A 115,343-nucleotide genomic window follows, 5' to 3' on the forward strand; every position below is an offset into this window, starting at 1 on the left:
CGACACCACGAGAGCGGAACAGCCAGGCGGAATAAGCCCGGCCGTTCACAGCGTCCTCGCTGTGTTTTGTTTCAAAGGAACCTCATCCTCGACCAATACTGGCCGGGGACGGGGTATCAACATATCTGGCGTTGATTTTTGGCACGCTGTTGAGTTCTCAAGGAACGGACGCTTCCTTTGTACTCACCCGAGATACTCTCTCAGGCTTTCCTCCGGGCGCTTCCCTTCGTTCTTGCGTTTCCGACTCTATCAGGGTTTTTCCGGCCTCCTGACCACCGTTCCGCAGACATGCGAAAGATGATCCAGAGATAGGATCTGACAAGTTGGGTGCTGCTCGATAAGCGCGCTTGATCGCGCCACTCACCCTCAAGCAGGAGTACGACTGTACACGGGGCCGCGGAGACGCTGCAAATCGACTACGCTAGTGGTCTAGACCACGGATCGGGTGCTCTCGTGCGGAACCGGTACTTCATATGACATACCCTGCTGCACAGTGCGCCGACCTGATCAAGCAGTGACGGCCCATATACATCTCCACCCCTGGGAGGCTTCCCATGACCACCGTGACGTCCCCTCTAGTAGGACGCGCCATCGGACTGGCAGCCGTGCCGGACCCGGTCTTCTCCGGAGCCATGGTCGGCCCGGGCACGGCGATCGACCCGGTGCGTGAGCCCTCCGAGGCCGTCGCACCCGTGGACGGAGTCATCGTCTCCCTTCACCCGCACGCCTTCGTCGTGGTCGACTCCGAGGGACATGGGGTACTCACCCATCTCGGGATCGACACCGTGCAGCTCAATGGCGAGGGCTTCGAGCTTCTGGTGAACAAGGGCGACACCGTGACGCGCGGGCAGAGCATCGTGCGCTGGAACCCGGCCGCGGTCGAGGAGGCCGGCAAGTCCCCGGTGTGCCCGGTCGTCGCGCTGGAGGCCACGGCCGACGCGCTCGGCGAGCTCCGTGAAGACGGCGACGTCAAAGCCGGCGACGTTCTCTTTTCCTGGCAGTAGTGCTGACGCCGTCATACCGACGGCACGCAGGACAACCACCGCGGCGGCGGGACCCGCCGCACTATCGGAGACGGTGAGATGGAGACAACGCTGCGAGGCGTCGGCGTGAGTCACGGTGTGGCGATCGGCGAGGTTCGGCACATGGGAACGGCGGTGCTCGAACCGCCCGCCAAGCAGATCCCGGCGGAGGAGGCGGAGCGCGAACAGGGGCGCGCCCGCAAGGCCGTGGAAGCTGTGGCAGCCGATCTGATGGCGCGCGGCAATCTGGCGGGGGGCGAAGCACAGGCGGTGCTCGAGGCGCAGGCCATGATGGCCCAGGACCCCGAGCTGATGGTCGACGTGGACCGGCGCATCGCCGTCGGCAGCACGGCCGAGCGTGCCGTGTACGACGCTTTCGCCGCCTACCGGGAGCTGCTCGCCGGAGCCGGCGAGTACCTCGCCGGTCGTGTGGCCGACCTGGACGATGTGCGGAATCGTATCGTCGCCCGTCTGCTGGGCGTCCCGATGCCGGGTGTCCCGGACAGTGACGAGCCCTACGTGCTGGTGGCCCGGGACCTGGCGCCCGCCGACACCGCGCTGCTGGATCCGACGCTCGTGCTCGGTTTCGTGACCGAGGAGGGCGGGCCGACGAGCCACAGCGCCATCCTCGCGCGTGCGCTCGGCGTGCCGGCCGTCGTGGCCCTGCCGGGTGCCGGTGAGATCGCCGAGGGAACGGTGATCGCCGTCGACGGCAGCACCGGCGACGTCTTCGTGAACCCGAGCGAGGAGAAGAAGGCCCAGCTCGAGGCCGCGGCGGCCGAGCGCAGGGCGGCGCTGTCCGCCTCGACCGGCCCGGGCGCCACCGCCGACGGCCACAAGGTGCCGCTGCTGGCGAACGTCGGGGGGCCCTCCGACGTGCCGGCCGCGCTGGAGGCCGGTGCGGAGGGTGTCGGACTCTTCCGTACCGAGTTCCTCTTCCTCGACGACAGCAAGAGCGCGCCGTCCGAGGAGAAGCAGGTCGAGGCCTATCGGAAGGTGCTCGAGGCGTTCCCCGAGGGACGAGTCGTCGTGCGCGTGCTGGACGCGGGCGCCGACAAGCCGTTGGACTTCCTCACTCCGGCCGACGAGCCCAACCCGGCTCTGGGCGTGCGGGGACTTCGGAGCCTGCTGGACCACCCCGACGTCCTGCGGACCCAGCTGACTGCGCTGGCGAAGGCCGCCGAGGGGCTGCCCGTCCACCTCGAGGTCATGGCGCCGATGGTGGCGGACCGCGCCGACGCGAAGGCGTTCGCCGACGCCTGCCGCGAGGCGGGGCTGCGGGCGAAGTTCGGTGCGATGGTGGAGATCCCGTCGGCCGCTCTGCGGGCTCGGTCGATCCTGCAGGAGGTGGAGTTCCTTTCGCTGGGGACGAACGACCTCGCGCAGTACACGTTCGCCGCCGACCGGCAGGTGGGTGCGGTGTCCCGGCTGCAGGATCCGTGGCAGCCCGCGCTGCTCGACCTCGTGGCCCTGTCCGCCGAGGCGGCACGGGCCGAGGGCAAGAGCTGCGGTGTCTGTGGTGAGGCCGCCTCCGATCCGCTGCTCGCGTGTGTGCTGACGGGTCTGGGAGTCACCTCTCTCTCCATGGGAGCGGCGTCGATTCCTTACGTGCGGACCGCGCTGGCGAAGTACACGCTGGCGCAGTGCGAGCGTGCGGCTGCTGCCGCGCGTGCGGCGGACAGTGCCGACGAGGCGCGCAACGCGGCGCAGGCCGTGCTCTCCGGCGAGTAGCCGGTTCCGGCCGGCGACCGGTCGGTGAGCAGGGGCGCTCCGCCTTCGGGTGGAGCGCCCCTGCTGTGTCTGAGCGTCTTCTTGCGTCTTCTTGCGTCCTCTTTCGTCTCGTTCGGTCAGTGGCGGTGGTCGGGTGTCTTCCCTTGCCGGCCGAGGTCCGGTGGGAAGCAGTAGTCCACGTTGGACTCGGGTGAGATGAGCTCGCCGGACTCCACGTCGGTGCAGTAGGCGTCGAAGACCTCGCCGGCGGTCAGGGGTTCGAGGCCGTCGCCGCGCAGCCGCCACCCGTAGATCCGGTCGGAGGTGCCGTGGGCCGTGGTGCGCACGACCAGGCCGCCCGGGCTCCGGGTGGCGAGGCCGAGGGCGAGGACGGTGGTGAACTCGAGTGATTCGGCCTCGTCGAGTCGGGTGGCGCCGTCGGCCTCCTCGTCCGCGTGGAGGACCGCGACCAGTGTTTCGGGAGTGCCGGTCACGCTGCACACGAGGTGCCGGTCACCGGGTGGCGCTGTGTCGAGGATGCGGGCGACGAGGTCCGACGCGCGGGTGAAGGCGGCGCGGCCGATGTCCTCGCCGCAGGTCGCGCAGGCGCCGAGGCGGGCGAGCAGGGTCGCCGCGTACTCCCAGGTCGCCTGGCGTACGGCTTCGTCGACGAGGGCGGGCAGGAGGTCGGTGAGGGGCTGGCCCTCGTAGGGGACGGTCGGGCCCGTGGTGGCGAGTTCGGCCGTGAAGCGGGTGCGGTTGGCGGGGAGGTCGGGGTCGAGTCCCCTGCCGGTGCAGTACTCGGCGTATTCCCGTGGGTCGAAGAGGGCCACGGTGGTGTGGGCGCCCTGCACCGCGCGTGTCTTGAGGAGGTCTTCGACCTGTTGGAGGTAGACGGCGTGATCGTCGAACGTGAAGGTGCGGTAGCGCCGCATGGCACGGAAGTCGTGTTCGTCGGTGAGCAGGCCGATGGTGCCGGCGATTTCACGGCGCAGGACACGTCGCATGGTCCGGCGGTCGGTGTGTGCCATGGTTCCCCCTGTGTGCACAGTCGATCAATGCTCACTCACAGTAACCGGCCGCACTGACAACGGGCCCCGCACCATCGGATCGTCCGCGGCGGCTCAGGACCGCTTGCGGGCGAGGTCCTCGTAGAAGTGCAGGAGTTCGAGGTTGTCGATGGAGCCCGGGTTGACCGCTTTTTCCAGTGCGGTGCCCTGGAGGAGACGTTTGACGGGGACCTCGATGCGCTTGCCGGTGAGGGTGTGCGGGACTCCGGGTACCTCGATGACCTCGTCGGGGACATGGCGCGGCGAGAGCTGTTCGCGGATGGCCTGTTTGATGCGGCCGAGGAGTGCCTCGTCGAGGGCGGCTCCCGGGGCGAGGTGGACGAAGAGGGGCATCCAGTAGCCGCCGTCGGGCTGTTCGACGCCGATGACCAGGGATTCCTTGATCTCGGGAAGCCGTTCGACGACCTCGTAGATGTCGGCGGAGCCCATGCGTACGCCCTGGCGGTTGAGCGTGGAGTCGGAGCGGCCGTGGATGACGACGGAGCCGTGTGAGGTGACGGTGATCCAGTCGCCGTGGCGCCACACGCCGGGGTAGGTGTCGAAGTAGCTGTCGTGGTAGCGGCTGCCGTCGGGGTCGTTCCAGAACCGGACGGGCATGGACGGCATGGGGTTGGTGACGACGAGTTCGCCGACCTCGTCGATCACGGGGTGACCGTCCGCGTCCCAGGACTGCAGGTCGGTGCCGAGGCCGGGCGCCTGGAGTTCGCCGGTGTGGACCGGAAGTGTCGGGACGGCGCCGGCGAAGCAGGAGCACACGTCCGTGCCGCCGCTGACGGAGGCGATCCACAGGTTGTCGCGAACCTCGTCGTGCAGCCAGCGGAAGCCGTCGGGCGGGAGGGGGGATCCCGTGGTGGCGACGCACTGGACCTTGGAGAGGTCGAAGTCGCGGGCCGGGTGCACCTCCGCCTTGCGGCAGGCCATGACGTACGCGGCCGAGGTGCCGTACAGGGTGGCGCCCGTGCGCTCGGCGATCCGCCACTGCGCGCCGGTGTCGGGATAGCCGGGGCTGCCGTCGTAGAGGACGATCGTCGTGCCGGTCAGCAGGCCGGAGACGAGGAAGTTCCACATCATCCAGCCGGTCGAGGTGTACCAGAAGAAACGGTCTTCGGGGCCCAGGTCGCAGTGCAGGCCGAGCTGCTTGAGGTGCTCGACCAGGATGCCGCCCTGCGACTGGACGATCGCCTTGGGCAGACCGGTCGTACCGGAGGAGTAGAGCACCCACAGCGGGTGGTCGAAGGGAACCTGTTCGAAGACGGGTGCCTCGTCCGCGGCCGTCAGCGCCGACCACTCCAGGGCTCCCTCGGGCGGCTCCGTGCCCAGCAGGGGGATGTGGACGACGGCTCGGAGGGTGGGCAGTTCGGCGCGGAGTTCGGCGACGACGTCACGGCGGTCGTGCTCCTTGCCGCCGTAGCGGTAGCCGTCGACCGTGAACAGGACGACGGGTTCGACCTGCTGGAAGCGGTCGAGGACGCTGCGGGCGCCGAAGTCGGGGGCGCAGGAGGTCCAGACACCGCCCACGGCGGCCGTCGCGAGGAGGGCCACGACGGCCTGCGGGATGTTCGGGAGGTAGCCGCTGACCCGGTCACCCGGGCGGACGCCCAGGGCGCGCAGTTCGCCGGCCAGCGAGCCGACCTGGCGGCGCAGCTCGGACCAGGTCACCGAGATCGGTTCGTGGGTCTCGTCGACGTACAGCAGGGCCGGTTCGGCCGGGCGGGTGGCGGCGGCGCGCAGCGCGTGCTCGGCGTAGTTCAGCGTCGCTCCGGGGAACCACTGGGCGCCGGGCATGGAGCGGTCGCCCAGCACGCGCGCGTAGGGCGTCGAGAACCGTACGTCGAACCACTCCGTGACGGCTTTCCAGAACGTCTCCAGCTCGTCCACGGACCAGCGGTGCAGTGCCGGATATCCGCCGTCGGACGGGGCTCCGTGCCGGTCGGCGGCCCAGGCCTGGAACTTCGTGACCTGGGCCTGGGCGATGCGCTGGGGATCGGGCCGCCAGAGCGGCTCGGGGTTCACGGTCGGCATGGGGCGGCTCCCGGGCTGTACGCGTCGTGTGCGTCGCCCGCGCACGAGCTGGGGTGGTGCGCGTGACGCGGCTGACACGGACGATGCCATGTGATCGACTTCTGCACCAGGGTGGGCTCCCCACAGTCCGCCTCGTGAAGATGTGGCCTCACCACGGGTGAACGGCAGTTGAACGACCCGCGCGCGTCGCGCGGTCAGTGACAGGGTGAACAGCATGGACGGTCGTGACCTGGTGCGTTCGATGAAGGCGGTCGGTTCCGCGGGAGCTGCCCAGGGATTGCGGACGGTACGGGCCGCTTGGCGCAGGAACCGTGCCGACGCCGCCGCCCTGCCGGTGCGGGGTCCCGAGCGAGCGCGGGTGCCCGGTCCTGTGCAGGAGGTGGAGCCGGGGCCCGGCGGTGGGACGCTCCGGTTCAGCCGCTCCGAACTGAGGATCCGCGTCGCCGTCAACGGCGCGGTGTTCTGGGGCTGGGACGGTGCCGAGCCCGAGCCGTCGTACGCGCTGGCCGGCCGCTGTCCGGAGCCGGATCCGCGAGCGGTGCTGGAGCCCGACAAGGACGGCGGATGGCGGGTCGTCGCCGAGCGGGTGACGGTCGTGGTGTCACGGCACGGTGCCGTCGATGTGTGCACGCCCGGAGGCGTGATGCTGCGGCGTGAGCTGCCGCCCCGGTGGTGGGAGCCGGAGGAGGGCGGCCAGGCGCGCTGGATGCAGCGTTCCGAGGTGGCGGCGGACGCGCGTTTCTTCGGTCTCGGCGGGCGGGCGTCCGGGCCGCGGCTGCGCGACGGGACGTACCGGCTGTGGAACACGGATCCCGGGCGCGCGTTCGGCCGTGGGGACGATCCGCTCCCCCTCACGATGCCGGTACAGCTGGTCGTGGCCGACGCGGCCACTCACCTGGTGTTCCACGACACCTCCTGGGGCGGAACGGTCACGCTGCGGGAGGGCGAGGAGGGGGCCGGCTCCGGGCACGACCGGTCCGGGACGTGCGAGGTGCGGATGGACGGTGGTCCGTTGCGCTGCTGGGTGGTGGTGGGCACCCCCGCGCGCGTGCTGCTCGCCTGGGTCTCGCTGACCGGGGCGCCCGCGCTGCCGCCCGCGTGGGCGCTCGGTCATCAGCTCGCGGGCCGGGGCCTCAGCAGCGAGGACGAGGTGCGCCGGACCGTAGCGGGCCATCAGGAGCACGGTCTGCCGCTGGATGCCGTCCACCTCGGCATCGACCACTACGACGAGCGCCAGGTGTTCACCGTCGATCAGGAGCGCTTCCCGAAACTGGCGGTGCTCTCCGAGGAGCTGCGACGGGACGGGATCCGCCTGGTGTCGGCCGTCGGCCCGGCGGTCGGGGCCGTGCCGGGCAACGCCGTGTACGACGGCGGGGTGGCCGAGGACGCGTTCGTACGGGACGCGTCGGGTCGGCTCGTCAAGGGGGTCGTCCGGCCCGGGGAGGCCGTTTTCCCGGACTTCACCCACGCGCGCGTGCGGCGGTGGTGGGGAGGTCTCTACGCGGAGCGGATCGCGCAGGGGTTCGCCGGCTTCTGGCACGACATGAACGAACCGACGGTGTTCGCCGCCTTCGGGGAGCCGACGTTGCCCCGGTCGGCCCGGCACGCCCTGGAGGGACGCGGGGGCGACCATCGCGAGGCCCACAACGTGTACGGCCTGTGCATGGCCTCGGCGGCCTACGAGGGGTTGCGGGAGCTCGTCCCGGACCAGCGCCCCTTCGTCGTCTCACGGTCCGGCTGGGCGGGCCTGCAGCGTTACGGCGGCACCTGGTCGGGGGACGTGACCACGGGCTGGCCGGGGCTGCGGGCGTCGCTGTCCCTGGTATTGGGGCTGGGGCTGTGCGGAGTGCCGTATGCGGGTTCCGACGTCGGCGGCTTCGACGGCGGTCCGTCGCCCGAGCTGTATCTGCGCCGGCTCCAGCTGGGCGCGTACCTGCCGCTGTTCCGCACGCGCGCGAGCGTGCGGGCCGGGCACCGGGAGCCGTGGACGTACGGTGCCGAGGTGTTGGAGCACGCGCGCGTGACGCTCGTCGGGCGTCGGCGGCTGCTGCCGTACTTCGTGACGCTGGCGCACCTGGCCCGGCGTACGGGGGCCCCTTATGTGCGTCCGGTGTGGTGGGGGGCGCCCGGCAACCGGGCGTTGCGGGACTGCGAGGACGCCTTCCTGCTGGGTGACTGTCTCCTGGTGGCGCCGGTGCTCGCCCCCGGCGCCGACCGGCGAGCCGTGCAGTTGCCGCGGGGGCGCTGGTACGACACGGCGACGGGGCGGGCGTACCAGGGGCCGGGGCAGGTGCTCGTGGACGCCCCGCTGTCGCGTGTCCCGGTGCTCGCGCGCGCGGGTGCCGTCATACCGGTGCGCGGAGACGACGGCCGGCTGGAGTTGGAGGTGTGGGCGCCGGTGCGGGGGCGCACGGGTGGCGGTGTGGTCGTGCGGGACGCGGGCGACGGCTGGGCGGAGCCGGAGGTCGAGCGGTACGTCGCCCGCTGGGAGGGGTCGCGGGTCGTCGTCGAGCGGGAGGGTGAGGACGGCGTGCACGTGCCGTCCCACCGGGTGCGGGTACGCGGGCTCGACGAGCGGTGAGTCAGATGTAGCGGCCCTCGAAGAACGCCCGTACGGCGAGCGTGTGCAGGGGGAAGGCGAGCTCCTCCGGCCTGTGCAGAAGGTGCCAGCCCTCGGTCTCGTCCGTGGGGGCGGTCGCCGGGAGGCGGTCCGCGGGGCGCTCCGGCAGCAGTCCGAACAGCAGGAGGTGGCCGTCGGGAGAGCTCATGGCGTCGGCGAGCCGCACCTCGCGGGGCGCCGCGTCGATGCCGGTCTCTTCGCCGAGTTCGCGCACGACGGCCTGGCGCCAGTCCTCGCGGTCGTCTATGTAGCCGCCGGGCAGTGCGACGCCCCCGCGCGCGGGGGCGATGGTTCGGGTGATGACGACCAGGGCGGTTCCCTTGGTGTCGTACACGGGCTGGAGCGCCACGGCGACGGGCAGCGGGTTGCGGTAGGCCACGGTGGCGCAGGCCGGACAGGTGCGGGGCCAGCCGGTGACGCCCTCCCGGTAGGGCGCTCCGCAACTCGAACAGTGGGAGTCGCGCGCGGAGTTCGAAGTGGAGTGCAGAGTTTCGGACACGCGGCGGAGCGTATCCGATCTTGGGGAGGGCGTCGTACCGGGGCGGCTCAGTGCGCCCGGGCGAGAGACCTGGCGGAGACGGGGAAGTCGAAGTAGGTGTCGGGGTAGGGCTCGGGCTTGAAGGTGTAGTGCCACCACTCCTCGGCGAGGTTCACGAAGCCGAGGCCTTCCAGGGTGCTTTTGAGGAGCGTCCGGTTGGCGCGCTGCTGCCCTTGGACACGCGGGTCCAGGGTGTGGGCCAAGGTGTCGAAGCAGTCGAATCCGGTGCCCATGTCGACCGAGTTGTCGGGGAAGCGCTGCCGCTGCGGCGCGTAGCACGGCACGAGGGGTTCACCGGGCACGTAGGGCCTGGTCGGGGTGGCGGGGAGCTTCACGATGGTCAGGTCCATGGTCGAGCCGCGGCTGTGTCCGGACTTCTCGGCGATGTAGCCGTCCGCGAACAGACGGGTCTTGTCGACGTTCGGGTAGAACTCCCCTTTGGTTGTCTCGTCGTTCAGGTCCTCGGCCCAGCGGACGAAGTGGTTCACGGCGCGCTGGGGGCGGTAGCAGTCGTACACCTTGAGCGTGTATCCCTGGCCGAGCAGGCTCTTCTGGGCCTTGTGCAGGGCCTCGGCGGCCGGCCGGGTGAGGATGCAGACCGGCTGCCGGTAGCCGTCGACGCGTTCGCCGACGAAGTTGTGCGGGGTGAAGTAGCGCATCTCCTGAAGGATCGTCGGGTCCACGGTTCTCAGGGCGACGAAGTCCGCGGGGGCCACGGGGCCGGTGTCCGCCCGCGCGGTCGTGGAGGCGGCGGTCACGGTCAGCAGGGCGACGAGCGCGGCGACGACACCGCGTACCGCGCCGGAGAGTCGTGTCATGTCTCCTGCCCTGCCCATTTCACCACGCCCGTGACACACTTCTGACGATCCGTCAGACATGCCGGGAGGGACCTTGGCACGCACACGCACACCTGTCGTCACGGGATGGTTCGTCGGGGACGGGGAGGACTTCAGGCTGCTCGGCACGCGCTGCTCGGCCTGCGGGTCGGTCTTCTTCCCGCGCGAGGACACGCACTGCCGCAACCCGGGCTGCCGGGGCGGCGATCTGGAGGAGTTCCCGCTGTCCCGACGGGGGCGTGTGTGGTCGTACACGGACAGCCGGTACCGTCCGCCGTCACCCTATGTGACCGATCCGGAACTTCCGTGGGAGCCGTACGCGTTGATCGCAGTGGAGCTGGAGTCCGAGCGGATCGTGGTGCTCGGACAGGCGGTTCCCGGGGTCACCGTCGCCGATCTGACGGTGGGCATGGAGGTGGAGGTCGTCCCGGGTGTGCTCCACGAGGACCCGGAGACGACCTGGACGACCTGGCGATGGCGGCCGACGGGGGTGGCGTGATGACGGCGGAGGTGGCGGTGCTCGGCGCCGGGATGCATCCGTGGGGCAAGTGGGGGCGCGGCTTCGTCGAGTACGGCGTGAAGGCGGCGCGCGCGGCTCTCGCGGACGCCGGTGTGGACTGGCGGGACGTCGGTTCGATCGTGGGCGCGGACACGGTGCGTGGCGGCTATCCGGGCTATGTGGCCGGGGCGACGTTCGCCAAGGCCCTGGGGTGGCAGGGCGCCCGCGTCGCCAGCGTGTACGCGGCCTGCGCGTCGGGCGCTCAGGCGATCAGCGCGGCCCGGGCCCAGATCCTCGCGGGGCTGGCGGACGTGGTGCTCGTGGTGGGGGCCGACGCCGCCCCCAAGGGCTTCTTCCGGCCGGCGGGCGGGGACCGGCCGGACGACCCGGACTGGCTGCGGTTCCGGGTGCTCGGCGCGACCAACCCGACGTACTTCGGGCTGTACGCGCGCAGGCGCATGGCGGTGCACGGGGACACGCCGGAGGACTTCGCGCAGGTGAAGGTGAAGAACTCCGCGATGGGCGCGCTGAATCCGAACGCGCGCTATCGGAAGCGGGTCAGCGCGCAGGAGGTCGCCGCCTCCGCCGTGGTCGCCGATCCGCTGCGGCTGCTGGACATCTGCGCGACATCGGACGGCGGGGCGGCCCTGGTGCTGTCCAGCATGGAGTTCGCCCGCCGGCACGGGGTGAGGGAGCCGGTACGGATCAGGGCGGTGTCCACGGTGACGCCCCGGTATCCCAGCACGGTGCTGGATCTGCCGGACATCGCGACCGATTCCGCGGTCGGGGCGGAGCCGACCGGTGAACCCTTCCGGGCTTCGATCGCCCGAGCGGCCTATGAGGAGGCGGGCGTCGGACCCGAGGACCTGTCCCTCGCCGAGGTCTACGACCTGTCCACCGCACTGGAGTTGCAGTGGTACGAGGATCTGGGGCTGTGCGGCGACGGCGAGGCCGCCAAGTTGCTGCGGGAGGGCGTCACGGCGCCGGGCGGCCGTATACCGGTGAATCCGAGCGGTGGACTCGCCTCCTTCGGCGAGGCGGTGCCCGCGCAGGCGATCGCGCAGGTCTGCGAGGTCACCTGGCAGTTGCGGGGGCAGGCGGGCGATCGTCAGATCCCGGACGCGCGCGTGGCCGTCACGGCGAACCAGGGCCTGTTCGGGCATGGTTCGGCGGTCGTCGCGGTGCGGTGAGGAGGACCGCCGCGCCTTCGTCGCACCTGTCTCGTCCGGCTCCTCTCACCCTCCGTGTTCACCCGGGAAACCTGTGTGAACGTCTCATGAACTGGGCCTGGGCGCACGCCCGCAGCGCAATCATGCTGCCGTGCACTCCTGGACGGACACTCTCCGCTTCGCCTTCCAGCCGGTGGTCAACCTGACCACCGGAGGGGTCGCGGGGCTGGAGATACTCGCCCGCCCGGAGGCCGGCGACATCTTGGCGCAGGCTCGCCGGGATCCCGAACTCGACGGCCGGCTGGCCGTGGCGGCGGTTCGCGCGGCGGCCCGCAAGGAGACCCTGCTGCCCCTGCATGTGAACGTGTTCGCCGGCACTCTGGCCGATCTCGGTGGGCTCACCGCGCTGCACGACGCCGTGCGCGAGGCGGGGCGGTTGCCGTGGGAAGTCACGCTCGACGTGGTTCCTCCGTTCACGCACGTGCCGCAGCCGGCGCTGCTGGAGGCCGTGGCGGCACTCCGGGAGCAGGGCTTCCGGATCGGCGCGGACGGGGTCGGGGACGGGGACGCGCCGCTGCGGCTCCTCGTCGACCTCGCGCCGGACCTGGTCAAGCTCGACGCCTCGCTCCTGGCCCGGCCCGCGGCGGTGAGGGCGATGCGGACGCTGTGCGACGAGGTGGGGGCGCTGCTGGTCGTCGAGGGCGTCGAGACCGAACTCCAGTGTGCGGCCGCGATGTCGGCCGGGGCGCAGCTGGCCCAGGGCACGCTCTTCGCGCCGCCGAGCCGGTTGCCCGCCGCCGACGTGTACGTGCCGCCGCTGGGACCCGGCGTCCTGCCGGCGCTCCGGTCGGGGCCGTCGGTGCGGGAGTTCGTCCGGCCGGCCGCGCTGCTGCCCGCGACCGCCTCCGCCGGGCAGGTGCGGGCGCTGTTGACGGGCTCGCCGGATGTGTCCGGGGTGCTGCTCGTGGACCGCACGGGGGCGCCCGTCCGGTCGGTGCACCGGTCGCGTTTCCTGCTGTCGATGTCGGGGCGTTACGGCCATGCCCTGTACGCGGACCGTCCCGCGGCCAAGCTCGGTGATCCGCCGCGGACGGTGGGCGTCGACGCGACGGCGTGGGAGGTCCTGGACGTGGTCGCGGTGGGCGACCGGGACCGTACCTCCGACGATGTGGCGGTCCTCGACCGCGGCGGGCGCTGCGTGGGCGTCGTCCGGCTCGCGGACCTCGTACGGGCGTTGGCCGAGAGCCGGGTCGAGGAGGCGGCCGGTCTCAATCCGCTGACGCGGCTGCCCGGTTCGGACACGATCACCGCGGAGGTGGACCGGAGGATCGCCGAGGGGCGGGTGTTCGCGCTGAGCTGGCTGGACATCGACCACTTCAAACAGGTCAACGACGGGGCCGGGTTCGCCGCGGGTGACGAGCTGATCCGGTCGGTGGGCCGGGCGCTCCAGATGACGGCGCCGGGGAACGCGCGCGTGGGCCACATCGGCGGGGACGACTTCCTGGTGCTGGCCGATCCGGAGAGCCTCGAGCCACTGGTCTCCACCGTCCTGGACGTTCCGTGGTCGGCGGGCGGGCACCCGGTCACGCTGTCGCTGGCCACGGTCCTGTGCCGGCCGGGCAGCGTGACCGACCACCGCCAGGCGGCGGCGTGTCTGGCGCCCTTGAAGAAGGCCGCGAAGTCATTGCGAGGGGCGAGTTGGGTCGTCGGGCACGCGGGGCTGGCCGGCTACCGGATCCGGCGAGGGATTCAGCCGATGGCTCCGGCGGGAACGGGGGCGGCGGGGGCCGAGACGGGGGTGGGCTGACCCGACGTCAGCGGCCGGACGGGCGCTGAACCGGGGTGGTCGGTACTGGACGCCGTCCCGCTGCCGGGCCCGGCGATGTCCACCGGTCCTCCCGGGGCCCGGGCCGAGGCCGGGCAGCGGGGAGGGGCGAGCCCCGGCGCCGGGCCGACGATCGCCCGCACCGCACATCGGGTCGCGCGGCCGCCGCCGGCGTCCCCAACCGTTGCCGTCGGCCTCCTTGACGCTCCCTGGGCGCCGGTGAACACTTCCCGGTGTCGGCCGACATCGCCGTACATTCGCGGCGTATCCAGGCACGCGCCATGCGGGCTCCCGAGGGAGGGCGCACTCCCCCGTCGGCGATTCGGCCACGACGGCACGCTCGTCACGGACGCCGGGCGGGGCGCGGGATCCCTGCTCCGGCCGCAGCAGCCACGGGAACAGCACCCTGCACGGAGCACCGGGGCCGATCCGCCCCGGGCCGGGCCCAGGAGCCGCCATGAGCAACGGAGACATATTCGTCGGCGAGGTCATCGGTACCGCGATCCTCATTCTGTTCGGCGCGGGAGTCTGCGCCGCCGTCACCCTCAGACACTCCAAGGCCCGGGCCTCGGGATGGATCGTGATCGCCTTCGGCTGGGGGTTCGGCGTGCTGGCGGGCGCCTACACCGCCGCGCCGCTGTCGGGCGGGCATCTCAATCCGGCCGTGACCCTCGGCATCGCCGTCGACACGGGCGAGTGGGGCGAGGTGTGGGTGTATCTGCTGGGGCAGATGGTGGGCGCGATGCTCGGGGCCGTCCTCGCGTACCTGGTGTACCTCGCGCAGTTCCAGGCGAACGTCCGGAGCGAGGGCACCGCCGACGGCCCGGCCGAGGAACCGACGCCCACCCTGGGCATCTTCTCCACCATCCCCGAGATCCGGAATCCGGTCGCCAATCTGATCACGGAGATCATCGCCACGATCGCCCTGGTCCTGCCGGTTCTCGCCTTCGGACTGACCGAGGGTCTGGGCGAATCCGGAATCACGGTGCTGATCGTCTCCCTGCTCGTCGTCGGCATCGGTCTCTCCCTCGGCGGGCCCACCGGCTATGCCGTCAACCCGGCACGCGACCTCGGTCCCCGCATCGTGCACACCTTCCTGCCCATCCCGAACAAGGGCTCCTCGGACTGGGGTTACGCCTGGATCCCGGTCGCCGGCCCCCTGGTCGGCGGAGCGCTCGCGGGTCTCCTCTACAACGCGGCCTTCTGAGCAGAGGTCCCACCGCCGCCGCAGTCATCCACGCAGCCTTCTGAACCAGCCCAAGGGGTAGCCATGACGGACAACGCCGAGAAGTACGTCGCCGCGATCGACCAGGGCACCACCTCCAGCCGCTGCATCGTCTTCGACCGGAACGGCGCGATCGTCGCCGTCGACCAGCGCGAGCACCGCCAGATCTTCCCCAAGCCCGGCTGGGTGGAGCACGACGCCACGGAGATCTGGTCCAAGGTGCAGGCCGTGGTCGCCGGGGCGATCGCCAAGGCCGGGCTGCGCGCCGACCAGATCAGCGCCCTCGGGATCACCAACCAGCGCGAGACGACGGTGCTGTGGGACCGCGCCACCGGCAAGCCGGTGCACAACGCGATCGTGTGGCAGGACACCCGCACCGCGGCACTCTGCGGCCGGCTGGGGGGATCCGACGGGCAGGACCGTTTCCGTGAGCAGACCGGACTGCCGTTGGCCAGCTACTTCTCCGGGCCCAAGGCGGCCTGGCTGCTCGACAACGTGCCGGGCCTCAGGGCGCGCGCCGAGCGCGGTGAGATCGCCTTCGGCACGATCGACTCCTGGCTCATCTGGAACCTCACCGGCGGCCCCGACGGCGGCGTGCACGTCACCGACGTCACCAACGCCGGGCGCACCCTGCTGATGAACCTGGAGACCCTCCAGTGGGACACGTCCATCCTGTCCGCGATGGACGTGCCCGAGGTCATGCTGCCGGAGATCAAATCCTCCGCCGAGGTGTACGGCACGGCCGTGGGCCAGCTCGGCGGCGTGCCGGTCGCCTCGGCGCTGGGCGACCAGCAGGCCGCGGTGTTCGGCCAGGCCTGCTACGAGGTGGGCACGGCGAAGAACACGTACGGGACGGGCAGCTTCCTGCTGCTCAACACCGGCAACCGGCCGGTGCCGTCGAAGAACGGGCTGTTGACGACGATGGGCTACAAGATCGGCGGTGAGGCGCCCGTCTACTGCCTGGAGGGTTCGATCGCCATAACGGGTGCGCTCGTGCAGTGGTTCCGGGACCAGCTCGGCATCATCCGCACGGCTGACGAGATCGAGAGCCTCGCGGCGAGCGTCGACGACAACGGCGGCGCCTACATCGTGCCCGCCTTCTCCGGGCTGTTCGCGCCGTACTGGCGCTCCGACGCGCGAGGTGTCGTCACCGGCCTCACGCGCTACGTGACGAAGGGGCATCTCGCGCGTGCGGTGCTCGAGGCGACGAGCTGGCAGACGCGCGAGGTCGTGGACGCCATGTTCCAGGACTCCGGGGTACAGATCACGACCCTGAAGGTGGACGGGGGCATGACCAAGAACAACCTGCTCATGCAGCATCAGGCGGACGTGCTCGGCGTGCCCGTGATCCGGCCCCGGGTCTCCGAGACGACCTGCCTGGGTGCGGCGTACGCCGCGGGGCTCGCCGTCGGCGTGTGGAACGACCTGGACGAGCTCAAGGCGCACTGGAGGAAGGACGCCGAGTGGACTCCGGCCATGGACGCGTCGGTGCGCGACCGTGAATACCACAACTGGCGCAAGGCCGTGGAGAAAAGCTTCGGCTGGCTGGAGGACGGCGAGGGCTAGTACGCGCGCGTGCGTCCTCTTGGGCCACGGCCCGTACCCCGGTCGGCGGGGGTACGGGCCGTGCGGCCGTGCGGGTCCTTCAGGTGGTGACCGCCTGGCGTCGTTCGGCCCCGAAGTCCATCGCGTGCTGCACGACGCCGACCAGGACGTCCCGCACCGATCTTCGGTCGCGGGCGTCGCACAGCACCACCGGGATGCCGTCGTCGAGGTCCAGGGCGCCGCGGACGTCCTCCTCCGGGTAACGGGCGGCGCCCTCGAAGCAGTTGACGGCGATGAGGAAGGGGATGGAGCGCCGTTCGAAGTAGTCGACGGCGGCGAAGCAGTCCTCCAGCCGGCGGGTGTCGGCGAGCACGACGGCGCCGAGCGCGCCCTCGGAGAGCTCGTCCCACATGAACCAGAACCGCTCCTGGCCGGGCGTCCCGAAGAGGTAGAGCACCAGGTCCTCGCGCAGGGTGATGCGCCCGAAGTCCATGGCGACGGTGGTGGTGTGCTTGGCCTCGACGCCGGTCGTGTCGTCGACCGGGCGGCCCGCCTCGGTGAGGTACTCCTCGGTACGCAGCGGCTTGATCTCGCTGACCGCCCCGACGAGGGTGGTCTTGCCCACGCCGAAGCCGCCGGCCACCAGGATCTTGAGCGTGACGGGCTCGACCGGGGGCTTGCCGCGCTCAGAACGCCCGAAGATCATCGATCACTTCTCCTGCTCGATGGCTTGACTCGATCCACCCACAACCGCTGACCGGTCACGTCCTCACCTCGCATCCGCGCTGCTCACAGCGCTCGGAGGCCGTTGATCACGTCGCGCAGAATACTCTCGTCCGGCAGTTCGGCCGGTGGCACCGGCCGGTTCACATGGACGAACTCCGCGTCCACGAGGTCGCCGACGAGGACCCGGACCACACCGATGGGCAGATTGAGTTCGGCGGCCAGTTCGGCGACCGACTGCGGTGCTTCCCGGCACAGATCGACGATGTCCACGTGCTCCGGGGACAGCGACGGATCCGTGTCCGCTTCCTCGGCGTGGGGCTCGGCGACGACCAGCGCGATCAGATCGAGACGGTGCTGGACCGCACTGGTGGTGCGGCCCCGCGTCATGGCGTACGGACGGACGACCGGTCCGGCCTCGTCGTCGAACCAGTGACTTCTTCCCTGACCGTCTGTGCTCATGCCATCCCACTACCCGCCCGAGGGCAGATCGGTGCGTGGGGTGGTGCCCAGATGTACGCCGACCCGCTTGACGAGGAGCGTCATCTCGTACGCCACGAGCCCCACGTCCGAGTCCGCGTCCGAGAGGACGGCGAGGCAGCTGCCGTCACCCGCGGCCGTGACGAACAGGAAGGCGTCGTCGAGTTCGACGACGGTCTGGCGGACGCTGCCGGCCTCGAAGTGCCGGCCGACGCCCTTGGCGAGGCTGTGGAATCCGGAGGCGACGGCGGCCAGGTGCTCGCCGTCCTCCCGGGACAGGTCCTTGGACACCCCCGTCGGCAGACCGTCGCCGGAGAGGACGACCGCCTTGCGGATGCTGGCGACACGGTCGACGAGTTCGTCGAGGAGCCAGTTCAGCTCGCCGTTGTCGGTGGTGCTGTGGCCGGTCGCCTTCGGTGCGGTCATCGACCGTCCCCCTTGTTCGTTCCTTGCGGTGCTGCGCCGCTGTGGGCATCGTCGCCCGCGGCGTTCTCCACGCGGCCGCGCTGCCAGCCTCGCTGGAGCGAGGCCATGCGGCTGCGTACTTCGTCGGCGTCCCGGTCCGCGGGGTCGGTTCGGTCCTCGGTGCGCGGGGCCGGGCCCTGCCGCAGTTGTGGGGCGAGGTTCGCCTGCCGTACGCGTCGGGGCAGCGCGGCCGTGCCGGACCCGCCGCCGTCCGTCCCGCCGGACGCGGTGTCCGCGCGCTCGGGCGTGCCGCCGGGTCCGCCGGGCCGGGCCGTGGCCTGCCGCGTGCGCTGCGGGAGGGCGGGCGGCTGGGTCGGCTCCTGCGCTCCGCGGCCGGGGCGCTCGGGCGTGCCGCCGCTGCGGGGGATCTGCGCCGTCATGCCGCGGCGGCGCGAGGGCAGCGGTGCCGGGCCGTCGTTCTCCACCCGGCGGGGGCCGGGCCTGGCCGGGGACTCGCTGTCCGTCTCGGCGCGCCGGGACCGCTGTTCCGGGACCGGGCGACCGTGCGAGCTGACCAGCTTGGGCAGGCGGCGACCTGGCGTCAGCGGCACGGGACCGGACGGGTCGTCGGCGAGGGGCCCATGGGGGTCGCCGGGGCTGTCGGGCAGCTTGTGGTGCTGGTCCACGGCGCCGGCCGCCGGCTCGTCCTCGGTGCGGGTGAGGGAGCGGCGCGGGCGGAACAGACCGCCGTGGTCGTCGTCCTCGTCCAGGGCGGCCGGGAAGTCGCCGAGGGCGTCCAGGCCGACGGGGGCCTCCAGTTCGACCGGGCCGTCGAGCATCGAGGCGGGCACGGGAAGCTGCGTCGAGGCCGGGGAGAGGGCGGTCCTGCGGGGCTCCGCGGGGTCGGCCTCCTTCGGGGGCCGGGGGCGGTCGAGCCGGAAGCCGATGCCGTTGGTGTCGGGGACGTCGTCGGTCAGCAGCGCGTCGGGGATGAAGACGATGGCCGTCGTCCCCCCGTACGGCGAGGGCTGCAGGGAGACGCGGACGTTCTGCCGCTGGGCGAGCCGGCTGACCACGAACAGCCCGAGGCGGTCGGTGTCGGACAGCTCGAACTCCGGCGTCTCGGCGAGCCGGAGGTTGGCCTCCAGGAGGGCCTCGGGTGCCATGCCGAGGCCGCGGTCGTGGATCTCGAGGGTGAAGCCGTTGGCGACCCGGTCGCCGTACACCTGGACCGCGGTGTGCGGCGGGGAGAACACCGTGGCGTTCTCCAGGAGTTCGGCCACCAGGTGGGTGAGGTCGGCGACGGCCGGACCGGTCGCGGCGAGGCGCGGCAGCCGGCGGACCTCGATGCGTTCGTAGTCCTCGACCTCGGCGACCGCGGCGCGCACGATGTCCATGAGCTGCACGGGCCTGCGCCACTGCCGGGACGGGGCGGCGCCCGAGAGGATCACCAGGCCCTCGGCGTGCCGGCGCATGCGGGTGGTGAGGTGGTCGAGGCGGAAGAGGTCGGCGAGTTCCTCGGTGTCCTCGGTGCGGCGCTCCATGGTGTCGAGCAGGGTCAGCTGCTTGTGCAGCAGGACCTGGCTGCGGCGGGCGAGGTTGACGAAGACCTCGGAGACACCGGACCGCAGTTCGGCCTGTTTGACGGCGGCTTCGACGGCGGCCCGCTGGAGGGTGTTGAGGGCCTGGCCGACCTCGCCCATCTCGTTCTTGTCGTACTCCAGCCGCGGGACCTCGGTCTCCACGTCGACCTGTTCGCCCGCGGACAGGCGGCGCATCACGCTGGGCAGCCGCACGCCGGACGCCTCGTGGGCCTCCAGCCGGAGCTGGCGCAGGTCGCGGATGAGTCCGCGGCCGATCCGTACGGACAGGACGAGGGAGACCAGCAGGGCGACCAGTCCGAAGACGCCGGCGACGACCGCCTTGACGATGACCTCGATCGCGACCGGGCGGACACGGTCCTGGTAGCGGTCGTTGGCCTGCTCGTCCAGGGTGCCGAGCTCGTCGAGGACGTTTCCGGCCGCGGTGTCCCAGTTCTTGGCGCTGACTCCCCGGGGCATGTCACCGGGCGCGGTGCCGACGACGGCCTGTTCGGCGGTGCGCAGCGGGGCGGTGGTGGCGTTCTTCCAGAAGCTCTCGTAGCGCTCGCGCTCCGCCGTGGGCAGCTGGGCGAGGCTGACTTCGTAGATCACCTCCCGCTGGGCCTCGAGGTCGGAGACGTCGCGGATCTCCTCGTGGCCGAGCCGGCCCACGACCAGGGCGGAGCCGAGCAGGGCGTCCTCCTGGGAGAGGAGCTCTCGGGCTCGGGCGACGCTGACGAGCGCGCGGTACTGCTTGTCCATCTCCACGCTGTCGACGACGTCCAGCTTGGCCAGCAGGGCGTAGCAGGGGTCGATCAGCTGGGTGTAGAGGGCGAGGGCCTGCGCCCGGGTGACGGTGCCCTCCTCGACGCTGCGGCGCAGCGAGTCGACGCCGTCGAAGGCGTCGAGCACCGCGGTCAGGCCTTCCCCGTCGTCCTGGTCCAGGACGTCGCGCACATCGGGGTCCTGGGCGTTCCCGCGGATCTCGGCGAGTGCCCCGTCGGTGGCGGTCCGGGTGCGGCGCAGCGCGGACAGCGCGTCGGAGGCCCGGGGGTCGGCGAGGTAGACGAGGGTCTGGCGGCGTTCCTGCTGAACGACGCGGACGGTGTCCTCGATCGGATAGCCGACCTTCTCGACGAGGGACGACACCGTGAACAGGCGGCTCGCCTCGCGTCCCGTGAGTACCGTGGCGAAGCCCCAGACGGCGGTCAGGGACACCAGCGGCACGAGAAGCAGCGCCACGATCTTCCGGCGGATCGACTTCCCGCGAAAGCGCATGGCCTCCCCCAGCTCGAACCCCCACCGGCAGGGGGTACGCATGTGCGTCAACAAACGGCGCGAGCCTACTACCGACGCACAGTGAACTCGAAGAGCTGTCCGGAAGCTGAACTTCCGCCCCGGGGGCGAGACATGGCGTGTTGTCCGGTAATTACGGGAGATTGTCTCCCTGGATCCGATCCTTCGGACCCGGCCGGATCCGGTCGGCCGTGCACACGAGTTGGCCAGAATTTTTCGCAACTCGGGAATCTTCGGGGCACGTCGTTCGTCCTACTCATTGGGAATTGGGGGCGGAATCGGCCACACGAGCCGTTTGCCGCACCTGGGCGGCGTAAAACAGCGCAAGCCGGGCAGCCACTGGGGAGCCGGGTCTTTCGACTCGGAGGCGAGCGGTCTGCTGGCGGTGGGGAGTGACACAGTGATGGGCACGGCGGAGCGGCGTGAGGCGCCCGAGGAGAGCGCGGCGGTGGGCAGTACGGCACTGCGGGATCCCGAGGCGTCGGATCGCGACATTCCGGCGAACGAGCGGGCGAGAGCGGAGCGGCGCGAAAGTCCGGCCGACAGGCGCGGGTCGGGTCGCGGTGCCCCCGCGGCCGCGAAGGCGAGCAACACGGCATCCGAGGTCCGGCGGACCGGCGCGGGCGACACCCGCAGAGGTGCCGCCACGGCACAAGCACCGGCGGTCCACCGCCCGTTGTGGGAGGAGGAGCCCGCGCGGCGGCGTCGGATGCCCGACCCGGTGCGTACGGCGGCGGTGCGCGCGGTGCTGATCATCGCGGTGACGCTGATACAGGCGATGGTCGCCTTCCTGTGCACCCTGGCCGGATCCTGGCTGGCGTTCCCCATGGTGATCAGCAGTGTGGTCAGCACGGTGCTGGCCACCTGGGGCGCACTGGACGTCTGGGTGACCCGGCAGGTGTGGAACCAGCGCAACGGCGTGGTGTCCACGCCGAGCAGCACCGCGCGGTCACTGCGGCGTGAGCGCCGCCGCACGCGCCGGGCGGCTCAGGCCGCCGAGCGCGCGCAGGAACGGATACGCAGGCAGGGTGGCGCCGGGCAGCTGTCCCACTCCTGAGGCGGTCGGCGCGGCACCGGCCAGGGGAGCCGTGACGGTTTCCCTGGTCGGTGCCGCGCCCGTTCACAGGGTGAGCGCGGGTCTTCGAGAGGTGTGAACGGACTCGGCCGGCGATGTTCTCGCGGACGTGCCGCGCTGGTGGTGTGCTGGACTCCCACGAGCACCAGGAGTCCGCCGATGACGACAGCCGAGCATCCGCCAGGCCCTCAGCAGGACGACGCCGAGCTCGCCGAGTTCGGCTACCGGCCCGAGCTCAAGAGAACCCTGGGCAACTTCCACACCTTCGCCGCGGGCATCAGCTACATCTCGATCCTGACCGGCACTTTCCAGCTGTTCTACTTCGGCTACGGCAGCGGCGGCCCCGCCTACTGGTGGTCCTGGCCGATGGTGTTCGTGGGCCAGTTCACGGTCGCCCTGTGCTTCGCGGAGCTGGCCGCCCGCTATCCGGTCGCCGGGTCCGTCTACAACTGGTCGAAGAAGATCGGCAATCCGCATCTGGGCTGGCTGGCCGGCTGGATGATGCTGACCGCCTCGATCGTGTCGATCGCTGCCGTGGCGCTGGCCTACCAGTTGACGCTGCCGCAGATCTCCTCGGTCTTCCAGTTCGTGGGTGACGGCACCGGCAAGTACGACGTGGCGACCAACGCGGTCGTCCTGGCGACCGTGTTGATCCTGTTCACCACCTTGGTCAACGCGTTCGGCGTCAAGCTGATGGCGACGATCAACACGGCCGGTGTGTTCATCGAGCTGATCGCGACCGTCGTACTGATCGTCCTGTTCGCCGTCCACATCACCCGCGGCCCCCAGGTGGTCATGGAGACCAACGGCACGGGAGCGGGTTACGGAACCGGGTACCTCGGCGCGTTCCTCGTGGCCTCGCTGGCCTCGGCGTATGTCATGTACGGCTTCGACACGGCCGCGTCGCTCGGCGAGGAGTCCATCGATCCCTCCCGCAACGCGCCCCGTGCGATCATCCGGGCGATCGTCGCCTCCTTCGTCCTCGGCGGGCTGGTCCTGCTGCTCGCGCTGATGAGCGTCTCCAGCCTGAAGGGCGAGAAGCTGTCCACGGACGGTCTTCAGTACGTCGTGCTCGACGTGCTCGGTCCGACGGCCGGCAAGGCGATGCTGTGGTGTGTGCTGATCGCCGTCACGGTGTGCGCCCTGGCCGTGCAGACGGCGGCGATCCGGCTGGCGTTCGCGATGGCCCGCGACAACAACCTGCCCTGGTCCTCGCGGCTGGCCAAGTGCCATCCGCGTTTCCAGACCCCGGTGCTGCCGACCGTCATCATCGGGGTGCTGGCGCTGTCGATCCTCGTAGTCAACATCCGCCAGCCGCAGATCTTCACCGTCGTCACCAGCATCGGCATCATCATGATCTACCTCGCCTACCTGGGCGTGACCGGCCCGATGCTGGTGGCGCGGCTGCGCGGCAGGTGGCAGCCCGCGAGCGACGGGAAGTTCTCGCTCGGCCGCTGGGGGCTGCTCGTCAACATCGTCGCGGTGGTGTGGGGCACGGCGATGACGATCAACCTGATCTGGCCGCGCGCCTCCGTCTACAACGCGGCGGCGCCCTTCCACTGGTACCTCCGGTGGGGCGCCGTCCTGTTCGTGGCCGTGATCGCGGGCGGTGGCTTCGCCTACTACTGGTTCGTGCAGCGGCACCGGACCGGTGTGCTCGAGGACCACCGCCTGGCGGACAGCTGATCAACCGGCGTTCGGCGCAGGCCTCTTGTACATCCGGGTCGCCGTGATCTCGCTGCGCACCTGCGCCCCCTCGCCTTCCGCGGCCGGGCTCTGCTGCGGCAGACCCGGCCGCAGGTGTTCCTCGACGCTGATGTACTTCAGGCCCGCCCGCAGGTCGGCGTCGTTGCGCAGCCGGATGACCAGCGGGAACTCCGCCAGCGCCGTCGTGTCGAACAGCCCTGTGGTGTAGAGGAGCTGCACACCGAGGGCGTCCGAGACCGCGCGCTGGAGCTCCAGCAGATAGGTCGCGTTGGCGCGCCCGATGGGGTTGTCGAGGAACAGCGTGCCGGCGTACCGGTGCTTGTCCCGGCCCCGGTCGTTGCTCCTGAGCGCCGCCATCGTGCAGTACAGGGCGATGGCCGCGGTGAGCAGCTGGCCGCCGGAGAACACGTCGCCCATCTGGCCGACGGGCACCCGCTCGGCCCGCAGTACCGCGTCCGGCTTGAGGATCTCGACGGCGACGCCCTTGGGCTGCAGGGCCGCGCCGACCCCGCGCAGCAGCAGTGACACGCCGTCGCGCCGCAGGTCGGAGTTCTTCTTCACGGCGGCCCGGGTCGCCTCGTCGATGACCTCGCCGAGCCGCTCGGTGAGGGTGCTCTGGTCGGGCTCCTCGAAGCGGATGCGCAGGAACTCCTGGCCGGACCACTCGCCGAGTCCCTCGGGCAGCCGGGAGAGCCGCTGGGCCGATCGCAGGGTGGCGAGCGCGGACTCGACGAGCCCGCGCAGCCGGTCCACGATCGAGTCCCTGTTGCGCTCCAGCTGCTCCAGCTCGTCCGTCAGGACCCTCAGCCGGGGCGCGAAGGCGTTCGCCCACTTCTGCGCGTGCTCGGGCAGCGTGGAGGCGGGCAGCTCGCGGATCTGCTGGCGGGCCGGGGTGCGGACCTGCTCGTAGCGGGTGGAGTTGGCGTGCCGGACGAGGATGTCGCCGGCCTCGCGGACGGCGGACTCGGCGGCGGACAAGTCGGCGGCACAGCCGCGCAGGGAGCGGCGGGCATCGGCGGCCGACTGGCGGGCCTCCTCCGTGGTCCCCGGGTAGGGCTCCGACTCCTCCTGGTCCTCGTCCGGGGTGTGTTCACGCAGCAGATCCCGGAGCATCGCGGCGATCTCGTCGAAGCCGCCGGCCGCGTCCTCGGCGGCCCGGTGGGCGGCCAGGAGTTCGGCGTGGGCCGCGCGTGCCTGGTTCAACGCCTCGGTACGGGCGCCGAGTTCGGTCGTCGCGGTGCGCAGCAGCGCCTGGGCGTGCTCGGCGTCGCGCGGCTGGAGTTCCGCGGGCAGCTCGGTGTGGGCCTCGCCGTCCTCGGGGGCGTGCCGCTCGGCCTCGCCGCGCAGTCGCCCGAGCTGCTCGCTCGCGGTGGACACACGGGTCTCCAGGAGCTGCACCAGCTCCTCCGCGCGCGCGGCGGCGGCCTGCCGGGACGGCCCGTCGGAGCCGTCGGGCGACTGGAGCAACTGCTCCGCGCGTGTACGGACCTTGTTGCTGAGCCGGTCCAGCTCGGCGCGGGCCGCGCTCTCGTCGCTCTCCCCGCGGGCCTGCTCGGCCCGCAGGTCCGCGCCGACGCCGACCTTCTCGTACAGCTGGGACGCCGCCCGGTAGGCCTCGCGGAGGGCCGGCAGGGAGGTCCTGGACGCGTCCGACCCGGCGTCCGGCACGTCGTCGGGGGCGCCGGCGATCTCGGCGCGCTCGGCGCGCAGCGCGCGTGCGGTGCGGCGGGCGTCGTCGGCGGCGCGCTGGGCGCCGCGGCGGTCCTCGTCGGCGGCGCGGGCGCGCTCCAGGCAGGTCTGGGCGCGGGCCTCCGACTCGGTCGCCTCGTCGGCGAGTTCACGCACCTTGACCTGCCAGCCGGCGCGCTCACGCAGCCGGAAGGCGAGGCCGGCCAGGGCGTCGGCGGCCCGCCGGGCCTTCTGCGCGGCCTCCTGCCGCTCGTCGCGCTCCCGGGCCGCCTCGGCGGCGATCTCGTCGGCCTCCGCGCGCACGGTCCGGGCCTCGGACAGCTCGGCCTCGGACTCCTCGGCGAAGGCGCGCGCCTCCCCGGCGGATCCGGCCAGCTCGGTGAGCCGCCCGGCGGGACAGCCGGTACGCCAGGAGGCCAGCCGGGCGGACAACTCGCGGTCCTTGCCGAGCCGCGCCGCGAGCCGGCGGATGTCCTCGTCCCGCTCGGTCGCCCGCGCGCGGAGCGTCTGCCGTTCCTCGTCGGCGGCCTGCTCGTCGTGCATGGCCGGGTTCGGCGGGACGAGGAAGACGTCACCGCTCTGCGCGTCGGCCGCCGGGGTGGGCGCCAGCAGGGCGGCGGCCGTACCGACGGCCACGGCCGAGCGGGGCAGCAGGGCGGCGTCACCGAGCGCCTCACGCGCGCGTGCGTGCGAGGCGGGATCGGTGATGATCACGCCGTCGACCAGTTCGGGCCGGGCGGCGAGCACGCGCGCGTGGTCGGCGGGGTCGACGGCCTGCGCGAGGTAGCGCCAGCCGGGCAGGGCGGGGATGCCGTGCTCGCCGAGGAACTCGACCGTGGCCAGCACGTCCGGGCCGGGCGGCAGCAGTCCCCCGTCGCCGAGCGCGCCGAGGATGCGGGAGTCGTCGGCGGCCGCGGTCCGCAGCTCGAAGAGCTGCCGTTCGGCGGAGGAGACGGCGTCGTCGAGGAGGTCGCGCAGCTCGTCGGCGCAGCGGTCCAGGTCCTCGGGGGCCAGCAGGGAGTCGTCGTCGGGCTCCCCGTTCTGCCGTGGCTGCGGGATCCGGGGGCGGGCCCCGCCGCCGGTCAGCCCGAGCAGCTCCGCGAGCCGTTCCTCACCGGCCAGGGACTCGGCGAGCCCCTGCTCGGCCTCGTACGACCGGTGCGCGGCCGTCGCCGCGTCGGCGGCCCGGGCCGCGGTGAGCTCGGCGCGGGACTCCGCGGAGGCGGCCTCGCGCGCGTGCTCGGCGGCCCGGTGCGAGGCGTCGCGCGCGGTGTCCCAGGCGGCGACGGCGGTCTTCTCGGCGTCGCTGGCGGCGAGGGCCGCGCGGGCGGGGTCGGCGTCGGGCGCGCTGTCGTCGAGCCAGCCCGCGCGTACGGCCTCGGCGGTCTCCTGCTCGACCTCGGAGAGGCGCTGGCGCAGGTGTCCGACCTCGCTGCGGGCGCGCTGGGCGTCGGTGGCGGCGGACGTCGAGTCCCGGTGCGCGCACTCGCCGACCTCCTGGAGTGCCGCCGAGCGTTCCTCCTCCTCGTTGGCGAGGGCCTCGGCGTTCCCGGCGGCCGCGTGCAGGGCCCGTACGAGGTCGACGGCTGCCTTGGCGCGGGCGGCGAGCGCGGGGGCGGCGTCGCGTTCGGCCTCCTGGATCGCGACGGAGACGCGCGCGACCCGGTCGGCGGCCGCACGGTGGCGCAGCACGGCCTCGGCGGCCTGCCAGGCGGAGTGCAGGGTGCGGGCGTCGGCGAGTTCACGCTTCTGCGCGGCGGCGGACTTCTCGGCGCCGGCGAGCGCCAACGAGGCGTGCCGGAAGGCGATCTCGGCGGCGATCAGCGCGCTGCGCTCCCGTGCGCTCTCGGAGTGCGTGACGGAGTAGGCGGCGGCCGTGACGCGCTGGGCGAGATCACCGGCCCGCGCCTTCTCCCGCACGCCCCGCGCGGACAGCCGTCGGGCCAGCGCTCGGGTGCGGCGCTCGGCGCCGGCGTGGATGTCACGCGCGCGTGCCCGCGCCTCGGCGGCCTCGACGATCCGCCCGAGCAGGTCCACCGAACCGGCGGTGAAGTCCCGTTCGGCGATCAGCTCGGCGCGGCGGCCCAGCTTGTTGCCGAAGCCGCTGACCAGGTCGGCGAGCCCGTCGGTGTCCCGTGTGTCGGTCACGGCGCGCAGCAGCAGGTCGGTGAAGTCGGAGTCCTTCTTGACCGCGAAGAGGCCGGCGGCCTCACCCTCGTCGGCGTTCATCTCCCGCTGGTAGCGGAAGAGTTCGGGGTCCAGGCCCAGCTCGCCGAGGTGCTCGATCCACCGGTCGTGGATCTCCTCCCAGTGCACCTCCAGGTGCGGATACGCCTTCCCCGCCTCGGTGAGGGCGTCCCGGAAGCCCTTCATGGTGCGCCGCCGCCCCTGGGCGCCGGAGGCTCCCTCGACGGGCGGGCGGACGGCGGTGGACTCGGCGACGGGCAGGTTGTCCAGGCTCAGCCCGGGACCGGGCCGGAACGAGTACCAGGCCTCCGCGAACTTCCGCGGGTCGTTGGAGACCTGCCGCCCGCGCCACTCGCTGGCCTTGCCGACGACGACGCACTCGCCGGTGAGCACGTGCTGCCATTCCAGCGCCACGTGTCCGCAGTCGTCGGCGAGCAGGAACTTGCGCAGCACGCCGGAGCTGGCGCCGCCGAGGGTGTTGCGGTGGCCCGGCAGCATCACCGAGAAGATCAGCTTGAGCAGGACGGACTTGCCGCCGCCGTTCTCCAGGAAGAGCACGCCCGCGGGCGCGGGCCTGCGCGGCGGGCCGACGGGCTCCTCCTCGAAGAACTCCGCCTGCGTGGGGGCGGGGTCGGGCACGACGGCGCCCACGCCCCGCAGGTCAAGCACGGTGTCGGCGTAGCGCGCACCGGCAGGACCGATGGAGTAGAGGCGGACCCGGGACAGCTCGTACATGGCGGACTCTCGTAAGTCTTCGGCAGATCGGGGGGGTGGCGCTTGAGGAGCTCAGGGGCCCGAAGGCCCGTGAGCTCCTCAAGCTCGGAAGCTCGGCAGCCGGTCGGCGCGGAAGCCGGTCGGCTCGGGCTTCAGGAGTGGAACGGCAGCCCGGCGTCGGCCACCAGGTCCAGGTCGTCGGTCTCCTCGGCGGGCAGCAGCGTCGGAGAGCCGTCGGTGACCGGGACGACGCCCAGCTCCAGCAGTTCGGCCAGGGCGGCACCACCCGCCATGTCACGTACCTGGAGCTGGTAGCGGGCGGTCGTCCGGTAGGTACCGCCGCCGTCGTCACCGGTCCGCTGGAGGAAGCCGGAGTCGGTGAGGAACGCGACGGCCTTGCCGACGATGCCGGTCGTGGAACCGGCGAGTCTGCGCGCGTCCTTGGTGGCGCCGGTGGAGCTGCGTCTGGCCCAGATCCGCCAGGCGGCCTCCAGTCCGGGCGCGTCGGTGGCGGGGTCGGTGTTCTCGCCCTGCTCCTCGGCCCGCTCCTCCAGCCGGTGGCAGGCCTGGCGCACGAACGCGTCCACCCCGTTGACGCTGACCCGGCCGATGTAGCCGTCGTCGGCCAGGTCCTCGGGTCGCGGGAACGCCATCGCGGCGACGGAGAGGTGCGCGAGCCCGTGCAGGAACCGGTCGCCGCCGTCGGCGGACGTACGACGCGCGTAGTCCCCCATCCGTACGGCGAACACCGAGTCCTCGGCGGCGGTCACCGCCATCCCCGCGCGCGGGGAGACCTCCAGCACGATCAGCCCGAGTCCGGCGGCCACGGCGTCGGCGAGCCGCGCGAACGGCGGATCCTCCCGGTACCGCCGCAGCAGCTCCGCGTACTCCTGGTCCCGCGCGGGCTGCAGCTTGGGCTGCAGCCCGAAGGCGACGAGCCGCGCCGCGTCGGCGGCGTCGGCGGGGGTGACGGCGGCGCTCACCGCCGGGGCGGGGGCCTCCGTGTCGCTCCACTCGACGTGCTCGGTCACAGCTTCGGCTCCTTGGTGTTCTCGTGCTCGGCCACTCGGTTCCCGGCCCGGCTCATGCCGCCTCCGTCCGGTCCGCCGCCATCCCCGCGGCGTCCAACAGGGCGGTGCCGACGATCAGGTCGGCCCCGCCGAACCCCGGGTCGTCCAGTTCCTGCCCGTCGTCCACGGCGAACAGCAGCTTCTCCTCGCCCTGGCGGTAGGCGGTGCCCACGGCCGGACTGGCGGCGTGCACGGCCAGCAGCGCCACCAGGTAGGCCAGCTCTTCGCCCTCCTTGGCGCGCGCCTCCTCGAGCAGTCCCGACAGCCGTCGTGGCGCGTCGGCCGGCAGATCGAGCAGCTGCTTGGCCATCGCCAGCTGTTCCTCGCTGAACCGGCTGTCGTCCGGTGTCGCAATGAGGTCCGGCTCCGGCATCTCCGCCCCCAGGTGCTCCCGCTCCGCCGGCGGCGTCAGCAGCAGGTCGACGAGATCGCCCACCCGCACCGACACCGGTGTGCGCAGCCCGGTCCCCCGCGCGAAGAACGCGTCGGTGACCCGGACCGCCTGCTCCAGCGGCAACGGCAGCACGGGGGTGACGAGATGCCCGTAGAGGTCGATGCCCGACGAGGTCATGGGCGTGGCGAAGGCCTGTCGGTCCTGCTCGGCGCGGAAGAGCGGGCCGGCCTCCAGCAGCCGGGACTGCAGCTGGGTGTGCCGGCGGATGCAGTCCTTCACGATGTCGACGAGCTCGGCGGCCCGCCGCTTGTTGTCCGCGTCCTCAATCTCGTCGCGTGCCTTGCGGATGTTGGTGAGGATCGCGTTCTCGTGGCGGTAGCGGTCGGCGACGTGGTCGAGGGCCTCGGCGATCATGTCGGGCACGGCGTTGAGCCAGTCCACCGCGCGCACGTTGCGCCGGGTCGCCTCCAGGGCGCGGCGCAGCGTCTCCGAGTACTGCACGGTGCGGTAGCGGGCCTGCTCGGCGGCCAGCTGGGCGTCGGCGAGGCGGCCGCGACGGATGAGCACCTCGAGTTTGACCTCGGCGGCGATCTGCGCGCTGGTGACGTCCGTGTCGAGGGCGCCGACGAGCACGTTGACCGCCTCGTCGGTGGTGCGGAGGTACACCACGCCGCCGTGGCCGGGGACCTCTTCGATCAGCTTGAAGTCGTAGTCGCGGCGCACATACGTGCCGTCGGGCGCGAAGGTGCCGTACATGGCGCGGAAGCCGCGGTCGACGCTGCCGACGTTGATCAGGTTCTCCAGGACCCAGCGGGCCACCCGCTCGTGCTCGGCGACGGACCGCCGCGGGGCCTGCGCGGCGATGCGCGGCATGAGGCGGGCCACTATCTGGTCGTGGTCGGCGCCGGTGTCGAAGTCCATGTTGAGCGTGACCAGGTCGATGGCGGCGAGGGCGATCTCCGCCATGCCGTAGACCGAGTACTCACCGGCGAGGTTGGCCTTGCGGGCGTCGAGGTCGTGGATCGGCGCGGTGCAGGCGAGCGCGCGCAGCCGCCGCGCCAGCCCCTCGTCGGCGGCCGGGCCCTGAGCGGGGCGCGGCCCCGCGCTGAGCTGGGGCGGAACACGGTCCGTCGACGCAGGCGAAGTCACGGTGCACAGACTAGGTCCTCGGTCTGACATCGACCCAAACGGCGCCTATCGCCTCCGGCGGGACGGCGGGACGGCCGCACGACCGGACGGCTGGACAGCGGGACGGCCGGAGGACCGGACGGCCACACGACCGGACGACCGGACGGCCAGACGGCCAGACGGCCAGACGGCCAGACGGCCAGGGTCGTTCTCCGGCCGCGGGCCGGTGGGAGCCAGTCGCGCGGATCCCCGCGCACCTACGGGGCACTGTCGCCCTCGACTCTTCGCCCGTAGGCCTCGACCACGCGTTCCAACGAGTCGGCCAGGTAGACGGCGAGCAGCCGCTCGGCCTCCCCCGCGTCCTGCGCCTCCAGCGCCTGGAGGATCTGGCGGTTGCGCCGGAGGTACGGCTCGTGCAGCCGGCGGGGCTCGTCGACGAGGTGGAAGGCGAGGCGCAGCTCGGCGAAGACACTGCGCATCAGCTCGTCGGTGCGCACGCTTCCGGCCAGGGCCACCAGTTCGCGGTGGAAGTGGAAGTTGGCCGTACCCAGTCCTTTCCAGTCGTTCTCGACGGCCGCGACCTGGCCCTCGGTGACGCTCGCCCGGAGGCCGTCCAGCGTGTACGGCGGCTCGCCCAGTCCGCGCACGACGGCGCACTCGACGAGCGCGCGCGTGCGGTAGATGTCCTTCACGTCCTCGACGGTCAGGACCCGGACGAACACGCCGCGGTTCAGCTCGTGGACGAGCAGGCGCTCGTGCGTGAGCAGCCGGAACGCCTCGCGCAGCGTGTTGCGGGAGACGCCGAGCGCCCCCCCGATGCTGTCCTCCGACAGCCGGGTCCCGGGCGGGAAATAGCCCTCGGCGATGCGGCTCCTGAGGATGTCCGAAACCCGTTCGGCCGTGCTCGTGCGACCCAGGAGGACGCGGTCGTCGGCCAGTCCCGCCAGCTGCTCTGCCATGCCCGGAATTCAACCGCAGGCCCGAGAACGAAACAACATGGGTATTGAAGGATCGTTCAACGATCCTCTACCTTCGTCTCCATGGCACCGCCCGTCCCCACCACGGCGGCCCGCCTCCGCACGGCACGGCTCACTCCCCGCACCCTCCGTCCTCCCACAGCGAGGTGCCCCATGAGCACGCCCCTTCCACCCCGGACACCGGCCACCGACACCCACCCCGTAGCGGCCACCGCCGCGCCCGCTCCCGACGACGGCGCCCTGGCCTGGCTGCGCGCCCTCGGCCCGCGCGGCCGCCGCGCCTTCGCCGGCGCGTTCGGCGGCTACGCCCTCGACTCCTACGACTACTTCACGCTGCCGCTGAGCATGGTCGCGCTGGCGGCGTACTTCGGTCTGGACAGCAGCCAGACCGGCCTGTTCACCACCGTCACCCTGGTCGCCTCCGCGATCGGCGGCGCCGTGGCGGGGGTGCTGGCCGACCGGATCGGCCGGGTCAGGGCCCTGATGATCACGGTGATCACCTACGCGGTCTTCACCGTCGCCTGCGGCTTCGCACCCACCTACGAGACGCTGCTGGTCTTCCGGTCCCTCCAGGGCCTCGGTTTCGGCGGCGAGTGGGCGGTCGGCGCGATCCTGGTCGCCGAGTACGCGAGCGCGAAGCACCGGGGGCGCACCCTGGGCGCGATCCAGAGCTCGTGGGCCGTCGGCTGGGGCCTCGCGGTACTCGTGTACACGCTGGTCTTCTCGTTCTTCGGCGACGACATCGCCTGGCGCGTGATGTTCTGGACGGGCGCCCTGCCCGCGCTGCTGGTGGTGTGGATGCGGCGCCGGGTACAGGACGCGCCGAAGGCCACCGCCGCACGCGAACAGAGCGCCGAGAAGGGCTCGTTCCCGGCGATCTTCAAGGGTCCGCTGCTGCGGACGACGCTCTTCGCGGGCCTGCTCTCCACCGGTGTGCAGGGCGGCTACTACACCCTGGCGACCTGGGTTCCGACCTATCTGAAGTCCGAGCGCGGGCTGTCGGTGGTCGGCACCGGCGGCTATCTGACCTTCCTCATCTCCGGGGCCTTCCTCGGCTACCTCACCGGCGGCTACCTCACCGACCGGCTGGGCCGGCGCCGCAACATCTGGCTGTTCGCCCTGCTGTCGGCGGTGTGCATCCTGGCGTACGCGAACATCCCGAGCGGCGCGGACACCGTGCTCCTCGTGCTCGGCTTCCCGCTCGGGTTCTGCATGTCGGCGATCTTCAGCGGCTTCGGGTCCTATCTGAGCGAGCTGTACCCGACGGCCCTGCGCGGCACGGGCCAGGGATTCACCTACAACACCGGCCGCGCCGTGGGCGCCGTCTTCCCCACCACGGTCGGCTTCCTCGCCGACAGCTGGGGCGTGGGCGGCGCGCTGGTGTTCGGCGCGATCGGCTACGCAATCGCCGCCCTGGCGCTGCTGGGGCTTCCGGAGACCCGCGGGAAGGAACTGGAGTGAACCGTCCGATCCTCACGCAGGACCGCCGTCCGATCCCCACGCAGGACCCCCGTCCGCCCCTCACCGAGGACCGTCCCGTCACCCTCGTCGACGAGCACGCGCACGCGTGGAGCCCCGCCACCGCCCGGGCCCGCTTCCGGGCGGGTCTGGCGGGCCCCACGGCCGGGGTCGCGGGCGGCCACACCCAGGTCAACCTGATCTCGGTGCCGGCCGACTGGGCGTACGACATGCTCCTGTTCTGCCAGCGCAACCCGAAGCCCTGTCCCGTCCTCGACGTCACGGACGCCGGCTCCTGGACGACCGTTCTGGCCGAGGGCGCCGACCTGCGCACGGACCTGCCGCGCTACCGGGTCTGGGCGGACGGGGAGCTGGTGGACGAGCCGACGGACGTGCGCGCGTACTGGCGTGCCGACCTGGTGTCGTTCCTGATCGGGTGCAGCTTCACCTTCGAGTGGGCGCTGTCCGGGGCGGGCGTACCGATCCGGCACGTCGAGCAGGGGCGCAACGTCCCGATGTACGTGACGAGCCGACAGTGCCGGCCCGCGGGACGGCTGCACGGGCCCATGGTGGTGTCCATGCGCCCGGTGCCGCCGCAGCACCTCGCGGCGGCCATCCGGGAGAGCAGCCTACTCCCGGCGGTGCACGGCAGCCCCGTACACTGCGGCGATCCGTCGGGACTGGGCATCGACGACCTCGGCCGGCCCGACTTCGGTGACCCGGTGGAGGCCGCGCCGGACGACATCCCGGTGTTCTGGGCGTGCGGTGTGACCCCGCAGGCCGCGGTGATGGCCTCGCGCCCGCCCTTCGCCCTCACCCACGCTCCGGGACAGATGTTCCTCACCGACGCCCGCGACGAGCAGTACCGCGTGGCCTGAGAAGGAGATACGAAGGAACCATGACCGCGACGACCGCGATCGATCTGAACGCCGACCTCGGCGAGGGCTTCGGCCGCTGGCAGTTGACCGACGACGAGCAGCTGCTGTCCGTCGTCAGCAGCGCCAACGTGGCCTGTGGCTTCCACGCCGGGGACCCGGTCACCATGCGCCGGGTGTGCGAGCTGGCGGCCGAGCGGGGAGTGACGATCGGCGCACAGGTCTCCTACCGGGACCTGGCGGGGTTCGGGCGGCGGGCCATGGACGTGCCGTCCGCCGAACTGACCGCCGAGGTGGCGTACCAGATCGGCGCCCTGGAGGTGTTCGCCCGGGCGGCGGGCGCACGCGTGGCGTACGTGAAGCCGCACGGCGCGCTCTACAACCGGGTCGTGCACGACGAGGAGCAGGCCGGCGCGGTGGTCGACGGGATCCTCCTCGCCGGCGCCGCGCTGCCCGTGCTCGGGCTGCCCGGCTCGCGCCTTCTGGAGCTGGCCCGGGGCGCGGGGCTCCCTGCCGTCCCGGAGGCCTTCGCGGACCGTGCGTACACCGAGGAGGGCACGCTCGTGCCCCGTGGGCGGGCCGGGGCCGTGGTCACCGACCCGGACTCCGTCGTGGAACGGTCGGTGCGCCTGGCCCGCGACGGGCAGGTCACCTCCCACGCGGGATCGTCCATCGAGGTACGCGCGCGTTCGCTGTGCCTGCACGGCGACACGCCCGGCGCGGTGGAGCTGGCCCGCCGGGTCCGGCGTGGGCTGCAGGAGTCGGGCGTACGAGTGGAGGCCTTCGTATGAGCGTGCGCGTCCTGCCCGTCGGCGACGACGCCCTGCTCGTCGAACTGGCGTCGGGCGCCGAGGCCGAGGCGCTGCACGCGGAGCTGTTGCGCCGTCGCGCGGCGGGCCTGCTCAGGGCCCGTGAGATCGTCCCGGCGGCCCGCACCGTCCTCCTGGACGGTCTGACCGACCCCGGCCGGCTGGCGTCCGAGCTGGCCGCGTCCGACGTACCGCCCGCTCCCCCGCGTGAGCAGGCGGCCGTGGAGATCCCGATCCGTTACGACGGCCCGGACCTGGCCGAGGTCGCCGCCCACTGGGGGGTCCCTGAGGAGGAGGTGGCCCGCATCCACGCGGCCACCGAGTTCCGGGTCGCCTTCTGCGGGTTCGCGCCCGGCTTCGGCTATCTCACCGGCCTGCCTCCGCGCTACGACGTACCGCGCCGGGCCACCCCGCGCACCGCCGTACCGGCCGGTTCGGTGGCGCTGGCGGGGCCGTACACGGGCGTCTACCCGCGCTCGTCGCCGGGCGGCTGGCAGCTGATCGGCAGCACGGAGGCGGTGCTGTGGGACCACGCGCGCGTGCCGGCCGCGCTGCTGTCACCGGGCACGCGCGTGCGCTTCGTCCCGGTGGGACCGGCGAGGGCGGTGGATCCCGTGGGACCGGCGAGGCCCGTGGGACCCGCAAGGCCTCCGGGGCCCGAGGGACCTGTGGACACGGTGGGCGGCTCATGAGCGACCGCGCAGTCTCCGTCGTCCGCGCCGGGGCGCTCACCACGGTGCAGGACCAAGGCCGCCCGGGACACGCGCACCTCGGCGTGCCCCGTTCCGGCGCTCTCGACGCGCCCGCGGCGGCCCTCGTCAACCGGCTGGTGGGCAACCCGCCCGATGCGGCCGTCCTGGAGACGACGCTCAACGGCTGTGCCCTCAGACCGCGCTCCGACGTGACCGTCGCGGTCGGCGGCGCGCCCTGCCGGGTCATGGTGGACGGCCGGCCGGCCGCCTGGGGCGCGCCCGTGCGGGTGCGCGCCGGAACCCTCCTGGACATCGGGCCGGCCGTCTCCGGGGTACGCACCTACGTGGCCCTGGCCGGCGGCATCATCGTCGAGCCGGTCCTCGGCAGCCGGTCCACGGATCTGCTCTCGGGCCTCGGCCCCGCACCGCTCGCGGACGGCACCGTCCTGCCCCTGGGACGCGAACTCGTCCCGCACGCGCGCGTGGACGTCGCCCCGCAGCCGGCGCCGCCGGCCGAACTCGTCCTGCGTGTGACGCTCGGCCCGCGGGACGACTGGTTCACTCCGGACGCGCTCCGCGCCTTCACGTCGCGGACGTTCCTCGTGTCGTCGGCGAGCAATCGCATCGGGCTGCGCACCGAGGGGCCCGCCCTGGAGCGCGCCCGGAGCGGTGAGCTGGCGAGCGAGGGCATGGTCCTGGGCGCCGTACAGGTTCCGCCCGCCGGCCGGCCGGTGGTCTTCCTGGCCGATCACCCGACCACCGGGGGCTACCCGGTGATCGGGGTCGTGCGCGCGGCCGACCTCGCGGCCGCGGCCCAGGCCGTGCCCGGAACGCCGGTGCGCTTCGTGGCCGTACGCCGAAGGTGACCCGCGGGCGGCGCCGCCTGGCCTCAAACGCCACCCCGCCTCAGCGGCGTCCCGCCTCAGCGGCGTCCGGCCTCAGGCGGCGTCCGGCTGCCGCTCCGCCACGGAGAGTGCGGCGAGCGCCGCGGACACCGCCGCGGAGGCCCGCAGATCGAGGCGGGCGCTCGTCCCCCGCGCGCGGTGCCGCAGCTCGTCGGCGGCCAGTGTGAGCAGTTGCGGGAGCAGGTCGGTGCACCGCCGGGCCACCCAGCCGGTGCCCGCGGTCGCCAGCCACCACAGGCTGGCCGAGGTCGTCGGCGCCGCGAACTCGGGCTCGGGCGAGGGCGCGGAGCCGGTCGCGAGGCCCGCCTCGGCCAGCACCGCGTGGAAGCGCACGGCCAGTTGCCGGTGCCCCCGTTCCCCGGGGTGGAGCCGGTCCGCGCTCCACATGGCCCGGTCCGTCAGCCAGGCGCCCTCCGCGGCGTGCAGGTGGACGGCGCCGTACCGCTCGGAGAGCGCGTGGACGACGGCGTTGACCGCGCGCTGCCGCCGGGCCAGTGGCCGGGCGAGGGCCCCGGGCAGCCCGAGGGCGCCGCCCGGGTCGGGCAGACACGCGGTGAGCAGGACCGCGCCCTGTTCGGCGAAGGAGCCGTAGACCGTGTCGAGCCGGGCGGCCACGGCATGGATGTCGAAGGTGCAGCGCAGGGTGTCGTTGACGCCGACGACCACGGAGACGACGTCGGGCCGCAGCTCCAGCCCGGCGGGGAGCTGCCGTTCCAGCACGTCCCGCGTCTGCGCGCCGCTGACCGCGAGATTGATGAACTCCACGGGGTCGACGAGTCCTCCGGGAGCCGAGGGCTCCTCGACATCCTCAGTCCCCTCAGTCCCCTCAGTCCCCTCGGCCCTCTCGGCCCCCTCAACCCCCTCAACCCCCTCAGCGCTCTCGGCCCTCTCGACCCCCGCAACTCCCTCAGCCCCCTCGGCCTCGCCGACGAGCCCCGGGGCGAGCAGCGCGGCCCAGCCGCGCCACCCCTCGCCCACGGGGTCCCCCACGCCCTCGGTGAGCGAGTCCCCGAGGGCGACGAAGCGGACGCGTCTCATCCGAGGCCTCCGGGCACGAAAGGACGAACGGCTGCGGTCACCGGTGCCGTGACCGACACCGTCGCGTCGTGCGCGGCGAGGAACGCGTCGACCGCCGTACCCCAGCCGAAGCACTCCGCACGCGCGCGTGCGGCCTCCCGGCGGGCCGCGAGGGGACGGTCCAGGAGGTTCTCCACGGCGTCCGCGAACGCCTCCCCCCGGTCGGCCGCCGTGGCCCCGGCGGCGCCGATCACCTCGGGGAGCGCCGAGGTGGCGCTCGCGACGACGGGGGTCCCGCACGCCATGGCCTCCAGGGCTGCGAGTCCGAACGTCTCCGCGGGCCCCGGGGCCAGGCACACGTCGGCCGAGGCCTGCAGGGCCCCGAGCGCGCCCCGGTCGGAGACATGCCCCAGGAACGTCACGGGCAGCCCGCGCTCACGGGCGCGCTGCTCGAGCCGGGGCCGCAGCGGTCCGTCGCCCGCGACGACCAGAACCGCCCGCGCACCGCGCCGCAGCAACGCCTCCAGGGCGTCCAGTGCCGTACCGGGCCGCTTCTCCACGGACAGGCGGGTGCACATCACCAGCAGGGTCTGGTCCTCGCGCGCGTGCCGGGACCGCAGCCCGGCGTCCCGCAGGGCGGGGTGCCGTTCGACGAGGTCCACGCCCAGCGGTGCCCGCACGACGTTGCGCGCCCCGATCCGGACGAACTCCCGCTCGGCGAACTCGGTGGTGCACACCACGCGCGCGTACGTGTGCGCCGTACGGAGGTTGAGCGCGTCGGCGGCGCGCCGGGCCGCTCCTTCCGGCACGCCCCACGTCCGCAGGACGCCGTCGGCGGTCTCGTGGGAGACCATCACGGCGGGCACACGGGCCCGCCGCGCCCACCTGCCGGTCCAGCGCAGCGTCGTGCGGTCGGAGACCTCCAGGCGGTCGGGGGCGAGTTCCGCCAGCAGGCGGGCGACCCGCCGTTTGTCGGTGAGGACGCGGTAGCCGCCGGTGCCGGGCAGCAGCGACCCCGGCAGGGTGATCACCCGCCCCTGCTCGGTCCGACGGTCGCTCTCCCGCTCGCCGGGCACGATCAGGACCGGATCGTGGCCGGCCGCGAGATAGCCCTTGCCGAGTTCGCGCAGGGCCGTGCGCAGCCCGCCCGAGGCGGGGGCCACGAAGTTGGCGAGCCGCACGATCCGCAGCGGCCCGGCATGCGTGGGCGTGCGGGTGGGGGTGGCGGTGGGGCGGGCGGAATCGTTTCCGCCACCGGCGCCGTTCAGGGCGTTCGGGTCGCTCATGCCGCCACCACCAGTCGACGCGCGGCGAGCACGTCCTCGTAGTGACCGATGAGCCGGTCGCCGACGGCGGCCCAGGTGCGTCCCTCGACCGTGGCCCGCCCGGCGGCGCCGTAGGCGGCCCGCCGGGCGGGGTCGGCCACCAGCGCCGCCACCGCGTCCCGCACGAGGATCGCGTCCCGGGGCGGGACGAGCAGGCCGGTACGCCCGTGGGCGACCAGGTCCAGGGGGCCGCCCGCGGCGGGCGCGACCACCGGCACACCGCCGGCCATGGCCTCCTGCACGGTCTGGCAGAACGTCTCGAAGGGGCCGGTGTGCACGAACACGTCCAGCGAGGCGAAGATCCGGGCGAGTTCGTCGCCGGTGCGGCTGCCCAGGAAGACCGCGCCCGGCAGGGTCTCCTCCAGGCCGGGCCGGCTCGGGCCGTCGCCCACCACCACGACCCGCACGCCCGGCAGCCCGCAGACGCCGGACAGCAGCTCGACGTGCTTCTCGGGGGCGAGCCGTCCGACGTAGCCGACGATCAGCTCGCCGTTCGGGGCGAGCGCTCGGCGCAGTGCCTCGTCGCGCCGGTCGGGACGGAAGCGCACGGTGTCCACGCCCCGCGGCCACAGCTTGACCCGGGGCACACCGTGCGTGTCCAGGTCGTGCAGGGCCGAGCTGGAGGGGGCGAGGGTGAGGTCGGCGGCGGCGTGGACGGACCGTATCCGGCGCCAGGCGGCTGCCTCGCCGGCTCCCATGTAGGTGCGGGCGTAGCCGCCCAGGTCGGTCTGGTAGACGGCGACGGCGGGGATACCGAGCCGGGCGGCGGCCGCCATGCCCCGGACACCGAGGATGAACGGGCTGGCCAGGTGGACGAGGTCGGCACGGTGTTCGGCGATGGCGGCGGCGACGCGTCGGCTGGGGAGGGCGACGCGGACCTGGGGGTAGCCGGGGAGCGGAAGGGAGGGGACTCGGACGACGGGGCAGGGCGCTTCGGCGTCCGGCCCGGTCCCGGCGGCGGTGGCCGGGGCGACGACGACGGGGGTGTGACCGCGATCGACGAGGTGTCGGGCGGTCTGGAAGGCGCAATGGGCCACGCCGTTCACGTCGGGGGGAAAGGATTCGGTCACGATGACGACACGCATACCCGTGTTGTCGCCGCCCCGGACGTGGACGCGTCAAAGTGGATCTTTCCGAACGACTAACGTCCCGTGAGCGTTGGGCTGCGCACCCGGTACCCACGCGACGCGAGGTGCGCAGGTCGGACGGCGTCCATGCCGGTCCGCCCGGCAGGCCATCGGGTGTTCATGTGCGCGGGACCGACCGCCGCCAGGCTCCCCTCGGGCGGCGGCCGGTCCCGGCGTTCACATCGCGGACGCGGCGTCGGGTCCGATCCGGCTCCGCACGGCCGTCTGGACCTCCGCCTCCTCGGCCGGATCGGCGGCGAGCCGGCGCAGGCGCTCCACGACCCGGGCGTCGCCGGTCTCGGCGTGCCGGGCGGCGATCTCGCGGGTGCCCTCCTCGCAGTCCCAGAGGCACTCGACGGCGAAGCCGGCGGCGTAGGAGGGGTCGGTGGCGGAGAGTGCGCGGGCGCAGCGCCCGCGCAGGTGGGACGAGGCCGTCTCACGGTAGATGTGACGCAGCACGGGTGCCGCGCAGACGATGCCGAGCCGTCCGGCGCCGTCGACCAGGGTCCACAGGCTCGGCGCGTCGCAGCCCTCGCCGCGGACGGCCTCGCGCAGGGCGCCCAGGACGAGGTCGCTGTCCTGGGTGCCGCCCCGGCAGGCGAGCATGCGGCCGGCCGCGGCGCCCAGCGGGTCGGGCCGGTGGGCCCAGCCGCGGGCCCGGTCCACGGCCGCGATGCTGCGCATGCGCTCGAAGGCGTCCACGGCGGCCTCGACGACGGGCGTCGAGCCGGTGGCCACGGCCTGTTCGATCAGGACGAGGGCGTCGGGGTCGTTGAAGTCGGCGAGGTAGCGCAGGGCGGTGCACCGGGCGCCCTCGGTGCCGTCCTTGGCGGCCTGCACGATCTCGGGGCGGTCCTCGGGCCCGGCCACGGCGGAGAGGCAGCGGGCGGCGGGGACGTGGAGCGCGACTCCGCGTTCGACGCCCTGCTGGGCCCATTCGAACACGGCCTGGACGCTCCAGCCGGGGCGGGGCCCGCTCGGGGTGAGCTGCCGTTGCCAGAGGTCGAAACAGCCGGCCTCCTGAGCGGCACGCACGCGTGTGGAGACGTACTCGCGGGGATCCTCGGCCCACAGCCGCCAGGGCCGTGGCTCGAAGGCGTCCCGTACGGCGGCGGCGAGTTCGGTCTCGCCCTCGGTATCGGTGGCGAACCGCGCGAGCACGGGTGCCGCGAGGGCCCGCAGACCGGCGTCGTCGTCCCGCAGGGCGAGTTCGTCCAGGGCCCAGGCCCAGTTGGCGCCCGAGGCCGCGTACCGGCGCAGCAGGGCCAGGGCGTCCCGCCTGCCGTAGGAGGCGAGGTGGCCGAGGACGGCCAGGGCCAGGCCCGTGCGGGACTCCTCGGTGTCGAAGGAGTCCTCGACGTCGAAGAGGTGGGCCTCGATCTCGTCCAGCTCGCCGTTCAGGTCGAGGTAGAGACGGGCGTAGTAGAGGGAGCGGTTCTCCACCTGCCAGTCGTGGCGGGGGTCCCGCAGCACACAGTGGTTCAGCGCCGCGAGCGCCTCGGTTCGCGGAGCGGTGAGCGCGTGCAACGTTCCGTCGCCGCGGCCCCTCTGGAGCAGGCCGAGCAGCGTACCGCTGGGCGCTATGACCGGATCGAACATGGGAAACAGCCTCACATCAAGCGTCGACGCAACCGGGGACGTGCATTACCTGGCCGCGTGACAACACGTCGGGGCGCCCGCCGTTTCCTGCTTGCTGTAGACCATTTTCCTCTGCCTCTCGTCGGTGGCCCATGCGGACCGCATCACGGCCCGCGCGGTGCGGCAACACCTGCCCAGCCATCGCGTCCGTGAATCACGACGTCATGATGACCCGGCTGTTCTACCTGCCGCGACCGAAATTTCCGGCGGCCTTGTACCGCCTCCCCCGTGGTCGTCGATTTACCTGGTCAGGAACTCTCCCGGACCTGCTCAGGACCGTCGGCTCAGTGCACGCCGAACAGCTCCAGCAGCTCCGCCCTGTCGAACATGCGAGCGGTGTCCACGGCCGACGGGGTCCCCTGAGAGGGGTCGGCGCCGGCCTCCAGCAGGACCTTGATGACGTCCGCCTCACCCTTGAAGGCCGCCCCGGCGAGCGGGGTCTGGCCTCGGTCGTTGATCCGGTCGGCCTCGGCGCCGCGGGCCAGCAGGGCCCGGACCGCGTCGGCGTGGCCGTGGTACGCGGCGAGCATCACCAGGGAGTCGCCGCGGTCGTTCGTGAGGTTGGCCGGAACACCCGCGTCGACGTACGCCACGAGCTCCTCGGTCCGGCCTCCGCGGGCCAGATCGAAGATCTTGGTCGCCAGCTCCACGACCTCCGGGTCGGGGGCTTCGCTCATCGGCCGGTCCGCCTCTCCACTCAACCGTTCAGGTGAATCGCCAGGGTACTGGCTCGTCGGACACATGGCCGGTCCCGTCGGCGGCAACCATCACGGGCAGACCCGTTCGACGCAACTCTCCTGCTCAGGCAGCCCACCAGGCCTTCCGCCAGCCGGGGGAAATCAGCCGTATTTCACCCAGTTGCACCTTTTATAGTATGGATACATCCTGTGATCCTGGAAGTACTCATGGTGACTGTCCCCCGCGAACCAGGAGAACCCAAATGATCCTGTCCATGTCAGGCGTAGTCCTGCTCGGCATCATCGTCTTCCTCTTCTTCCGCAAGGACGGGCTCAAGGCGTCGCACGCCGTGGTCTCGGCCCTGTTCGGGTTCTACATGGCCAGTACGGCCATCGCCCCGAGCATCAAGGCAGGCGGCGAGAGCCTGGCAAGCCTCCTCGGCGGCATCAAGTTCTGACGCCGCCCGTCCCGTCCGTACGCACCTCACAGGAGACAGCAGTGGCCCGGCGCCCCCTTCCCAGCATCCTGAGCACAGGCAGCGCACAGATCGCCCGGAGCCGGGAGCTGGCCCGGACGGCGGCCGACAGCGCCACCGATGTCCTCCATCCGCTGATCACGATCACCCGCGGACTGCGCCGACTGGCCTCGGCCGGGCGGCGCAGGTGGGCCGAGACCCCCAAGGACCGGCGCGGACCGCTGCTGTTCCTGGTGGCCTCGTTGATCCTGGTCGTGGCACTGGTGCCGTACGGTCCGCTGCTCGCCGTCATCACCCTGATGGCGGCAGCGGCCTGGCAGGGCAGGGACCGCACCCCACCGGCTCCCGACGGCCCCGACGAGTCGCAGATCCAGCGGCTCCAGGTGCTGTACGAGGCCCTGGTCCCGTACTTCTCGACGGCCGACGACCCCGCTCCCCTGTACGCCCACGGCGGCGACTGGGAGACCGTCTTCCCGACGCAGGAGTTCGACGACTCGGGCCGCGTAGCCCTCCTCGTGATCCGCTACCCCGCGTTCTTCCCGGACGGAGAGGCCGCCCCACGCGCGCGGATCGAGCAGCTGCTCGCCGCGAAGTCCGGCCGTGGCCGCGAGTACCTCTTCGTCTGGGACGAGGAGGGCAACGAACTCACCCTCAGCGTCCTCACCCCCCTCCCCACCGACATCGCGGCCCAGCGTTTCGTCACCGCCCCCGGCGAGACGGTCCTGGGCTTCACCGACCCCTCCCGGGTCCAGCGCACGCTCCCCCTCACCCACGACGAGGAACGGCGCGACGTCCCGCCGGTCGTCTGGCGCACCGGCATCCGCTCCACCGAGCCGCACCTGCTGGCGGTCGGCCAGCCCGGCAGCGGCACCTCCACCCTGCTGCGCTCCATCGCCCTCCAGGCCCTCCAGCACGGCGACGTGCTGGTGATCGAGGGCGGCGGCACGGGCGAGTACGCCTGTCTCACCGGCCGGGACGGCGTCCTGGCCGTCGAGGTCGGGCTGGCCGGCGCGCTGGCCGCCCTGGAGTGGGCGGCGCACGAGACGGAGCGCCGGCTGATCGCCGCGAACCGCGCCCGGCAGGCGGGCGACCCGCCGCCGGACGACACCAAGCAGCCGCTGTGGATCCTTGTGGACCGCCCCACCGCCTTCACCCACCTGGCCGACACGGACGGCCACAAGGACCCGCAGTCCCTCCTCCAGGTCCCCCTCCGGCACGGCCGGGCCGTCGGGGTCACCGTGGTGGTGGCCGAGCAGTTCGACGCCCTGGACTCCCTGAACGACGCCGTACGGCAGCACACCCGCGCGCGGATCGCGCTCGGGCCGGCGTCCAGGCAGCAACTGGAGGCGGTCCTCGGCGCGCCCCCGCACACCACACCCGTCGACCACACGCCGCCGGGACGCGGATACGCCCGGCTCGGATCGGGACCGGTGCACCGGCTCCAGGTGCCGGCGACCCCGGACCCGTACGACGACGCGACGAGCGACGCGCAGCGACAGGCGGTGCTGGACCTCCTGCCGCCGCGCTCCACGCCGGCCGACACACAGACGCTGCCTCCGGTGCCGGTCGAGGTCGTGCTCACCAAGCCCGCCGAAACGGCCGCAACGGACGCCACGGACGCCGAGGTCACGAAGGCCACGGCAGCCGACGCCGTGGCAGCCGAGTCCGTGGGCGCGGAGCAGGTTTCGAGCACGGGCGGTTGACCACCCCGCCCGCACGTCCTCCTAGGCGACGAACGTGCGCGGCCCCTCCGCGCCGACCGTCCCCCCGCTCTCCACGATCCGGGCGGCGGCCGCCAGCCTGGCGGCCGCCTCCTCCGCCACCGCGCCGCCCACGGTGAACGGCAGCCGCACATACCCCTCGAAGGCGCCGTCGACACCGAACCGCGGCCCGGACGGCACCCGCAGGCCCACCCGCTCACCCGCCTCGGCGAGCCGTGACCCGGAGAGCCCCCCGGTCCGCACCCAGAGCGTCAGCCCGCCCCGGGGCACGGCGAACTCCCACTCCGGAAGCTCCCGGCGCACCGCCGCGACCAGGTCGTCCCGGTTCTCCCGGGCCTGTTGGCGGCGCAGCTCGACGGCCTGCTCCCAGCCGCCGGTGCTGAACAGCCAGTTCACCGCCAACTGCTCCAGCACGGGCGTGCCCAGGTCGGCGTAGGCGCGCGCCGCGACGAGGCTGCGGATGACGTCCGGGGCCGCCCGCACCCAGCCGATGCGCATTCCGGCCCAGAAGGCCTTGCTCGCCGACCCCACCGTGATGACCGTCGACCCCGCCGGGTCGAAGCCGCAGACGGGCCGCGGCATCTCGACGTCGTCGTCGAGCCACAGTTCGCTCATGGTCTCGTCGGCGACCAGCACGGTCCCGGCCGAGCGGGCCGCCTCCACGAGCCGGCGCCGCTGGTCCTCGTCGGCGAGCGCGCCGGTCGGGTTGTGGAAGTCGGCGACGACGTACGCGATGCGCGGCGCGGCCTCGCGCAGGACCTGCCGCCAGCGGTCCATGTCCCACCCGGCGAGCCCCTCGGCCATCGCGACGGGAACCAGGCGCGCACCCGCCTCCCGCATCAGCTGGAGGATGTTGGCGTAGGAGGGCGACTCGACGGCGATGCGCTCTCCGCGCCCGCCGAACAGATGACAGATGGCGTCGATGGCCCCCATCGCGCCGGTGGTGACCATGATCTGCTCGGGCATCGTCGGAATCCCGCGCGCGGTGTACCGCTCGGCGATCATCGACCGCAGCGCGGGCAGGCCCGCCGGATAGTCGCCGTGCGTGTGAGCGTACGGGGGCAGCTCCTCCAGCGCGCCCCGCACGGCGCGGGTGAGCCAGGGTTCGGGCGCGGGCAGAGCCGCGCAGCCCAGGTCGATGATCGAGCCGAGGGCCTCGGGCGGCAGCGGCTCCAGGCCGCGTGCCGGAACCGGGTTGCCCGCCGGGACGGCCGTCCAACTGCCCGCGCCGCGCCGGGACTCCAGGAACCCCTCGGCTCGCAGCGCCTCGTAGGCGGCGGCGACGGTCGTCCGGCTCACGGACAGGGACAGGGCCAGTTCCCGTTCCGCGGGCAGACGCGCGGCGACGGGGACGCGGCCTTCCAGCACCAGCAGCCGGACGCCGTCGGCGAGCGCCCGGTAGGCCGGCGGGCGGCGCGACCCGGGGCCCGCCGGGCGGTCCTGCTGGGACTTGAGCAGCCGCGCGAGCTGTGCGGCTCCCACCGCAGAGGTCCACTGCGCCATGATTACCAGTCCACCTTCCCCGAATTGGCCATGGATGCCATGCTCTTCCAAGCCACAGAGTGTCATGAGTCAGGCCACTACGACCACCAGGGGACCCCATGTCCGAGCCGCCACCGCAGGAGACACCCCCGCGGGATGCGAAGGGCCACCTCGCCCGCCGGCTGATCCAGCTGTACGTCGGGCTCGCGCTCTACGGCGCCAGTTCCGCCCTCCTCGTGCGGGCGGGCCTCGGCCTCGAGCCGTGGAACGTCCTGCACCAGGGTCTCGCCGAGCTCAGCGGCCTGACGATCGGCGTCGTCTCGATCATCGTGGGCGCGGCGGTACTGCTGCTGTGGATCCCGCTGCGCCAGCGCCCCGGCCTCGGCACGGTCTCCAACGTCTTCGTCGTCGGCCTCGCGATGGACGGCACGCTCGCGTACGTGCCCGAAGCGCACGGCCTCGCCGTCCAGATGCCGCTGCTGCTGGCCGGGATCGTCCTCAACGGGGCGGCCACCGGCCTGTACATCGCGGCCAGCTTCGGACCGGGGCCGCGCGACGGGCTGATGACGGGGCTGCACCGGCGTACCGGGCGTTCGATCCGGCTGATGCGGACGGCGGTGGAGGTGGCGGTCGTGGTGACCGGGTTCGCCCTCGGCGGCACCATCGGCGTCGGCACCCTGCTCTACGCGGTGACGATCGGTCCGCTCGCCCAGCTGTTCCTGCGGATGTTCGCCGTTCCCGCGGCATCGGGCGGCAGCACGGTCGTTGCCACCGGGACACCGCAGGGAGCCATACTGCGTCCGTGACCAGCCTCATGACCCACCCGTACCTCGACCATCCGGGGCCCATCCCGTTCGCGCACCGCGGTGGGGCCGCGGACGGTCTGGAGAACACCGCGGCGCAGTTCCGGCGCGCGGTCGAGGCGGGTTACCGCTATATCGAGACCGATGTGCACGCCACGCGGGACGGGAAGCTCGTCGCCTTCCACGACGCGACGCTGGACCGGATGACCGACGGCGCGGGCCGCATAGGCGACCTCCTCTGGTCGGACGTACGGCACGCGCGCGTGGCGGGCAAGGAGCCGGTGCCGCTCTTCGAGGAGCTGCTGGAGACCTTCCCCGAGGTGCGGTGGAACATCGATCTCAAGGCGGAGCCCGCACTGCACCCGCTGCTCAACCTGATCGCGCGCACGGGCGCGTGGGACCGGGTCTGCGTGGGCTCGTTCTCGGAGGCGCGGGTGGTGCGGGCCCAGCGGCTGGCCGGACCACGCCTGGCGACCTCGTACGGCACCCGGGGCGTACTCGACCTGCGGCTGCGGTCCTGGGGCGTGCCCGCGGCGCTTCGGCGCTCGGCGGTCGCCGCACAGGTGCCGGAGAGCCAGTCGGGCATCCGGGTCGTGGACCGTCGCTTCCTGCGGGCCGCCCACGCGCGCGGGCTCCAGGTGCACGTGTGGACGATCAACGATCCCGATCGGATGCACCGCCTCCTGGACCTCGGGGTCGATGGCATCATGACCGATCACATCGACACGTTGCGCGAGGTCATGGAGGACCGCGGCGTCTGGGTCTGACCTCGGTCCCGTCGCCCGCGCGCGGCTGCGGCAGCGGGAAGCGAGGGCACGGGTGGACATCGACACCGTGCGGACGAAGGCGTCCGACGAGGCCGCCGAACGACGGCGCGAGCAGCGCGGCTGGTACTTCTACGACTGGGCGTGCTCCGTCTACTCGACGAGCGTGCTCACCGTGTTCCTCGGCCCGTACCTGACCTCGGTCGCCAAACGGGCGGCGGACGCCGACGGCTACGTGCATCCGCTGGGCATCCCGGTGCGGGCGGGTTCCTTCTTCGCGTACTCGGTGTCCCTGTCGGTGATCGTGGCCGTGCTGGTGATGCCCCTGGTGGGCGCGGCCGCCGACCGCAGCGGCCGTAAGAAGCCCCTGCTGGGCGTCGCCGCCTATGTGGGCGCCGCGGCCACGACCGGCATGTTCTTCCTGGGCGGCGACCGCTATCTGCTGGGCGGCGCGCTGCTGATCGTGGCGAACGCGGCCCAGTCCGTGGCGATGATGCTCTACAACTCCTATCTGCCCCAGATCGCCCCGCCCGAGGAACGCGACGCGGTCTCCTCCCGGGGGTGGGCCTTCGGCTACGCGGCCGGCTCGCTGGTCCTGGTCGTCAACCTGGTGCTCTATCTCGCCCACGACTCCTTCGGTGTCTCCGAGTCGACGGCGGTGCGGATCTGCCTGGCCTCGGCCGGGCTGTGGTGGGGCGGCTTCACGCTGATCCCGCTGCTGCGGCTGCGCGACCGGCCGGCCGAAGCCCGGAAGGCGACCGCCCGGCCGGACGGGACGGCCCGCACGGCTCCCGGGTTCCGTCAGCTCGCGGCGACGGTCCGCGACATGCGCCGCCACCCGCTGACCCTCGCCTTCCTCCTCGCGTACCTGATCTACAACGACGGCATCCAGACCGTGATCTCCCAGGCCTCGCTCTACGGCTCCGAGGAGCTCGACCTCAGCCAGTCCACTCTGATCGGCGCCGTCCTGCTGGTACAGGTGCTGGCGGTGGCGGGCGCGCTCGGCATGGGGCGTCTGGCCCGGACGTACGGCGCGAAGCGCACGATCCTCGGCTCACTGGCGGCCTGGACGCTCACCCTGGGCGCCGGGTACTTCCTGCCGGCCGGGGCGCCGGTCGGTTTCTTCCTGCTCGCGGCCGCGATCGGCCTGGTCCTCGGCGGCAGTCAGGCGCTGTCCCGCTCCCTCTTCTCCCACCTGGTCCCGCCCGGCAAGGAGGCCGAGTACTTCTCGGCGTACGAGATGAGCGACCGCGGCATGAGCTGGCTCGGCCCGCTTCTCTTCGGGGTCACCTACCAGCTGACCGGGAGCTACCGGGACGCGATCATCTCGCTGGTGGTCTTCTTCGTCGTCGGATTTCTCCTGCTCGTACGGGTACCCGTACGGCAGGCGATCCGCGACGCGGGGAACCCGGTCCCCGAGAGGATTTAGCACTCAAGGCGAAAGGGCGGTAGTGTACGCGTTTGGCCTGCCAGGCGTACCGTTACTGCGCGTCAAAGATGCCGAAACGCTGGGTGACATCTCCTTTCAGATGTGACAAACCGGGCGCCGGTGGGTACTGCACTGGTTGACAAGACTGCGGCTACGACGGCGACGCATGACCCGGAACGGAACTCCGAACGGGAATCTTTACCGCCGACCGGACGTTGACCGGATGACGACGACAGCGACACCTGTCCTGTGGGCGACAAGCCCGGGAGGCACGATTCATGAGTGAGCGAGCTCTTCGCGGCACGCGCCTCGTGGTGACCAGCTACGAGACGGACCGCGGTATCGACCTGGCCCCGCGCCAGGCCGTGGAGTACGCATGCGAGAAGGGGCACCGGTTTGAAATGCCCTTCTCGGTCGAGGCGGAGATTCCGCCGGAGTGGGAGTGCAAGGTCTGTGGAGCCCCTGCACTCCTCGTCGACGGCGACGGCCCTGAGGAAAAGAAGGCCAAGCCCGCGCGTACACATTGGGACATGCTGATGGAGCGGCGGACCCGCGAGGAACTCGAAGAGGTCCTCGAGGAGCGGCTCGCCGTTCTGCGGTCCGGGGCGATGAACCTTGCGGTACATCCCCGCGACAGCCGCAAAAGCGCGTAGCGCTGCGGGGCTGTGACCCGCTTCACCACGCACGACAACAACGACCGCGGGCGCCGTACGTGACATACGTACGGCGCCCGCGGTCGTTCTGCTGCCCCTGGGGGATCAGGCCCCGTCGTTCTGCTGCCCCCAGGAACAGCAGGCCACCGGGGTCACTGCTCGTCCCTGATGACCTCGCCCTGCACCACCTTGCCGTCCGGGCGGTGGATGCGGGCCTGCTGGAACGCGTCCCCCAGGGTGCCGGGCGTGGCCGCGGCGGCCCTCAGCTTGCGCTCCCCGTAGCCGCTGACCGCCTTCTGGACCGGCGGGAGCAGCAGAAGCAGGCCGACGACGTCGGAGGCCAGGCCCGGGATCATCAGGAACAGGCCGCCGAGCATCATGAGGCCGTTGCCGCCGCCCCGGTTGGAGGCCGTGCCGCGCTGGAGCGCCTCGTTCAGGTTCCGGAAGGCCCGGCGACCCGCCCGCTTGATGACCACGGCGCCCAGGACGAACCCGGCGGCCAGGAGCAGCAGGACCACCAGCCCGCTCGTCGCGCCCGCGACCACGGTCAGCAGCCAGATCTCCAGCACCAGCCATGCGGCGAGCGCCAGCGGCAGAAACGTCCGCAGGCGCGAGCGGCGGGGCTGGGCGGGGGGCTGGGCGGATGTCGGGTACGCGGGGGTCGGAGAGCCAGTCGTCATGCTCCCAGTGTGCCTGGACCCGGCTCAGAGCGGCATAAGGGGACGATCAGCCGTCGCTGTGAGACGTGGCGGGCGCCTGCGGGCGCTCCGCCTGGTCGCCGCTCCGGCCCGTGATCTTGCCGACCCGCTCCCCCACGCCCCAGGCCGTGACCCGCCACAGGGCCTCGACGAGGATGTCGCGGCTCATCTTGGAGTCGCCGTGCTCGCGCTCGACGAAGGTGATGGGGACCTCGATGACGTGGAAGCCGGCCTTGACGGCACGCCGGGCGAGGTCGACCTGGAAGCAGTAGCCCTGGGAGGCGACCTCCTCCAGGCCGAGGCCCTCCAGCGTCTCGCGGCGGAAGGCGCGGTAGCCGCCGGTGATGTCGCGCAGCGGGAGGTCGAGGGCGAGGCGGGAGTAGAGGCTGCCGCCGCGGGAGATGACCTCACGGGACTTGGGCCAGTTCACCACCCGGCCGCCCGGCACCCAGCGGGAGCCCAGGACCAGATCGGCGCCCTTGAGCGCGGTGAGCAGACGGGGCAGTTCCTCGGGCTGGTGGGAGCCGTCGGCGTCCATCTCGATCAGCACGCCGTAGCCGTTCTCCAGGCCCCAGCGGAAGCCCGCGAGATAGGCGGCGCCGAGGCCCTCCTTGCCCTTGCGGTGCAGGACCTGGACCTGGTCGTCACCGACGGCCAGTTCGTCGGCGAGCTTGCCGGTGCCGTCGGGGCTGTTGTCGTCGGCCACGAGGACGTGAGCCTCGGGGACGGCCTTGCGCACCCGGCCGACGATGGTCTTGATGTTCTCCGCCTCGTTGTAGGTCGGGATGATCACCAAGGCCGTGCCGAGCGGACCGAACCGCCTCCCCCGGTCCTGTGCCGCGAGGGTCCCGTCGCCGTCGTTCACTACTGCCCCTTCATGTCCGTACGCAGGGGACCACCATAGTGGCCGCCGCCTGCGATGACGTGACGGGACGTACGTACGGTGGTGTCGAACCCGCGAAAGCGGGGTAAGAACGTACCTTTGGGCTTGTATGTACGTACCTACCCCGTAGGGGTGAGCACAAGCCGGGTGGGTGCGGGCCTGCTACGGATGGGGGCCCGGCGCTCTTCGGGCCGGCCCGGGACCCGCTGGCTGCGGGTCGACCGAAAGCCGTTGTCTACTGAGCGCCCGGGCCCCATCCGGGTCACACCTCCCCGACCGGCCGGAACGTTCCCTCGCTGCGGCGCGGGCGCTGAGCCTGGCTGCCAGTGGCGGTGCGCCGGTACGGCTCACCGTCCCTGACCCAGCGGCGCCGCGGCGAGTGCGCGGGCGTTCCCCGGGCGGGGCGTCCGATGGTGGACTCCGCCGAACCTACCGGCCCCCCGCCATCGGCTGTCAACAGCTGCTTGACCTGCGGATCTTCGGTCAATGCCCAGGTCAGCGCGGAGAAGACACGGGGCGTATGTCGGCGGGCGGACGGGTGATCTTCCCCGGGCCGGCCCGGTAGATCACTCGCTCGGCCGCAGGAACACGGTCCGGCCGCCCACCACCGTGCGCAGGCACACGGGAAGATCGCCGCCGGGGGTCAGGTCCGGCAGTCCCGGGGTGCCGGAACGGGGGTCGGTGGACCAGCGGGCGACCCGGTCGTCGGGCGCCTGGACCACCAGTTCGTCCGTCCGCCAGACCGCGTAGTCGGCGGGTGCGCCGGGAACCAGGACGCCCGCGTCGTCACGGCCGATCGCCCGCCAGCCGCCGCGCGTGTGGGCCGTGAACGCGGCGCGGGCGGACACCCGGTGCTCGGGGGTGCGGTGGAAGGCGGCGGCGCGGACCGTGCCCCAGGGGTCGAGGGGGGTGACGGGGCTGTCGGAGCCGAAGGCGAGCGGCACGCCCGCGCGCAGCAGGGCCGCGAAGGGGTTCAGGGTGCGGGCCCGCTCGGCGCCCAGCCGCTGGGCGTACATGCCCTCGTCGCCGCCCCACAGGGCGTCGAAGGCGGGCTGGACGGAGGCGGTGAGGCCGAGTTCGGCGAAGGCGGCGATCGTCTCGGGCGTGAGCATCTCGGCGTGTTCGACGCGATGGCGGGCGGCGCGGATCCGGGCGAGGCCGACCTTCTCCGCGGCGGCGCGCACGCCCTCGACGACGGCGGTCACGGCCGCGTCACCGATGGCGTGGAAGCCCGCCTGGAGCCCGGCCTCGGTGCAGACCGTCACGTGCTCGGCGACGTCGGCGGCGTCCAGGTAGGCGGTGCCGGTGTGGCCGGCGTCGCTGTAGGAGGCGTGCAGACAGGCCGTGTGGGAGCCGAGGGCGCCGTCGACGAACAGATCTCCGGCGGCGCCGAGCGCGCCCAGTTGCCGGGCCTTCTCGACATCGCGCTCGGCCCAGTAACCGACGACCCGGGGGCCGGGCTCCTCGGCGGCGAGCCGCAGGAGGCCGGTGAAGTCGTCCTCGGAGGAGATCTCGGGTCCCGCGCACTCGTGGACCGAGCCGATACCGAGGGAGGCGGCGTGCGCGAGGGCGGTCCGCTGGGCCTCGGCGCGCTGGGCGGGCGTCACTGCCGCGAACGCCGCGGCCCGGACGGCGTGGTGGGCGTCGCGGGTGAGCGGTGCGCCGTCCGCGAAGCCCGGCCGGGTGCGGGACCCGGGCGCCAGTTCCAGCAGGGCGGTGGTGACCACGGCGGAGTGCACGTCGATCCGGCTGAGGTAGAGCGGCCGGCCGCCGGTCGCCTCGTCGAGTTCGTCCCGTCGGGGCGGGCGGCCCTCCGGCCAGCGGGAGGCGTCCCAACCGTGCCCGAGCAGCACCTTGTCCCGTGGACGGGCCACCGCGAAGGCCCGTACGAGGGCGAGGGCCGCCGCCAGGGAGGGGGCAGCGGAGAGGTCGAGGCCGGTGAGCGCGAGGCCGGTGGACGTGGTGTGCACATGGGCGTCGGCGAACGCCGGGGTGACGAGGGCGCCGTCCAGGTCGACCACCTCGTCGACGCCGTCCGCGAAGGCGTCGGCGGCGCCTTCCGAGCCGACCCAGGCGACCTGGCCGCGTTCGACGACCATCGCGGTCGCGAACGGGTCGGCGGGGCTGTGTACCTCTCCTCGGCGGAGCAGGACGGTCTTCGGCTCGGCGGTGCGCTCACTCATGAAAGACAGTCTCGCGCCTCGCCTCGGCCGCCCGGCACGCGGACCCCTCGAATCCCGGTCGGATCCGCGGGGATCCGCTCAGATACGGGGTGGCCGGGCCTCGTACGGGGTGGACAGCACGACCGTCGTGCGCGTCGACACGCCGGCGAGCGCCCGGAGCCGCCCGAGCATCTCCTCCAGCTCGTGCGGGGTGGCCACGCGCACCTTGAGGATGTAGTTCTCGTCACCGGCCACGCTGTGACAGGCCTCGATCTCCGGTACGCCGGCCAGCCGCTCGGCGATGTCGTCGGGGGCGCTGGGGTCGAACGGTTTCACCGAGATGAAGGCGGTCAGGGGCAGCCCGACGGCCTCGGAGTCGACGACGGCCGCGTATCCGCGGATGACGCCGCGCTGTTCCAGCCGGCGCACCCGTTGGTGCACGGCCGAGGTGGACAGACCCGTGGCCTTGCCCAGATCGGTGTAACTCATCCGCCCGTCCTTGACGAGCAGCTGCACGATTTGTCGGTCCAGCTCCTCCATGACGCAAGAACTTACCGTGCGTGTGATCTCCGCGTATACCTATGCAGCCCAGGTCATAGCCGGTTTGTGATGTGGCCGGAAGCCGACGGCGGCCGGGCCCGGGACGTTCGAGGGCTCGACCGGCGCACGAGGCACCTGCAAGCGGCATGTGACGAATGCCACAGCACTCCCCAACTCTTCGTGATGTCCTCGTGATTACCGCCGAGACGGGGCGGGAAGTGCTTGCTGTGGTCGAGGCCGCAGTGCCTTCACGGCCCAGCCCGAGGGGGAGAATCCCATGCAGAGTCTTAAGCGCCCTGGTCGCACCGTGCCCAAGCGGCTCCAGTCCGTCGTCGAGCCCGAGCCGGAGGGCGTCGAACCCGTCGACGCGGACTACTCCGACGGCTTCGACGCCGACGACGCCGACCACTTCGACGCGTACGACACCTTCGAGATGTACCGGGTGATCTGCCCGGACTGTGCGCAGCCCATCGCGCTGCTGGCGGACGAGGAGGTCCTGCCGGAGCACGCGCTGTGCGCCTCGCCGTGGAACCCCTTCGGGCTCACGGTCTGCGCCGGGACGGGCCGGGGGGCCGCCGAGGCCCGGCCCGCGGACGAGTCCGTGGAGCCCCAGGAACAGGACACCGCGCTCCTGTTGACGCTCCCTCAGGGACTGGACTGGCGCACCCAGCCCTTCTCGCACGTCGGTGGCCCGGGCTCGCGCCCGATGCGCGTGCCGACGATGCGCCGCCTGGCCGCCTGAGCGCAGCGTCCGCGCTCGTCCCGCCGGCCCGACTCCCGTAGCTGCCCTGCACCATGGCCCGCAGGCCGCCGTGGTGCGGGACCAGTGCGTCCCGAGCGGCCTGGAGGGCCGACACGGGCGAGGTGCGCCTGCCGGGGGGCGATGCGTGGCGACGACCGGCAACCCGGGCGCCGCGTAAGGCATTTGACGGGCCACCAGCTATCCGTCGGACCGTCCGGACACAGGTCGGGCCCGAACCGGGGGCACTCCCCGAACGCACGCTCGACCGTTCCGGTGGGTGACCTGTCCCGGGGCTTCGCGTTGCCCTGGTATGACCCCCACCCAGTCAGTCGCGCCCGGGCGTCACCGCCAGCTCTTCGTCCCCGTGCGTCCGGAACCCGTTCGGGAAAAATCGGTTCCGCTGGCTCCGCCGCCCGCACAGGACCCGCCCATCTACCGCGACCTCCTGCGCACCTGGGCCGACCGCGGCCGCACCCTGCCCGGACGCCACGACCCGGAGTGGGTGCGGCTGGCGGCCCCCCAGGTGCGGCCGGGGCAGTTCAGCGGGTTTCCGGACCCAGCAGATGACGGGCGATGACCATCCGCTGGATCTGGTTCGTGCCCTCCACGATCTGTAGGACCTTGGCCTCGCGCAGGTAGCGCTCGACGGGGAAATCGGCGGTGTAGCCGTACCCGCCCAGGACCTGGACGGCGTCCGTGGTGACCTGCATGGCCGCGTCGGTGCAGTGGAGTTTGGCCATGGCCGCCTGCCGGCCGAACGACCGGCCGGTGTCCCGGCGCCGCGCGGCCGCCAGGTACAGCGCGCGGCCCGCCTCGATCCGGGTCGCCATGTCGGCGAGCAGGAAGCGCAGCCCCTGGAAGTCGGCGATCGGCCGCCCGAACTGCCGTCGCCGCCGCGCCCAGGCCACGGCCTCGTCGAGGGCCGCCTGGGCGAGCCCGACCGCGCACGCCGCGATGCCGAGCCGGCCCGAGTCCAGCGCCGCCAGGGCGATCGCGAAGCCCTGACCCTCGGCGCCGATGCGCCGGGCGTCCGGGATCCGTACCCCGTCGAGATGCACCTGGGCGGTGGGCGAGCCCTTCAGGCCCATCTTGCGCTCGGGTGCCGCGACGCTCAGGCCCGCGGCGTCGCCGGGCACCAGGAACGCGGTGATCCCCGACGCGCCCGCGCCGCCGGTCCGGGCCAGGACCGTGTAGAAGTCGGCGAGTCCGGCATGGGTGATCCAGGCCTTGGTGCCGGTGATCACCCAGTCCCCGCCGCCCTCCCGCACCGCCCCGGTCCGCAGCGAGGCCGCGTCCGAGCCGGAGGACGGCTCGGAGAGGCAGTACGCGCCGAGCTGGCCGCCGCCGAGCATGGCGGGCAGGTGCGCGGCCCGCTGCGCGTCCGTGCCGTGGGCGGCGAGCGGGTAGGAGGCCAGCGTGTGGACGCTGACGCCCAGCCCCACGGTGAGGCGGACCGCGGCGAGCTCTTCGAGGACCTGGAGGTACACCTCGTAGGGCTGATCACCGCCGCCGTACGCGGAGTCGTACGGCAGGCCCAGCAGCCCCGATGCGGACAGCAGGGTGAACAGCTCGCGCGGGAAGCGCCCGGCGTCCTCCTCCTCGGCGGCCACCGGTGCGATCTCGCGTCGGGCGAGATCACGGACCAGCCTCATGAGGTCCCGGGCCTCCGCCGTGGGCAGGGAACGGTCCACCGGGGCCGGCGCGCGGTCGGGCATGGCGGCTTCCACGGCGGCTTCCTCCTCCCGGACCGACCAGCGGCTTCGCGCTGTGAGTATGCCCGCGGGACACCGCCCCCGCACGGGCGGAGAGCCAGGGGGACACCGGACCGACGGCCGGAGGGACCGTGGCCCGACGACCGAAGGGAGGTGGGGCGACGACCGGAGGGACGGCGGTCCGACGACCGGAGGGGCAGCAGGGCGGACCGTCGGCCGATTGGTCCGAACCATTGACTGAGTGGTCTAGTCCTCCTACCGTTTCGCTCCAACGCCTCCCCGCGTTCATGCCGATCGGCGTGCGATCCCCTCTCTGTCCCTGCGAGGAGACACCCGATGCACACCCCGTTCCGCTCCCGCCCCCGCTCACGGTTCCGGACGCTGGTGTCCGCCGCCTGTTGCGCCGCGCTCGGCGCCGCCCTGCTCGCCGGCGCGGGCACCGCCACCGCCGGCGAACCCCACCCCGCCGAGGCCCGCACGACCGGCTCCAAGGTCGTCGGCTACTTCACCGACTGGGGCATCTACGACCGCCAGTACTACGTCAAGAACATCGAGACGTCCGGCTCCGCGGACCGGCTCACCCACATCAACTACGCCTTCGGCAACGTCACCGACGGCAAGTGCGCCCTCGGCGACTCCTGGGCGGACAGCGACAGGCCGTTCACCGCCGGAGAGTCCGTGGACGGCGTCGCCGACACGGCGGACCAGTCGCTCAACGGCAACTTCAACCAGCTGCGCAAGCTGAAGAAGCTGCACCCGAAACTCAAGGTCATCTGGTCGTTCGGCGGTTGGAGCTGGTCCGGCGGCTTCGGCGAGGCGGCCAAGGACCCGGCGGCCTTCGCCAGGTCCTGCTACGACCTGGTCGAGAACTCCCGGTGGGCGGACGTCTTCGACGGCATCGACATCGACTGGGAGTACCCGAACGCCTGCGGCCTCACCTGCGACACCAGCGGCCGCGAGGCCTTCCGGGACGTCATGAAGGCGCTGCGGGCCACGTTCGGCAAGCGCGAGCTGGTCACCGCGGCGATCACGGCGGACGCGACCGCCGGCGGCAGGATCGAGGCGGCCGACTACGGAGGCGCGGCGCGGTACGTCGACTGGTACAACCCGATGACGTACGACTACTTCGGCACGTGGGCGGCCACCGGCCCGACGGCACCGCACTCGCCGCTGACCTCGTACCCGGGCATCCCGCAGCAGGGCTACGACACCGCCGCCACGATCGCCAAGCTCAAGAGCCTGGGCATCCCGTCACGCAAGCTGCTGCTCGGCATCGGCTTCTACGGGCGCGGCTGGACCGGTGTCACCCAGGCGAAGCCGGGCGGCACGGCCACCGGCCCGGCCGCGGGAACGTACGAGGCCGGCAACGAGGACTACAAGGTCCTCAAGGCCAAGTGCCCGCCCACCGGCACGGTCGGCGGCACCGCGTACGCCAAGTGCGGCAGCGACTGGTGGAGTTACGACACCCCCACGACCATCGCGACGAAGATGAAGTACAAGTCCAGGCAGGGTCTGGGCGGGACGTTCTTCTGGGAGCTGAGCGGGGACACGGCCGACGGTGAGCTGATCCACGCGATCAAGTAGGCCCGGTTCATGGGGCACTTGGGGCGGAGGACCACGAGCCTCCGCCCTCGGTGCGTCCGCCTCACCGGTCCGCTTCGGGCGTCGGTCCCCGCCCGGCGATCCCCGCCCGTCGGCCCTGGCCCGTCAGTCCGGGCGGCGGGCCGGCTGCGGCGCGGCGAAGGCGGGCTCGAGCTCCTCGATGGCGCGCAGGGAGCCGCCCAGGGACTTCACCAGCAGGTCGCCCATGATCTCCCGGGAGAGTTCGGGGCGGGCGATCCACTCCAGGGTGGCGCCCTCGACGCTGCACACCCAGGCGAGGAGGCCCATGCGGGGCAGTGCCGGGATGTCGCTGCTGCCGTACGCGCCCTCGGCGATGGTCGCCACGATCGCCGCGCGCACCCCGTCCCGGATGGCGTGCACCTCGGTGTCGAAGCCGACGCCGCCGCTGACGATCGTGCGGTAGGCGGCCTGGTTGTGCTCGGCGTAGCGCAGATAGCTGTCGATGGTGCGGTGCACCCGGTCCACCTGGGGCAGTTCCAGGCCGCTCGCCGCGAAGGTGACCAGATCGGCGACGGAGTCCTGGATGATCGCCAGGTAGTAGCCGCGCTTGGACTGGAAGTAGTAGTAGATCAGCCCCTTGGCGACATGCGCCTGCCGGGCGATGTCGTCCATCGAGAGCGCGTCGTAGGACGTGTCGGCGAACAACTTCCGCCCGATGGAGATGAGTTCGGCGCGGCGCGCCAGTGAGCGCTCGGTGCCGCGTGCCCGGGGACGGGCAGCTTCGCGCTGTTCACTGATACTCAATTTCGACCCTGGTCTCGGGCGGTCGGCGGGACATCCGCAGTATGTCAGGTCAACCGTGCGTCAGGTCACGCCCGTCACAGCAGTCCGAGCTGGGTGACCAGCATCGCGACGACCGCGACGAGGACCCAGCCCATGAGGTGTTCGAGGACCTTGGGGCCGTCGGTCTCGGGGCCGCCGGTGCGGGCGCGGGTGGCGGTGGCGGTCTGTGCGGTCATGGTGTCTCGCTGAGGTCGGACGTACGGGTGGTTCCCCCCACCGATCCGTCCACCTTGCCACCCGCCGGGGCATGTGCGGCGGAGACCTTGCTCACACGGGGACCCCCACCGCCGTGAGCGCCTTGCACTGGCGGGCCGTCGGACGCGCCGGGAAGTAGAGGTAGCAGACGCCGCCGGTGCCGGAGGCGACCTTGCCGCTCGCGTTGTACCGCTTGGTCCTGAGCCAGATGTTCTCGAACTCCCGCCGCCGGTACACGCGCCGCACCGCAGCGTCGTCCGCCGAGAACGGGTCGTTGGCGATCACATCGCCCTCGGCCGTGAAGCCGATCACCGTCATCAGATGCCCGGAGGTGCCGTATCCCGCTCCCGTGAGCTCCTCCTTGAGGAACGACTGGGACGTTATGGCCGGGATCCCGGCCGCGATCAGCGTCTCCAGGTCGGTGAGCGAGCGGAGCCGGGTGACCACACCCTGAAGATCCTTGAAGGTGGCCGCGTAGGCGGCGTTGAACGGCCAGTTGCCGCAGCCGGCGTACTGGTGGTCGTAGGTGTGCCTGGCCGCGTGGCACACCTGCGGGTCGGCGTAGGACGGGTCGACCCACGCCAGCTGCTCGGCGGTCAGCCGGCCGCCCCAGTACTCGACGATCATCTGCGAGGAGGTGGGGCTGCACCAGGCCTCGCCGCCGCTGTCGTACTCGGGGTACTGGCCCAGGTGGATCTCCTGGGAGTAGCGCGGCACGGTCAGCTCCTGCGCCAGGCCGGGCACGGAGGCCGGGACGGTGAACCGGTCCGGGACGTCGGAGCCCATCGCGCCCAGCCGCCACACGGTCGGGGTGAGCTTGGTGCCGGGGCGTCGGTACAGGGTGAGGCGGAGGCGGCAGGAGGCGAGACGCAGTCCCGTCGAGGCGTCGTCGATCGCGAAGGTGTCGGTCCACACGGTGCTTCTGCCGTCGGTCTGGTCGTCGACCGAGGTGCGCTTGATGTCCTGGTCGCCGGAGGCCCAGCGGCCCATCACGTACCAGGGGGTGTCCGTGCCGTCGGAGTACGTGCCCTTCAGCTCGACCTGGAGCCAGGTGCCGGCCGGCGTGCTCGCGCTCCAGGAGGCGATCACCTCCGTCGAGGGGACGGCGAGCGTCTGGACCGGGGACGTCCAGGTCGCGTACTCCCAGGTGGCCGTGGTCTTGGTGTGCGGGTCGGTGTAGTCGACGGTGCCGAGCGGGGTGCCGACGGCGACGCCCGGGCGCTGGCCCGCCACGGCACGGGTGCCCTTGGCGGTGCCGGCGCGCCAGTCGGCGTACGTGGTCCAGGAGCGGTAGTCGATCGTCCGGGCCGGGGCCGACTCGGCGGCCGCGGTGTCCGCCCCGTCGGCGGCCGCGGCGGCCGGGGCCGAGCCCCCTGCCACGGCGGCGGCGACCGCGGCGGCGAGGACCGTTCTGCGGGACGGCTGTTCGGCTCTGCTCATGAGCGGGAGACCCCCAGGGTGTCTGCGCGGCTGTGCGCCAACTATGGACGGAGCGGGCCCCGCCTTCCAGCACTTCCGCCCGTGCCACGCCACCAATATTGGTCTGGGCCACTGGCAGGACGAGCGGTCGTAGACTCGCGCCGTACGACGTCTCTCCCCCTCGCCCCCGCTCTTCGCACCCCGGGACCCTCCATCCACCAGCTCGCCTCCCGCCTTCGCCGTCTGCCGCCGTCCTGTGGACCGGTACGGCTGATCGGTGTCGACGGACATGCCGGTTCGGGGAAGTCCACCGTGGCCAGGAGGCTGGCCGAGGCGCTGGGGGGCGCGCCGGTGCTGCGGCTCGACGACATCGCCAGCCACGACGAGCTGTTCGCCTGGACCGGGCGGCTGCTGACCCAGGTCGTCGAGCCGTTCGGCCGCGGCGAGACCGCGTACTACGCGCCCTACGACTGGCGCGCCCGCCGATTCGGCCCGCCGCTGCCGCTGCCCGCGGCCCCCGTCGTCCTGGTCGAGGGGGTCGGCGCCGGCCGCCGTGCCCTGCGGCCGTTCCTGGCGTGTCTGCTGTGGATGGAGATGCCGCCCGAGGAGGCCTGGGCGCGCGGGCGGTCCCGGGACGGGGAGGAGCAGCGGGAGTTCTGGGACGGGTGGGTCGCGGCCGAGATCCGTCACTTCGCCGACGATCCTTCGCGCCCCCATGCCGCCCTGCTGGTACGGCAGTTGAGGCAGGGGTACGAGGTGCTGCCGGGGCCTGCGGGAGACCTTGGACCGCACCAGGATGTCACCCACCGTGACGGACCACCCGCGATGTGGTGAACGTGTGAAGGGCCCCGCGTTCGAACTTCGCCAACTGCTTCAACTGTGCTTGACCGACGGCCCGTACAGGACTTACGTTCTGAATGTGCGGCTATCACAGCCGCCCTCGGACGCGAAGCCCCCGGTTGTTCCCCCGTGATCGGGGGCTTCGTTCTGCCCTCGACCCGTCCGACGCCCCCTTTCCGGACGCGGCACGGCGCGATTCGCTCACCCAGGGTCACCGTGCGGGATGCGCCCCGTCCGCTCCCACCTCGCCGAACGGCCTGTGCGGCACCCTACGGCGAGTGCCTCCCACGCAGGTACGATGCCCTCGGTGCGACCTGGGCGACTGCCTCGCGCACCTTGCAACTCCGGTCCGCGGCACAGCGGTTCGACCAAGGCAGCCGAAGGGCGACGCCCGGCGGCACACCGACGGGGGCACGGTTTGTGGGGGACGTGATGGACTTCGGCACGCAGGGCCCCGACGCCCCGGCCGACCTCGCCTGGCTGCGAGGCGTGGACGCCTACACGATGGGCGCCTATCCACAGGCGGAGGAGGAGTTCCGCACCGCGGTGCGGATCGATCCCGGGATGGCCGACGGCTGGCTCGGGCTGCACGCGCTGCGCGTCGACACGACGACCGCGCTGCTCAGGATGTTCCGGCACCGCGAGCGCTTCGGCGAACAGCGGACCCGGCACCGCCGCACCCTCAACTCCTGGTACTGGCTGGGCTGGTGGGTGCAACCGGTGCTGGAGAGTCCGCGCGACCTGCTCCTCGCGCACGCCTCGCACTGGCTGGACGGCCGCCACGTGCCCGAACTGGACCGGGCGCTCGCCGGGCTGCCGCCCGTCGACACCGACCACCAGGTCCGCTTCCTGCACGCCTGCCGCGCCTATCTGGTCAAGGACTGGGAGCAGCTGGTCCGGCACACCGACCCGCTGGTCGACGACCCCCTGCTGGGCATCGAGGCCGGTCTGTTCGGCGGGATGGCCCGGGTGCGCCTGGAGATGTACGGACAGGCCGAGCCCCTGCTGTCGTCGGCCCTGATGCGCTGCCGCAGCGAGCAGCCGCAGCGCAAGGAGCTGCGGTACTGGCTGGCCCGCGCCCATGAGGGAACGGGCCGTTCGGCGGCGGCTCTCCCCCTGTACCGGGCGGTGCACCGCGTCGACGCCGCCTTCATGGACACCTCGGCCCGGCTCGCCGCGATCGCCGAGGGCGACGGGTACGACGATCCCGCCGACTTCGCGGCGATCACGCTCACCGGGGTCGGGCAGGACATGGTGGACGGCCCGGACGGCTTCGACCCGCTGTTCGGCACCGAGGGCCGGGATCTGAGGCTCACCGAGCCCTCCGACCTGCCGCCCGTGGTCCCGCTGCCGTCGGTGACCGACCCGGCGGTGCGGGAGAGGACCGTCGTCTCCTCTTCGCTGCCGGCCGGGCCGACCGATCCCGCTTTACTGGAGGAGGCGCTCGCCGAACTGGAACGCATGGTCGGCCTGGAGCCGGTGAAGCGCCAGGTCAAGGCCCTGTCCGCGCAGCTCAACATGGCGCGGCTGCGGACCGGCCAGGGCCTTCCTGTCCAGCCGCCGAAGCGGCACTTCGTCTTCTCCGGCCCTTCCGGCACCGGCAAGACCACGGTGGCCCGGATCCTCGGCCGTGTCTTCTACGCCCTCGGTCTGCTGGGCGGCGACCATCTCGTGGAGGCCCAGCGCGCCGACCTGGTCGGCGAGTACCTCGGCCAGACGGCCGTGAAGGCCAACGAGCTGATCGACTCCGCCCTCGGTGGCGTGCTCTTCGTCGACGAGGCGTACTCGCTGTCGAACTCCGGTTACGGCAAGGGCGACGCGTACGGCGACGAGGCGCTCCAGGTGCTGCTGAAGCGGGCCGAGGACAACCGGGACCACCTGGTGGTGATCCTGGCCGGCTATCCGGAGGGCATGGACCGTCTGCTCGCCGCCAACCCGGGGCTGTCCTCCCGCTTCACGACCCGCGTCGACTTCCCCTCCTACCGGCCCCTGGAGCTCACCTCCATCGGCGAGGTGCTGGCCGCGGAGAACGGCGACGCGTGGGACGAGGAGGCCCTGGACGAGCTGCGCTCGATCGCCGGGCACGTCGTGGACCAGGGGTGGATCGACGAACTGGGCAACGGCCGGTTCCTGCGGACCCTGTACGAGAAGAGCTGCGCCTACCGGGATCTTCGGCTGTCGACCTATCCGGGCGGGCTGACCCGCGACGACCTGTCGACCCTGCGGCTGCCGGATCTGATGCAGGCGTACGGGGAGGTCCTGTCGGGGAGGGGGCCGCAGGATCCGGCGGTGTGACGGATCCCGCGGCTCCTCTCAGCTCGCCAGCGCTTCCTCCGGGGACGTGGGCCCGCCCTGCTCGAGCGGAGCCGAGACCTTGGGGGAACTCCCCCTCGGTTCGGTCAGCCGGATCCCGGAGACCTCCCGGTGCGCGGGGTCGGTGACCTCGCCCACCAGCAGCTCCAGCACGTCCTCCAGCGCGACCAGGCCGAGCACCCGGCCGGACGCGTCGGCCACCTGCGCCAGATGGGTGGCCGCCCGGCGCATCACCGTCAGCGCGTCGTCCAGCGGCAGTTCGGAACGGAGCGTCGTCATCGGCCGCCAGACCTGCTGCGGCACCGCCCGCTCGGAGTCCTCCACGTCGAGGACGTCCTTCACGTGCAGATAGCCCATGAAGGCGCCGTTCTCCGCGGCCACCGGGAAGCGGGAGTAGCCGGTACGGGCGGTCAGCGCGACGATCTCCCCGGGGGTGACCGACGGGCTGACCGTCACCAGGGACTCGCGCTTGAGCAGCACGTCCGTCACCGGGCGGGAGCCCAGCTCCAGCGCGTCCTCCAGCCGCTCCTGCTCCTCGGGGTCGAGGAGGCCGGCCTGGCCGGAGTCCTCCAGCAGGCGGTTCAGCTGCTCGCTGGTGACGACGGCCTCGACCTCGTCCCTGGGTTCGACGTGGAAGAGCCGCAGGATGCCCCGGGCGCAGGCGCCGAGGGCCACCGTGATCGGCCGGCAGACCCGGGCGAAGGCGACCAGGCCGGGGCTGAGCCACAGCGCGGCCTTCTCGGGGGCCGCCATGGCGAGGTTCTTCGGGACCATCTCGCCGATGACGAGGTGGAAGAAGACCACGGCCGCGAGGGCCACCACATAGCCCAGCGGGTGGATCATGCCGTGCGGGAGGCGGACCGCCTCGAGCAGCGGCTCCAGCAGGTGCGCGACCGTCGGTTCGGCGACCGCGCCCAGGGTGAGGGAGCAGACGGTGATGCCGAACTGGGCCGCCGCCATCATCTGCGGCAGGCGTTCCAGACCGTAGAGGACCTGACGGGCCCGTGCGGTGCCCAGGGGCTCGATCTGGCTGCGGCGGACGGAGACGAGCGCGAACTCGGCGCCGACGAAGAATCCGTTGGCGAGCACGAGCAGCGCGGCGAAGAGAAGCTGGAAGGCGCTCATCGGGCGGCCTCCACGACCTGGCCGGTCCGCACCAGGCGGACCCGCTCGGCCCGGTTGTGGCCGACGCGGCGCACGGAGAGCCGCCAGCCGGGCAGTTCGGCCCGGTCGCCGACGGCCGGGATCCGGCCGAGCAGGTCGGCGACCAGCCCGGCGACCGTCTCGTACGGGCCCTCGGGGACCTGCAGGCCTATGCGCTGGAGGGTGTCGACACGGCAGCTGCCGTCCACGTCCCAGGCGGGCCTGCCCTCCTCGGGCGGGGCCGCCGCGAGTTCGGGCGTGTCCTGGCCGTCGTGCTCGTCACGGACCTCGCCGACGATCTCCTCGACGATGTCCTCGAGCGTGACCACGCCGGCCGTGCCGCCGTACTCGTCGACGACGACGGCGATGGGCTGCTCGCTGCGCAGCCTGGCCAGCAGGGGCTGGACCGGCAGGGTCTCCGGGACCAGCAGCGCGGGGCGGGCGATACGGCCGAGCGGGGTACGCAGCCGGTCGTGGACGGGGACCGCCAGGGCGTCCTTGAGATGGACCATGCCGACGATCTCGTCGATCTTCTCGCGGTAGACCGGGAACCGGGACAGGCCGGTGGCCCGGGTCAGGTTGACCACGTCCTCGGCGGTGGCCGACGACTGAAGGGCGCTCACCTTCACCCGTGGGGTCATGACGTGCTGAGCGGTCAGCTCGGCCAGCGACAGGGTCCGGACGAAGAGGTCGGCCGTGTCCTGTTCGAGCGCCCCGGCCTGGGCCGAGTGACGGGCCAGGGAGACGAGTTCGCCGGGGGTGCGCGCGGAGGCCAGCTCCGCGGTGGGCTCGATGCCCAGGGCGCGCACCAGCCGGTTGGCGACGGTGTTGAGCGCCGCGATCACCGGCCGGAAGAGGCGGGAGAAGCCGGCCTGCGGGCCCGCGACGAAGCGCGCGACCTGGAGGGGCTTGGACACCGCCCAGTTCTTGGGCACGAGCTCGCCGATCACCATCTGCACGGCGGAGGCCAGCAGCATGCCGACGACCACCGCGACACCGGCGACGGCGCCCTCGGGGATGCCGATCGCGGTGAACGGGCCGTGCAGCAGCTCGGCCAGCGCCGGTTCGGCGAGCATGCCGACGACGAGCGAGGTGATGGTGATGCCGAGCTGGGTGCCGGAGAGCTGGAAGGACAGTTCCTTCAACGACTCGACGACCGTGTGGGCTCGTCTGTCGCCCTCGGCGGCGGCCTTCTCGGCGTCCGGCCGCTCGACCGTGACAAGGCCGAACTCGGCGGCGACGAAGAAGCCGTTGGCGAGGATGAGCAGGAACGCGGCTGCCAGGAGCAGCAAGGGGGTGGTCATGATGCCGCCGCCTCCGAACCAGGTCGGATAGGGGCGGCGCAGGTACTACAGGACGAACCGTCCATCGCCGGAGGGAGTCACTCCTCGGGTAGCAGGAACCCCTGTGCACCCGGCAGGGAGCCACAGGGGTGGAGGCGTAAGGGGAACGCCTCCGTCACCAGATTAATCAAGACAGGGGCATGAGCGGCAGGGTGGACGGCCCCGAGTCAGCCCTGATCTTGCTCTGTGGACGCCTCGGGGTCCCGGACGGACCGGGCTTCCGCGAGGGTCCGCAGGGTGCGCGCGTCGGCGATGGCCTGCCGCTTGTCGATGCCCGGCTGAATGCCGAGGGCGGGCAGGCTGGTGCCGTCGCTGAGGTTGAGGAACACCCAGGGGTCGCCCGGACGGAGGTTCACCTGGACGATCTCGGCCCAGTCCAGGCGCCTCCTGCTGGCGATGTTCACGACGGTGACACCGCGGTCGTCGGCGACGACGCGTACCCGGGCGAGCTGGGCCAGCACCCAGAAGATGAGGGCGCCGGTGAGGACGAAGCTGAGCCGCTCCCCCGGGCCGAGCTGCTCCAGCAGCATCGCCACGGCGGAGATGACGAGGAGGATCACCACTCCGGCCGTGAGCAGCACCACACGGGTGCGCCCTGGCCGGAAGGTGACGGGGAGGTTCGGCAGGTTGGACATGTTCCCGGCTGAGGTCAGAGGCGGCAGGCGTGGATGGCCGTGGTCAGGATGGCGCGGGCGCCGATGTCGTAGAGGTCGTCCATGATCCGCTGTGCCTCCTTGGCCGGGACCATGGCACGGACGGCGACCCAGCCCTCGTTGTGCAGCGGGGAGACGGTCGGCGACTCCAGTCCCGGGGTCAGCGCGACGGCCTTCTCCAGCTGCTCCACGCGGCAGTCGTAGTCCATCATCACGTACGTCCGGGCGACCAGGACGCCCTGGAGGCGGCGCAGGAACTGCTGCACCTTGGGCTCCTCGACGTCCGCGCCGGTGCGGCGGATCACGATGGCCTCGGACTTCATGATGGGCTCGCCGAAGACCTCGAGACCCGCGTTGCGCAGTGAGGTGCCGGTCTCGACGACGTCGGCGATGACCTCGGCGACGCCCAGTTCGATCGCGGTCTCGACGGCGCCGTCGAGGTGCACGACGGAGGCGTCGATGCCCCGCTCGGCCAGGTGCTTGTCGACGATGCCCTCGTAGGAGGTGGCGACCGTCCGGCCCTGGAGGTCCTCGAGGACTTCGGCCGTGCCCGGCTTGGCGGCGAAGCGGAAGGTGGAGCGGGCGAAGCCGAGCGGCAGGATCTCCTCGGCGTTGGCGCCGGAGTCGATCAGCAGGTCACGGCCGGTGATGCCGATGTCGAGGCGCCCGGAAGAGACGTAGATCGCGATGTCCCGGGGGCGGAGGTAGAAGAACTCGACGTCGTTGACCGGGTCGACGATCCGCAGTTCCTTGGACTCGCGGCGCTGCTGGTAGCCGGCCTCATGCAGCATCTCCCCCGCGGGGCCTGACAGGGAACCCTTGTTGGGGACGGCGATGCGCAGCATGAGGTCGGCTTCCTTCGCGTGGAACGTGACGATCGGGGTGGATGTGTGGGGTGGTGGCTGAAAAAGGTTTACAGGTGGGCGTACACGTCGTCCAGCGAGATTCCGCGGGCGACCATCATCACCTGGACGTGGTAGAGCAGCTGCGAGATCTCCTCGGCGGCTGCCTCCTTGCCTTCGTACTCGGCGGCCATCCAGACCTCGGCGGCCTCTTCGACGACCTTCTTGCCGATGGCATGGACGCCCTTCCCGACCAGTTCTGCGGTGCGGGAAGTGGCGGGGTCGCCGCTGGCGGCCTTCTGCTGGAGCTCGGTGAAGAGCTCCTCGAACGTCTTCTTGGACATGGTGATCCCACCCTAGCCGTTGCGCCGGCCTGCCTACCGCCAGGGTTCGGATACTGAGCGGAGGGTGGCCGCGGTCGCCACCGCCGCCGTCACCGCCTCGTGCCCCTTGTCCTCGTTGGAGCCCTCGATTCCGGCCCGGTCCAGGGCCTGCTCCTCGGTGTCGCAGGTGAGGACGCCCATGCCGACGGGCACGCCGGTCTCGACCGAGACCTGGGTGAGGCCCTGGGTGACGCCCTGGCACACGTACTCGAAGTGCGGGGTGCCGCCACGGATGACGACGCCGAGGGCGACGATCGCGTCGTAGCCCCGCCCGGCCAGCACCTTGGCGACGACCGGGAGCTCCCAGCTGCCGGGGACCCTCAGCAGGGTCGGCTCGTCGATGCCGAGGTCGTGCAGGGCGCGCAGCGCGCCGTCGACCAGTCCGTCCATCACCTTCTCGTGCCACTGTGCCGCGATGACGGCGACCCGCAGGTCACCCACATTGCGTACGGACAGTTCCGGTGCGCCCTTGCCGCTCACGTCTCTCCTCTTGCCTCTCGTGCCTTGCCGACTTGCGTTACTGGTTGCCGCAGGGGGACACGGGGGCCGTGTCCAGCCAGGGCAGATCGTGTCCCATCCGGTCCCGCTTGGTGCGCAGGTAGCGGATGTTGTGCTCGCCCGCCTGTACGGGCATCGGCTCGCGCCGGGTGACCTCGATGCCGTGCCGGACGAGGGCGTCGGTCTTCTCGGGGTTGTTGGTCATCAGCCGCACGCTGCGCACGCCGAGGTCCTCGAGGATCTGCGCGCCGGCCGCGTAGTCGCGGGCGTCGGCGGGCAGGCCCAGCTCCAGGTTGGCGTCGAGGGTGTCGTGCCCCTGCTCCTGGAGCTCGTAGGCCCTCAGCTTGGACAGCAGACCGATGCCCCGGCCCTCGTGCCCGCGCAGATAGACGACCACGCCCCGGCCCTCGCTCTGGATGCGCTCCAGCGACGTGTCGAGCTGGGGGCCGCAGTCGCAGCGCTGGGAGGCGAAGATGTCGCCGGTGAGGCACTCGGAGTGCACCCGGACGAGGACGTCCTCGCCGTCGCCGAGCTCGCCGTGGACGAGGGCGACGTGCTCGACCCCGTCGACGGTGGAGCGGTAGCCGTACGCGGTGAAGGTGCCGTGGACGGTGGGCAGCCGGGTCTGCGCCTCGCGGCGGACGGTGGGCTCGGCGCTGCGGCGGTAGGCGATCAGGTCCTCGATGGAGATGATCGTCAGGCCGTGCTTGCGGGCGAACGGGATCAGTTCGGGCAGGCGGAGCATCCGGCCGTCCTCGCCGGCGATCTCGACGATCGCGCCGGCCGGGCGCAGCCCCGCGAGACGGGCGAGGTCGACGGCCGCCTCGGTGTGGCCGTCGCGGGTCAGCACACCGCCGGGCTTGGCGCGCAGCGGGAAGATGTGACCCGGGCGGACGAAGTCCGTGGCCTCGGTGACGCCGCTCGCCAGGAGCCGCAGCGTGGTGGCGCGGTCGGCGGCGGAGATGCCGGTGGTCACGCCGTGGGCGGCGGAGGCGTCGACGGAGACCGTGAACGCGGTCTTCATCGACTCGGTGTTGTCCTCGACCATCTGCGGGAGCTTCAGGCGCTCCAGTTCGTCGCCCTCCATGGGGGCGCAGATCAGGCCGCGGCACTCGCTCATCATGAAGGCGACGATCTCGGGGGTGGCCTTCTCCGCGGCGATGACGAGGTCCCCCTCGTTCTCGCGGTCCTCGTCGTCGACGACCACCACGGGACGGCCCGCGGCGATGTCGGCGATGGCCCGCTCGACGGGGTCCAGGGCGAAGTCCTCGATGCCGTCCGTGCTGTAGAGGATCGGTGCGGTACTCATGCCGGCGCTCCTTCCAGAGCGGGTCGCGAGGCCTTGCGGGAGCGCAGCCACCAGTCGCGCATGCCCCACAGGACGAGCGCGCCGTAGATGACGTAGACGAAGCCGGAGAAGGCGTAGCCGTTGGCGAAGTTCAGGGGGACGCCGACGAGGTCGACGAGGAGCCAGGCGATCCAGAACTCGACCATGCCGCGCGCCTGGGCGTACATGGCGACGATCGTGCCGACGAAGATGTAGGCGTCCGGCCAGGGGTCCCAGGACAGGGAGGGGTGGGCCTTGAACAGCAGGGCCACGGCGACGGTGCCCGCGGCGGCGGCGCCGGCCATGGCCGCCCGCTCGGTCCAGGACGCGAAGCGCGGGGTGATCTGGCCGTCCCCGGACCGTCCCCTGCTGCGGTTCCACTGCCACCAGCCGTACAGGGCGACGACCATGACGACGACCTGCTTGCCGGCGCTGCCGGTCAGATGGCCGTAGAAGGCGCCGAACAGGACGAGCCCGGAGAGGAACTGCACCGGCCAGGTCCACAGGGAGCGGCGCCAGCCGAGGGCGAGGGTGATCAGGCCCAGGATGTTGCCGATCATGTCCGACCAGAGGATGTGCTGGTCGAGGAGGGTGAAGGCCTCGGAGTTCAGCGAGTTCACTGCGCCGCTCCCCGGGTGGTGGTCAGCAGGCGCTCGACGTACTTGGCGACGATGTCCACCTCGAGGTTGACCGGGTCGCCGGGCTGCTTGAGGCCGAGCGTGGTCAGGGCGAGGGTGGTGGGGATGAGGCTGACGGTGAAGAAGTCCGGGCCGGCCTCGACGACGGTGAGGCTGATGCCGTCGACGGTGATGGAGCCCTTCTCCACGACGTACCGGGCGAGGCCGGCGGGGAGGGAGATCTTGATGATCTCCCAGTTCTCGGAGGGCTTGCGCTCCAACACCGCGCCGGTGCCGTCGACATGGCCCTGCACGATGTGCCCGCCGAGGCGGTCGCCGACGGCGGTGGGGCGTTCGAGGTTGACGCGGGAGCCGACGCCGAGCGCTCCGAGGCTGGAGCGGTCCAGGGTCTCCGCCATGACGTCGGCGGTGAACTCGTCGCCCTCGTGCTCGACGACGGTGAGACAGACCCCGTTCACGGCGATGGAGTCGCCGTGCTTCGCGCCGTCGGTCACGACGGGGCCGCGCAGACGGAAGCGGGAGGCGTCGCCGAGATTCTCGACGGCGGTGACCTCACCCAGCTCTTCGACGATTCCGGTGAACACTTCCCGGGTCCTCCTGCCTCTTCGGGCACGGACTCCGGGGCCTGTCGATGACGACAGCAGGTACGGGCAACGACACCGGGGGCGACGCCGGACAGACTCGTCCGCGGACGAGTACGTATACGGCGGCGCGCACGAATGCCCGCCCGCCGCGCACTGCCTCCCATCCGGACTTTAACCGTCGGTCCAGGAATTTCACCTGGTCAACCGGCCGCTGGAAGCGACCGGGTCGCGGACTGTAACCGCCGGTTCGGACTTTCACCGACCCCGGAGTGCGCTGCTTTGGTTTACAGGGCCAGTGTGCCACGCCGGGTACGCGTCCATACAGGTGAAAAATGTGGGGTGGCTCACAGGTCGTCAATTCGGGTTGCGCCCGCTGCGGTTCGGGGTCGACCCCGACACGGCCCAGGATTGGTCCATACCTATTGACGTAGTGGTCTAGTCCTTTCTAGGGTCGACGGAGTGCGGCCCGGCGGCGGTGACGACGGCCCTTGCCCGCCGCCGGGTCCCTTCGCTCCGGCCGATCGCCGCACGCCCCGTCGGACGGGAACCCCGCCGTGAGCTGCGGGACATGCGGGCCCCGGCCGACCCGGACAAGCTTGACCGACGGAGCGCGTTCCGGCCGGGAGCGCGCCCGTGTCCGAAGGGGCTGAACGGTATGACCACGATCCTCGTGACCGGCGGTACGGGAACCCTCGGGCGGCTCGTCACCGACCGGCTGCGGACGGACGGGCACGAGGTGCGGGTACTGAGCCGGCACAGCGAGCCGTACGCCGTCGACCTGCGCGAGGGCGGGCCGGGACTGGACGCGGCCGTCGCGGGCGTGGACACGATCGTGCACTGCGCGACCACTCCGCGCGGCGACGACGAGCAGGCGGCCGCGAACCTGATCGCCGCGGCCCGGCAGGCCCGGGTGGCGCACCTGCTCTACATCTCGATCGTCGGCGTCGACCAGGTGCCGTTCGGCTACTACAAGGCCAAGCTCGCCGTGGAGAACCTGCTGGCGGAGTCGGGGCTCGGCTGGACGGTGCTGCGCGCGACCCAGTTCCACGACCTGCTGGTCCAGCTGTTCCAGGGGCTGGCCAAGGTGCCGGTGATGATGCTGCCGGCCGGGGTGAGCGACCAGCCGGTGGAGGTCGCGGAGGTCGCCGACCGGCTCGCGGAGCTGGCGGCGGGCGCGCCGGCCGGCCGGGTCGACGACATGGGCGGACCCGAGGTCCGCACGTTCGAGTCGCTGGCGCGCGCGTTCCTGAAGGCGAGCGGCCGGCGGTGCGCGGTGGTGAACGTGCCGCTGTGGGGCGCGGCCTACCGGGGCTTTCGCACGGGAGGTCACCTGGCGCCGGAACGGGCGGTGGGCAAGGGCACGTTCGAGGACTACCTGGCGACGCGCATCCGGCGCTGAAGCGCATCCGGCGCGGCCTGCCCGCCGTCGCAGCAGACCCGTCACTGAAGCGCACCCGCCGTCGACCTGCATCCGACATCCGTGCGCGTCCCGGTGCGGGTGCGCATCCGTCGTAGAGCGCGTCCCGGCGTGAATGCGCGGCCGGCGTCAGAACGCGTCCCGGCGTGGGTGCGCGGCCCGGCGTGGGTGCGCGGCCCGGCGTCAGGGCGTGTCGGTCCCGCGCGCCGTGCCGAAGAGTTCCTCCTGGGCGGCGTCGCGGGCCGTCAGCAGTGCCCCGCGCAGCACCGCGCCGCCGCCCAGGGCGCTGGGGCGCACCTCCGTGGGCAGCGGGGCCATCTGCCGCAGGCGCCGTGCCACCCGGCCGGCGAGGGCCTCCCCGCCGGCTTGGCCGACCTCCCCGCCGAGGACCACACAGCCGGGGTCCAGGACGGCGACGACGGAGGCCGCGCCGAGGGCGAGACGGTCGGCCAGGGCGTCGAGGAAGCCGCCCGCGGCCGCGGAGTCCGGCGCGTCCACCGCCGCGCGCACCAGCGCCGCCGCCACCGGCTCGTCGGAGCGCGCGTGCGCCGTCAGCCCGTACTCCCCCGCCAGCGCGGCGATCGCCGCCGAGCCGGCCAGCGAGTGGAAGCCGCCCTCGCAGTCCGTCGCCGAGGGCAGTCCGTTCGTGCCCGGTACCGGCAGGAAGCCGATCTCGCCGGTGCCGCCGGAGGCGCCGCGGCGCAGCGCGCCGTCCAGGACGACGGCCGCGCCGGTGCCGTGGCCCAGCCACAGCAGGACGAAGGTGTCGCGGTCCCGGGCGGCGCCCTCGCGCTGTTCGGCCAGGGCGGCCAGATTGGTCTCGTTCTCGACGAGCGCGTGGGCGTCCGGGAAGCGTTCCTGCAGCGCGGCCACCAGCCGGCGGTGCCACTCGGGCAGGCCGCTGGAGTCGCGCAGTTCGCCGCTCGACGGGTCGATCAGCCCGGGTGCGCCGATGCCCAGGGTGTGCAGCCGGCCCCATGCCCGGACGCCCTCGCGCGGGGGCGGCCCCATGGCCTCGGCCTCCTTCGCCGCCCGTTCGACCAGCGAGACCGCCTGTTCCACGGCCGTCCCGGTGCCCGTGTCACCGCCGATCGGCACGGACGCCTCGGCGAGCACCCGGCCGACCAGGTCCGAGACGAGCACCGCGACCCCTTCCGTGCGCACGTCCAGCGCGGCCAGACGGGCGCGGTCGGCGACGATGCCGTAGAGCTTGGCGTTCGGTCCGCGTCGCTGCTCGCCCGCCTCGCCGACCACCTCGATCAGACCGGCGGCGGTGAGGCGTTCGACGAGGTCGGCGACCGACGGGCGGGACAGGCCGGTGAGCTGCTTCAACTGCCCTGCCGTCAGTGGGCCTTCGTACTGAAGCAGCCGGAGGGCGAGCCGGTCGTTGATGGCCCGGGCGGTGCTCGGGGAAGCGGGCATGGCGGGAATCCTCCCACGGCCGAGGGGGACCCGATCGGCGGTGGCCCACCATCGGCCCCTATTTATCAGGCAGGGTTCCTGATAGTTTACGACGGCATCGCGGCGGCGCGGCGCGGATCCGGAAGGGACGGGAGAATGAGCGGAGTGGACGCAGTGATCCACACACCGTCGGAGGTCCGGCGCTCCCGGTACGCCGTGGCGGCCGTGTTCGCCGTGCACGGCGCGGTCACCGGTTCGTTCGCGACCCGTGTGCCGTGGATCCAGGACCACGCCGACGTGTCCACGGGACAGCTCGGGTTCGCGCTCGCCTTCACGGCGTTCGGCGCGGCCTGCGCGATGCCGCTGGCCGGCTCGATCACACATCGCTTCGGCAGCCGCGCGGCCCTGCGCGCGCTGCTCGCGCTGTGGACGCTGTCGCTGACCCTGCCCGCCCTCGCCCCGAACCTGCTGACGCTCTGTCTGGCGATGTTCGCGTACGGCGCGTCCGCGGGCATGGCCGACGTGGCGATGAACGCCCTGGGCGTCGAGGTGGAGCGGCTGCTCGTCAGGTCGATCATGTCGGGGCTGCACGGCATGTGGAGCGCGGGCGCCCTGATCGGCTCGGCGGGCGGGACGCTCGCCGCGCACCTGGGTGCGGACGCGCGCGTGCACCATGTGCTGTCGGCGGCGGTCCTCACCCTCCTGGGCCTGCTGGCCTGCCGCTGGGTGCTGGACCTGCGGCCGGCCGAGGACGAGGAGCCGCCCCCGCGGTTCACGCTGCCGCCGCGCTCGGCGCTGCTGATCGGCGCGGTCGGGTTCTGCGCGGTGTTCGCGGAGGGCGCCAGTCTGGACTGGTCGGCCGTCTACCTGCGCGACGAGCTCGACTCGTCGGCCGGGGCGGCGGCCGCCTGCACGACCGGCTTCATGTTCACGATGGCGGTGGCCCGGATCGTCGGCGACGCGGTGGTGAACCGGTTCGGCGCGGTGCGTACCGTCCGGGCGGGCGGTGTCCTCGCCGCGCTGGGCGGGCTGATGATCGTCGTCGCGGGGCACCCGGCGGTGGCGATGGGCGGGTTCGGGCTGATGGGACTGGGCATCGCGGTCGTCGTACCGCTGTGCTTCGCGGCGGCCGGGCACAGCGGGCCCAACCCGAGCCAGGCCATCGCGGGCGTCGCGACGATCACCTACACCTCCGGCCTGATCGCGCCGAGCCTGATCGGCGGGGTGGCACAGGCGACCAGCCTGGTGGTGTCGTTCGGGGTGGTGACGCTGCTCGCGTGCGGGCTCGTGCTGTTCGCGGGTGTGCTGCGGGGCGGCGAGCGGACCGGCGCGAAGGTCAGCCCGCGGGCCGCAGCAGTGCCCGACCCCCGGCCCTGAAGGCGTCGCTCCACGGTGTGGGGCGCAGGGTGGTCGCGTCGAGTCGCACCAGGACGCGGGTGCCCCGCGCGTACGTCGTGCCCCCGTCCGCCGAGCAGAACCGGAAGCCGTACGTCAGCCCCGTGCCGCCGAGCCGGTCCAGCCAGAGGTGGACGGCGTACGTGCCGGTACGGGTGACCGGGGCCTCGTAGCCGATCAGCAGTTCCCTGACGACGTTGCAGGCGTCCCCCGCGCTCGCCCAGTCGCCCTCGAAGCGGACCCCGTTCTCCTGCCAGAACTCGGTCCAGGCCCGCTCGACGAGCAGGGGGTAGCGGGCGTTGTGCAGCATGCCCAGCGCGTCCAGGTCGTCGAAGTGGACGGTGACGGGCATGAGCCGGCCGTACGACACAGCTGGGGCGCCAGGGGCTTCGGTGGTCACGGCGGGGACTCCTGTGCGGGTACGAGGTGCGTGCATGAGGTGCGTGTATGAGGAAATCACCCCCATCGTAAGGGGTCGCTAAGCGGTCGCTCACCCTCCGGTTTCACGTGAGAATGGTCCGGACATCCGCATCCCCAGGAAAGCGAACCCGCACCATGGATCTTGGCGTCCGCTGGAAACTGCACGGCGACGGACGCACCCCGGCGCCCGGCGCGGTGGTCCGTCCCGACGAGCGGCTCTCCTGGCCCCGTACGGCGGGGCTCGGCGCCCAGCACGTGGTGGCGATGTTCGGGGCCTCTTTCGTCGCGCCCGTCCTCATGGGCCTCGACCCCAACCTCGCCATCATGATGTCCGGCGTCGCGACCGTGATCTTCCTGCTCGCGACCCGCGGCCGGGTGCCCAGCTACCTCGGGTGCTCGCTCTCCTTCGTGGGCGTGGCCGCGGTCATCCGGGCACAGGGCGGGACGAGCGCCACGGTCACCGGCGCGGTGTTCGTCGTCGGGGTGGCGCTGTTCGTCGTCGGACTGGCCGTGCAGCGGTTCGGGGCGCGGATCATCCACGCCGCGATGCCCCCGATCGTGACCGGCGCCGTCGTGATGCTCATCGGCTTCAACCTCGCCCCGGTCACCGCCACCACCTACTGGCCGCAGGACCAGTGGACGGCCCTGCTGGTCATGGCGTTCACCGGTATGGCCGTCGTCTGCCTGCGTGGTTTCTGGTCCCGCATCGCGATCTTCCTCGGCCTGGTCTTCGGGTACGGCATCTCGTGGTTGTTCGACCGGGTCTTCGGCCGGATCCACTCAGCCGACGCGAGCGGCAAGGTCACCGATCACTGGCGGCTCGACCTGTCCGGGGTCGGTCACGCCGACTGGATCGGGCTGCCCACCTTCCACGGCCCGTCCTTCGAGTGGTCGGCGATCCTCGTGGCGTTGCCCGTCGTCATCGCGCTGGTCGCGGAGAACGCGGGGCACGTCAAGGCGGTCGGCGAGATGACCGGCGACGACCTGGACGACCGGCTCGGTACGGCGATCTCCGCCGACGGCGTCGGCTCGATGCTGTCCACGGCGGTGGGCGGCCCGCCCAACACCACCTACTCCGAGAACATCGGCGTGATGGCCGCGACCCGGGTCTACTCGACGGCCGCCTACTGGGCCGCCGCCGGGTTCGCCCTGCTCTTCGGCCTGTGCCCGAAGTTCGGCGCGATCGTCGCCGCGATCCCCGGCGGGGTCCTCGGCGGCATCACCGTCATCCTGTACGGCATGATCGGCCTGCTCGGCGCGCAGATCTGGATCACCGCCGGGGTCGACCTGCGCAACCCGCTGAACCTGGTGCCGGCCGCGGCGGGCATCATCATCGGCGTCGGCAACGTCTCGCTGGAGTTCACCGACACCTTCTCGCTGAGCGGCATCGCGCTCGGCACGGTCGTCGTCATCACCGGCTACCACGCGCTGCGCGCGTTCGCGCCCGCCCACCTCAAGTCGCCGGGACCCCTGCTAGACGAGGGCACCAGCAGCTACGACGACGCCAGTTCGTAGGCGTACGACGGGCTGAACTCGCCGGCCGCCCCCTTGCAGCCGTCCGACTCCCCCGGCAGCTTCACCCACAGATAGGCGTCGATCCGGGCCTCCCCGGTCCGGAAGGTCGGGGCCCGGCCGATGCTCCGCCCGTCCGGGTCGCACCACTCGCCGGCCGCCGGCGCGCCGTTGCCGTTGCGGCTGGTGTCGATGACGGCGCCCAGGCCGGGCGGGCCGCCCAGGGCGTCCAGGACCCGGCGGTCGTAGGCGACCTCGTCGGCCGTGCGGTGGAAGTTGGAGACGTTGCTGAAGATCCCGTCGGAGGACGCGGCCGAGGCGGCGCCGGCCTGTCTCAGCAGGGCGGCCTGCTCGGCCGGGGCGTTCCAGCCGGAGTGCCCCGCGTCGTAGTAGACGCGTGCCTTCGGGTCGGCCGCCTTCAGCACGCGTCCCGCGCGGGCCAGCGCGGCGAGGCGGGCGGCCCGTCCGGCCTCGTCGAGGCAGTCGGTCTGGGCCACGGAGTCGGGCTCCAGGACGACCACCACCTCGCCGGAGCCGAGCCCGGCGGCGAACCCGTCGATCCAGCCCGCGTAGGCGTCGAGGTCGGGCGCCCCGCCCTCGGAAGCGCCGCCGCAGTCACGGTCCGGGATCGCGTACGCCACGAGCACCGGGACCCGGCCCTGACCGGCGGCGCCCGCCGTGACCGCGCGGACCCGCGAGGTCACGGTGTCGGGGGCGTACTCGGTGAACCACACGGCCGCCGGCCGGCTCGCGATCCGGGACTCGATGACGGCGGTGCGCGGATCCCCCGGGTTGTCGTGCACCCAGTCGAGGACCTGGGACTCGGGGTGGCGGTAGAGGCTCGTGGTCACGGCGGCCGCCCGCGGCTTTCGCGCGGTACGGCCGGGCGAGGGCGTCGGCCGTACGGTCGGGGCGGAGGCCGAGGGGGACGCCGACGGGGACGGCGGGTTCGCGGTCGAGGGGGACAGGAGCGTCGCGCTCACCTTCGGACGGGCCCGGTCGGTGCCGCGTGCGCCGTCGCCCTCGTCCCCGTCCCCGAGGGCGGTCAGCATCCCCGCGGCGGTGCCCAGAGCCACCACCACCGAGGCGGCGGCGACCATGACACCCCGCCGTCCGGCCCGTCCCTCACGTACGCCTCGCACCGTGCTGTTCCCCTCCCGTGCGACGGGCTCGTTCCCCCGTTCCGGGGAAGCGTCGGGCCCGCCGACACGCGGGCCAGCCTAGGACTGTCACCCTGCCCCCATGCCGCAAACGGAACAGTTCACCGCTCCCGTCGAGACAGTCCTCGACACGGACCGCACGAGTGTCGACGATGTGCTCGCCCGGATGCGCGCCCTCGACGCGGCCCTGCCTCCCGGGGACGGCATCGCGGTCTTCAACCGCGTCTACCTCGCGGTGACCCAGGAGGTCGGCCGGCGCATCGACACGGGCCGGTTCCCGGACGCGCGGGCCGCGACCACGCTGGACGTACGGTTCGCCGAGCGCTACCTGGACGCGGTGGACCCGGGGCCGGCCGACCGCCGGCCACCGGCCTGCTGGCGGCCGCTGCTCCAGTTCCGCCGCCATCCCGGCGTACGCCCGCTGCAGTTCGCGCTCGCGGGCGTCAACGCGCACATCGGGCACGACCTGGCGCTCGCCGTGGTGGACGCCTGTCGTAGCCTCGGCTGCGAACCGGCCGAGCTGGAGGACGAGTTCGACCGCGTGGGCGAGCTACTCGGCTCGCTGGAGGAACGCATCCGCGAAGAGCTGATGCCGGGCCCCGACCTGTTGCAGATCGCCGACCCGCTCACCCATCTGCTCGGCTCCTGGAGCCTGGAGCGCGCCCGGGACGCCACCTGGACGGCGGCCCGGGCCCTGTGGGCGCTGCGCCGGCTCCCCGACGTGGCCGGGGAGTTCACCGAACGCCTCGACACGGCCGTGGGCTTCGCGGGCCGCATGATGCTCACCCCGCTGTCGGGCCTCGTCCTGTGAGACCGCGGCCCGCGAGATCTCGTACCGTGCGGCCTCGCGCTGTACGGCCTCGTGCTGTGCGGCCTCAGTCCTCCGGGAGTTCCACCGGCGCGATCTCGTCGTACACGTCGCCCGGGCCCGGGTTGGTCGCGTCGGTCGTCCCGCCGAAGTGGTGCATGACGCCCCAGACCGCGTTCAGCGCGGTCTGCACCGCCCCCTCGGCCCAGCCCGCGGTCCAGGAGATGTCGTCGCCGGCGAGGAACACGCCCCGCTTGTCCTCGGGCAGCCGGTCCTGCATGAAGTGGGTGAACAGGCGCCGCTGGTAGCGGTAGTGGCCGGGCAGGTTGGCCTTGAACGCGCCCATGAAGTAGGGCTCGTTCTCCCAGGAGACCGTCACCGGGTTGCCGATGATGTGCTTCCGGATGTCGACGTTCGGATAGATCTCGCCGAGCGACTTCAGCATGACCTCCATCCGCTCGTTCGCGGACAGCGGCAGCCACTTGAGGCTGTCGTCGCACCAGGTGTACGACAGGCAGATGACGGCGGGCCGGTCCGGGCCGTCGTCGAGGAGGTAGGTGCCGCGCGTCATGCGGTCGGTGAGCGTCATCGACATGACGTCCCGGCCCGTGGGATTCCCCCTGTCGTCGACGGCCTTGTCGAGCCAGAACGGCCTGTCCACCGGCACGAACAGCTTGCTGGACTCCATGTAGTGGGTGCGCTCGATCGCCGTCCAGTGGTCGATCGGGAAGAGCGAGTCGTCGCAGGCGATCTTCGACAGAAGCATCCAGGACTGCGCGGTGAAGACCGCCGCCGGGTAGGTGCGGATGTCGCCGTTCGCGTCCGTCACGGTGATCCCGTTGCCGGCGGTCCGGTGCAGCCGGGTCACGGCCGGGCGGGGCTCGCCGCCCTGGTGCAGGCTCGCCAGCGAGGTGCCGTACGCCCAGTGGACGATCTTCTCGGGCTCGCGCTCCCAGAGGCGCAGCGGCAACTGCTGCGAGCCGCCGACGATCCCGCGGTGGTGGTCGTCGGCCTCGGTGTAGACGACGCGCAGGATCTCCAGGATGGAGTTCGGGAAGTCGGTGTCCCAGCCGCCGGTGCCGAAGCCGACCTGGCCGAAGATCTCGCGGTGCCGGAAGGACTTGAAGGCCTCGGAGTCGCAGAGGAAGCCGTAGAAGGTCTGGTTGTCGAGCTTCTCGACGAGCTTCGCCCAGATCTCGCGGATACGCGGCACGTCCCGCTCGCGCATGGCCTGGTTCATGTCGGAGAAGTCGGCGCCCTCTTCGAGGCACTTGTTCCAGGCGTCGGCGACATCACGGTAGACCTGCGGCAGGTCCGCGGCCGTCTCGGCGTAGTGCGACTCGCCCTTGAGGTCGACGACCGTCGAAGGGGTCGCCTCCGCGAGGGGGTTGGGGAAGGGCTGGGTCTCCAGTCCCACCAGGTCGATGTAGTGCTGGAGCGCCGTGGAGGACGGCGGGAAGCGCATCGCGCCCATCTCGGCGGTGAGGGAGGGGTCGCAGCCGTCGAAGCCGACGGTGCGCAGCCGTCCGCCGATCCGGTCGGCCTCGTAGACGACCGGCTTGAGGCCCATCTTCATCAGCTCGTACGCGGCCACGACGCCGGACAGTCCGCCGCCGATGACGGCGACCTCCGTGCCGTGCTCGGTCGCGGGGATCTGGCCGAGGCCCGCCGGGTGGGCGAGGAAGTCGTCGTACGCGTAGGGGAAGTCCGGGCCGAACATGGTGATCGGCGGCTGCTGCTCGTCTGCGTGCTCGACGGCGTTGGGCACGGTGGACGTCATGGGGTACGGACTCCTGGGAGGCTCAGGGGGTGGAGGTGCGGAGCGGGTGCGGCCGGGTTCAGACCAGGGACCCGTACAGGCCGGGGCGGCGGTCCTTCAGGTACGGGTTCGCCTCGCGGGAGGCGGCGAGGGCGACCGGGTCGGCGTCGGCGAACACCAGCTCCTCGCCGCGGCCGGCGCGGGTGCGGGCGACCCCGTCGGGGCCGGCCAGCGTGGAGAGGCCGACGAACTCGAACTCGCCTTCCTGGCCGACCCGGTTGACGTACGCCACGTACATCTGGTTCTCGAAGGCGCGGACCGGGATCACCGACTCGGCGACGAACTGGAAGGGGTGCATCTGCGCCGTCGGCACGACGAGGAGGTCGGTGCCGGCGAGGGCGTGGGCGCGGACGTTCTCCGGGAACTCGACGTCGTAGCAGATCATGAGGCCGACGGTGAGGCCGTTCAGCTCGGCCTGGACGACCGGCTGCCCGCCCGGCCGGAAGTGGTCGCGCTCGAAGCAGCCGAAGAGATGGGTCTTGCGGTAGTTCGCGAGCCGGTCGCCGTCGGCGGAGATCAGCTGGGCGGAGTTGTGGACCGTCTCGCCGTGGCGCTCCGGATAGCCGTACGCGACGGCGAGGCCGTGCCGGCCGGCGATCTCGGCGACGGCGTCCGCGGAGTCCCCGTCGGCGGGCTCGGCGAGACGGGCGATGTCGTCGCCGATCGCGTATCCGGTGAGGAACATCTCCGGCGCGACGAGCAGCCCGGCGCCCGCGGCGGCGGCCCGGTCCGCGGCCTCGTCGAGGACCTTCAGGTTCTCGACGACGGAGCCGGGGCGGCCGGAGCTCTGGAGCAGGGCGGTACGCATGCGTGATCCTCACCGGACGGAAGGGTGGTTGTGGGGGCCATCTAGACGGTACGGGCGCCCGCCCGGCCCGGACAAGAAGGAGCCGTTGCGCGCCGGTGAGCGGATCGTTGCGTGCGCGGGCCGCCGGGCGGCGATTCGTTGCGCCCCCTCGCTCACCCCTCACGCCTCACCCCTCACGCCTCACCCCTCACCCCTCACCCGGCGCCTGCCCCTCCCCCGGGCCCGCCTCGACATCGTCGACGCCGTCACCAGGTACGGCACCGCGCACAGGGCGAAGACGACGCCGTGCGGGAACGTCGAGCCGAGGGCGCCGTACGCGCCGTACACCGCGATGGTCACCACCTCCGTCCCGAGACCCGCGACCGAGGTGAGGGTGGCCCGGCCGGCGCCCTCGACGCGCTGCTGGAGCCGGACGTCGGCCAGGACCGTCGCCAGCTGGAAGCCGCCGAAGGCGAGGGCGACCAGGGCGACGCCGGCCGGGGTGCCGCTGATCCCTCCGACGGCGAGGGCGAGCGCGGAGAGGGCGAGCAGCACGGCGAATCCCCCGCGGCCCAGGCGCTCGGCCGGTCCGGCGAGGAGGCTTCCGGCGGTGACGCCGGCCCAGATCAGCACCAGCAGGTGCGGGATGTTCGCCTCCGGTACGCCCGTCTCCCCGACCAGCAGGGGCGTGTACTCGTCGAGGGCGCCCCACACCGCCGACACGGCCGGCACGAGCAGCAGGGCACCGCGTACGGAGCGGTCGCGGCGGGCGTCGGCCAGTCCGGCCCGCAGGGTCGCCGGCCGGCTGTCGCCGTCGCCCGTCGGACGCCGGTGCTCGGAGAAACGGGTCGCCGTCGCGGCGCAGAGCAGACACGCCAGCACGCTGGCCGCGCCGACGGCCGGGTATCCGCCGACCGCGAAGACCGGCCCGGCCAGGCCCATCGCCGTCATCACGGCCACCTGGCCCACCGCGTGCGCGCGGCCCATGAGCCGGGCGTACCGGTCCGCGGCGCCGGCCCGGTCGAGCTCCTCGTAGACCAGTGCCTCCAGCGCGCCGGAGCCCAGCGCGCCACGCGCGCCCCACAGGACGAAGCCGGCCGCGAAGGCCCCGTACGACGGGAACAGCACCCACAGCGCGAAGCCGGCCGCGCCCAGCAGCGGGCCGACCCACAGCAGCAGCCGTCGCGAGACGGCGTCCGCCCAGGCGCCCGAGGGCACCTCCAGCAGGACGCCGGTCAGCGACCACAGGACGAACAGGGAGGAGATCTGCCCGACGGACAGGCCGCTGTCCGCGAACAGCAGCGCGTACACCGGGTAGAGCAGCACGAACTCGTCGAGGAACGCGTACGCGTACAGCGTGGCGGTCAGTCGACGGACGTCGGGGCCGGTCGTGGATCAATGTCGCCAGGTCATGACACCGATGGTAGACAGTTCACGCCCCGCCGCCCACCGGTTTCCCCGTGATCGTGAGGGGGGTGACCGCGAAGGTGGTGATCACCGCGGCGTGGTCGGAGGGCCAGTCGTTGTCCTCGACGTCCGGCCACGGCCGGGGACTGCCGGTGACGTGGGTCCGGGAGTCGAGCACCCTGAGGCCCCGGTGGAGCACGAAGTCGATCCGGTCCTGCGGCTCCGGGCGACCGCTGCCGTCCTCGTGCTCGGCGTGCACCGGCGACCAGGTGTGCCCGGGCTCCCGTACGGGGTCGGGGTGCGCCTCGCGGTACGAGTCGGCGAAACCGGCCTCCTCGGCGGCCCCGGTCACCGGCCACCCGACGTCCGGCCGGTCCAGGTGGGAGGGGCTGTTGAAGTCACCGACGAGGACGACGGGCGCCGGGCCCGCTCCGATCCGGTGCAGGGCGTCCCGCAGCCGCGCGAGCCGTTCCCCCTCGTGGGCGATCAGGGCGTCCGCGGCGAGCCCGTCGAAGGCGGACTCGTAGGGCCCGTACGGCGCGCAGTCCAGGTGGGCCGTCCAGACGTCGACCGCGCTGCCGCCGACTTCGATCCGGACACCCGCCGCGCCGTAGAAGCCCACGTCGGGGTCGCCGAGGGCGGCCGTGATCGGGTGGCGGCTGATGATCCCGAGGTTCTCCCCGGCCCGGTGGTGGTGCCAGCCGAGGGCGTCGGCGAGCTCCTCGGCGGCGGTGCCGTACGTCTCCTGGAGACCGACCACGTCCACGTCGGTCTCGGTGAGGATCTTGAGCTGCTTGGCCCGGTGGTCGCGGACCTTCGTACCGCCGTACCAGAGGTTCCAGGTCATGACGCGGAGCCGGTGCGGCAGCAGGGAGCGCAGCCGCCCGGGGGTGACGCCCTCCAGGCCGGCCACGACGGTCCGGCCGGGCGCCCTCCCGATCGGCGCGAGCGACGGCACGGCCAGCACCGTGCAGCCGGCCGCCTCGGCGGAGGCCACACCGGTCTCGGTGTCCTCGACGGCCACGCAGGCCGCCGGGTCGACGCCGAGGGTGTGGCAGGCGGCGAGGTAGGGGTCGGGGGCGGGCTTGGTGTGCTCGGTGTCGTCGGCTGTGACGGTGACGGCGAAGCGGCCCGCGCCGAGCGCGTCGAGCACCGTGTCGGCGACCGCCCGGGGCGACGCGGTCACCAGCGCCGTCGGTACGCCCTCCCGGGCCAGGGCGTCGAGCAGGGCGAGCGCGCCGGGGCGGGGCACGACACCGGCCAGCACCCGGTCCGCGAACTCCCGGTGGAGCGCCTCGGCGAGCCCCGGGGCCGGCCGGCCCGTGGTGGTGGCCAGCCAGTGGGCGGTGTGCTCGACGGGACGGCCGAGCACCTCCGGCCGGTCCGCCTCGGTCAGGGCCCGTCCGGCCACCCGTTCCACCGCCTCCCACCACAGCCGCTCGGTGTCGACGAGCGTGCCGTCCATGTCGAACAGGACGGCCTGGAGGGGAAGTTGCGTCACGGTTGCCTCTTTCGGTGGGGGGATCAGGAAGTACGTTCGGCGACGAGCACCGGGCGGTCGGGCAGCGACACGCCCACCGCGGCGCCCGCCGTGAGCCCGGCGGCCTCGTGGGCGGGCAGGTCGGCCTTGACCTCGGTGCCGTCGGCCAGCCGGACGGTGACGCGGACGGCCGCGCCGAGGAAGGAGGTGGCGACGACGCGCGCGTCCCCGCCGTCCTCGGCCCGCACCCGCACCGCCTCCGGCCGCACCAGCACGTCCACCTCGGTCACGGCCGGGATCCTGCCGTCGACGGGCAGTCGGCGCCCCAGCACCTCGACGGTCTCGCCGTCGAGGTGTCCCGGGATCCGGCTCGTCGTGCCCACGAACTCGGCGACGAAGGCCGTGGCGGGGCGGCCGTACAACTCGGCCGGGGCGGCGCACTGTTCGAGCCGTCCGGCGTGCATCACGGCGACCCGGTCCGCCATGGACAGGGCCTCCTCCTGGTCGTGGGTGACGAACAGGGTGGTGATGCCCAGCTCCTGCTGGAGCCGCCGGATCTCCTCGCGCAGGGTCAGCCGCACCTTGGCGTCGAGCGCGGAGAGCGGCTCGTCCAGGAGCAGGACGCGCGGGCGCAGGGCGAGGGCGCGGGCCAGGGCGACGCGCTGCTGCTGGCCGCCGGAGAGCTGGTGCGGGAACCGGGCGCCCTTGTCGGCGAGGCCCACGAGCTCCAGCAACTCGGTTGCCCTGGTCCGCCGTTCGGCGGTGCGCACTTTGCGCATCCGCAGTCCGAAGGCCACGTTGTCGAGCGCGTCGAGGTGCGGGAAGAGGCTGTACGACTGGAAGACCATCCCGGCGTCCCGGCGGTGGGCCGGCACCCGGGTGACGTCCTCGCCGTCGAGCAGCACCTCGCCGGAGTCGGGGTGTTCGAACCCGGCGAGCATCCGCAGGGCGGTGGTCTTGCCGCAGCCGGAGGGGCCGAGCAGGGCGAGGAGTTCACCCGGCCGGACGGTGAGGTCGAGGCCGTCGAGGGCGAGGGTGGGGCCGAACTCCCGGCGCAGGCCGCGGAATTCGACGGTCGCCGCCTTCGCCGTCGTCTCCGTCGTCGTCGCTGTCTTGTCGAGCACGGTCATGGTTCATCCCCGGGAAGTAGGACGGGTGCGCCCGCCGAAACCGGCGAGGACGAGGAGCAGCAGCCAGGTCACGAGCAGGCTGAGCACGGACACGGCGACGGACAACTGGGCCTGCGAGCCGCTGACGTTCACGATCCAGACGGCGAAGGGCTGGAAGCCGAGCAGCTGCGCCACGGTGAACTCGCCGAGGACCAGCGCCAGGGTGAGGAAGGAGGCGTTGAGCAGGGCGCCGCGCAGGTTGGGCAGGACGGCCCGGATCAGCGCCTGCGGCCAGCCGGCCCCGCAGCTGCGGGCGGCCTCGACGAGGGTGCGCACGTCGACGGAGCGCAGCCCCGCGTCCAGCGCGCGGTACACGAACGGCAGCGCCATCACGACGTACGCCAGGACGAGGATCACGGGGAAGTCGGGGTTCTGGATCGCCACGAAGGTCTGGAAGAGCGGGGTGCGCGAGAGATGCTCGGGTCCCCATTTCAGCACCGTCCCGATGCCGGCGACGAACGCGATCGGCGGCACGACCAGCGGCAGCGAGCAGACGACCTCGACGACCGGCCGGAGCCGGGGCGAGCCGAGCCGCAGCGCCACCATGGCCGGCACCATCAGCAGCAGGACGACGGCGATGGTGGCGAGGGCCAGCTCCAGCGAGAGCAGCAGACTGGATCCGAAGCCCTCGGTGGAGAAGATCCGGGTGTAGGCGTCGAAGGTGACGCCCTGTCCGGGCACGTCGACGGTGAAGACGACCGACGCGGCCAGCGGGACCAGGAAGTACAGCCCGGCGAGGCCGAGGACCCCCCACCGCCACAGGTTCAGGCGAGCCATCGCGCGCTCCGTCGTTGCAGGGGCAGATACACCGCCATGACCAGGCCCGCGACCAGGACCATGTCGAGGCTGAGGGCGAGCGCCACGTTCTCCTGGCCGACGAGCACGTTGCCGGAGATGGCGTCGGCGATCTGGAGGGTGACCAGCGGGATGGAACTGCCCACCATGGCGGCGGCGGTGGCGTACGCGGCGAAGGCGCTGCCGAAGAGCAGCACCAGACCGCCGAGCAGCGAGGGCAGCAGGACGGGCAGGGCGACGTGCCGCCAGTACTGGGCGGGGGTCGCGCCGTTGTTCTGCGCCGCCTCGCGCCACTGCGAACGCAGCCCCTCCAGGGCGGGGGTGATGGTGAGCACCATCAGCGGGATCAGGAAGTACAGGTAGACGATCACCAGTCCCCAGAAGCTGTACAGGTCCCAGCCCCGGTCGGTGAGGCCGAAGTGCCGGGTCAGCACACCGGCGTTGCCGAGCGTGGCGACGAAGGCGAACGCCAGCGGGACGCCGCCGAAGTTGGCCAGCACCCCGGACGCGGTGAGCACGGCCTCGCGCAGCGCGCGGAAGCGGGAGGTCACGACGGCCTGCGCCAGGGGCAGTCCGAGCAGCGCCCCCAGCCCCGCGGACACGGCGGACAGCTTCACGCTGCCGAGCAGGGCCGTCAGGTACGCGCCCCGCAGCGAGGCCGTCAGGTTGTCGACCGTGTACGAGGTGGCGCCGGTGGCCGGGTCCTTGGCGGTGAACGCGCCGTCGAGCATGGCCACGGCGGGCAGCCCGAAGGCCAGCGCGGTGAAGGCGAGCAGCGGGACGACGGCGAGCCAGCCGAGGGCACGGCGGCGCCGCTTCACCGGAGCGGCGGCCGCCGTGTCGACCCGTACGACGGTGGAGGTCATCCGGAGACGGCCTTGGCCCAGCCCTGCCCGAGGACGGTCTTGGCCTTGCTCTGCTGGTCCTCGGTCGGGAACGAGGGCGTCCCGGAGACCTCCGGCAGCTTGGCCGCAGCCGCCTTGTCGAGCGTGCCGGCCTTCTCCATGGCGGTCATCAGGGCCGGCCGGGCGTACCCCTTGAGCCACAGGTTCTGGCCCTCGGCGCTGTAGAGGTACTCCTGCCACAGGCGGGCGGCCGCCGGGTGCGGGGCGTCCTTGTTGATCGCCTGGGAGTAGTACTGGGAGAACTGGCCGTCGCTGGGCACCGACACCTTCCAGTCGACGCCCTTGGACTTGAACTCGTCCGCGTACCCGGCGTTGAGGTAGTCCCAGTCGATGCTGATGGGCGTCTCGCCCTTCTCGACGGTGGCCGGGGTCGACTCGACGGGCGTGTAGTTGCCGTTCTTCTTCAGCTTGGCGAAGAAGTCGAGGCCGGGCTGGATGTCGTCGAAGGAGCCGCCGCTCGCGAGGGAGGCCGCGTAGACGCCGCCGAAGGCGGAGCCGGACTTGGTGGGGTTGCCGTTGAGGGCGACCTGGCCCTTGTACCGGGGCTCGAGCAGATCCGCGAAGGTGGTCGGACAGGTCTTGACCCGCTTCGCGTCGCAGCCGATGGAGATGTAGCCGCCGTAGTCGTTGTACCAGCGGGCCTGCGCGTCCTTCTGCCCCTCGGGGAGGTCGGCGTACGAGGCCACCTTGTACGGCGCGAGCAGCCCCTGCTGGGCGGCGCTCAGCGCGAAGGAGCTGCCGAGGTCGAGGACGTCCGGTGCGCGGTCCTGGCCCTTCCTGGAGGTGACGGCGTTGATCTCGTCCTGGCTGGAGCCGTCGGGGTTCTCGACCGCGACCTTGATGCCGTACTTCTTCTGGAACCCGTCGATGAGGGCGCCGTAGTTGGCCCAGTCGCGGGGCAGCGCGATGGCGTTGAGCGTGCCCTCCTTCTTCGCCGCCTTCACCAGGGCGTCGAGACCGCCGAGGTCGGCGGCGGAGGTGGCGGTGGCGGCGTTCTTGCCGTCGGCGGTGGTGGAGGTGCTGGTGTCGGGGGCGGCGCCACAGGCGCTCAGGGCGAGTACGGCGACGACGGCGAGGGCACCGCCACGGGCGGCTGTTCTCGGCAGGGGCACGGTCACGGCTTCTCCAGGGGACGCGCGAGAATGCAGGAGATGAGGAGAACTTGTCTGAACAAGTTGGCCTCAGTACGCACGCCGCTGGTGTCCCCGTCGTAAACACTGGCGAAACCCTGAGCCCCGATTTCACGCACAGTTGCGACCGGAGCCGAGCCGCTCCGAAGGTCGACTAGGCTGGTCAAACTGTGTACAGCAGTCGACGCAGAGGGGAAGCATGGCCGCGCGACACGAGGAGATCGCCGACGCACTGCGCCGGGCGATCGACCGCGAGGAGTACGCGGTCGGCGCGCGGCTGCCCGCCGAGACCGACCTCGCCGCCCGGTACGGCGTCTCCCGCGGCACGGTCCGCCAGGCCGTCGCGGCACTGACCGCCGAGGGGCTCATCGGCTCCCGTCAGGGCGCCCGCCGCGTGGTCCTGGCCAGCCGCCGCAGCCAGAGCTTCGCCGAGCTGCGCAGCTTCGCCCAGTGGGCGCGCGCGATGGGCCGCGAGGCGACCGGCCGGGTCGTCGCACAGGAGTACCGCCCGGCCGGCGCCGAGGACGCCGTACGCCTCCAACTCCGCGACGGGACACCCGTGTTGCACGTGCTACGGCTGCGCGGTCTGGACGGCGAGCCGGTGCTCGTGGAGCGGACCGTGTACGCGGACTGGATCTCCCCGGCCGTCGAGTCGATCGAACCGGACTGCGCCTCCGTGACCCAGCGCCTCCTCGACGACACCGGCCTGGTCTTCGCCTACGGCGAGCATGTCATCGACGCGGTGGCGGCGGGCGCCCAGGACGCCGAGCTGCTCGCCGTCCGCCGCACGAGCCCCCTGCTGCGCGTCCGCCGGGTCACCACGACCCGTGAGGGCCGCCCGGTGGAGTGGTCGGACGACCGCTACCGCTCGGACGCGGTCAGCTTCAGCGTGCACAACTCGATCGGGAACAACGCGCTGGCCCGGAAGACGGCCGAGTAGACCGGCACGGCCGGCAAGGTCGGCCCGGACCGGGCCGGAAAGGTCGGCCCGGACCGGCAGGCCGGCAGGGGTCGGCTCAGGTGGGCGAGCCCGCGGAGAAGCGGCGCAGCAGCGGCGACAGCACCAGCACGGACTTCGTCCGTTCCACGAACGGCTCCCCCGCGATGCGCTCCAGCACCCGCTCGAAGTGGCGCATGTCGGCGGCGAAGACCTGGGCGACGGCGTCCGCCTCCCCGGTGACCGTGGACGCGGCCACGACCTCCTGGTACCGCTCCAGGCCGCGCTGGATGGTCTCCGGGGAGGTGTTGCGCCGGCAGTAGATCTCGACGAACCCCTCGGTCTCCCAGCCGAGCGCCGCCGGGTCGACCCGAACGGTGAAGCCGGTGATGGCCCCGGTGGCCCGCAACCGGTCCACGCGCCGCTTCACGGCGGGCGCGGACAGGCCGACCAGTTGCCCGATGTCCGCGAAGGAGCGGCGGGCGTCCTCGGCGAGGGCGTGCACGATGCGTTCGTCGAGATCGTTCAGCACAGTGGGTCGATCACTTCTCAGATGGGGCGGGCGCTGCGAGGCGGGAGCGGCGGTGGCCGTAGAGGAAGTAGAACACGAGCCCCACCGCCATCCAGACTCCGAAGACCACCCAGGTGACGGCCGAAAGGCTGCCCATCATCCAGAGGCAGAAGGCGAGCCCCAGGGCCGGCAGCACCGGCGAGAGCGGCACCCGGAAGGTCCGGGGCATGTCCGGACGGGTCCGGCGCAGCACCACGACCGCGATGTTGACCAGCCCGAACGCGAAGAGCGTGCCGATGCTGGTGGCGTCCGCCAGCTGGCCCAACGGGATCGCGGCGGCCAGCACACCGCAGAACAGCGACACGATCACCGTGTTCACGCGGGGCGTGCCGGTCTTCGGGTGGACGCGGGAGAACACCTTGGGCACCAGGCCGTCCCGGGACATCGCGAAGAGGATGCGGGTCTGGCCGTACAGCACGGTCAGGACGACGCTCGCGATGGCGATGACCGCGCAGAAGGCGAGGAGGGTGCCCCAGAAGGACTGGCCGGTCACCTCGCGCATGATCTGCGCGAGCGCGGCCTCGGAGTCGCCGAACCGCTGCCAGGGCTTGGCGCCCACGGCGACGGCCGCCACGAGGACGTACAGCGCCGTCACGATGACGAGCGACAGCATGATCGCGCGGGGCAGGTCGCGCTGCGCGTTCTTCGCCTCCTCACCGGCGGTGGAGGCGGCGTCGAAGCCGATGTACGAGAAGAACAGCGTCGCGCCGGCCGCGCTGACGCCCGCCATGCCCAGCGGCATGAAGTGCTCGTAGTTGCCGGAGCGGAAGCCCTGGACGCCGATGGCGCAGAACAGCACCAGCGCGGCGATCTTCACGGCCACCATGACGGTGTTGGCGCGCGCAGACTCGCGGGCGCCGCCGAGCAGGAAGGCCATGGCGAGCAGGACGACGATGAGGGCCGGCAGGTTGAAGATGCCACCGTCCCCGGGCGGCGCCGACAGCGCGTCCGGGATGGTCACGCCGATCGTCCCGTCGAGCAGCTCGTTGAGGTACTCGCCCCAGCCGACGGCCACGGCGGCGACCGACACGCCGTACTCCAGGACCAGACACCAGCCGCAGACCCAGGCGACCAGTTCACCCATCGTCGCGTACGCATACGAGTACGAGGAGCCCGCGACCGGGATGGTGCCCGCCAGCTCGGCGTAGGACAGCGCCGAGAAGAGCGCCGTGAGTCCGGCGATCACGAAGGACAGCGTGACGGCGGGACCGGCCTTGGGCACCGCCTCGCCGAGGACGACGAAGATACCGGTGCCGAGGGTGGCGCCGATGCTGATCATCGTGAGCTGCCACAGCCCCAGGGAGCGCCTGAGGGACCCTCCCTCACCCTGGCCGCCCTCGGCGACCAGGTGTTCCACGGGCTTGCGCCGCATGAGACGCGCGACGGGCCCCGGGGACGCGGGGGCGGTCCGACTGCTCTGCTGCGGGGGTGCGCCTTGATCGAGCACGCGCTGACTCCTTCGTCGCTGCCTCTCGGCGTGACGGGAACCGGCGGCACACCTGCGCGAGCAGGAACCCACCGAGCGGGGTCCCCGCCACGCTACGTACAGCGCACGACCCTATGAGCAGGGCCGTAGCACTCGTAATGCTGCAATCTTGCGCATACACGCAAGATCGTTGCGTTCATCGCACCAGGGTGCGTATTCATTGCAGGTGGGCTGAACGCGCCCCATGAGGGGCGCCGGGCCGTGTCGATGTGCGGCTCCGCCGCGTGGGCGCGACCGGCCACGGCGAACCCGCACGCGGAGGACGACGATCAGCACCGTTCACACGCGCGGACCGGCGGAGCGCCCCGCGGAGCTACCAGCTCGCGTGCAGCGGCTTGCCCTCCGCGTAGCCGGCCGCGCTCTGGATGCCGACGACGGCCTTCTCTGCGAACTCCTCGAGAGAGCCCGCACCCGCGTACGTGCAGGAGGACCGCACGCCCGCGATGACCGAGTCGATCAGGTCCTCGACACCCGGGCGGGCCGGGTCGAGGAACATCCGCGAGGTGGAGATGCCCTCCTCGAACAGCGCCTTGCGGGCACGGTCGTACGCCGACTCGTCGGAGGTGCGGTTGGCGACGGCGCGCGCGGAAGCCATACCGAACGACTCCTTGTACAGGCGGCCGCCCGCGTCCTGCTGGAGGTCGCCCGGCGACTCGTAGGTACCGGCGAACCACGATCCGATCATCACGTTGGACGCACCGGCGGCCAGCGCCATGGCGACATCGCGCGGGTGCCGGACACCGCCGTCGGCCCACACGTGCTTGCCGTACTTCTTCGCCTCGGCCGCGCACTCCAGGACCGCCGAGAACTGCGGCCGGCCCACGCCGGTCATCATGCGGGTGGTGCACATGGCGCCCGGGCCGACCCCGACCTTGATGATGTCGGCGCCCGCGTCGATCAGGTCCTTGACGCCCTCGGCCGAGACGATGTTGCCGGCGACGATCGGCACCCGGGGGTCGAGCGCGCGCACGGTCCTGATCGCGCTGATCATCGACTCCTGGTGGCCGTGCGCGGTGTCGATGACGAGCGTGTCCACGCCCGCGTCGAGGAGCTGCTTGGCCTTGCCCGCCACATCGCCGTTGATACCGACGGCCGCGGCGACGCACAGCTTGCCCGCCGCGTCGACGGCAGGCGTGTACAGGGTGGCGCGCAGGGCGCCCTTGCGGGTGAGGATGCCGGCGAGCTTGCCGTCCCGGTCGACGGCGGGGGCGTAGCGCCGGTTGGCCGTGTCGAGGGTGTTGAAGGCCTCGCGCGGGTCGATGTCGGCGTCCAGGAGCAGCAGGTCCCGGGACATGACGACCTCGAGCTGGGTGAAGCGGTCGACCCCGCTGAGGTCCGCGTCGGTGACGACACCGACCGGGCGGAACTCGTCGTCGACGACGACACCCGCGTTGTGCGCGCGCTTGGGCAGCAGGGCCAGGGCGTCGGCGACCGTCTGGTGCGGGGCGAGCACGATGGGCGTGTCCAGCACCAGGTGGCGGCTCTTGACCCAGGTGATGACCTCGGTGACGACGTCGATCGGAATGTCCTGGGGGATGACCACCAGCCCGCCGCGCCGGGCCATGGTCTCGGCCATCCGGCGACCGGCCACGGCGGTCATGTTGGCGACGACCAACGGGATCGTGGTGCCCGTGCCGTCCGGGGCGGCCAGATCGACGGCCTGACGCGACCGGACCGCGCTGCGGCTCGGCACCATGAAGACGTCGTCGTAGGTGAGGTCGTACGCGGGCTGGATGTCGTTGAGGAAACGCACGTGCTGCACATCCCAGTCGATCAGAGGTGACCCCCGGACAGGTCAGCCAGGGGGAGAAGCACGTACTTCATTCTCCCACGACGGCCGTGCTGCGATGCCCGGACAGAACGTCCAAGCAGCTCAGGGGGGCCTTAGGAGGATCCTCCTAGGGCGAGCAGCACGGACAGCGCGGGCACCTGGTCCACCGCCTGGGCGAACACGTCCTGCGCGATCACCCACTCCTGCGGCCGCGCCTCGGCGTACGGCCGCCAGTTCCGTACGACGATCTGCAGCCCGCCGTCCCCGGGCGGGGCCGGGAGGTCGGTGAGGCTGTCGGCGAGGGCGTCCCAGTTGCGTCCGAACCAGTCGGGCAGGCCGAGGGCGTCGGCGCAGCGGTCCATCAGCGCGGACTTGTCGGTCACCCCGTCCAGATCCAGCGTGACCACGAACTGCGTCATCTCAGCACCGCCCGGAACGTGTCGTAGTGATCATCGGTGTAGTAGAACTCGTCGCCCCGCCCGGTGACAACGCGTCGGGCGCCCCGGTCGCGGGAGCCCGGCGTCTCGACGGTGTATTCGTGGTAGTACCCCCGCTGGTGCGCGGGCAGCAGTCCCTCGAAGTTCCCGAAGACGGCGCCGTCCTTGGCGTACGGGAACGGGCCGCCGTCGTCGATGAGCCGGAGCGTCCGCCGGGCCTCGGCGGGCAGCTCGGACTCCCGGACCGTGGCCAGGCCGCCGGCCCAGGACGGTTCGGCGGCCCGCGCGGTGGCGGGGGTGGAGTCCTGCGGGCCCGGCCGCCCTGACGCACAGCCGGTGAGCAGGGCGAGCGACAGGAACAGGCCCACCAGCACGCGGGGGACGAACCGCAGCAGCATGCGTCGATGCTGTCACGGCCGTCCCCTCGATGGCCTGCTGTCCGGACCGGTCAGACCCCGTCCGGGTCCGCCCGGCCGAGGGCGGGCTTCGGTGTCGGCCCCGCCGTCATCAGATAGTCGGCCGCCGACGTGTCCGTCACCAGACTGGTGACGAGCCCGGACCGCAGCACCGCGTCGATCGCGGCCGCCTTGCGCTGACCGCCCGCGATCGCGACGACCTCGGGAACCCGGCGCAGCTGGTCGGTCTTGACCGTGATGCACCGCTCGCCCAGGTCCCGCCCGACCCGGCGGCCCTCGGCGTCGAAGAGGTGCGCGGACATCTCGGCGGCGACCCCGAGCGAGGCGTAGTGCGCCCGCTCCTCGTCGCTGAGCATGTCGTGCACCGTCGAGATGCCCGGCTCCCAGGATCCGATGGAGACACAGGCGACCGTGACCTTGTCGAAGTACTCGAAGGCCCGGGCGATCCCGGTCTGGTGGCGCAGCGCGGCCGCGGTGGCCGCGTCCGGCAGCAGCATCGGCGCGTAGATGGGGTGCGCGTCGCCGCCGGACACCTGGGCGGCGCGGCGGACGGCCTCGACCGAGCCGCGCTCCGCGGTCCCGGCGTCGTACACACCCGTCAGCTGCACGACCGTGCACGGCGGCAGCCGGTCCAGCGCCGCCGCCATGTGAATCGTGGACCGGCCCCAGGCCAGTCCCAGTACATCCCCCTCGTCGACCAGTTCGCCGAGCAGGTCGGCGGCCACTTCCCCCAGGTTCTCGGGGTCCGTGGTCTCCTCGGCCTCGGCCGGGGACTCGACCACGACGGCGTGCCTGAGGCCGTAGCGGGCGCGGAGCGCGTCCGAGCGCTCCGCGTCCAGCTCGGCCGGCACGCGGATCTCGATCCGTACGAGATCCCGTTCGAGGGCGGTCTCCAGGACCCGGGCCACTTTGAAGCGGCTGACGCCGAACTCCTCCGCGATCTGGATCTTGGACTTTCCCTCGAGGTAGAAGCGGCGGGCCATGGCCGCCGCCTGCACCAGCTCAGCGGGTCCCATCCGCATGGCTGACCGGCCCGCCGACATACCCGACACGGCGTTCTCCTCACTGCTGTTCACACTCTGGATACGCCGTTCATCCTCGCAGATCCGGCGCAGTTGATCAGCTCTGATGGGAGCCGTTCACATACCTGTCGGTAAGTGGTTGGTTCAGTGTCCGCATGCCCACGAGGCACCGGCGATCGCCGCCTCGGCCTGAGCCCGCAGGCCACGGACCGCCTCCGCCGGGTCGTCCGCCCCGTATACGGCCGAGCCTGCCACGAACACGTCGGCTCCCGCCTCGGCGCAGCGCTCGATCGTAGAGGCCGAGACCCCGCCGTCGATCTGGAGCCACAGTTCGAGTCCGTGCTTGCTGATCAACTCGCGGGTGCGGCGGATCTTGGGGAGCATGATGTCGAGGAAGGCCTGGCCCCCGAAGCCCGGCTCGACCGTCATGATCAGCAGCATGTCCAGCTCGGGCAGCAGGTCCTCGTAAGGCTCGATGGGCGTCGCCGGCCTGAGCGCCATGGAGGCACGGGCGCCCTTGGCCCGGATCTCGCGGGCGAGCCGCACGGGCGCGGCGGCGGCCTCGACGTGGAAGGTGACGGACGAGGCACCCGCCTCGACGTACTGCGGGGCCCAGCGATCGGGGGCCTCGATCATCAGATGGCAGTCCAGCGGAGTGTCCGTCGCACGGGCCAGTGACTCTACGACCGGCACACCGAGCGTGAGGTTCGGGACGAAATGGTTGTCCATGACGTCGACGTGGAGCCAGTCGGCTCCGGCGACCGCCTCCGCCTCGTCCGCGAGGCGGGCGAAGTCGGCGGACAGGATGCTGGGGTTGATCTGCACGGCCATGACCCAAGCCTGCCATGCCCTGTGGGGGTTGCGGGCATCGGTCCCGTGAGGGGAGCGTGGTTCGTCGTCCGCGGACCGGCTGTGGCCGAGCGCGCGGTTCCCCGCGCCCCTTACGGGACGCGGTCGCACACGGCGGCTACGGAACGGCCCGGAGGGTAGTCATGGCCGAGAATCGCGGCATCGCGCACCTGGTCTGCGGGCGGCGCGCGAAGTGGCTGGTGCTGGCCCTGTGGCTGGTGCTGCTGTTCCTGACGGCGCCCTTCGCCCAGAAGCTCACCGACGCCCAGGACAACGACGCGGCCTCCTGGCTGCCGGGGTCGGCGGAGTCCACCCAGGTGCTGGAGATCTCGCAGGACTTCAGGCCCGAGCAGATCCCCGCGGTCGTCGTCTACGCCCGCGACGGGGGCCTGACGGCCGAGGACCGGGCGCGGATCACCGAGGACGCGGCTCAGCTCCGGCAGCTCACCGACCACGGCATCCGTGGCGCGGAGACCCGCGGCCCGGTCTACGACCGCCCGGCCGACCCGCGCGCCGCCCAGATCTACGTGCCGATCACCATGGACGAGAAGGGCTGGGAGCGCATCGCGCCGGCCGTCGACTCGATCCGTGCCGTCGTCGGCGACGGCGGCGCCGGTCTGGCCGTGCACATCACCGGACCCGGCGGCACCTCCGCGGACTTCTCCGAGGCCTTCGAGGGCATCGACTCGACCCTGCTGCTGGCGGCGATGGGGGTGGTCGTCGTCATGCTCCTGATCACCTACCGCAGCCCCACCCTGCTCGTCGTCCCGGTGCTCGCCGTGGTCGCCGCCCTGTTCACCGCGCAGGCCCTGATCTACTTCCTGGCCGAACACGCGGGCCTGACGGTGAACGGCCAGAGCGCCGGCATCCTCACGGTGCTCGTGTTCGGCGCGGGCACGGACTACGCCCTGCTGCTGGTGGCCCGTTACCGGGAGGAGCTGCGCCGGCACGAGGACCGGCACGAGGCGATGGCCCTGGCGCTGCACCGCGCGGGCCCCGCGGTCCTGGCCTCGGGCGCCACGGTCGTCCTGAGCATGCTGATGCTGCTGGCCGCCGAGATGAACTCGACCCGCGGCCTGGGCCCGGTCGCGGCCATCGGCGTGGCGGTCGCGCTGCTCGCGATGATGACCCTCTTCCCCGCCCTGCTGGTGATCTGCGGCCGCTGGATCTTCTGGCCGGTGATCCCGCACTTCGGCTCCTCCGACCCGACCGAGCACGGTGTCTGGGCCCGCACGGGCCGGGGCATCGCCCGCCGCCCGCGCCTGGTCTGGGTCGTGACGGCACTGGTCCTGGCGGTCTGCTCGCTCGGCCTGATCCAGCTGCGCGCCGAGGGCATCGGCAACGCGGACGCGTTCACCGGCAAACCGGACTCGATCACGGGCCAGGAGGTCTCGGCGAAGTACTTCCCGGCGGGCAGCGGCGACCCGCTGGTCGTCATCGCCGACCTGGGCCGGGCCGGGCAGGTGAAACGCGCGGTCGCGGGGACGGAGGGCGTCGTGCCGACGTCCCTCGGTCTGCCGGCGGGCACGAAACCCGTCCACGACGGCCAGGTGCTGTTCGAGGCGACGATGACCGACCCGGCCGACAGCGAGGCCGCGAAGCAGACCGTGGAGCGGGTCCGGGACGCGGTGCACGAGGTGCCGGACGCCGACGCCAAGGTGGGCGGCGGCACGGCGGCGCTCCTCGACATGGACAAGGCGACCACCCATGACAACCTGGTGATCATCCCGCTGGTCCTGGCCGTGGTCCTGCTCATCCTCTGCGCACTGCTGCGCGCCCTGATCGCCCCGCTGCTGCTGGTCGGGACGGTGATCCTGTCCTTCGCGGCGGCCCTGGGCCTCAGCGCGCTGGCGTTCCGCCACCTCTTCGACTACGCGGGCGAGTCGACGGACTTCCCGTTGTTCGTCTTCGTGTTCCTGGTGGCCCTGGGCATCGACTACAACATCTTCCTGACCACCCGGATCCGCGAGGAGACGGCCCGTCAGGGCACCCGGCAGGGCGTGGTGACCGGCCTGGCGGCGACCGGGTCGGTGATCACCTCGGCGGGGCTGGTCCTGGCCGGCACCTTCGCGGCCCTGGCCACCCTTCCCATGGTCGCCTTCGCGGAGATCGGCTTCGCGGTGGCGCTGGGCGTCCTCTTGGACACCTTCATCGTGCGGTCGGTGCTCGTCACCTCGCTGTTCCTGGACATCGGACCGAGGATCTGGTGGCCGCACCGGCCGGCCCGGGAGAGCCAAGCGGTCCCGGGCCGGCCGAAGGACCCCTCGGGCCCCGCGGACCCCGCCCGGCCGGCCGAGAGCACCGAGCACTGAGGGGCCTGGCCGGACCCTCGACCCGACGCCCTTTGCATGACCATGCGAGTTCATGCATAATCTTCCTATGTCCAAGGTCCTCACCTCCCTTCCCGCCGGCGAGCGCGTCGGCATCGCCTTCTCCGGCGGGCTCGACACCTCGGTCGCGGTCGCGTGGATGCGCGACAAGGGTGCCGTCCCGTGCACCTACACCGCCGACATCGGCCAGTACGACGAGCCCGACATCGCCTCGGTGCCCGGCCGCGCGAAGACCTACGGCGCCGAGATCGCGCGCCTGGTCGACTGCCGCGCCGCGCTGGTCGAGGAGGGCCTGGCCGCACTCACCTGCGGGGCGTTCCACATCCGCTCGGGCGGGCGCGCCTACTTCAACACCACGCCCCTCGGCCGTGCCGTCACCGGCACCCTCCTGGTCCGGGCGATGCTCGAGGACGACGTCCAGATCTGGGGCGACGGCTCGACCTTCAAGGGCAACGACATCGAGCGGTTCTACCGGTACGGCCTGCTGGCCAACCCGCACCTGCGGATCTACAAGCCCTGGCTGGACGCGGACTTCGTGACCGAGCTCGGCGGGCGCAAGGAAATGTCGGAGTGGCTCGTCGCCCACGACCTGCCCTACCGGGACAGCACGGAGAAGGCGTACTCCACCGACGCCAACATCTGGGGCGCCACCCACGAGGCCAAGACGCTGGAGCACCTGGACACCGGCGTCGAGACCGTCGAGCCCATCATGGGCGTGCGGTTCTGGGACCCGTCGGTCGAGATCGCCACCGAGGACGTGACGATCGGCTTCGACCAGGGCCGCCCCGTGACGATCAACGGCAAGGAGTTCGCCTCCCCCGTCGATCTGGTGATGGAGGCCAACGCCATCGGCGGCCGCCACGGGCTCGGCATGTCGGACCAGATCGAGAACCGCATCATCGAGGCCAAGAGCCGCGGCATCTACGAGGCGCCCGGCATGGCCCTGCTGCACGCGGCCTACGAGCGACTGGTCAACGCGATCCACAACGAGGACACCGTCGCCCAGTACCACAACGAGGGACGGCGCCTGGGCCGGCTGATGTACGAGGGACGCTGGCTGGACCCGCAGGCGCTGATGATCCGGGAGTCGCTCCAGCGCTGGGTCGGCGCGGCCGTCACCGGCGAGGTGACGCTGCGGCTGCGGCGCGGTGAGGACTACTCGCTCCTCGACACCGCGGGCCCGGCCTTCAGCTACCACCCGGACAAGCTGTCCATGGAGCGCACCGAGGACTCCGCGTTCGGCCCGGTGGACCGGATCGGCCAGCTCACCATGCGCAACCTCGACATCGCCGACTCGCGCGCCAAGCTGGAGCAGTACGCCACGCTCGGCCTGATCGGCAGCGGCAGCCCCTCGATCGGTGCCGCCCAGGCGGCCGCGACCGGTCTGATCGGCACCATGACGGAGCTGCCGGAGGGCGGCGCCGAGGCCATCGCCTCCCGTGGCGAGGTCTCCGACGACGACCAGCTGCTGGACCGCGCCGCGATGGAATTCGGCACGGACTGACCCCGGCGGGGCCCCACCCGTGAAGAAGGCCGGCCGCACGCCCTCGGCGTGCGGCCGGCCTTCCTTCTTCACGGGCTCGGCCCGGTCCCGGCCGGTCCGGTCTCAGCCGGTCTTCTTGATCAACGCCAGGTACATGGCGTCGGTCCCGTGCAGATGCGGCCACAGCTGGATGTCAGGCCCGTCGCCCAGTTCCGGTACGCCCGGCAGCAGCGGCCGCGCGTCCATCAGCTCGGCCTCCGGGTACTGCTTGAGGACGTCGGAGACGACCGCCCGGGTCTCGGCGAGGTGCGGCGAACAGGTGGCGTACCCGACGACGCCCCCGACCCGCACCGAATCCAGCGCGGTCCGCAGCAGCCCGCGCTGGAGCGGCCCGAACCCGTCGAGGTCCTCCGGCCGGCGCCGCCAGCGCGCCTCGGGCCGCCGACGCAGGGCCCCCAGGCCCGTGCACGGCACGTCCATCAGCACCCGATCGAAGGAGCCGGGCCGCCACGGCGGCCGGGTCCCGTCGGCGGCGATGACCTGGTAGGGGCCGGGGTTGCCGGCCAGCGCCTTGGCGACGAGCCCCGCGCGGTGCGGCTGCTTCTCGGAGGCGAGCAGCGCGGCCCCCCGCTCGGCGGCGAGGGCGGCGAGCAGCGCGGCCTTGCCACCGGGCCCGGCGCACCCGTCCAGCCACTTCGTGTCGGACCCGTCGAGCGGCGCGTTGGCCAGCGCGAGCGCCACGAGCTGGCTGCCCTCGTCCTGCACGCCCGCCCGCCCGTCCCGTACGGCGTCGATGGCCCCGGGTTCACCGCCTTCGGTGAGCCGCACGGCGTACGGCGACCAGTGTCCGGCGACCGAGGCCTCCTCCAGGAGCAGCTCCTCGATGGTGGCCCGCCCCGGCCGGGCGACGAGCGTCACCTCGGGCCGCTCGTTGTCCGCCGCCAGCAGTTCCTCGATGCCTGCGCGTCCGCCGCCGAGGGAGTCCCACAGCGCGGAGACGACCCAGCGCGGGTGCGAGTGCACGACGGCGAGATGGTCCTCGGGATCGTCCTCGTAGGGCGGAGCGACCTTCTCGATCCACTCGTCGAGATCGTGCGCCGCGACCTTGCGCAGCACGGCGTTGACGAACTTGGCGCGTCCGTCGCCGAGCACGACCCGGGCCAGCTCGACGGAGGCGGACACGGCCGCGTGGGTCGGGATACGGGTCCCGAGCAGCTGGTGCACGCCGAGGCTCAGCACGTCGAGGACCGGCGGATCGACCTCACGCAGCGGCCGGTCGACACACGCGGAGATGACGGCGTCGTACGTCCCCTGCCGGCGCAGCGTCCCGTAGACCAGCTCGGTGGCGAGGGCCGCGTCCCGGCCGTCGAACTTGTCGGGTCCCTCCTTCTCGCGCGCCTTGCGCAGCAGCGGCGGCAGCACGAGGTTGGCGTACGCGTCCCGCTCGTCGACGGCCCGCAGCGCCTCGAAGGCGAGCATGCGGACGGGGTCCTTCTGAGGCCGGCGGTAGGGCTTGCCGGGCTTGCGGGAACGGTGGGGCTGGTCGCTCACGAAAAGGTGCTCCGGATTACATGAGGAAAGGTGCGTCCAGCGTACGTCGGTGGGTACGCCGGTCGGACTTGCCGGCTTGCCGGCTCGCTGGCTGACCGGCTGACCGGCTGACCGGCTGACTGCGACGGGCTGACCGGGACGGGCTGACTGACTGGGGCTCACGGGCCGAGGGGGCGGGGTCCACGGGCCGGGCGGGACTTGTGCAGGAGCGTTACGCCCCTACGGCCTCCCCGTGCTCGATCCGGGCGCCCCGGGCCCAGTCGGCGGCCCGCATCGGCTTCTTGCCCTGCGCCTGCACCCACAGCAGCTCGACCGCGTAGGAGCCGGTGCCGACGTGCACGCTGTTCTTGCCGACGAGGAGCGCGCCCGGGGCGAGTTCGGTCCGCTCGGGAACCGGCTGGACCTGGATGAGCTTGAGCCGCTCCCCGCGGAAGGTGGTCCAGGCGCCGGGGGCGGGGGTGCAGCCGCGCACGACCCGGTCGACCCGCAGGGCCGGGGTCGCCCAGTCGACCTGAGCGTCCTCGACGGTGATCTTCGGCGCGAGGGTGATCCCCTCGCCCGGCTGCGGCACGGCCTTCACCGTGCCGTCCTCGATCCCGTCCATGGTCGCGGCGAGCAGCCCGCTGCCGGCGAAGGCCAGCCGCGTGAGCAGGTCGCCGCTGGTGTCGGTGGGCCGGATCTCCTCGGTGACCGTCCCGTAGAGCGGCCCCGAGTCGAGGCCCTCCTCGATGAGGAAGGTGGAGGCGCCGGTGATCTCGTCCCCCGCCATGACGGCGTGCTGCACGGGAGCGGCCCCGCGCCAGGCGGGCAGCAGCGAGAAGTGCAGGTTGACCCAGCCGTGGGCCGGGATGTCCAGCGCCACCCTGGGCAACAGCGCCCCGTAGGCCACGACGGGACAGCAGTCGGGCGCGATCTCCCGCAGCCGCTCCAGGAACTCCGGATCACGCGGCTTGGCGGGCCTCAGCACTTCGATGCCCGCCTCCTCGGCACGCTGGGCGACGGGAGAGGCGATCAGCCTCCGCCCCCGGCCGGCCGGCGCGTCGGGCCGCGTGACGACGGCGGCCACCTCGTGCCGCCCGGAGGCGATCAGAGCGTCCAGGGCGGGAACGGCGACCTCGGGGGTACCGGCGAAGACGAGCTTCATGAGTGGGCGGGGCCTCTCGGGCGGGACGGACGACGGGCAACGCACAAGTTTATGACGCCGACCGGGCCGGCCGCAGACGGGCGGGAGGCTCCACGAGCCACGCCCCGGGGGGCGTACGCATATGCCCATACGCCCCCACACCGTGACCAGCGGCGCGAACCCGCGTTGGTCAAGAAAGAGTTGACCACACCTTCTTCAACGCCGGTTCGAGAGGCTTGTTCATGGCCGACCATGCAACCCACGACGCCCAGGCCCGGGCCAGCCTGCACTTGCTGGTGCGGGACATCGAGCGCGTCCGCCGGCAGGTGGACGCACTGCGCACCCTCACCGCCCAGCTGGGCAACGTCTACCGCCCCCGCCGCTCCGGCCCGTCCACGGGCTTCGTCGTCTACGGACGGGCCCCCGCCCCCACGGTCCGCCTCGCCCAGGAGCTGCGGGACAGCGTCGAGACCCTCGTCACCGCGGCGGTCGACTTCGACCGCTCGCTCGGATTCTCCTGGGACGCGGTGGGCTCCGCCCTCGGGGTCACCAAGCAGGCCGTACACCGCCGCTACGGCGCCCGCCGTGCCGCGGCCCAGGCCGCCGCCACCGAGGCCGAGCAGCCCGTCGAGCCCACGGCCACCCGCACGGTCACCGTCAACACGGGCATCCCGACGGTCCCCACGGTCCCCGCCGCCCGCTCGATGCCGACCCAGCCGACGGCCGGCAGTCCGGCCCTGCGCGACACCGGAGCCCCGGCCCTGCGCGAGGCAGCCACCCCGGCCCTGCGCGAGGCAGCCACCCCGGCCTTGCGCGACACGGCCGCCCCGGCCCTGCGCGAGGAGGCGAGGCCGACCGCCTTCCCCGGCCCGCGCAACGGCTGACGCGCCGCATCCCGCACACCCGACACCTCCCCACCCCGTCCTCACCGCACCGTCCTCACCACCCTCACCACCCTGCCCTCTCGGCCCGAGCCCGAGAGGGCAGTCGCACACCCGGGCCTCCTCCCCCCCCCCCCCCCCCAGCGCCGCGCTCCCTGTCGCCCCATCGCCCAGACGCCCAGTCGCCCAGTCGCCCGTCAGCCGATGTCCGGGGGATCGATCCGCACCCGCACAGGCTCCTCTCCGCCCCGGGCCATCCGAGCCGCCTGTGCCGTCTTCAGGGCGGCGGCCAGCGCGGCGCCCCTCCCCGGCGGCACCCGCAGCAGCGCCCGCTCCCACTCCTCCCCGGGTGGCGGCGCCCCCGGCCGCCGAGGCCGCCCCGGCGGGCCCGACGGCACCGGGACCGGCCCCAGCAGCTCGGCCTCGGGCGGCAGTTCGACGGCTTCCAGGAACGCGGCGACGGCCTCCCCCGTCCCCGACACGGCCGCCATCCGCGACACCGGCGGGAAACCCAGCTCGGCCCGCTCGGCGAGCTCCCGCACCGCGTGCCCCACCGGGTCCCATCGCACCAGCGCCTGCACGGGCCGCAGGGTCGGCTCGGCGACGACGACCACGGTTCCCCCCTCCCCCGACGGCCGTACGAGCGCGGCGGCCGCGATCCAACGGCGCAGCGCGTCCTCCCCGGCCCTCAGGTCGGGCCGGCCGAGCATGGCCCAGCCGTCGAGCAGCAGCGCGGCCGCGTACCCGCCCTCCGCCACCGGCTCGGCCCCGGGCGTGGACACGACGAGCGCGGGCGCCCCCGGCACCGTGTCCAGCACCTGTTCACGCCCCGACGTCCGCACCGGCACGGCGGGAAACGCCCGGCCCAGCTCCTCGGCGGTCCGCCGCGCTCCCACTACCTGCGCCCGCAACCGGAACGAGCCGCACTCCGGACAGTGCCAGGCGCCCTCCTCACGCCCGCACCAGGCGCACCACAGCGCACCCCCGTCCCGCGCCTCCAGCGGTCCGGAGCAGTGCCGGCAGCGGGCCGCGGCCCGGCACTGCGCACACGCCATCCGCGGCACATAGCCCCGCCGGGGCACCTGGACGAGCACCGGCCCGTGCCGCAGCCCCTCCCGGACCGCCTGCCAGGCGAGGGTGGGCAGCCGGGCGGCCCGGGCCGCCTCGTCCCGCGCGAGGTCCTGGTCGCCCACGGTGCGCACGAGGGGAGCGCTGTGCCGCACCTGCTCCCGCGCGGCGGTCAGCGGCCGCGCCCACCCGCTCTCGACCAGCTGTGCGCCCTCCACGGTGCAGCTCCAACCGCCCACCAGGAAACCGCACTTGTCCTGCGCGGCCCGCAGGAGCAGTACCTCGCGCGCATGGGGCTGCGGCGCGTGCTGTTCGCTGTGGCTGTCGTCCCCGTCGTCCCAGAGCGCGACCAGACCGAGGTCCTGGACCGGCGCGAACATCGCGGCCCGGGTCCCGACGACCGCCCGCACGGAGCCCCGCCGTACGGCGAGCCACTCCCGATACCGCTTCTCGGGCCCGGCGTCCGCGGTGAGCAGCGCATGCCGCCCCTCCCCCAGCAACGCCGTCAACGCGGCGTCGACCCGCGCGGCGGCCCGCCCGTCGGGCACGACGACCAGTGCCCCGCGACCCGAGGCGAGCGTCGCGGCGACGGCCCGCGCCAGCTCCTGGCTCCACTCGGGTCCGGGCAGCGCGTTCCACACCGCCCGGGGCGCTCCCCCGGACGCCAGCGACTCGAGGAACGCGCCCCCTCGCTCGTACCGCGCCCAGGACCCGGCCTCCGGCGCGGGCGGCGGCGGCAGCGGCGCCGGGGAGGGCCGCTGCTCGGCGCGCGCGTTGCGCGGCGGCACGGCCAGCTGGAGGACGTCGGCCAGGCTCCCCGCGTACCGGTCGGCGACGGCCCGCGCCAGTCCCAGCAGCTCATGGCTCAGCACCGGCTCGGGCGACACCACCTGGGCGAGCGCCGCGAGCGGCCCGGAGTAGTCCGACGCGGCGAGCCGCTCGACGAGGAACCCGTCGATGAGCCCCCCGCCCTCGCGCCGCCCGTCGCGCACCCGCCCGCGCCCGGCACCGAACCGCACCCGCACCCGCACGCCCGGCTGGGCGTCGGCGTCCAGCTCGGCCGGCACCGCGTAGTCGAAGTACCGGTCCAGATGCAGCACGCCCTTGTCGACGAGCACCCGCGCGACCGGCAACTCCTCGGCCAGCGCGGCCCCCCGCCAGGTCCGGGGCTTGGCCCGCGGCGCCTTGGCCTGCCGCACGCTCTCCCGGATCAACGCGAGCTGCTCGGGCGGCGCGCCCTCCCCGGCCGCACCACCGTCCCCCTGCCCGTTCTCGCTGCTCACGCTTGCATTTTTACCAAACGCCACTGACAACGGCCCTTCCGTCGAAGCTCTGTTCCGCTTCCGGTGCCCCGGGCACTTGGATGGGCGCGTGACCGTTGAGGACGTCGCCCGGGAACCGCCCGCCGTCGACCTCCTGAGGGACCACTGCCGTTCGTCGGCCGTTGCCGGTGGCGATCCTGAGCCCCATGACCGGCCTCCTGGCCGAGGACGTCGGGCGGGCGCGCCACCCGCGGTGCCGACCCCTGCAAACGCCGAGGCCCGGCCTCCCTGGGGAGGCCGGGCCCACGCGTCGGTTCGGGCAGGGCGGACCTACAGTCCCGCGGCCTTGCGCAGCGCGTCCACGCGGTCCGTGCGCTCCCACGTGAAGTCGGGCAGCTCGCGGCCGAAGTGGCCGTACGCGGCGGTCTGCGCGTAGATCGGGCGCAGCAGGTCGAGGTCTCGGATGATCGCGGCCGGGCGGAGGTCGAAGACCTCGTCGATGGCCTTCTCGATCTTCTCGGCGTCGACCTTGGCGGTGCCGAAGGTCTCCACGAAGAGACCGACCGGCTCGGCCTTGCCGATCGCGTAGGCGACCTGGACCTCGCAGCGGGCCGCCAGACCAGCCGCCACGACGTTCTTCGCCACCCAGCGCATGGCGTACGCGGCCGAGCGGTCGACCTTGGACGGGTCCTTGCCGGAGAAGGCGCCGCCGCCGTGGCGGGCCATGCCGCCGTAGGTGTCGATGATGATCTTGCGGCCGGTGAGGCCGGCGTCGCCCATCGGGCCGCCGATCTCGAAGCGGCCGGTCGGGTTGACCAGCAGGCGGTAGTTCTCGGTGTCGATCTTGATGCCCTCGTCCAGGAGCGCCTTCAGCTCCACCTCCACCACGAACTCCCGGATGTCGGGAGCCAGCAGGGAGTCCAGGTCGATGTCGCTCGCGTGCTGCGAGGAGACGACGACCGTGTCGAGGCGGACGGCCTTGTCGCCGTCGTACTCGATGGTGACCTGGGTCTTGCCGTCGGGGCGCAGGTAGGGGATGGTCCCGTTCTTGCGGACGTCCGACAGGCGCTTCGACAGACGGTGCGCCAGGAAGATCGGCAGCGGCATCAGGGTCGGCGTCTCGTCCGACGCGTAGCCGAACATCAGACCCTGGTCGCCGGCGCCCTGGCGGTCCAGCTCGTCCTCGTCGCCCTCGACGCGGTTCTCGTACGCCGTGTCGACACCCTGGGCGATGTCCGGGGACTGCGCGCCGATGGACACCGAGACACCGCAGGAGGCGCCGTCGAAGCCCTTCTTCGAGGAGTCGTAGCCGATCTCGAGGATCTTGTCGCGCACGAGCTGGGGGATCGGCGCGTAGGCCTTGGTGGTGACCTCTCCGGCCACATGTACCAGGCCGGTCGTGATCAGGGTCTCGACCGCGACCCGGGAGGCCGGGTCCTCGCGCAGCAGGGCATCGAGAATGGTGTCGCTGATCTGGTCAGCGATCTTGTCGGGGTGACCCTCGGTCACAGACTCCGAGGTGAACAGGCGACGGGACACAACGCTCCCTGGGGTTGCAGCGGCTGCTGGCTGATCATTGGCGGACGCGACAGGAGCTGCGCCCGGCGTCGTCCGAGAACAGTTTATCGGTCGTGCCCCACCACCGGCCCACCCGTCTCGCCTCTCGGGAGCGCTGTGACCTGCGGCACGGGCATTCTGCCGAATGCCGAGCACCGTTGGCCAGGGGCGCCACGCCCGAATCGACCGAGGGGGAGGAGGACGGGGAAGCGCATCAAACCGTCAGGTCAGCCGCCGCGTCACCAGGTCCCACACGGTTTCGGCCAAGGCCTCCTTGGGCCCGTACGGCACGGGTGTTTCGGTGCCGTCGGCGCCCAGCACGACGGCTTCGTTCTCCTCGGAGCCGAAGGTCTTGCGCTCCCCCACCTCGTTCACCACCAGCAGATCACAGCCCTTGTGCCGGAGCTTGGACCGGCCGTTGGCCAGGACGTCGTCGGTCTCCGCGGCGAAGCCGACAACCACCTGGTTGGAGCGCGCCCGGTCGGCGGAGACCTCCGCGAGGATGTCCGGATTCCGCACGAGAACGATGGGGTCCGGTTCCCTGCCGTCCTGCTTCTTGATCTTTCCGGCCATGTACGTCTCCGGCCGGAAATCGGCCACGGCGGCCGCCATGACGACCGCGTCGGCGTCCGCCGCCGCCTTCAGGACCGCCTCGCGCAGCTGCACGGCCGTGCCGACCTGGACGATGTCGACCCCGGCCGGGTCGGGCAGGCCGGTGTTCGCCGCGATCAGCGTCACACGGGCGCCCCGGGCGGCGGCGGTGCGGGCGAGGGCGTAGCCCTGCTTGCCGGAGGAGCGGTTGCCGAGGAAGCGGACCGGGTCGAGGGGCTCGCGGGTGCCGCCGGCGCTGACCACGACATGCCGGCCGACGAGGTCGGGTTCACGCACTCCCCTGGCCAGGACCCGGCGGCAGACCTCGAAGATCTCGGCCGGGTCGGGCAGCCGGCCCTTGCCGGTGTCGACGCCGGTGAGGCGGCCGACGGCCGGTTCGACGACGACGGCGCCCCGGCGACGCAGTGTCGCCACGTTCTCCTGGGTGGCCGGGTGCTCCCACATCTCGGTGTGCATCGCGGGAGCGAAGACGACCGGACAGCGGGCCGTCAGGAGGGTGTTGGTGAGGAGGTCGTCGGCGAGGCCGTGGGCGGCCTTGGCGAGCATGTCCGCCGTGGCCGGGGCGACGACCACCAGGTCGGCGTGCTGGCCGATGCGGACGTGCGGGACCTCGTGGACGTCGTCCCAGACCTCCGTGGAGACGGGGTGGCCGGAGAGCGCGGACCAGGTGGCGGCGCCGACGAAGTGCAGCGCGGAGGCGGTGGGGACCACCCGGACGTCGTGGCCCGACTCGGTCAGTCTGCGCAGCAGCTCACAGGCCTTGTAGGCGGCGATGCCACCACTGACCCCCAGAACGACCTTCGGCTTGTCCACCATTTCTCCCCGGACCTCGGAAAACGCACGCCTCGGCTCCCTGCGTACGAGTCCATCAGACACCACAGGCCCGGCAGCTGTGCTGCCGGGCCTGTGGAAAAACCAACTGCGAACCGAAAATACTACTGAGCGGGGCCCTCTACGGCCTCGGAGGTCAGCAGGCCGGCGTTGATCTCGCGGAGGGCGATCGAGAGCGGCTTCTCGTGGACGTGGGTGTCCACGAGCGGACCGACGTACTCGAGGAGGCCCTCGCCGAGCTGCGAGTAGTACGCGTTGATCTGGCGGGCTCGCTTGGCCGCGTAGATCACGAGGCTGTACTTCGAGTCGGTGGCCTCGAGGAGCTCGTCGATCGGCGGGTTGATGATGCCCTCGGGCGCGGAGATGGAAGAGGACACGCTCTACCTTCCGATGGATGGGAAAAGACCGGTCGTGATCACAGGTTCGCAATCACACAACATCGACCAAGGCTAGCAGCTCACGCGCGACGTCCTCGACGGAGGTGTTGACCAGCGTCACGTCGAACTCCGGCTCGGCCGCGAGTTCGATCTTCGCCGCCGCCAGGCGGCGCTCGATCACCTCGGGCGGTTCGGTGCCCCGCCCGGTGAGCCTGCGCACCAGTTCCTCCCAGGAGGGAGGGGCCAGGAACACCAGCTGGGCCTCGGGCATGGACTCGCGGACCTGCCGGGCGCCCTGGAGATCGATCTCCAGGAGGACCGGCTCGCCCGACTCCAGGCGCTCCAGCACCGCCGTGCGCGGAGTGCCGTAGCGGTTGCCCGCGAACTCGGCCCACTCGAGCAGCTCGCCGTTGGCGATCAGCTTGTCCATCTCCTCGTCGGTGACGAAGAAGTAGTGGACTCCGTGCTTCTCACCGGGCCGCGGCCTACGGGTCGTCGCCGACACCGAGAGCCAGGCTTCGGGGTGTTCCTTGCGCATATGAGCGACGACCGTGCTCTTGCCGACCCCGGAGGGGCCGGAGAGCACGGTCAGCCGCGGACGTGCGTCCGGGGTTTCGGGGGTCGTCCCCCGGAGTTTTACTGCCATGCAGCGATTATTCCAGCAATCCTGGAGTGCCCGGGACTCCCTTCCCGCGGCACCCGGGAATCAGGAGCCGGTGCTGCCGAACTCACGCTCCAGGGACGCGATCTGGTTGGAACCGAGGCCGCGCACGCGGCGGCTCTCGGAGATGCCGAGTCGCTCCATGATCTGCTTGGCGCGGACCTTGCCCACGCCCGGGAGCGACTCCAGGAGGGCGGAGACCTTCATCTTGCCGATGACGTCGTTTTCCTGACCCTGCTTGATGACCTCGTGAAGCGAGGCGCCGGAGTGCTTCAGTCGATTCTTGACCTCGGCCCGCTCCCGGCGAGCCGCGGCGGCCTTTTCGAGCGCGGCTGCGCGCTGTTCGGGGGTAAGGGGCGGAAGAGCCACGCCTACGTCACCTCGGATGTCGAACTGTCGGATACGGACCGGTGAGGAACCTGGTCGCCCCTCACCTGATGAGCTACGAGCAAAACACGCTGCCCGTTCACTCTCCGTCGGAGACTAGCGGCCAACTCCGCCAGAGTCAGCGAGAACAGAGGAAAAGTCCTGGTCAGCCTCCGCAGTGCCGGACATTTAGGACATAGTGCCCTGGATTTGAGGATGTATCCAGACTCAAGTCGCCGCCGAGCCTCCCGACCGAGCCCCCGGTCGGGCGGCCGACGCCCTTCAGGCGGCGTCCACGGCCGCCCTGACCTCTCGCGCGAATCGATCCACGGCGTCACGCAGAGCGACGACGTCGGGACCGTGACGCAACACACCCCGACTCACGTTCGGTACGACATTGCGCGCCGCGGACCCGAAGACCCGCGGGAGGTCGGCCGGGGTAGCCCCCTGGGCGCCGACTCCGGGCGCCAGGAGCGGACCGTTGATGTCGAGGTCGTACGCCGAGAGGTCGCCCAGTGTGGCGCCGACGACCGCGCCGAAGGAGCCCAGCGGCTCCTCCCCCGCGTTCTCCGCGGCCAGGTGCGCCAGCATCGTCGCGCCCACGTCGCGCCCGTCGGCCCGTACCGCGTGCTGGACCTCGCCGCCCTCCGGGTTGGAGGTCAGCGCCAGCACGAACAGCCCGGCGCCGCTCTCGCGCGCCGCCGCCACCGCCGGGGACAGCGAGCCGTAACCGAGGTACGGCGACACGGTGAGGGCGTCGGAGAACAAGGGGGCGTCCTTGTGCAGGAAGGACTCGGCGTACGCGGCCATGGTCGAGCCGATGTCACCGCGCTTGGCGTCCATCACGACCAGGGCGCCGGCCGCCCGCGCCTCCTGCACGGTCTTCTCCAGGACGGCGATCCCGCGCGAGCCGAACCGCTCGAAGAAGGCGCTCTGCGGCTTCAGCAGCGCGACCCGGTCGGCCGTCGCCTCGACGACCGTGCGGCTGAACCGCTCCAGGCCGGCCACGTCGTCGTTCAGGCCCCACTCGGCGAGCAGGGAGGCGTGCGGGTCGATGCCGACGCAGAGCGGGCCACGCTCGTCCATGGCCCGGCGCAGCCGCGCGCCGAAGGGCTCCAGGGTCATGCCGTCTTCCTCACGTCGGCGCCGACCGCGTCGGCGAGAGTGGCGTAGGGGCTCGTCCGCAGGCGGGCGGCGAGGCCCTTGTGGATCGCACGGCCCCAGAAGGGCCCCTCGTAGATGAAGGCGCTGTACCCCTGGACCAGCGTGGCGCCGGCCAGGATGCGCTGCCAGGCGTCCTCGGCGTCCTCCACGCCCCCGACGCCCACGAGGGTGACGCGGTCGCCCACGCGCGCGTAGAGGCGGCGCAGCACCTCGAGGGAGCGGGCCTTGAGGGGGGCGCCGGACAGTCCGCCGGTCTCCTTCACCAGCGAGGGTTCGGATTTCAGACCGAGTCCCTCGCGCGCGATGGTGGTGTTGGTGGCGATGATTCCGTCCAGACCGAGCTCCACGGCCAGGTCGGCGACCGCGTCGACGTCCTCGTCGGCCAGGTCCGGGGCGATCTTGACCAGCAGCGGGACCCGCCGCGAGGTCACGACACGGTCGGCGGCCTCGCGCACGGCGCTCAGCAGCGGCCGCAGCGCCTCGGTGGCCTGGAGGTTGCGCAGCCCCGGCGTGTTCGGCGAGGACACGTTGACGACCAGGTAGTCGGCGTACGGCGCGAGCCGCTCGGTCGACTTCACGTAGTCGCCGACGGCCTCCTCCTCCGGGACGACCTTGGTCTTGCCGATGTTGACGCCCACGACGGGCTTGAAGACGGGCGTACGGGAGGCCAGGCGCGCGGCGACGGCCAGCGAGCCCTCGTTGTTGAAGCCCATCCGGTTGATGAGCCCCCGGTCCTTCACGAGCCGGAACAGCCGCTGGGCGGGGTTGCCGGGCTGCGGCTCACCGGTGACCGTGCCGATCTCGACGTGGTCGAAGCCCAGCATCGACATCCCGTCGATCGCGACGGCGTTCTTGTCGAAGCCGGCGGCGAGTCCGAAGGGGCCGTGCATGCGCAGCCCGAAGGCCTCGGTGCGCAGTTCCCGGTAGCGGGGGGCCAGGGCGGCCGCGACGAACGTGCGCAGCACCGGGATCCGGACGGCGAGCCGGATCCAGCGGAAGGCCAGGTGGTGGGCGCGCTCGGGGTCCATCCGCTGGAAGAACAGCCGGAAGAATTGCTTGTACATGATCATGTCCTCCAAGGAGCCTCGCGAAGAGGTGTCATGAAGAGGGGGACACCGTTTCCGGTGTCCCCCTGCGGGCTGCTAGTCGCGGGCCGCGGTCAGGTGTTCCGCGTGTTCTTGGAGTGAGCGGACGCCCACGTCCCCGTGGTTGAGGGCGTCGATGCCCTGGACGGCCGCGGCGAGCGCCTGGACCGTCGTCAGGCACGGCACGGACCGCGCCACGGCCGCCGTACGGATCTCGTAGCCGTCGAGGCGGCCACCGGTGCCGTACGGGGTGTTGACGATGAGGTCGACCTCGCCGTCGTGGATGAGCTGGACGATGGTCTTCTCGCCGTTCGGGCCGGTGCCCTCGGACTGCTTGCGCACGACCCTCGCGTTGAGACCGTTGCGCCTGAGGACCTCGGCCGTGCCGGAGGTGGCGAGCAGCTCGAAGCCGTGCGCGACCAGCTCACGGGCCGGGAAGATCATCGAGCGCTTGTCGCGGTTGGCGACCGAGATGAAGGCGCGGCCCTTGGTGGGCAGCGGGCCGTACGCGCCGGCCTGCGACTTGGCGTACGCCGTGCCGAAGACGGAGTCGATGCCCATGACCTCGCCGGTCGAGCGCATCTCGGGGCCGAGCACGGTGTCCACACCGCGGCCGGAGGTGTCCCGGAAGCGGGTCCACGGCATCACGGCCTCCTTGACGGAGATCGGCGCGTCCAGCGGCAGCTCACCGCCGTCGCCGGTCGCCGGGAGCAGCCCCTCGGCGCGCAGCTCGGCGACGGTCGCGCCCAGCGAGATCCGGGCGGCGGCCTTCGCCAGCGGCACCGCGGTCGCCTTCGAGGTGAAGGGGACCGTACGGGACGCCCGCGGGTTGGCCTCCAGGACGTAGAGGATGTCGCCCGCCATCGCGAACTGGATGTTGATCAGGCCGCGGACACCGACGCCCTTGGCGATCGCCTCCGTGGAGGCCCGCAGACGCTTGATGTCGAAGCCGCCCAGGGTGATCGGGGGCAGGGCGCACGCCGAGTCGCCGGAGTGGATGCCGGCCTCCTCGATGTGCTCCATGACCCCGCCGAGGTACAGCTCCTCGCCGTCGTAGAGCGCGTCGACGTCGATCTCGATGGCGTCGTCGAGGAAGCGGTCGACGAGCACCGGCCGGGTGGGGCTGATCTCGGTCGACTCGGCGATGTAGGACGACAGCCGGGTCTCGTCGTAGACGATCTCCATGCCGCGGCCGCCGAGCACGTACGAGGGCCGCACCAGGACCGGGTAGCCGATCTCGTCCGCGATGGCCTTGGCCTCGGCGAAGGTGGTGGCCGTGCCGTGCTTCGGGGCCGGCAGACCGGCCTCGGCGAGCACCCGCCCGAAGGCGCCCCGGTCCTCGGCCGCGTGGATGGCCTCGGGCGAGGTGCCGACGATCGGCACGCCGTTGTCCTTCAGCGCCTGCGCCAGGCCCAGCGGGGTCTGGCCGCCGAGCTGCACGATCACACCGGCGATCGGACCGGCCAGCGACTCCGCGTGGACGATCTCCAGCACGTCCTCGAGCGTCAGCGGCTCGAAGTACAGGCGGTCGGAGGTGTCGTAGTCCGTGGAGACGGTCTCCGGGTTGCAGTTGACCATCACGGTCTCGTACCCGGCGTCGGACAGCGCGAAGGAGGCGTGGACGCAGGAGTAGTCGAACTCGATGCCCTGGCCGATGCGGTTCGGGCCCGAGCCGAGGATGATCACCGCGGGCTTCTCGCGGGGCGAGACCTCGGTCTCCTCGTCGTAGGAGGAGTAGAAGTACGGCGTCTTCGCGGCGAACTCGGCGGCGCAGGTGTCGACCGTCTTGTAGACCGGGCGGATGCCCAGCGTGTGCCGGACCTCACGGACGACGTCCTCGCGCAGCCCGCGGATCTCGGCGATCTGCTGGTCCGAGAAGCCGTGCCGCTTGGCCTCGGCGAGCAGCTCGACGTCCAGCCGGTCGGCGGCGGCCAGCTCGTCGGCGGTCTCCTTGATGAGGAAGAGCTGGTCGACGAACCAGGGGTCGATCTTCGTGAACGCGAAGACCTCCTCGGGCGTGGCGCCCGCGCGGATGGCCTGCATGACGGTGTTGATGCGGCCGTCGGTCGGGCGGACCGCCTCGCGCAGCAGCTCGTCCTTGTCGCCGCTCTCGCCGACGAAGGTGAACTGGCTGCCCTTCTTCTCCAGCGACCGCAGCGCCTTCTGCAGGGCCTCGGTGAAGTTGCGGCCGATGGCCATGGCCTCGCCGACCGACTTCATGGTCGTGGTCAGCGTGGAGTCGGCGCTCGGGAACTTCTCGAAGGCGAAGCGCGGGACCTTCACGACCACGTAGTCGAGCGTCGGCTCGAAGGAGGCCGGGGTCTCCTGCGTGATGTCGTTCGGGATCTCGTCGAGGGTGTAGCCGACGGCGAGCTTGGCCGCGATCTTGGCGATCGGGAAGCCGGTGGCCTTGGAGGCGAGCGCCGAGGACCGCGAGACGCGCGGGTTCATCTCGATGACGATGACGCGGCCGTCCTCGGGGTTCACCGCGAACTGGATGTTGCAGCCGCCGGTGTCCACGCCGACCTCGCGGATCACGGCGATGCCGATGTCGCGCAGGATCTGGTACTCGCGGTCGGTCAGCGTCATCGACGGGGCGACGGTGATCGAGTCGCCGGTGTGCACGCCCATGGGGTCGAAGTTCTCGATGGAGCAGACGACCACGACGTTGTCGTGCTTGTCGCGCATGAGCTCCAGCTCGTACTCCTTCCAGCCGAGGATGGACTCCTCCAGGAGCACCTCGGTGGTCGGCGAGAGCGTGAGGCCCTGGCCGGCGATGCGGCGCAGCTCCTCCTCGTCGTGGGCGAAACCGGAGCCGGCGCCGCCCATGGTGAAGGAGGGGCGCACGACGACCGGGTAGCCGCCGCCGAGCGTCTCGACGCCGGCGATGACCTCGTCCATGGTGTGGCAGATGACCGAGCGGGCCGACTCGCCGTGCCCGATCTTGCGGCGGACCTCTTCGACGACGCCCTTGAACAGGTCGCGGTCCTCGCCCTTGTTGATGGCCTCCACGTTGGCGCCGATCAGCTCGACGCCGTACTTCTCCAGGACGCCGTTCTCGGCGAGCGAGATCGCCGTGTTGAGGGCCGTCTGGCCGCCCAGGGTGGGCAGCAGCGCGTCGGGGCGCTCCTTGGCGATGATCTTCTCGACGAACTCCGGGGTGATCGGCTCGACGTAGGTGGCGTCGGCGATCTCCGGGTCGGTCATGATCGTCGCCGGG

At 72.3% G+C, this 115,343-nt stretch carries 97 protein-coding genes and 1 riboswitch (1 of these 98 running past the window's edge); of the genes, 33 read left to right on the forward strand and 64 right to left on the reverse strand.

Annotated features, from left to right (window positions below):
• Window positions 1-554 precede the first annotated feature (554 nt).
• Window positions 555-1,004, forward strand: coding sequence for a PTS sugar transporter subunit IIA (locus ABT070_RS35940; protein ID WP_351767032.1), 450 nt, complete (start codon window positions 555-557; stop codon window positions 1,002-1,004).
• A gap of 78 nt (window positions 1,005-1,082) precedes the next feature.
• Window positions 1,083-2,753: a phosphoenolpyruvate--protein phosphotransferase gene (gene ptsP, locus ABT070_RS35945; RefSeq protein ID WP_351767034.1), complete on the forward strand. Its 1,671-nt coding sequence runs from the start codon at window positions 1,083-1,085 to the stop codon at window positions 2,751-2,753.
• Between the two features lie 116 nt (window positions 2,754-2,869).
• On the opposite strand, the gene ABT070_RS35950 is transcribed toward ptsP, so the two are convergent.
• Window positions 2,870-3,763, reverse strand: a complete 894-nt coding sequence (locus tag ABT070_RS35950; protein ID WP_351767036.1) for a DUF8829 domain-containing protein — start codon at window positions 3,761-3,763, stop codon at window positions 2,870-2,872.
• A 93-nt stretch (window positions 3,764-3,856) separates the two neighbouring features.
• Window positions 3,857-5,824: an acetoacetate--CoA ligase gene (locus ABT070_RS35955; RefSeq protein WP_351767037.1), complete on the reverse strand. Its 1,968-nt coding sequence runs from the start codon at window positions 5,822-5,824 to the stop codon at window positions 3,857-3,859.
• 214 nt (window positions 5,825-6,038) lie between these two features.
• Here ABT070_RS35955 and ABT070_RS35960 point away from each other — a divergent pair, with 214 nt between their 5' ends.
• The gene (locus tag ABT070_RS35960; protein ID WP_351767039.1) at window positions 6,039-8,405 is read left to right on the forward strand and encodes a TIM-barrel domain-containing protein; all 2,367 of its coding nucleotides are present in this window, start codon (window positions 6,039-6,041) and stop codon (window positions 8,403-8,405) included.
• Window position 8,406: 1 nt separating this feature from the next.
• On the opposite strand, the gene ABT070_RS35965 is transcribed toward ABT070_RS35960, so the two are convergent.
• Both ABT070_RS35965 and ABT070_RS35970 read right to left on the reverse strand, forming a co-directional pair.
• A complete protein-coding gene (locus ABT070_RS35965; RefSeq protein WP_351767040.1) occupies window positions 8,407-8,943 on the reverse strand; it encodes an NUDIX domain-containing protein in 537 nt (178 codons plus the stop codon).
• Between the two features lie 47 nt (window positions 8,944-8,990).
• The gene (locus ABT070_RS35970) at window positions 8,991-9,800 is read right to left on the reverse strand and encodes a M15 family metallopeptidase (RefSeq protein WP_351767042.1); all 810 of its coding nucleotides are present in this window, start codon (window positions 9,798-9,800) and stop codon (window positions 8,991-8,993) included.
• Between the two features lie 73 nt (window positions 9,801-9,873).
• Between ABT070_RS35970 and ABT070_RS35975 the strand changes: the two genes are divergently transcribed.
• The 5 genes from ABT070_RS35975 (at window position 9,874) to glpK (ending at window position 16,102) form a co-directional block, all read left to right on the forward strand.
• Window positions 9,874-10,317: a Zn-ribbon domain-containing OB-fold protein gene (locus ABT070_RS35975; RefSeq protein WP_351767044.1), complete on the forward strand. Its 444-nt coding sequence runs from the start codon at window positions 9,874-9,876 to the stop codon at window positions 10,315-10,317.
• Window positions 10,317-11,507 carry a lipid-transfer protein gene (locus tag ABT070_RS35980; RefSeq protein ID WP_351767181.1) on the forward strand — a complete coding sequence of 397 codons (1,191 nt, stop codon included), beginning with the start codon at window positions 10,317-10,319 and terminating at the stop codon, window positions 11,505-11,507. The genes ABT070_RS35975 and ABT070_RS35980 overlap by 1 nt, the downstream gene beginning before the upstream one ends.
• 130 nt (window positions 11,508-11,637) lie before the next feature.
• Window positions 11,638-13,293 (forward strand): EAL domain-containing protein, encoded by a 1,656-nt coding sequence (locus ABT070_RS35985; protein WP_351767046.1) that lies wholly within the window; start codon window positions 11,638-11,640, stop codon window positions 13,291-13,293.
• A gap of 475 nt (window positions 13,294-13,768) precedes the next feature.
• Window positions 13,769-14,518 carry an MIP/aquaporin family protein gene (locus ABT070_RS35990; protein ID WP_351767047.1) on the forward strand — a complete coding sequence of 250 codons (750 nt, stop codon included), beginning with the start codon at window positions 13,769-13,771 and terminating at the stop codon, window positions 14,516-14,518.
• Window positions 14,519-14,581: 63 nt separating this feature from the next.
• Window positions 14,582-16,102, forward strand: a complete 1,521-nt coding sequence (glpK, locus tag ABT070_RS35995; RefSeq protein ID WP_351767049.1) for a glycerol kinase GlpK — start codon at window positions 14,582-14,584, stop codon at window positions 16,100-16,102.
• 79 nt (window positions 16,103-16,181) lie between these two features.
• Here the strand turns inward: glpK and ABT070_RS36000 are convergent, their stop codons facing one another.
• The 4 genes from ABT070_RS36000 to ABT070_RS36015 all read right to left on the reverse strand — a co-directional run bounded on the left by ABT070_RS36000 (window position 16,182) and on the right by ABT070_RS36015 (window position 20,547).
• Window positions 16,182-16,787 carry a GTP-binding protein gene (locus ABT070_RS36000; RefSeq protein ID WP_351767051.1) on the reverse strand — a complete coding sequence of 202 codons (606 nt, stop codon included), beginning with the start codon at window positions 16,785-16,787 and terminating at the stop codon, window positions 16,182-16,184.
• Between the two features lie 83 nt (window positions 16,788-16,870).
• Window positions 16,871-17,266 carry a DUF742 domain-containing protein gene (locus tag ABT070_RS36005; RefSeq protein ID WP_171396035.1) on the reverse strand — a complete coding sequence of 132 codons (396 nt, stop codon included), beginning with the start codon at window positions 17,264-17,266 and terminating at the stop codon, window positions 16,871-16,873.
• A gap of 9 nt (window positions 17,267-17,275) precedes the next feature.
• Window positions 17,276-17,710 carry a roadblock/LC7 domain-containing protein gene (locus tag ABT070_RS36010; protein ID WP_351767053.1) on the reverse strand — a complete coding sequence of 145 codons (435 nt, stop codon included), beginning with the start codon at window positions 17,708-17,710 and terminating at the stop codon, window positions 17,276-17,278.
• On the reverse strand, window positions 17,707-20,547 hold the full coding sequence (locus ABT070_RS36015) for a nitrate- and nitrite sensing domain-containing protein (protein ID WP_351767182.1): 2,841 nt from the start codon (window positions 20,545-20,547) through the stop codon (window positions 17,707-17,709). Before ABT070_RS36015 ends, ABT070_RS36010 begins: the two co-directional genes overlap by 4 nt.
• Window positions 20,548-20,968: 421 nt before the next feature.
• Between ABT070_RS36015 and ABT070_RS36020 the strand changes: the two genes are divergently transcribed.
• Window positions 20,969-21,622, forward strand: coding sequence for a hypothetical protein (locus ABT070_RS36020; RefSeq protein ID WP_351767055.1), 654 nt, complete (start codon window positions 20,969-20,971; stop codon window positions 21,620-21,622).
• A 177-nt stretch (window positions 21,623-21,799) separates the two neighbouring features.
• Entirely contained in the window at window positions 21,800-23,326 is a 1,527-nt protein-coding gene (locus ABT070_RS36025) for an APC family permease (RefSeq protein WP_351767057.1), read from the forward strand.
• Here the strand turns inward: ABT070_RS36025 and ABT070_RS36030 are convergent, their stop codons facing one another.
• The 4 genes from ABT070_RS36030 to ABT070_RS36045 form a co-directional block, all read right to left on the reverse strand.
• Entirely contained in the window at window positions 23,327-27,958 is a 4,632-nt protein-coding gene (locus tag ABT070_RS36030; protein ID WP_351767058.1) for a hypothetical protein, read from the reverse strand.
• Window positions 27,959-28,089: 131 nt separating this feature from the next.
• Entirely contained in the window at window positions 28,090-28,968 is an 879-nt protein-coding gene (locus ABT070_RS36035; protein ID WP_351767060.1) for a hypothetical protein, read from the reverse strand.
• Window positions 28,969-29,020: 52 nt separating this feature from the next.
• Window positions 29,021-30,550, reverse strand: coding sequence for a hypothetical protein (locus ABT070_RS36040; RefSeq protein ID WP_351767062.1), 1,530 nt, complete (start codon window positions 30,548-30,550; stop codon window positions 29,021-29,023).
• A 236-nt stretch (window positions 30,551-30,786) separates the two neighbouring features.
• Window positions 30,787-31,488 carry a GntR family transcriptional regulator gene (locus ABT070_RS36045; protein WP_351767063.1) on the reverse strand — a complete coding sequence of 234 codons (702 nt, stop codon included), beginning with the start codon at window positions 31,486-31,488 and terminating at the stop codon, window positions 30,787-30,789.
• A 171-nt stretch (window positions 31,489-31,659) separates the two neighbouring features.
• Between ABT070_RS36045 and ABT070_RS36050 the strand changes: the two genes are divergently transcribed.
• Genes ABT070_RS36050 through ABT070_RS36070 form a run of 5 tightly spaced genes read left to right on the forward strand, consistent with a single transcriptional unit; the run spans window position 31,660 to window position 36,206 of the window.
• On the forward strand, window positions 31,660-32,967 hold the full coding sequence (locus ABT070_RS36050; RefSeq protein WP_351767065.1) for an MFS transporter: 1,308 nt from the start codon (window positions 31,660-31,662) through the stop codon (window positions 32,965-32,967).
• Between the two features lie 32 nt (window positions 32,968-32,999).
• On the forward strand, window positions 33,000-33,842 hold the full coding sequence (locus ABT070_RS36055) for a putative hydro-lyase (RefSeq protein WP_351767183.1): 843 nt from the start codon (window positions 33,000-33,002) through the stop codon (window positions 33,840-33,842).
• 20 nt (window positions 33,843-33,862) lie between these two features.
• The gene (locus ABT070_RS36060; RefSeq protein WP_351767067.1) at window positions 33,863-34,630 is read left to right on the forward strand and encodes a LamB/YcsF family protein; all 768 of its coding nucleotides are present in this window, start codon (window positions 33,863-33,865) and stop codon (window positions 34,628-34,630) included.
• Between the two features lie 2 nt (window positions 34,631-34,632).
• Entirely contained in the window at window positions 34,633-35,340 is a 708-nt protein-coding gene (locus ABT070_RS36065) for a 5-oxoprolinase subunit B family protein (protein ID WP_351767184.1), read from the forward strand.
• Window positions 35,337-36,206, forward strand: a complete 870-nt coding sequence (locus tag ABT070_RS36070; RefSeq protein ID WP_351767069.1) for a 5-oxoprolinase subunit C family protein — start codon at window positions 35,337-35,339, stop codon at window positions 36,204-36,206. The genes ABT070_RS36065 and ABT070_RS36070 overlap by 4 nt, the downstream gene beginning before the upstream one ends.
• 72 nt (window positions 36,207-36,278) lie before the next feature.
• Here ABT070_RS36070 and ABT070_RS36075 read toward each other — a convergent pair whose 3' ends face one another.
• The 5 genes from ABT070_RS36075 to ABT070_RS36095 all read right to left on the reverse strand — a co-directional run bounded on the left by ABT070_RS36075 (window position 36,279) and on the right by ABT070_RS36095 (window position 42,029).
• Window positions 36,279-37,283, reverse strand: a complete 1,005-nt coding sequence (locus tag ABT070_RS36075; RefSeq protein ID WP_351767071.1) for an SGNH/GDSL hydrolase family protein — start codon at window positions 37,281-37,283, stop codon at window positions 36,279-36,281.
• Window positions 37,280-38,548: a glycosyltransferase gene (locus ABT070_RS36080; protein ID WP_351767072.1), complete on the reverse strand. Its 1,269-nt coding sequence runs from the start codon at window positions 38,546-38,548 to the stop codon at window positions 37,280-37,282. Before ABT070_RS36080 ends, ABT070_RS36075 begins: the two co-directional genes overlap by 4 nt.
• The gene (locus ABT070_RS36085; protein WP_351767074.1) at window positions 38,545-39,672 is read right to left on the reverse strand and encodes a glycosyltransferase family 4 protein; all 1,128 of its coding nucleotides are present in this window, start codon (window positions 39,670-39,672) and stop codon (window positions 38,545-38,547) included. Before ABT070_RS36085 ends, ABT070_RS36080 begins: the two co-directional genes overlap by 4 nt.
• Before the next feature lie 219 nt (window positions 39,673-39,891).
• On the reverse strand, window positions 39,892-41,313 hold the full coding sequence (locus ABT070_RS36090; protein WP_351767076.1) for a HEAT repeat domain-containing protein: 1,422 nt from the start codon (window positions 41,311-41,313) through the stop codon (window positions 39,892-39,894).
• A gap of 323 nt (window positions 41,314-41,636) precedes the next feature.
• Complete coding sequence (locus tag ABT070_RS36095) at window positions 41,637-42,029, reverse strand: ankyrin repeat domain-containing protein (protein ID WP_351767078.1); 393 nt, start codon at window positions 42,027-42,029, stop codon at window positions 41,637-41,639.
• A gap of 263 nt (window positions 42,030-42,292) precedes the next feature.
• On the opposite strand from ABT070_RS36095, the gene ABT070_RS36100 reads away from it, so the two are divergent.
• Entirely contained in the window at window positions 42,293-42,487 is a 195-nt protein-coding gene (locus ABT070_RS36100) for a hypothetical protein (RefSeq protein WP_020128927.1), read from the forward strand.
• A 41-nt stretch (window positions 42,488-42,528) separates the two neighbouring features.
• On the forward strand, window positions 42,529-44,208 hold the full coding sequence (locus ABT070_RS36105) for a hypothetical protein (RefSeq protein WP_351767080.1): 1,680 nt from the start codon (window positions 42,529-42,531) through the stop codon (window positions 44,206-44,208).
• Between the two features lie 21 nt (window positions 44,209-44,229).
• Here the strand turns inward: ABT070_RS36105 and ABT070_RS36110 are convergent, their stop codons facing one another.
• A complete protein-coding gene (locus ABT070_RS36110) occupies window positions 44,230-45,729 on the reverse strand; it encodes an SCO1417 family PLP biosynthesis transcription factor (protein ID WP_351767082.1) in 1,500 nt (499 codons plus the stop codon).
• Between the two features lie 98 nt (window positions 45,730-45,827).
• Between ABT070_RS36110 and yczE the strand changes: the two genes are divergently transcribed.
• From yczE to ABT070_RS36130, 4 genes are all read left to right on the forward strand, one after another.
• Window positions 45,828-46,514 carry a membrane protein YczE gene (gene yczE, locus ABT070_RS36115; protein ID WP_351767084.1) on the forward strand — a complete coding sequence of 229 codons (687 nt, stop codon included), beginning with the start codon at window positions 45,828-45,830 and terminating at the stop codon, window positions 46,512-46,514.
• A gap of 8 nt (window positions 46,515-46,522) precedes the next feature.
• Window positions 46,523-47,278, forward strand: coding sequence for a glycerophosphodiester phosphodiesterase family protein (locus tag ABT070_RS36120; RefSeq protein WP_451102073.1), 756 nt, complete (start codon window positions 46,523-46,525; stop codon window positions 47,276-47,278).
• A 52-nt stretch (window positions 47,279-47,330) separates the two neighbouring features.
• Window positions 47,331-48,704: an MFS transporter gene (locus ABT070_RS36125; RefSeq protein WP_351767087.1), complete on the forward strand. Its 1,374-nt coding sequence runs from the start codon at window positions 47,331-47,333 to the stop codon at window positions 48,702-48,704.
• Window positions 48,705-48,982: 278 nt separating this feature from the next.
• A complete protein-coding gene (locus ABT070_RS36130) occupies window positions 48,983-49,357 on the forward strand; it encodes an RNA polymerase-binding protein RbpA (protein ID WP_020128921.1) in 375 nt (124 codons plus the stop codon).
• A gap of 152 nt (window positions 49,358-49,509) precedes the next feature.
• Here the strand turns inward: ABT070_RS36130 and fxsA are convergent, their stop codons facing one another.
• From fxsA to ABT070_RS36150, 4 genes are all read right to left on the reverse strand, one after another.
• Window positions 49,510-50,037 (reverse strand): FxsA family membrane protein, encoded by a 528-nt coding sequence (gene fxsA, locus ABT070_RS36135; RefSeq protein ID WP_351767088.1) that lies wholly within the window; start codon window positions 50,035-50,037, stop codon window positions 49,510-49,512.
• A 46-nt stretch (window positions 50,038-50,083) separates the two neighbouring features.
• Complete coding sequence (locus ABT070_RS36140) at window positions 50,084-50,920, reverse strand: polyprenol monophosphomannose synthase (protein WP_351767090.1); 837 nt, start codon at window positions 50,918-50,920, stop codon at window positions 50,084-50,086.
• A 584-nt stretch (window positions 50,921-51,504) separates the two neighbouring features.
• Complete coding sequence (locus tag ABT070_RS36145; RefSeq protein ID WP_351767091.1) at window positions 51,505-53,121, reverse strand: amidohydrolase; 1,617 nt, start codon at window positions 53,119-53,121, stop codon at window positions 51,505-51,507.
• 78 nt (window positions 53,122-53,199) lie between these two features.
• Window positions 53,200-53,640, reverse strand: coding sequence for an Lrp/AsnC family transcriptional regulator (locus ABT070_RS36150; RefSeq protein ID WP_351767093.1), 441 nt, complete (start codon window positions 53,638-53,640; stop codon window positions 53,200-53,202).
• Between the two features lie 277 nt (window positions 53,641-53,917).
• Here ABT070_RS36150 and ABT070_RS36155 point away from each other — a divergent pair, with 277 nt between their 5' ends.
• A complete protein-coding gene (locus ABT070_RS36155; protein WP_351767095.1) occupies window positions 53,918-54,382 on the forward strand; it encodes a uroporphyrinogen-III synthase in 465 nt (154 codons plus the stop codon).
• A gap of 539 nt (window positions 54,383-54,921) precedes the next feature.
• Here the strand turns inward: ABT070_RS36155 and ABT070_RS36165 are convergent.
• Window positions 54,922-56,097 carry an acyl-CoA dehydrogenase family protein gene (locus ABT070_RS36165; protein WP_351767185.1) on the reverse strand — a complete coding sequence of 392 codons (1,176 nt, stop codon included), beginning with the start codon at window positions 56,095-56,097 and terminating at the stop codon, window positions 54,922-54,924.
• 333 nt (window positions 56,098-56,430) lie between these two features.
• Between ABT070_RS36165 and ABT070_RS36170 the strand changes: the two genes are divergently transcribed.
• Complete coding sequence (locus ABT070_RS36170; RefSeq protein WP_351767099.1) at window positions 56,431-57,678, forward strand: glycoside hydrolase family 18 protein; 1,248 nt, start codon at window positions 56,431-56,433, stop codon at window positions 57,676-57,678.
• A gap of 123 nt (window positions 57,679-57,801) precedes the next feature.
• On the opposite strand, the gene ABT070_RS36175 is transcribed toward ABT070_RS36170, so the two are convergent.
• The 3 genes from ABT070_RS36175 to ABT070_RS36185 all read right to left on the reverse strand — a co-directional run bounded on the left by ABT070_RS36175 (window position 57,802) and on the right by ABT070_RS36185 (window position 60,135).
• Entirely contained in the window at window positions 57,802-58,461 is a 660-nt protein-coding gene (locus ABT070_RS36175) for a TetR/AcrR family transcriptional regulator (protein WP_351767101.1), read from the reverse strand.
• A gap of 74 nt (window positions 58,462-58,535) precedes the next feature.
• On the reverse strand, window positions 58,536-58,676 hold the full coding sequence (locus ABT070_RS36180) for an SCO1431 family membrane protein (protein WP_307162176.1): 141 nt from the start codon (window positions 58,674-58,676) through the stop codon (window positions 58,536-58,538).
• 91 nt (window positions 58,677-58,767) lie between these two features.
• Complete coding sequence (locus ABT070_RS36185; protein ID WP_351767103.1) at window positions 58,768-60,135, reverse strand: C39 family peptidase; 1,368 nt, start codon at window positions 60,133-60,135, stop codon at window positions 58,768-58,770.
• A gap of 192 nt (window positions 60,136-60,327) precedes the next feature.
• Between ABT070_RS36185 and ABT070_RS36190 the strand changes: the two genes are divergently transcribed.
• Together ABT070_RS36190 and ABT070_RS36195 are read left to right on the forward strand one after the other, a co-directional pair.
• On the forward strand, window positions 60,328-60,948 hold the full coding sequence (locus ABT070_RS36190; RefSeq protein WP_351767186.1) for a uridine kinase family protein: 621 nt from the start codon (window positions 60,328-60,330) through the stop codon (window positions 60,946-60,948).
• 438 nt (window positions 60,949-61,386) lie between these two features.
• A complete protein-coding gene (locus tag ABT070_RS36195; protein ID WP_351767105.1) occupies window positions 61,387-63,249 on the forward strand; it encodes an AAA family ATPase in 1,863 nt (620 codons plus the stop codon).
• Between the two features lie 18 nt (window positions 63,250-63,267).
• Here ABT070_RS36195 and ABT070_RS36200 read toward each other — a convergent pair whose 3' ends face one another.
• From ABT070_RS36200 to ABT070_RS36240, 9 genes are all read right to left on the reverse strand, one after another.
• Window positions 63,268-64,392 carry a hemolysin family protein gene (locus ABT070_RS36200; RefSeq protein ID WP_351767107.1) on the reverse strand — a complete coding sequence of 375 codons (1,125 nt, stop codon included), beginning with the start codon at window positions 64,390-64,392 and terminating at the stop codon, window positions 63,268-63,270.
• Complete coding sequence (locus tag ABT070_RS36205; protein ID WP_351767109.1) at window positions 64,389-65,714, reverse strand: hemolysin family protein; 1,326 nt, start codon at window positions 65,712-65,714, stop codon at window positions 64,389-64,391. Before ABT070_RS36205 ends, ABT070_RS36200 begins: the two co-directional genes overlap by 4 nt.
• A gap of 206 nt (window positions 65,715-65,920) precedes the next feature.
• Window positions 65,921-66,388, reverse strand: a complete 468-nt coding sequence (locus tag ABT070_RS36210; RefSeq protein ID WP_351767111.1) for a PH domain-containing protein — start codon at window positions 66,386-66,388, stop codon at window positions 65,921-65,923.
• Window positions 66,389-66,402: 14 nt separating this feature from the next.
• Window positions 66,403-67,251, reverse strand: coding sequence for an ATP phosphoribosyltransferase (gene hisG, locus ABT070_RS36215; RefSeq protein ID WP_351767112.1), 849 nt, complete (start codon window positions 67,249-67,251; stop codon window positions 66,403-66,405).
• Window positions 67,252-67,319: 68 nt separating this feature from the next.
• Window positions 67,320-67,592: a phosphoribosyl-ATP diphosphatase gene (locus tag ABT070_RS36220; RefSeq protein ID WP_054239553.1), complete on the reverse strand. Its 273-nt coding sequence runs from the start codon at window positions 67,590-67,592 to the stop codon at window positions 67,320-67,322.
• A gap of 33 nt (window positions 67,593-67,625) precedes the next feature.
• Complete coding sequence (gene ribH, locus ABT070_RS36225; protein WP_030613284.1) at window positions 67,626-68,111, reverse strand: 6,7-dimethyl-8-ribityllumazine synthase; 486 nt, start codon at window positions 68,109-68,111, stop codon at window positions 67,626-67,628.
• 37 nt (window positions 68,112-68,148) lie between these two features.
• Window positions 68,149-69,438 carry a bifunctional 3,4-dihydroxy-2-butanone-4-phosphate synthase/GTP cyclohydrolase II gene (locus ABT070_RS36230; RefSeq protein WP_351767115.1) on the reverse strand — a complete coding sequence of 430 codons (1,290 nt, stop codon included), beginning with the start codon at window positions 69,436-69,438 and terminating at the stop codon, window positions 68,149-68,151.
• Window positions 69,435-70,076, reverse strand: a complete 642-nt coding sequence (locus tag ABT070_RS36235; RefSeq protein ID WP_351767117.1) for a nicotinamide mononucleotide transporter family protein — start codon at window positions 70,074-70,076, stop codon at window positions 69,435-69,437. The genes ABT070_RS36230 and ABT070_RS36235 overlap by 4 nt, the downstream gene beginning before the upstream one ends.
• Window positions 70,073-70,678: a riboflavin synthase gene (locus ABT070_RS36240; RefSeq protein ID WP_351767119.1), complete on the reverse strand. Its 606-nt coding sequence runs from the start codon at window positions 70,676-70,678 to the stop codon at window positions 70,073-70,075. The genes ABT070_RS36235 and ABT070_RS36240 overlap by 4 nt, the downstream gene beginning before the upstream one ends.
• A 146-nt stretch (window positions 70,679-70,824) precedes the next feature.
• Window positions 70,825-70,955, reverse strand: a riboswitch (FMN riboswitch).
• Between the two features lie 378 nt (window positions 70,956-71,333).
• On the opposite strand from ABT070_RS36240, the gene ABT070_RS36245 reads away from it, so the two are divergent.
• Entirely contained in the window at window positions 71,334-72,077 is a 744-nt protein-coding gene (locus ABT070_RS36245) for an SDR family oxidoreductase (RefSeq protein WP_351767121.1), read from the forward strand.
• Between the two features lie 201 nt (window positions 72,078-72,278).
• Here ABT070_RS36245 and ABT070_RS36250 read toward each other — a convergent pair whose 3' ends face one another.
• A complete protein-coding gene (locus ABT070_RS36250) occupies window positions 72,279-73,517 on the reverse strand; it encodes an ROK family transcriptional regulator (protein ID WP_351767123.1) in 1,239 nt (412 codons plus the stop codon).
• A gap of 144 nt (window positions 73,518-73,661) precedes the next feature.
• Between ABT070_RS36250 and ABT070_RS36255 the strand changes: the two genes are divergently transcribed.
• Window positions 73,662-74,873 carry an MFS transporter gene (locus ABT070_RS36255; protein WP_451102060.1) on the forward strand — a complete coding sequence of 404 codons (1,212 nt, stop codon included), beginning with the start codon at window positions 73,662-73,664 and terminating at the stop codon, window positions 74,871-74,873.
• Here the strand turns inward: ABT070_RS36255 and ABT070_RS36260 are convergent.
• Window positions 74,833-75,291 (reverse strand): acyl-CoA thioesterase, encoded by a 459-nt coding sequence (locus tag ABT070_RS36260; RefSeq protein WP_351767127.1) that lies wholly within the window; start codon window positions 75,289-75,291, stop codon window positions 74,833-74,835. The two genes, ABT070_RS36255 and ABT070_RS36260, sit on opposite strands and share 41 nt — an antisense overlap.
• A 155-nt stretch (window positions 75,292-75,446) precedes the next feature.
• On the opposite strand from ABT070_RS36260, the gene ABT070_RS36265 reads away from it, so the two are divergent.
• On the forward strand, window positions 75,447-76,826 hold the full coding sequence (locus ABT070_RS36265; protein WP_351767129.1) for a uracil-xanthine permease family protein: 1,380 nt from the start codon (window positions 75,447-75,449) through the stop codon (window positions 76,824-76,826).
• Here the strand turns inward: ABT070_RS36265 and ABT070_RS36270 are convergent.
• Entirely contained in the window at window positions 76,805-77,923 is a 1,119-nt protein-coding gene (locus tag ABT070_RS36270; RefSeq protein ID WP_351767187.1) for a glycoside hydrolase family 6 protein, read from the reverse strand. The genes ABT070_RS36265 and ABT070_RS36270 overlap by 22 nt on opposite strands.
• Window positions 77,924-78,065: 142 nt before the next feature.
• Between ABT070_RS36270 and ABT070_RS36275 the strand changes: the two genes are divergently transcribed.
• The gene (locus ABT070_RS36275) at window positions 78,066-78,794 is read left to right on the forward strand and encodes a DUF5995 family protein (protein ID WP_351767132.1); all 729 of its coding nucleotides are present in this window, start codon (window positions 78,066-78,068) and stop codon (window positions 78,792-78,794) included.
• 64 nt (window positions 78,795-78,858) lie between these two features.
• Here ABT070_RS36275 and ABT070_RS36280 read toward each other — a convergent pair whose 3' ends face one another.
• The 8 genes from ABT070_RS36280 to ABT070_RS36315 form a co-directional block, all read right to left on the reverse strand.
• A complete protein-coding gene (locus ABT070_RS36280; protein ID WP_351767134.1) occupies window positions 78,859-80,571 on the reverse strand; it encodes a flavin monoamine oxidase family protein in 1,713 nt (570 codons plus the stop codon).
• Between the two features lie 58 nt (window positions 80,572-80,629).
• On the reverse strand, window positions 80,630-81,418 hold the full coding sequence (locus ABT070_RS36285; RefSeq protein ID WP_351767136.1) for a carbon-nitrogen hydrolase family protein: 789 nt from the start codon (window positions 81,416-81,418) through the stop codon (window positions 80,630-80,632).
• A gap of 180 nt (window positions 81,419-81,598) precedes the next feature.
• Window positions 81,599-82,723 (reverse strand): MFS transporter, encoded by a 1,125-nt coding sequence (locus ABT070_RS36290; RefSeq protein ID WP_351767138.1) that lies wholly within the window; start codon window positions 82,721-82,723, stop codon window positions 81,599-81,601.
• A 106-nt stretch (window positions 82,724-82,829) separates the two neighbouring features.
• Window positions 82,830-84,305: an HAD-IA family hydrolase gene (locus ABT070_RS36295; protein ID WP_351767140.1), complete on the reverse strand. Its 1,476-nt coding sequence runs from the start codon at window positions 84,303-84,305 to the stop codon at window positions 82,830-82,832.
• 23 nt (window positions 84,306-84,328) lie between these two features.
• Complete coding sequence (locus ABT070_RS36300) at window positions 84,329-85,414, reverse strand: ABC transporter ATP-binding protein (RefSeq protein ID WP_351767142.1); 1,086 nt, start codon at window positions 85,412-85,414, stop codon at window positions 84,329-84,331.
• Window positions 85,415-85,417: 3 nt separating this feature from the next.
• Complete coding sequence (locus ABT070_RS36305) at window positions 85,418-86,230, reverse strand: ABC transporter permease (protein WP_351767144.1); 813 nt, start codon at window positions 86,228-86,230, stop codon at window positions 85,418-85,420.
• Window positions 86,218-87,114 (reverse strand): ABC transporter permease, encoded by an 897-nt coding sequence (locus tag ABT070_RS36310; protein ID WP_351767146.1) that lies wholly within the window; start codon window positions 87,112-87,114, stop codon window positions 86,218-86,220. The genes ABT070_RS36305 and ABT070_RS36310 overlap by 13 nt, the downstream gene beginning before the upstream one ends.
• On the reverse strand, window positions 87,111-88,271 hold the full coding sequence (locus tag ABT070_RS36315; protein WP_351767147.1) for an ABC transporter substrate-binding protein: 1,161 nt from the start codon (window positions 88,269-88,271) through the stop codon (window positions 87,111-87,113). The genes ABT070_RS36310 and ABT070_RS36315 overlap by 4 nt, the downstream gene beginning before the upstream one ends.
• A 211-nt stretch (window positions 88,272-88,482) precedes the next feature.
• Between ABT070_RS36315 and ABT070_RS36320 the strand changes: the two genes are divergently transcribed.
• Window positions 88,483-89,223 (forward strand): GntR family transcriptional regulator, encoded by a 741-nt coding sequence (locus ABT070_RS36320; protein ID WP_351767149.1) that lies wholly within the window; start codon window positions 88,483-88,485, stop codon window positions 89,221-89,223.
• A 76-nt stretch (window positions 89,224-89,299) separates the two neighbouring features.
• On the opposite strand, the gene ABT070_RS36325 is transcribed toward ABT070_RS36320, so the two are convergent.
• The 7 genes from ABT070_RS36325 to rpe all read right to left on the reverse strand — a co-directional run bounded on the left by ABT070_RS36325 (window position 89,300) and on the right by rpe (window position 95,754).
• Entirely contained in the window at window positions 89,300-89,752 is a 453-nt protein-coding gene (locus ABT070_RS36325) for an Lrp/AsnC family transcriptional regulator (RefSeq protein WP_020128883.1), read from the reverse strand.
• A 10-nt stretch (window positions 89,753-89,762) separates the two neighbouring features.
• The gene (locus tag ABT070_RS36330; RefSeq protein WP_351767152.1) at window positions 89,763-91,238 is read right to left on the reverse strand and encodes an amino acid permease; all 1,476 of its coding nucleotides are present in this window, start codon (window positions 91,236-91,238) and stop codon (window positions 89,763-89,765) included.
• A gap of 352 nt (window positions 91,239-91,590) precedes the next feature.
• Window positions 91,591-93,039, reverse strand: coding sequence for a GuaB1 family IMP dehydrogenase-related protein (locus tag ABT070_RS36335; protein WP_351767154.1), 1,449 nt, complete (start codon window positions 93,037-93,039; stop codon window positions 91,591-91,593).
• Window positions 93,040-93,161: 122 nt separating this feature from the next.
• Window positions 93,162-93,467 (reverse strand): barstar family protein, encoded by a 306-nt coding sequence (locus ABT070_RS36340; protein WP_351767156.1) that lies wholly within the window; start codon window positions 93,465-93,467, stop codon window positions 93,162-93,164.
• On the reverse strand, window positions 93,464-93,883 hold the full coding sequence (locus ABT070_RS36345) for a guanyl-specific ribonuclease (protein ID WP_351767158.1): 420 nt from the start codon (window positions 93,881-93,883) through the stop codon (window positions 93,464-93,466). The genes ABT070_RS36340 and ABT070_RS36345 overlap by 4 nt, the downstream gene beginning before the upstream one ends.
• Before the next feature lie 50 nt (window positions 93,884-93,933).
• Window positions 93,934-94,977: a sugar-binding transcriptional regulator gene (locus tag ABT070_RS36350; RefSeq protein ID WP_351767160.1), complete on the reverse strand. Its 1,044-nt coding sequence runs from the start codon at window positions 94,975-94,977 to the stop codon at window positions 93,934-93,936.
• Window positions 94,978-95,067: 90 nt separating this feature from the next.
• Window positions 95,068-95,754 carry a ribulose-phosphate 3-epimerase gene (rpe, locus tag ABT070_RS36355; RefSeq protein ID WP_351767162.1) on the reverse strand — a complete coding sequence of 229 codons (687 nt, stop codon included), beginning with the start codon at window positions 95,752-95,754 and terminating at the stop codon, window positions 95,068-95,070.
• Window positions 95,755-95,915: 161 nt separating this feature from the next.
• Here rpe and ABT070_RS36360 point away from each other — a divergent pair, with 161 nt between their 5' ends.
• Window positions 95,916-98,084, forward strand: a complete 2,169-nt coding sequence (locus ABT070_RS36360; protein WP_351767164.1) for an MMPL family transporter — start codon at window positions 95,916-95,918, stop codon at window positions 98,082-98,084.
• A gap of 67 nt (window positions 98,085-98,151) precedes the next feature.
• Window positions 98,152-99,606 carry an argininosuccinate synthase gene (argG, locus tag ABT070_RS36365; protein WP_351767166.1) on the forward strand — a complete coding sequence of 485 codons (1,455 nt, stop codon included), beginning with the start codon at window positions 98,152-98,154 and terminating at the stop codon, window positions 99,604-99,606.
• Window positions 99,607-99,708: 102 nt separating this feature from the next.
• Here the strand turns inward: argG and ABT070_RS36370 are convergent, their stop codons facing one another.
• Entirely contained in the window at window positions 99,709-101,136 is a 1,428-nt protein-coding gene (locus tag ABT070_RS36370; protein WP_351767168.1) for an RsmB/NOP family class I SAM-dependent RNA methyltransferase, read from the reverse strand.
• Between the two features lie 211 nt (window positions 101,137-101,347).
• A complete protein-coding gene (gene fmt, locus ABT070_RS36375; RefSeq protein WP_351767169.1) occupies window positions 101,348-102,280 on the reverse strand; it encodes a methionyl-tRNA formyltransferase in 933 nt (310 codons plus the stop codon).
• A 221-nt stretch (window positions 102,281-102,501) separates the two neighbouring features.
• Here fmt and ABT070_RS36380 point away from each other — a divergent pair, with 221 nt between their 5' ends.
• The gene (locus ABT070_RS36380) at window positions 102,502-103,143 is read left to right on the forward strand and encodes a hypothetical protein (RefSeq protein WP_451102068.1); all 642 of its coding nucleotides are present in this window, start codon (window positions 102,502-102,504) and stop codon (window positions 103,141-103,143) included.
• A 194-nt stretch (window positions 103,144-103,337) separates the two neighbouring features.
• Here ABT070_RS36380 and ABT070_RS36385 read toward each other — a convergent pair whose 3' ends face one another.
• From ABT070_RS36385 to carB, 9 genes are all read right to left on the reverse strand, one after another.
• Window positions 103,338-105,491 carry a primosomal protein N' gene (locus tag ABT070_RS36385; protein ID WP_351767170.1) on the reverse strand — a complete coding sequence of 718 codons (2,154 nt, stop codon included), beginning with the start codon at window positions 105,489-105,491 and terminating at the stop codon, window positions 103,338-103,340.
• A gap of 309 nt (window positions 105,492-105,800) precedes the next feature.
• The gene (gene metK, locus ABT070_RS36390) at window positions 105,801-107,009 is read right to left on the reverse strand and encodes a methionine adenosyltransferase (RefSeq protein ID WP_351767171.1); all 1,209 of its coding nucleotides are present in this window, start codon (window positions 107,007-107,009) and stop codon (window positions 105,801-105,803) included.
• Between the two features lie 240 nt (window positions 107,010-107,249).
• On the reverse strand, window positions 107,250-108,452 hold the full coding sequence (coaBC, locus tag ABT070_RS36395; RefSeq protein ID WP_351767188.1) for a bifunctional phosphopantothenoylcysteine decarboxylase/phosphopantothenate--cysteine ligase CoaBC: 1,203 nt from the start codon (window positions 108,450-108,452) through the stop codon (window positions 107,250-107,252).
• A gap of 122 nt (window positions 108,453-108,574) precedes the next feature.
• Entirely contained in the window at window positions 108,575-108,847 is a 273-nt protein-coding gene (gene rpoZ / locus ABT070_RS36400) for a DNA-directed RNA polymerase subunit omega (protein WP_003988945.1), read from the reverse strand.
• 52 nt (window positions 108,848-108,899) lie between these two features.
• Window positions 108,900-109,493 (reverse strand): guanylate kinase, encoded by a 594-nt coding sequence (gmk, locus tag ABT070_RS36405; RefSeq protein WP_351767172.1) that lies wholly within the window; start codon window positions 109,491-109,493, stop codon window positions 108,900-108,902.
• Window positions 109,494-109,553: 60 nt separating this feature from the next.
• On the reverse strand, window positions 109,554-109,877 hold the full coding sequence (locus ABT070_RS36410) for an integration host factor (RefSeq protein ID WP_003977346.1): 324 nt from the start codon (window positions 109,875-109,877) through the stop codon (window positions 109,554-109,556).
• 279 nt (window positions 109,878-110,156) lie between these two features.
• A complete protein-coding gene (gene pyrF, locus ABT070_RS36415; RefSeq protein ID WP_351767173.1) occupies window positions 110,157-110,999 on the reverse strand; it encodes an orotidine-5'-phosphate decarboxylase in 843 nt (280 codons plus the stop codon).
• On the reverse strand, window positions 110,996-112,102 hold the full coding sequence (locus ABT070_RS36420; protein WP_351767174.1) for a quinone-dependent dihydroorotate dehydrogenase: 1,107 nt from the start codon (window positions 112,100-112,102) through the stop codon (window positions 110,996-110,998). The genes pyrF and ABT070_RS36420 overlap by 4 nt, the downstream gene beginning before the upstream one ends.
• 78 nt (window positions 112,103-112,180) lie before the next feature.
• Window positions 112,181-115,343: the 3' portion of a carbamoyl-phosphate synthase large subunit gene (gene carB, locus ABT070_RS36425; protein WP_351767175.1), read on the reverse strand. The gene runs 149 nt beyond the window's last position; 3,163 of the gene's 3,312 nt are visible here — the last part of the coding sequence; its start codon lies beyond the right edge, outside the window — the gene reads right to left on this strand; the stop codon is at window positions 112,181-112,183.

This window comes from Streptomyces sp. NPDC002884, assembly GCF_040295245.1.
Taxonomy (GTDB): Bacteria; Actinomycetota; Actinomycetes; order Streptomycetales; family Streptomycetaceae; genus Streptomyces.

Coding starts and splice junctions, on each gene's coding strand:
- ABT070_RS35940 (WP_351767032.1), top strand. CDS start 555: ATGACCACCGTGACGTCCCCTCTAGTAGGACGCGCCATCGGACTGGCA.
- ptsP (WP_351767034.1), top strand. CDS start 1,083: ATGGAGACAACGCTGCGAGGCGTCGGCGTGAGTCACGGTGTGGCGATC.
- ABT070_RS35950 (WP_351767036.1), bottom strand. CDS start 3,763: ATGGCACACACCGACCGCCGGACCATGCGACGTGTCCTGCGCCGTGAA.
- ABT070_RS35955 (WP_351767037.1), bottom strand. CDS start 5,824: ATGCCGACCGTGAACCCCGAGCCGCTCTGGCGGCCCGATCCCCAGCGC.
- ABT070_RS35960 (WP_351767039.1), top strand. CDS start 6,039: ATGGACGGTCGTGACCTGGTGCGTTCGATGAAGGCGGTCGGTTCCGCG.
- ABT070_RS35970 (WP_351767042.1), bottom strand. CDS start 9,800: ATGACACGACTCTCCGGCGCGGTACGCGGTGTCGTCGCCGCGCTCGTC.
- ABT070_RS35980 (WP_351767181.1), top strand. CDS start 10,317: ATGACGGCGGAGGTGGCGGTGCTCGGCGCCGGGATGCATCCGTGGGGC.
- ABT070_RS35990 (WP_351767047.1), top strand. CDS start 13,769: ATGAGCAACGGAGACATATTCGTCGGCGAGGTCATCGGTACCGCGATC.
- glpK (WP_351767049.1), top strand. CDS start 14,582: ATGACGGACAACGCCGAGAAGTACGTCGCCGCGATCGACCAGGGCACC.
- ABT070_RS36000 (WP_351767051.1), bottom strand. CDS start 16,787: ATGATCTTCGGGCGTTCTGAGCGCGGCAAGCCCCCGGTCGAGCCCGTC.
- ABT070_RS36005 (WP_171396035.1), bottom strand. CDS start 17,266: ATGAGCACAGACGGTCAGGGAAGAAGTCACTGGTTCGACGACGAGGCC.
- ABT070_RS36010 (WP_351767053.1), bottom strand. CDS start 17,710: ATGACCGCACCGAAGGCGACCGGCCACAGCACCACCGACAACGGCGAG.
- ABT070_RS36015 (WP_351767182.1), bottom strand. CDS start 20,547: ATGCGCTTTCGCGGGAAGTCGATCCGCCGGAAGATCGTGGCGCTGCTT.
- ABT070_RS36020 (WP_351767055.1), top strand. CDS start 20,969: ATGGGCACGGCGGAGCGGCGTGAGGCGCCCGAGGAGAGCGCGGCGGTG.
- ABT070_RS36025 (WP_351767057.1), top strand. CDS start 21,800: ATGACGACAGCCGAGCATCCGCCAGGCCCTCAGCAGGACGACGCCGAG.
- ABT070_RS36030 (WP_351767058.1), bottom strand. CDS start 27,958: ATGTACGAGCTGTCCCGGGTCCGCCTCTACTCCATCGGTCCTGCCGGT.
- ABT070_RS36045 (WP_351767063.1), bottom strand. CDS start 31,488: ATGGCAGAGCAGCTGGCGGGACTGGCCGACGACCGCGTCCTCCTGGGT.
- ABT070_RS36050 (WP_351767065.1), top strand. CDS start 31,660: ATGAGCACGCCCCTTCCACCCCGGACACCGGCCACCGACACCCACCCC.
- ABT070_RS36060 (WP_351767067.1), top strand. CDS start 33,863: ATGACCGCGACGACCGCGATCGATCTGAACGCCGACCTCGGCGAGGGC.
- ABT070_RS36070 (WP_351767069.1), top strand. CDS start 35,337: ATGAGCGACCGCGCAGTCTCCGTCGTCCGCGCCGGGGCGCTCACCACG.
- ABT070_RS36075 (WP_351767071.1), bottom strand. CDS start 37,283: ATGAGACGCGTCCGCTTCGTCGCCCTCGGGGACTCGCTCACCGAGGGC.
- ABT070_RS36080 (WP_351767072.1), bottom strand. CDS start 38,548: ATGAGCGACCCGAACGCCCTGAACGGCGCCGGTGGCGGAAACGATTCC.
- ABT070_RS36085 (WP_351767074.1), bottom strand. CDS start 39,672: ATGCGTGTCGTCATCGTGACCGAATCCTTTCCCCCCGACGTGAACGGC.
- ABT070_RS36090 (WP_351767076.1), bottom strand. CDS start 41,313: ATGTTCGATCCGGTCATAGCGCCCAGCGGTACGCTGCTCGGCCTGCTC.
- ABT070_RS36095 (WP_351767078.1), bottom strand. CDS start 42,029: ATGAGCGAAGCCCCCGACCCGGAGGTCGTGGAGCTGGCGACCAAGATC.
- ABT070_RS36100 (WP_020128927.1), top strand. CDS start 42,293: ATGATCCTGTCCATGTCAGGCGTAGTCCTGCTCGGCATCATCGTCTTC.
- ABT070_RS36110 (WP_351767082.1), bottom strand. CDS start 45,729: ATGGCGCAGTGGACCTCTGCGGTGGGAGCCGCACAGCTCGCGCGGCTG.
- yczE (WP_351767084.1), top strand. CDS start 45,828: ATGTCCGAGCCGCCACCGCAGGAGACACCCCCGCGGGATGCGAAGGGC.
- ABT070_RS36120 (WP_451102073.1), top strand. CDS start 46,523: ATGACCCACCCGTACCTCGACCATCCGGGGCCCATCCCGTTCGCGCAC.
- ABT070_RS36130 (WP_020128921.1), top strand. CDS start 48,983: ATGAGTGAGCGAGCTCTTCGCGGCACGCGCCTCGTGGTGACCAGCTAC.
- fxsA (WP_351767088.1), bottom strand. CDS start 50,037: ATGACGACTGGCTCTCCGACCCCCGCGTACCCGACATCCGCCCAGCCC.
- ABT070_RS36145 (WP_351767091.1), bottom strand. CDS start 53,121: ATGAGTGAGCGCACCGCCGAGCCGAAGACCGTCCTGCTCCGCCGAGGA.
- ABT070_RS36150 (WP_351767093.1), bottom strand. CDS start 53,640: ATGGAGGAGCTGGACCGACAAATCGTGCAGCTGCTCGTCAAGGACGGG.
- ABT070_RS36155 (WP_351767095.1), top strand. CDS start 53,918: ATGCAGAGTCTTAAGCGCCCTGGTCGCACCGTGCCCAAGCGGCTCCAG.
- ABT070_RS36165 (WP_351767185.1), bottom strand. CDS start 56,097: ATGCCCGACCGCGCGCCGGCCCCGGTGGACCGTTCCCTGCCCACGGCG.
- ABT070_RS36170 (WP_351767099.1), top strand. CDS start 56,431: ATGCACACCCCGTTCCGCTCCCGCCCCCGCTCACGGTTCCGGACGCTG.
- ABT070_RS36180 (WP_307162176.1), bottom strand. CDS start 58,676: ATGACCGCACAGACCGCCACCGCCACCCGCGCCCGCACCGGCGGCCCC.
- ABT070_RS36185 (WP_351767103.1), bottom strand. CDS start 60,135: ATGAGCAGAGCCGAACAGCCGTCCCGCAGAACGGTCCTCGCCGCCGCG.
- ABT070_RS36195 (WP_351767105.1), top strand. CDS start 61,387: ATGGACTTCGGCACGCAGGGCCCCGACGCCCCGGCCGACCTCGCCTGG.
- ABT070_RS36200 (WP_351767107.1), bottom strand. CDS start 64,392: ATGAGCGCCTTCCAGCTTCTCTTCGCCGCGCTGCTCGTGCTCGCCAAC.
- ABT070_RS36205 (WP_351767109.1), bottom strand. CDS start 65,714: ATGACCACCCCCTTGCTGCTCCTGGCAGCCGCGTTCCTGCTCATCCTC.
- ABT070_RS36210 (WP_351767111.1), bottom strand. CDS start 66,388: ATGTCCAACCTGCCGAACCTCCCCGTCACCTTCCGGCCAGGGCGCACC.
- hisG (WP_351767112.1), bottom strand. CDS start 67,251: ATGCTGCGCATCGCCGTCCCCAACAAGGGTTCCCTGTCAGGCCCCGCG.
- ABT070_RS36220 (WP_054239553.1), bottom strand. CDS start 67,592: ATGTCCAAGAAGACGTTCGAGGAGCTCTTCACCGAGCTCCAGCAGAAG.
- ABT070_RS36230 (WP_351767115.1), bottom strand. CDS start 69,438: ATGAGTACCGCACCGATCCTCTACAGCACGGACGGCATCGAGGACTTC.
- ABT070_RS36245 (WP_351767121.1), top strand. CDS start 71,334: ATGACCACGATCCTCGTGACCGGCGGTACGGGAACCCTCGGGCGGCTC.
- ABT070_RS36250 (WP_351767123.1), bottom strand. CDS start 73,517: ATGCCCGCTTCCCCGAGCACCGCCCGGGCCATCAACGACCGGCTCGCC.
- ABT070_RS36265 (WP_351767129.1), top strand. CDS start 75,447: ATGGATCTTGGCGTCCGCTGGAAACTGCACGGCGACGGACGCACCCCG.
- ABT070_RS36270 (WP_351767187.1), bottom strand. CDS start 77,923: ATGGTCGCCGCCGCCTCGGTGGTGGTGGCTCTGGGCACCGCCGCGGGG.
- ABT070_RS36275 (WP_351767132.1), top strand. CDS start 78,066: ATGCCGCAAACGGAACAGTTCACCGCTCCCGTCGAGACAGTCCTCGAC.
- ABT070_RS36280 (WP_351767134.1), bottom strand. CDS start 80,571: ATGACGTCCACCGTGCCCAACGCCGTCGAGCACGCAGACGAGCAGCAG.
- ABT070_RS36285 (WP_351767136.1), bottom strand. CDS start 81,418: ATGCGTACCGCCCTGCTCCAGAGCTCCGGCCGCCCCGGCTCCGTCGTC.
- ABT070_RS36300 (WP_351767142.1), bottom strand. CDS start 85,414: ATGACCGTGCTCGACAAGACAGCGACGACGACGGAGACGACGGCGAAG.
- ABT070_RS36305 (WP_351767144.1), bottom strand. CDS start 86,230: ATGGCTCGCCTGAACCTGTGGCGGTGGGGGGTCCTCGGCCTCGCCGGG.
- ABT070_RS36310 (WP_351767146.1), bottom strand. CDS start 87,114: ATGACCTCCACCGTCGTACGGGTCGACACGGCGGCCGCCGCTCCGGTG.
- ABT070_RS36320 (WP_351767149.1), top strand. CDS start 88,483: ATGGCCGCGCGACACGAGGAGATCGCCGACGCACTGCGCCGGGCGATC.
- ABT070_RS36340 (WP_351767156.1), bottom strand. CDS start 93,467: ATGACGCAGTTCGTGGTCACGCTGGATCTGGACGGGGTGACCGACAAG.
- ABT070_RS36345 (WP_351767158.1), bottom strand. CDS start 93,883: ATGCTGCTGCGGTTCGTCCCCCGCGTGCTGGTGGGCCTGTTCCTGTCG.
- rpe (WP_351767162.1), bottom strand. CDS start 95,754: ATGGCCGTGCAGATCAACCCCAGCATCCTGTCCGCCGACTTCGCCCGC.
- ABT070_RS36360 (WP_351767164.1), top strand. CDS start 95,916: ATGGCCGAGAATCGCGGCATCGCGCACCTGGTCTGCGGGCGGCGCGCG.
- argG (WP_351767166.1), top strand. CDS start 98,152: ATGTCCAAGGTCCTCACCTCCCTTCCCGCCGGCGAGCGCGTCGGCATC.
- fmt (WP_351767169.1), bottom strand. CDS start 102,280: ATGAAGCTCGTCTTCGCCGGTACCCCCGAGGTCGCCGTTCCCGCCCTG.
- ABT070_RS36380 (WP_451102068.1), top strand. CDS start 102,502: ATGGCCGACCATGCAACCCACGACGCCCAGGCCCGGGCCAGCCTGCAC.
- gmk (WP_351767172.1), bottom strand. CDS start 109,493: ATGGCAGTAAAACTCCGGGGGACGACCCCCGAAACCCCGGACGCACGT.
- pyrF (WP_351767173.1), bottom strand. CDS start 110,999: ATGACCCTGGAGCCCTTCGGCGCGCGGCTGCGCCGGGCCATGGACGAG.
- ABT070_RS36420 (WP_351767174.1), bottom strand. CDS start 112,102: ATGTACAAGCAATTCTTCCGGCTGTTCTTCCAGCGGATGGACCCCGAG.